Raw genomic sequence first — 114,633 nt, 5'->3', positions numbered from 1 at the left:
GGCGGGGGCCACGAACAGCTCGAAGCCGTCCTCGCCGGTGTAGCCGGTGCGGGCGATCAGGGCCGGAACGCCGGCCACCGTGCCCGGCAGGCCCGCGTAGTACTTCAGACCGTCGAGGTCCGCGTCGGTGACCGCCTTGAGGATGCCGGGGGACTCGGGCCCCTGTACGGCGATCAGCGCGTAGGCGTCACGGTCGTCGCGCACGACCGCGTCGAAACCGGCGGCGCGCTCGGTCAGGGCGTCCAGCACCACCTGGGCGTTGGAGGCGTTGGCGACGACCATGTAGTGAGAGGAACCGGCCTCGTGCTCGGCCAGCCGGTAGACGATCAGATCGTCCAGGATGCCGCCGTCCTCCTGGCAGATCATGGTGTAGCGGGCGCGGCCGACGCCGACGGTGGCGATGTTGCCGACCAGCGCGTGGTTCAGGAGAGCCGCCGCCTCCGGCCCGGTCACCGTGATCTCGCCCATGTGGGACAGATCGAAGAGGCCGGCCTTCGTACGGACGGCGTTGTGCTCGTCGCGTTCGGAGCCGTAGCGCAGGGGCATGTCCCAGCCTGCGAAGTCGGTCATCGTCGCGCCGAGCGAACGATGCAGGGCATCGAGCGCGGTGTGACGGGGTACGGAGCTGCTCATCGGACGGTTGTCTCCCAAGGCATGACGGCGAGGTCGTTCCTCCCCATCTGTCATCGGAACCTGAGAGGTTCGTCACGACCCCGCGAAACGGTGGTCCTGACTTGCACCTTGGGTGGGGCCACCGGAAACGGCGGCCCGCTTTTCAGATGTGCCTCGCCCGCGCGGTAACGGGGCCTGAGAGATTCAAGGGAGGGACTTGCTCCTTCGGCGCCCCAGCGAAACGACAGGCGGACCTGCTGCTGGGGACTCTCCCGCGCGGATTCAAACGGCCGGTATGCAGTTGGCGCGGCCATCATCGCACGGCCCGCCCCGGTCGCGGCAGGCCGCATCTGTAACCGGCTTGTGTCGGTACGCGCACGAAAACGCGAGACACCACGCATTACCTTCTCTTTACGCTCGATGGGGATGAGGACTTACCTGACCCCAGGGGAGGACGATCACGGTGAACAGGACGACAACGGCGAGGACCACCGCATTCGCGACCGCTTCGGGGCTCGCGCTGCCCGCGCAGCCCGGCTCCCGGGCCCGGGAGGCGTGCGGCCCGCAGCCCGCGCCCGTCGTCCGCGACCTGCGCGAGCGGGCCGGCCGCAGCCCGCACGGTCTGCTCTTCGGCCCCCGTGACCTGGTCGTGGTCACCGGGCTGCCCGGCAGCGGCAAGTCCACGCTCATGAAACGGGCGGTCACCGGCGTCCGCATCGACTCCCAGGACACCCGCGACCGGTGGGACGCCCGCGCGCCCCGCTTCCTGCCCTACGCGCTCTACCGCCCGCTCGTGCGCCTCGCCCACTACGCCGGGTTGCGCCGAGCCCTGCGCGGCGGCAAGGGCGTCGTCGTGCACGACTGCGGTACGCAGGCCTGGGTCCGCGACTGGCTGGCCCGTGAGGCCCGCCGCCGTGGCGGCACCCTCCACCTGATCCTCCTCGACGTCGGCGCGGACCAGGCCCTGGAGGGGCAGCGCGAGCGTGGCCGAGGCGTCTCGCGGTACGCGTTCCTACGACACCGCCGGGCCGCCGCCCGCCTTCTGCGTTCGGTGGAGAAGGGCGGCCTCCCCGAAGGCTGCGGCTCGGCGGTCCTGCTGGACCGTCCCGCAGCAGACGTACTCCGGCGCATCGCCTTCACGGGCTGAGGCGTCCGGCGGCCGTCTGTGGCGTGATGCGCCGCACAGGCCCTAGCCTTTCAGCCACAGCAGAGTGAGCGGTTCTTAGCAGGCGGTAGGCAGATGGATTTCCCCCCGGCGGACTTCCCGACGGACTTTCCGGCGCAGGCACACCCCCATCCGCACGGCGGATGGCCCGGCAACGAGCTGGAGGAGGTGCTCTCCGCCTCCCTCGGCGTGCCGGGAGGCGGGTCCCGGATCGTGGAGGTGCTCGGGCGCAGCTTCGTCTGGGTGCCGCTCCCCGGCGGCGGCGGCCCGCACAGCGGCCCCCTCGACCTGCCCACCCTGGAGCTGGACGGCCAGGTGTACGTGCCGGTCTTCAGCTCCGAGGAGCAGTTCCGCCAGGTCGTCGGCTCGCACATGTCGTTCACGATCGCGCCGGCCGTGGAGTTCGCCCGTGGGCTGCCCCCGCAGGTGGGCATCATGGTCAACCCCGAGGGCCTGGTCGGCATCCCGCTGCCGCCGCCGGCCGTGGCCGAGCTGTGCCGGGCGGGCCGCACCCCGCTGGACGGTTCCGCGAGCGGCGGCCGGGTCCGCCTCTACGAGCCCGACTGGCAGGACGACCCGATCGACTTCCTGGCCGCGGCCTCCGCGGAGTTCGAGGCCACGGGCGCGATCCGCACGGCCCGCCGCTGCCTGGCCGCCGTCGAGACGGCGGACCCGGTGATGTTCGTCGGCGTCGAACTCTTTCAGCTTCCCCAGGCGTCCCCTTGGGAGGGCGACCTGCGCGCCCTGCCGCTGGAGGCGCTGAGCAGGGCGCTCACCAAGACCGCGGCCCCCTGGCCGGTCAACCTGGTCCTGCTGGACGTGGCCCAGGATCCGGTGGCCGACTGGATGAGGGAACGGGTCCGCCCCTTCTACTCACGCTAGGGCGGCCCACCCGGGGGCGCGGGGCCGTGCCGATGCGCGGCTCCGCCGCGGGACGCGATCGAGCACCCGCGACCCACACCCGACAACGCACCACAAGCCCTGAGCTCTTGGGCGCTTAAGCTTGACCCCAACGCGGGGCAACTTCTCGAAGGGGCGATAAAAAGTGAGCGCTGGCACTGCCGCGACCGGCTCGGTCGAGCACATGCTGCGCCAGGTCACGCCCGGGCGCTACGACGCCTACGAGGCCCTCCTGCGCGCGCTCGCGACCCCCTCCTCCGGCCAGGTCTGGATGCTGTTGTGGCACGGCCAGGCCGGCTCCCCGGACGCCCAGTACGGGAACATGGAGGTGGACGGCCACGGTTACGCCCCCTGCGTGACCTCCGCCCAGGAGCTCAGCGCCAGCGGCTGGAACCGCTCGTACGAGGTGGTCGACGGAGTCGACGTGGCCCGCACGCTCTACCCCGACCACTACGGCCTCTGGCTGAACCCGCACGGCCCCGGCGGCGGCGTCGGCATCCCCTGGCTGGATCTGCGCCGTATCGCCACCGGGTTGGAGCGTCAGCCCGCCGGCCCTTTGCGGCTGTCCGAGCCCGCCATCGAGATCCCGCAGTTCTACGCCCTGCTCGCGCAGAACGCCCACCGCACCCCCGCGGTCCGCGCGCTGCGCCGGGCCTGGGTGCAGCCGGCGCTGGGCGCGCCCTACCTGGCCATCGGGCTGGACGTGTACGACTCCTCCCCGTCCGCCGTGGACGCCGTCCGGGCCATGATGCAGCAGTCCATCGGCGCGGTGCCGGACGGGCTGCCGGTGTCGACGGTCGCCATGACCGACGAGTACGACCCCGTCGTGATGTGGATGCGCGCCGGCGCCCGGCCGTTCTACGACCGTGAGGCGCACGCTCCCGCCCCCGCGTCGGCCCCCGCGCCCGCGGGCGGTTACGGCTATCCGCCCACCGGACGCTACTGATTTTCCGCCATCGCTCCTGTCGTGCGTTCTGTCGTGCTTCCCGCCGTGGTCCTGTTGTGAGTCTGTTGTGAGGCTACCGCGAGGGAGGACTCGGACGTCTTCGCGCGTAGATGGCGGCGATTGATCCCGGTCCTGTCCGTTCTGCCCCAATAAGTCCCCGTCCGGGGGGCGTTACCCGCCGTCCGGATAACGGAACCCATCTACCCGCATCACGTTTACGCATCCTTTCACTGCCAAGTCTGGCAACAGATCGCCAAAGCGTTGAAGACTCCCGCTCCAGGGGACTTATCCCCTGCGTATTACGGACTGATCACGCCGCTACAGCGGCAAGTGCGGGCCGGCTACCGCCGGTTGAGAGGGGTCCCTGCCAGATGACGGCACCATTGCACGAGCCGACCGCGGAAGCGGCCCCGAGCGCGGCCGAGGAAGCGGCGGTCGCCACCAGCGGCGCCAAGGCCGTTCAGGGCCGTTCCCTGGGCCGGATCGCCTGGGAGCGCCTCAAGCGGGACAAACTCGCCCTCACGGGCGGCATCGTGGTGCTCTTCCTCGTCGTGATCGCGCTGCTCGCGCCGGTCATCACGGGGATCCTCGGGCAGGACCCGAACGAGTACCACGAGAACCTCATCGACCCGCTCTTCGGCACCCCCACGGGCTCGCTGGGCGGTCTGAGCGGCGAGCACCTGCTCGGCGTCGAGCCGGTCAACGGCCGGGACATCTTCGCCCGCATCCTCTACGGCGCCCGGATCTCCCTGCTGGTCGGCTTCCTGTCGGCCGTGGTCGCCGTGATCCTCGGAACGGTGCTGGGCATTCTCGCCGGATTCTTCGGCGGCTGGGTGGACTCCCTGATCAGCCGGGTGATGGACGGTCTGCTCGCCTTCCCGCAGCTGCTGTTCATCATCGCGCTGGTCTCCGTCATGCCGAGCGACATGCTGGGCCTCACCGGTTCGAGCGTGCGCGTCTTCGTGATGATCCTGGTCATCGGATTCTTCGGCTGGCCCTACATCGGACGCGTGGTGCGCGGCCAGACGCTCTCGCTGCGTGAGCGCGAGTACGTCGAGGCCGCCCGATCGCTGGGCGCCGGTCGGCTGTACATCCTGTTCAAGGAACTGCTGCCCAACCTGGTCGCCCCGATCGTCGTGTACACGACGATGATGATCCCCACCAACATCCTCACCGAGGCGGCGCTCAGCTTCCTGGGCGTCGGCGTCAAGCCGCCCACCGCCTCGTGGGGACAGATGCTCTCGAGCGCGATCGACTACTACGAGTCGGACCCCATGTACATGGTGGTCCCGGGTGTGGCGATCTTCATCACCGTGCTGGCCTTCAATCTCTTCGGCGACGGCGTCCGGGACGCGCTGGACCCGAAGGCCTCCCGCTGAACCGCGAACTGCTGAACCGCGAACTGCTCTGAACCGCGCACCGCTGAACCGCAGAACCGCAGAACAGCGAAACCGCCGAACACGGCACCCCAACCGTCCCGTGGCCTTCACACGGGGTCTCTCATCTAATCCGGAGGATCCGAGATCGTGACTACCCAACGCACCTCAGGGCGGCGGAAGCAGGCATTTGCCGCTGCCGCCGCGGTCGCCGCGCTGCTGACCACGGCGGCGTGCGGCGGTGGCGGAAGCGACGACGACAAGGGCTCGACCACCGGCGCTGCCGGCTTCGACGCCGCTAACAACAAGGTCGCCCAGGCTTCCGCCGCCAAGAAGGGCGGCACGCTGAAGTTCGGTGCCGCACAGGACGCCGACTCGTGGGACACCACGCGCGGCTACTACGGCATGATGTGGAACTTCGCCCGCTACTACAGCCGTCAGCTCGTCACGAACAAGACCGAGCCGGGCGCGGCGGGCGCCGAGCTCACCCCGGACCTCGCCACCGGTCTCGCCAAGGTCACCGACGACGGCAAGACCTACACGTACACCCTGCGTGACGGCGTCACGTGGGAGGACGGCAAGCCGATCACGTCCAAGGACGTGAAGTACGGCATCGAGCGCGTGTGGGCGCAGGACGTGCTGTCCGGTGGTCCGACGTACCTGAAGGACGTCCTCGACCCCACCGGTGCGTACAAGGGCCCCTACAAGGACACCTCCGCCGACAAGCTCGGTCTGAAGGCCATCGAGACGCCGGACGACAAGACCGTCGTCTTCAAGCTCCCGCAGGCCAACTCGGACTTCGAGGAGATGCTGGGCCTGATCTCGGCCTCCCCGGTCCGCCAGGACATGGACACCAAGTCCAAGTACGGCCTGAAGCCGTTCTCCTCGGGCCCGTACAAGTTCGCGTCCTACAGCCCGGGCAAGGACCTCAAGCTGGTCCGCAACACCAACTGGAAGCAGGCCTCGGACCCGGTCCGCAAGGCCTACCCGGACGAGATCACCATCCAGTTCTTCTCGGACGCCAACCAGCTGGACCAGCGTCTGCTCAGCGGTGACCTGGACCTCGACCTCAACCAGACCGGCATGTCGCCGCAGGGCCGCACCACCGCCCTGAAGGAGCACAAGGCCAACCTGGACAACCCGGTCTCCGGCTACGTCCGTTACGCGGTCTTCCCGCAGAGCGTCGCGCCGTTCAACAACATCGAGTGCCGCAAGGCCGTGATCTACGGCGCCGACCACGTGTCGCTGCAGACCGCCCGTGGCGGCCCGGTCGCCGGTGGCGACATCGGCACCAACATGCTGCCGCCGTCCGTCCCGGGCGCCGAGGGTCAGAAGTACGACCCGTACGAGATCTCCGGCGCGAACAAGAGCGGCAACGAGGCCAAGGCCAAGGAGGCCCTGAAGGCCTGCGGTCAGCCGAACGGCTTCAAGACCACCATCGCGGTCCGCAACAACAAGCCGGTCGAGGTGGCCACCGCCCAGTCCCTCCAGGCGTCGCTGAAGAAGATCGGCATCACCGCCGAGATCGACCAGTACGACGGCTCGCAGACCTCCGGCATCATCGGCAGCCCTTCGAACGTCAAGAAGAAGGGCTACGGCATCATCATCATGGGCTGGGGTCCGGACTTCCCGACCATCCAGGGCTTCGGTCTCCCGCTGTGGGACAGCAAGTACATCTCGGAGAGCGGTAACAACAACTACGCGCTCATCAAGGACAAGGCGATCGACGGTCTGTTCGACTCGTACGTCACCACGCTGGACGCCGCCGGCAAGACCAAGATCTCCACGGAGATCAACCACAAGGTGATGGAGGGCGCGTACTACCTGCCCTTCGTCTTCGAGCGGTTCATCAACTGGCGCTCGGACAACCTGGCGAACGTCTACACGACCGACGGCTACAGCGGTCAGTACGACTTCGTCAACCTCGGTCTGAAGAACCCGAAGAAGTAAACCCGGCACACCCGCCGAACGGCACGAAAGGCAGGTGAAGGCCGGCGCGGCGTGACTGCGGGCCATCGGACGATCTCCGGTGGCCCGTGGTCCGCAGCGGGCCGAGAGCTGTGCTCGCTTACCTCATCAGGCGGTTGCTGGCCGCCGCAGTGATGCTTGTGGTCATCGTCATGGTGGTCTTCGGCATCTTCTTCCTCATCCCCAAATGGGCCGGCGTCGACATCGCCTTGAGCTTCGTGGGCAAGCAGGCCGACCCTGCCGCCGTCGAGGGGGTGCGCGAGAAGCTGAGCCTGGACGACCCGATCTACGCCCAGGTCTGGGAGTTCTTCAAGGGCATCTTCGCCGGTCGCACCTACTCGGGCGGTGGCGATTCCATCCACTGCGCCGCCCCGTGCTTCGGCTACTCCTTCCGCAGTGAGCAGGCCGTCTGGCCGGTGCTGACCGACCGCTTCCCGGTGACCCTGGCCCTCGCGCTCGGCGCCGCCGTGCTGTGGCTGATCTTCGGCGTCTCGGCGGGCGTGCTCTCCGCGCTCAAGCGCGGCAGCATCTGGGACCGCGGCGCGATGGTCGTCGCGCTCTCGGGCGTCTCCCTGCCGATCTACTTCACCGGCATGGTCGCCCTGTCGATCTTCGTCTACGGACTGGATCTGTTCGACGGGCAGTTCGTGCCACTCGACGAGAGCTTCACCGGCTGGTTCGGCGGGATGATCCTGCCGTGGATCACCCTCGCGTTCCTGTACGCGGCGATGTACGCGCGCATCACCCGGGCCACCATGCTGGAGATCCTCGGCGAGGACTACATCCGTACCGCCCGCGCCAAGGGCCTCAAGGAGCAGACCGTCATCGGCAAGCACGCCATGCGCTCCACGATGACGCCGCTGCTGACCATGCTCGGCATGGACCTGGGCGCCCTCATCGGCGGTGCGATCCTGACCGAGACGGCGTTCAACCTGCCCGGCCTCGGCCAGGCCGTGCTCAACGCCATCAAGAACCAGGACCTGCCCATCATCCTGGGCGTCACCCTGATCACTTCTCTCGCGGTGCTCGTCGCCAACCTCGTGGTGGACATCCTGTATGCCGTGATCGACCCCCGAGTGAGGCTCGCATGACCGAACTCAGCAAGAGCGGAGCGGCCGTGGGCGAGCCCACCCCCGCCTCGCCCGCGCCGTCCGCCTTCCTCGAAGTGCGCGACCTCAAGGTGCACTTCCCGACCGACGACGGCCTGGTCAAGTCCGTCGACGGGCTCAGCTTCCAGCTGGAGAAGGGCAAGACGCTCGGCATCGTCGGCGAGTCCGGCTCCGGCAAGTCGGTGACCTCGCTCGGCATCATGGGCCTGCACACCGCCGGCCAGTACGGCAAGCGCAAGGCCCAGATCTCCGGCGAGATCTGGCTGGACGGCACCGAGCTGCTGTCCGCCGACCCGGACTACGTGCGCAAGCTGCGCGGCCGCGAGATGGCGATGATCTTCCAGGATCCGCTGTCGGCGCTGCACCCGTACTACACGATCGGCCAGCAGATCGTGGAGGCGTACCGGATCCACCACAACGTCGACAAGAAGACCGCCAAGCGCCGTGCGGTCGAGATGCTCGACCGGGTGGGCATCCCGCAGCCGGACAAGCGGGTGGACAGCTACCCGCACGAGTTCTCCGGCGGTATGCGCCAGCGCGCGATGATCGCGATGTCGCTGGTCAACAACCCCGAGCTGCTGATCGCCGACGAGCCGACGACCGCCCTGGACGTGACCGTCCAGGCGCAGATCCTCGACCTCATCCGCGATCTGCAGAAGGAGTTCGGCTCCGCGGTCATCGTCATCACCCACGACCTGGGCGTCGTCGCCGAACTCGCCGACGACATCCTGGTGATGTACGGCGGCCGCTGCGTCGAGCGCGGCCCGGCCGAGAAGGTCTTCTACGAGCCCCGGCACCCCTACACCTGGGGGCTGCTCGGCTCCATGCCGCGCCTCGACCGCGACCAGCAGGAGCGGCTGATCCCGGTCAAGGGCTCCCCGCCCTCGCTGATCAACATCCCGTCCGGCTGCGCCTTCAACCCGCGCTGCCCGTACGCGGACCTCCCGAAGGACAACGTCACCCGCACCGTCCGGCCCGAGCTGGCCGAGGTCGGCAGCCGGCACTGGGCCGCCTGCCACCTGGGCAAGGAGCAGCGGGAGCGTATCTGGACCGAAGAGATTGCGCCGAAGCTGTGAGTGACGACGAGAAAGCGGTGAAGATTCCCGCGCAGGCCGACGCGCCCGAGCAGGGCGCGACCCTCACCAAGGACCCCGCCCCCGGCGAGGTCCTGCTGAAGGTCACCGGACTGCAGAAGCACTTCCCGATCAAGAAGGGCCTGCTCCAGCGGCAGGTCGGGGCGGTGCACGCGGTCGACGGCATCGACTTCGAGGTGCGCTCCGGTGAGACGCTCGGCGTCGTCGGCGAGTCCGGCTGCGGCAAGTCCACGATGGGCCGGCTGATCACCCGGCTGCTGGAGCCGACCGGCGGCAAGGTCGAGTTCCAGGGCAAGGACATCACGCACCTCGGTGTGAACGGCATGCGCCCGCTGCGCCGTGATGTGCAGATGATCTTCCAGGACCCGTACTCCTCGCTGAACCCGCGCCACACCATCGGCACGATCGTCGGCGCTCCCTTCAAGCTCCAGGGCGTCGAGCCCGAGGGCGGCATCAAGAAGGAAGTGCAGCGGCTGCTGTCGGTCGTGGGTCTCAACCCCGAGCACTACAACCGCTACCCGCACGAGTTCTCCGGCGGTCAGCGCCAGCGCATCGGCATCGCCCGCGCGCTCGCCCTGAACCCGAAGCTGGTCGTGGCGGACGAGCCGGTCTCGGCCCTGGACGTGTCGATCCAGGCCCAGGTCGTGAACCTGCTCGACGACCTCCAGCAGGAGCTCGGCCTCACGTACGTGATCATCGCGCACGACCTCTCGGTGGTCCGGCACGTCTCGGACCGCATCGCGGTGATGTACCTCGGCAAGATCGTCGAGCTGGCCGACCGCGACCTGCTCTACAAGTCGCCGATGCACCCGTACACCAAGGCCCTGATGTCGGCGGTGCCGATCCCGGACCCGCGGCGCAAGCACGCCAAGAGCGAGCGGATCCTGCTCAAGGGCGACGTGCCCTCGCCGATCTCCCCGCCGAGCGGCTGCCGCTTCCACACCCGGTGCTGGAAGGCGACGCAGATCTGCACGACGAAGGAGCCGGCGCTCGTCGAGCTGCGGCCCGGTCAGCAGGTCGCCTGCCACCACCCGGAGAACTTCGCGGACCAGGCCCCGCAGGACACCGTCCTGCTGACCGCCGCGAAGGAGGCGGCGGAGCTGGTGGCCGACGAGGTGCTCGCGGAGTCGGCGGAGACGTCGGCGGCCCTGGCGGCGGAGGTCGCGGCGGAAGCGGCAGAGCCGGAAGCGGTGGAGCCGGACGCGGCAGAGCCGGAAGCGGTGGAGCCGGAAGCGGTGGAGGTCGCGGCGGAGGCCGCCGAAACCCCCGAGGCTCCCGCCGAAGCCGAAGCCGAAGCCGAAGCCGAAGCCGAAGCCGAAGCCGAAGCCGAAGCCGAAGCCGAAGCCGAAGCCGAAGCCGAAGCCGAAGCCGAAGCTGCTCCCGAGGCAGCGGAAGCCTCAGGCGAAGCCGAAGCCGCTCCCGAGGCCCCCGAAGCCTCCGGCGATGACGCTCCTGCCAAGGAGAAGTAAGTAACACTGAGCCCCCGCCTTGCAATGTAAGGCGGGGGCTCAGTGTTGGGTGACAATGTAAAGGTGTTTCAGCAGATCTTCAGCCCTTCCGTCCAGCACACGCTCGACCTGGCCGGCATCTTCGTGTTCGCCATCTCCGGCGCACTGCTGGCCGTCCGCAAGAACTTCGACGTGTTCGGCATAGCCATGCTCGCCGAGGTCACGGCGCTGGGCGGCGGGGTGTTCCGGGACCTCGTCATCGGGGCCGTGCCCCCGGCCGCCTTCACCGACCTGGGGTACTTCCTCACGCCCCTGGTCGCCGCCCTGCTGGTCGTCTTCCTGCACCCGCAGGTGGAGCGGATCCAGCTGGGCGTCAACGTCTTCGACGCGGCCGGCCTCGGCCTGTTCTGCGTCACCGGGACCATGAAGGCGTACGACTACGGACTGGGCCTGACCGCGTCGGCCGCACTGGGCGTCGCGACCGGCGTCGGCGGCGGTGTGCTGCGCGATGTGCTGGCCAACGAGGTGCCCTCGTTGCTGCGCTGGGACCGCGATCTCTACGCGGTCCCGGCGATGGTCGGCGCCACCATCGTGGCGCTCAGCATCCGCTACGACCTGCTCACCGAGCTGGCCGGCGGCCTGGCCGCGCTCACGGCCTTCGTGCTGCGGCTGCTCGCGATGCGGTTCCACTGGCGAGCGCCGCGCGCTTGGAATCGTCGCTCGACTGTTCGCGAGGAGTAGTCCCCTTCACTTTCCCCTTCCCCTTTCCCGTCTTCCCCTCGCCGCCGACCCGGTGCTGGTCCATCTGCGTCGTCAGCCAGCGGAACGCCGGCACCACCTGCGGCCGCCACAGCGCCATGGTGTGACCGCCCGCGTTGCTCGGGATGTAGACGACGTGCACGGCCGTCGGCGCCTTCGCCTCCTGTCGCATGGCCAGGGCGGCCTCGTAGCCGTCGTGCGGCTGGCCGGAGAGGTAGAGGGCCACGGGAGGCGGGACGGCGGCCTTGCGCAGCAGCAGATACGGGTTGTTGGCCCGGCGCAGCTGCTGGTTCTGCGCGGCGAGCGAGTCGGGCTCGACGATCGGGTCGCTGTACCCGGACAGGCTCACGGCCGCCCGGTAGCGGTCGGGGTGGGCGACGGCGAGCTTGGCCGCGCAGTGCCCGCCCGCCGAGTACCCGGCGACCGCCCAGCCCTTGGGCGCGGGCTGGGCCCGGAAGTTGTCCGTGACCATCTTCGGCACGTCGAGGCTGAGCCAGCTGTCGGCGTTCACGGTGCCCGGCACATTGGCGCAGCCGGTGTCCACGCCGGGCAGCAGGGTGGTGCGCGGCGCGACCAGGATGAACGGCGCGACCTTGCCCTCGCGCATCAGCGGCGCCAGCTGCTCGTGCACATGCAGCGTCCCGTACCAGGACTTCGCGGAGCCCGGGTAGCCCGGGAGCAGCTCCACGACGGGGAAGGTGCGATGCGCGTAGGCGGGCTCGTCGTACTGCGGGGGCAGCCAGACGTAGACCTCGGCGTTCACGCCGGAGATCCGGCCCTGGAGCTGGGTGACGCGCACCCCGCCGGCCGCGTGCATCCCCGGCCCCTGGGCCTGGGTGAACTTCTGGGCGACCCTGGGCAGCCGGTCCAGCGCGATCCCGCCGGTGCCGTCGGCGCCCAGGTCGGCGGCCTGCTGCACATGGGTGCCGGTGCCCAGCAGGTCGTCCCAGGTGTCGTACAGGCCGTTGGCGTTGTTGACCGCCACGAAGACCAGGGCGACGGCCGTGCCCTGCGCGAACATCAGCATCAGTACCCGGGCCGCGGCGCGCAGGATCCGCGGCCCGCGCAGCCGCGACCACACCAGCAGCGGCAGCGCGACGGCGACTACGGACAGCGCGATCAGGGTGTAGAGGAACGGAGTCCCGGTGAGGCTCATGTCTTTGCAGAGGGGAAACCGGGCGTCGAGGTTACGGACGAGTTCGGACACTTACCAAGAAATTGCGAGCGCTTCACACGGAGGAGGCCAAGGCAGAGCTACAGGCAAAGCTACCGCTTAGTATTATTTTGTTGTAGCGTTCAGGCATGCCTGAAGCAGCTATCGAGTGCGCGCGCATCGGCGACAGCGAGTTCGACCGTGACACCGCGCTCACCCTGCGCGAGCCCGGTGTCTACGACCTCGACCTCTCGGCCGGCTGGACGATCATCAGCGCCGTCAACGGCGGCTACCTCCTCGCCGTCCTCGGTCGCGCGCTCGCGGACGCCCTTCCGCACCGCGACCCGTTCACCATCTCGGCGCACTACCTCACGGCCTCGCACCCCGGCCCCGCGGTCGTCCGCACGGACGTCGTCCGCACCGGCCGCACCCTGTCGACCGGCCAGGCCTCGCTCTTCCAGTACGACGAGAACGGCGCCGAGATCGAGCGGATCCGCGTCCTCGCCTCCTACGGCGACCTGGACTCCCTGCCGGACGACGTCCGCACGACGGCCGCGCCGCCCGCCCTCCCGCCCATGGACCAGTGCTTCGGCCCCGAGGACGGACCGGCGCCCGTCGACGGCAGCTCCGCCATCGCCGACCGCCTGATGCTCAAGCTCGACCCGTCGACCCTCGGCTGGGCGCTCGGACAGCCCTCCGGCAAGGGCGAGATGCGGGCCTGGTTCGGTCTGAAGGACGGCCGCGACCCCGACCCGCTCTCCCTCCTCCTCGCCGTGGACGCCCTGCCGCCCACGGCCTTCGAGATCGGCCTGCGCGGCTGGGTCCCCACGGTCGAGCTGACGGTCCACGTCCGCTGCCGTCCGGCCCCGGGCCCGCTGCGCGTCTCCATCACCACCCGCAACCTCGCCGGCGGCTTCCTGGAGGAGGACGCCGAGGTCTGGGACAGCGCGGACCGCCTCGTCGCGCAGTCGCGGCAGCTGGCGCGGGTCAGGCTCGGCTGAGCGGCTCCCGGCCGAGCCAGGCCGCCAACTCCGCGTAGACGTCGGCCCCTTCGGGGACCGGGCGGGCCGGCTCGAAGGGCCGTCCGTCGCGCGGGCCGTCGGGCAGTGCCGCCCGCGCGGCGACCAGCGAGAACTCGGCCAGCTCCGGGTCGAGCCGCAGCGGTCGGCCGAGTCCCTCGGAGAGATCCCAGGTGTGCGCCACGATCTCCATGACGTACGCGGACAGCGCCTCCCGGCCCGGGATGTCGCCCCACGGCACCCGCACCGGCCCGGCCATCCGCTCGTCGCTCGCCCAGGCCCTCAGCACCCGGGTCCTGATCTCGTCGTACGCCCGCGGCCAGCCGTCGTCCTCGACGCCGTCCACGAACATCCGTACGGCGAGCCCGTCGCCGCCCTCCCCGACGACCGCGATCCGCACGCTGCCGCCGACGATATGGCTGAGCAGCGTGCGGACGTCGTACTCGGCGCAGGGCGTGGGGCCGGTCAACTGCTCGGGCCGTACGGTCCCGATGAGCTCGGCCGCCTGCGCGGTGGCCCGGGCGTACAGGGGGCGTGGGTCGGTCATGGCGGAGCCTCTCTGGTCGGAGCCGGTGCTGCTCCTCGCAGACTTCCCGGAAAACCCGACGACCGCCGTCGCCAACGGCGAGGCCGACCCGTATGGCGGGCCCTGTCGGCCGTCCGTCCGCCCGCCGTCCGCCGCGCGTCGGCCGCGCGTCGGCCGTGTTCTGTCACGGAGCTGTACCAGCGCACTGACCGGGTATCAAGGGTGAACTCGCAGGTCAGCGAGGTTTGTTGAGCCGTGCTTTACCTGATTGACAGGCAGCGGACAGAGGAGGCTCAAGGAAGCCCTAAGCGCTGTTGGTTGAGTTCCCGGCCTCAGGTCCCCTTCATCTTCCATGGAGCTGTCTCTCATGAAGCGTGCGCTGATGCCCGTCCGTCTCGTCCCCGCGGTGGCGCTGCTGGCGCTCTCGCCCCTCGCCCTGGTGGCCTGCGGTTCGGGCGACTCCTCGTCCTCGAACAGCGGTACCACCAGCCAGCAGTCCTGCTCGCCGCCGACCGGCAACGCCTCGGGGATGCCCAGCGGCGCGCCGAGCGGTGCCCCGAGCGGCGCCCCCTCGGGCGCGCCCACCGGCGCCGCGGCCTCGGGGCAGCCGACGGGCGCCCCGACAGGCATGCCGACCGGTGTCCCGTCGGGCGCGCCGAGCGGCGGCCCCGGCGGCGGTCAGGGCGGCGGCTGTGGCGGTCCCGGCGGCGGCCAGGGAGCCGGCCAGGGGCAGCAGGCCCAGCAGCAGGGCTGACCGCCGGTTCACCCGCAGCGGTTCACCCACAGGGGCGGCGCACTCCGTGACGAGTGCGCCGCCCCTGTGCTGTACGCCTCTGTGCTGTACGCCCCGGTGCTGTACGGGCCTGTGCTGTACGGGCCGTCAGTCCCGCCAGTGGTGGCGGCCGATGCTGATGAGCCGCATCTGACGGGTCGCGCGCCGGCGGATCCGCTCCCGCTCCTCCGGCGAGGCCTCCAGGGCCTCCAGGAACAGCGAGGCCGTGCTGAGCATCTGATCGACGTAGAGGTGCGAGAGCATCGCCATGTCGTCCTCGCTCCAGCCCTCGGCCTCGGCGTCCTTGGCCAGTTCGGCCTGCACCTCCTCGGCGAACCGGCCCAGTTGGTCCCGGATCGCCTCCCGCACCGGCTGGACCCCGCCGTGTCGCTCGCGGGCGATGAAGCGGACATGCGCGGGGGACGCGCTCACATGACCGTCTATCAGTTCGACGGCCCGGCTGATGCGTTCCTCGCTGGAGTCGGCCGTGGTCACGGCGGTCCGGATCATCGGGTGCAGGCTGCCCAGCGCCTCCTCGACGAGGGCCACGCCCAGATCCGCCGTCGAGCGGAAGTGCCGGTAGAAGGCGGTGGGGGCGACCCCGACGGCACGGGTGACCTCGCGCAGGCCGAGGCTGCTCAGGCTCTGCTCCTCCAGCAGCCCGAGCGCCGCGTCCAGGAGCGCCTGCCGGGTCTTCTGCTTCTGGACCTGCCGGATGCCGAGGGTGTGACTCATGTCATCCAGTTAACAACTGTTCTCCGGAATTGCAAAGCCGTGCGGCGCGCTAGACTCAAGAGTCAGTGAACAACTGTAACCACAACTGTTCACCGAAACGTAACGAGAGGCGGCCGAAGAGTCGCCCGGAGGGGGTTTCATCCCATGCTGTTCCTTGTCGCCGCACTGCTGCTGTTCGGCGTCGTGATGGGCGCCGTGGCCCACGCGTCGTTCACCTTCACCCTCGTCGCCGCCACCGTGATCGCCGCCTGGCTCGGCATCTTCGCGCTGCGCGAGCGCCACAGCCGCCGCCGCACCTCGGCCCACTGACCGCCCACTCGCCGCCCGCCGGCCGCCTATCCACCGCCCGCCCAACGCTCGCCCGCTGATCACCCACTAGCCGATCCCCCGATCGCCGATCCCCCGATCGACAGGAGCTGAACGACCATGCAACTCACCGCCCCGGCCACCCCCACCCCCACCCCCGCCCGCCCCGCCGGCGTCCGGGACGCGGACGGCATGGCCGTCGCGTCCTTCATCCTGGGCCTGCTGGGCCTGCTCGTGCTCAACCTCTTCCTCGGCCCCATCGCCATCGTCCTCGCGGCGGTCGCCCTGTGGCGCGGCACGGCCCGTCGTGGCCGCGCCTTCCTCGGCCTCGCCCTCGGCGTCGCCGACCTGCTGGTCCTGGTGGCGTTCATGCAGGCGGACTCCACGATCTCCTGGAACTTCTGAGACGCGCGGCGCACCGCCCGGCCACGGCCCAGACCGACCTGGCAGCGAGGGCTTCTGTACGGCCCCCGTAGAATCGTGGCCACCATGGCATACCTCGACCACGCCGCGACCACGCCGATGCTCCCCGAGGCGGTCGAGGCACTCACCGCGCAGTTGAGCATCACCGGCAACGCCTCCTCGCTCCACGCCGCCGGCCGACGGGCCCGCCGTACGGTCGAGGAAGCACGTGAGACCCTCGCGGAAGCGCTCGGCGCCCGCCCCAGCGAGGTCGTCATCACCTCCGGCGGCACCGAGGCCGACAACCTCGCGGTCAAGGGCCTGTACTGGTCCCGCCGCGACGCCGACCCGGCCCGCACCCGCATCCTGGCCAGCCCCGTCGAGCACCATGCGGTCCTCGACGCCGTGCACTGGCTGGGCGAGCACGAGGGCGCCACGGTCGAGTACCTGCCGGTCGACTCCTACGGGCGGGTCCACCCGGACGCCCTGCGCGAAGCCGTCGTCCGCAACCCCCACGACGTGGCCCTGGCCACCGTCATGTGGGCGAACAACGAGATCGGCACAGTCCTGCCGGTCCGTGAACTGGCCGACGTGGCCGCGGAGTTCGACATCCCGCTGCACGCCGACGCGGTCCAGGCCTTCGGTCAGGTCCCCGTCGACTTCGCCGCCTCCGGCCTCGCCGCGATGACCGTCTCCGGCCACAAGATCGGCGGCCCGTACGGCATCGGCGCCCTGCTGCTGGGCCGCGAGTACACCCCCGTGCCCGTTCTGCACGGCGGCGGCCAGGAGCGCCATGTCCGCTCCGGCACCCTCGACGTCCCCGCGATCGCCTCCTTCGCCGTCGCCGGACGCCTCGCCGCCGAGCAGCGCGAGTGGTTCGCCCGCGAGATCGGCAGTCTGCGCGACACCCTGATCGACGCGGTCCGCACGGCCGTCCCGGACGCGATCCTCGGCGGCGACCCCGTGGACCGGCTGCCGGCCAACGCCCACTTCACCTTCCCCGGCTGCGAGGGCGACTCGCTGCTGCTGCTGCTGGACGCGCAGGGCATCGAGTGCTCCACCGGCTCCGCGTGCACCGCCGGGGTCGCCCAGCCCAGCCATGTCCTGCTCGCCACCGGCACCGACCCCGACCTGGCGCGCGGCACCCTCCGCTTCTCCCTCGGCCACACCTCCACCGAGGCCGACGTCGAGGCGGTCGCGGCGGCCATCGGCCCGGTGGTGGAGCGGGCGCGGGCGGCGGGGCTGACGTAGTCCGGCGGTATGACAGCGATGTCTAGTGTCGACACTCGGGCCGAATCTAAGGGTCACCTGTCAATATAGTGGCTAGGTGTCGACAGTAGGTGACGCTTGGTCTACCTTCTGGCACAGGTTCCCGCCACCGCTGTCGACAGAAGGTCCTCTCATGACCCTCGTGCCATCGCGTGAACGCCGCCGCGTCGCCTTCGCCGCCACGGCCGCCCTGCTCCTTCTGGGCGCCCTGGCCGCGGCGCCGGCCGCCGCCGTGGGCCCGCAGGCCGTGAGCGCCTCCTGCACGGGCCCCCTCTCCTACGTCCGGCTGGCCGCCTCCGGGACGGCCGCCGCGCAGACCCGGCATGTGGTCGCCGCCGACCTGGACGGCGACGGGGTGCTCGACGTGGTCGCCGCCAACCTCGACGCGGACTCGGCGACCGTGCTGCTCGGCAACGGCGACGGGACCTTCGCCACGGGCACGACGTACCCGGTCGGCACCCGCCCCTACCAGACCGTGGTCGCCGACTTCGACGGCGAGAACGGTCCCGACCTCGCACTCGCCGACTTCGGCGGCGCCCAGGTCAGCGTGCTGCTGAACGAGGGGGACGGCACGTTCGGCGCCGCCTCCGCCTCCGCCATCGACGTCGGCGCATCGCCGCGGGCCCTGGCCACCGGTGACCTCGGCGACGGAACGCCCGATCTCGTGGTCGTCGAGCAGGGCCCGAGCACGGTGCGCGTTCTGCTCGGCCGGGGCGACGGCTCCTTCGACGACCGGGGCCAGACCGCCACGGGCAGCCAGCCGCACGGTGTCGTCGTCGGCGACTTCGACGGTGACGGCTCGCCGGACGTGGCCACGGCCAGCGTCGGCAGCGCGGGGGTGAGCGTCCTGCTCGGCGACGGCACGGGCGCCCTCGGCGCCTCGACCGGGTACGCGGCGACCTCCCGCCTCTACTCCCTCGCCGAGGGCGACTTCGACGGGGACGGCGCTCTCGACCTGGCCACGGTGAGCAACGGGACCAACGCTCTGGACGTGCTCCTCGGCGACGGCGACGGAACCTTCGGCGCGGCGACCACCTACGCCGTCTCCGCGCTGCCGGTCGCGGTGGGCGCCGCCGATCTGGACGGGGACGGCCTCGACGACCTGATGGTCTCCTCTCTGCGGGGCGGCTCGGTCACCCTCTTCCGGGGCGCGACCGGTGGCGAGCTGACCGAACTCGCCGAGCTGTCCGCCGCCGGCGCCTACGACGCGACGGCGGCCGACCTGGACGGCGACGGGATACGCGACCTCGCGGTGGCGAACAGCACCGGAGGGCAGGTGGACGTGTTCACAGGCGCCTGCTAGCCGCCGCCACCACCATGAACCTGGCCCGGGTGCGCTGGGCCAGGGGCTGCCGCCGGCACTTCCACTGCCGGCGGCAGCCTGCTGATGAGGCCTGGCTGAGCTGAAGCGAAACGCCTAGCTGTCCGTGACCATGAGGGACGCCATCATTCCCTCGTCCTCGTGCTGGAGCAGATGGCAATGCAGCATGTACATGTACGTGTCGTCGGTGAAGTCGGTGAACTTCATCGCGATCTTGATCGAGCCGCCGCCGACCACCTCGAAGGTGTCGAACCAGCCGAGGTTGACGCCAGTGGGTTCCTCACCGTTGATCGCGATCAACTGGAACGGCACGTCGTGCAGATGGAACGAGTGCTCCAACTGCGTGCTGTTGCTGATCGTCCACACCTCTTCGGCGTCCAGCGTGGTGCTGATCATCGTCATCCCGGCCATGGTGGTGCCGACCTTGCCGTTGATCGTCATGGTCCCGCCGGTGCCCTGGCCGAGGGTGATCGTCCGCGCGGCGAAGTCGCTCGTGTCGTACCGGGTGATGGTGTTGAGCGCGCTCGGCAGATCGGCGGGCGTGTCGGTGGCCTCCGGCGTCACCGTCAGGAAGTCGTAGGTGCCGCTGCCGCCGCGGATCCAGCCCGTGGTGACGACGGCCTGAAGGGTGACCGCGTCCTCCAGGTCGAGGACGAACTCGGCACGGGCGCCGGCCACCAGCCGGATCGTGGTCACCTCGGTGGGCTCGGTGAGATAGCCCTGGTCGGTGGCGATCTGGGTGAGCGTGCCGCCGTCGCCGCGCTGGACGGTCATGATGTCGGCGGGGGAGGCGTTCAGGACCCGGAAGCGGGTGCGCTTCTTGGTCGCGGTGAAGCCGAGGGTCGTGGAGTCGACGTTGGTGCCGTTGACCAGCACCGGGAAGCTGACGGTGGAGCTGCGATAGCCGGCGGCCTCGTACTTGATGTCGCCGGCGCTGTCGACCGCCAGACACTGCAGGATGATCGGGATGTCGTCGACGCCGTACTCGCTCGGCAGCGCGGCCGAGACCTCCGAGTCGTCCTCGACGATGATCATGCCCGCCAGTCCGTGCACGACCTGCTCGGCCGTGGTGCCCAGGGCGTGCGGGTGGTACCAGAGGGTCTTGGCCTCGTCCTTGACCTCGAAGGTGGGCGACCAGGTCTCGCCGTCGGCGAAGGCGTTCTGCGGGCCGCCGTCCATCTTGGGCGGGATGTGGGCGCCGTGGAAGTGCACGGTGGTCTCCGCGCCCAGGGTGTTGGTGATGTTCAGCAGGGCGGTGGTGCCGGTGGTCCACTTCATGGTCGGGCCGAGGTACGACCCGTTGTAGCCGGCGGTGGTGCTGGTGACGCCGCTGATCACCTCGTTCGTGCCGGTCTTGGCGGTCAGGGTGTAGGTGGTGGTGCCGTCGGACGTGGTGCCCTCCAGCAGCTCCGGGATGTTGAGGGTGCCGGTGGCGGTCGTCGCCGCGGACGCCTTGTCGTTGTTGGCGCCGGTCAGCAGGGCGAAGGTCGCGCCGGCCGCGCCGACCGCCCCCAGTCCGACCCCGGCCATCCCGCCGAGGAACTTCCGCCGGTGCAGGCCTTTGCCGCCCCGGCCCTTCGTCACCTTGGAGTGCTCGTCCTTGCCGCCCCGGCCGCTCCTCGCGTGGGCGCCCTTGCTCTGCTCTCCCGCGCCAGGGGCGGGATCTGTGGTGTGGGTCATGAGCGTGGAGCTTTGGGCTAAAGCCTATGTAAAGACTGAGCTGAACCTTGGAGCGAGCCGAGGACTCTGTGCGATCGCCGTGCGCCGCAACTTCCTTGAAAAAAGCCCAAGTTGGCAGGCCGCAGGTCATCTTCGGGGCGTGGGACACAACGGACGGCCGGCTCTCATCAATTGTTCACGATATTGAGTACATGTGACCTGTATCACAGTGGCTCATCAGCTGGAGACGGTCTGCGCCTTTTTCTGCGCCTCTTGGACGAGCCGCAGATACCGGTCCCAGTCCCAGTGCTCACCGGGGTCGGTGTGGTCCGTCCCCGGCACCTCCACGTGCCCGATGATGTGCTCGCGGTCGACGGGTATGTCGTACCGTCGGCAGATCGCCGCGGTCAGCACGGCGGACGCGGCGTACATCGCGTCCGTGAAGTCCTGCGGCCGGTCCACGAAGCCCTCGTGCTCGATGCCCACACTGCGCTCGTTGTACGCGCGATTGCCCGCGTGGTACGCCACGTCCAGCTCGCGGATCATCTGCGTGACGTGCCCGTCCTTGCCGACGATGTAGTGCGCGGCGGCCTTGTGCCCCGGGTCCTCGAACGCCTTCACGGCGCTGGCCAGATCGCCCTGTGTGACATGGACGACGACCATGTCGATCCCGAAGTCGTCCGGCCGGTCCGCCCAGCGGAAGTTCGCCTCCGACGCCGCCACCCACCGCGCGCCCGTGTAGTCGACCGCGCCCTCGACCCGCTTGCGGCGCACACCGGGCAGCCGCCAGTACAGCCGCGCCAGTTCGTCACGCGCCAGCACGCCCGTGCCGACGGCGGCCGCCGCTCCGCCGATCAGCAGGGCACGCCGCCCGATCCGCCGGTCGGAGTCGCCCTTCCTCGCCCCCATGCGCAGTCCTTTCTCGCCCCTCGAGATCGTCAACGGATACTCGCGGGCTCCGGTTCCCGACGCCCCGTACCCTGGAAGGGCTATGACTGAGACTGAGACCTCGCAGCACCCCCGCCCCCTTCGCGTACTCGCCGCCATGTCCGGCGGGGTCGACTCCGCCGTCGCCGCCGCCCGCGCCGCCGAAGCCGGCCACGACGTGACCGGCGTGCACCTCGCGCTCTCCGCGAACCCGCAGTCCTTCCGCACGGGCGCGCGGGGCTGTTGCACCATCGAGGACTCCCGCGACGCCCGCCGCGCCGCCGACGTGATCGGCATCCCGTTCTACGTGTGGGACCTCGCCGACCGCTTCCGCGAGGACGTGGTCGACGACTTCGTCGCCGAGTACGAGGCCGGCCGCACCCCCAACCCGTGCCTGCGCTGCAACGAGAAGATCAAGTTCGCCGCGCTGCTCGACAAGGCGCTCGCGCTGGGCTTCGACGCGGTGTGCACGGGCCACTACGCCAAGGTCGTCCTTACGGAGGACGGCACCCGGGAACTCCACCGCGCCTCGGACATGGCCAAGGACCAGTCCTACGTCCTCGGCGTCCTGGACGACCGACAGCTCGCCCATGCGCTCTTCCCCCTCGGCGACACCGTGACCACGAAGGACGAGATCCGCGCGGAGGCCGAGCGGCGGGGCCTGGCCGTCGCCAAGAAGCCCGACTCCCACGACATCTGCTTCATCGCCGACGGCGACACCCAGGGCTTCCTCGCGAAGAAGCTGGGCAGGGCCGAGGGCGACATCGTCGACGAGTCCGGCACGAAGATCGGCACCCACGAGGGCGCGTACGGCTTCACCATCGGCCAGCGCAAGGGCCTGCGCATCGGCACCCCGGCCGCCGACGGCAAGCCGCGCTACGTCCTCGACATCTCCCCGGTGAACAACACCGTGACGGTCGGCCCGGCCGCCTCCCTCGACGTCGGCGCGCTGACCGCGATCAAGCCCCGCTGGTGCGGCGCCGCTCCGACCGGCCCCGGCGTGTACACGGCCCAACTGCGCGCCCACGGCGGCGAGACCGAGGTCACCGCGGAACTGCTCGACGGCCGCCTGGAGGTCACGTTCACCGAGCCCGTCCGGGGTGTGGCCCCCGGTCAGGCGATCGTGCTCTACGACGACACCCGCGTGGTGGGCTCGGCCACGATCGCGACCACGGTGCGGGCGCCGGCCGGGGTCTCCTGACCCTCGGCCCCGCGGCAGCCGGCCTTCCGGCGGTCAGTCCGGCTGCCCGAAGAACTCCGCCAGCACCGGCGCGAGAACGGTCGGATCCACCATGTGGGTCTGGCCCTCGAGCGTGAGGTACGTGCCGTCGCCGACCGCGTCCGCGACGGCACGTACGGCCTCGCGCAGCCACGGCGCACTGGCCTCGCCCGCCACCGCCAGCACCGGCACGCCGACCGCGGCCAGCCGCTCCCGGGGGACCGCCCCGCCGGCCATGACGGCGTCGTCGTAGGCGAGGGTCGGCGCGATGGCCTCCATGCCCTCCCACATGGGCGATCGACGCGCGCCCTGGATCATCTCCTCGGCCAGCCCCGTCAGCCGCAGGAACAGCTCGACGGCGTCCCCGCGCCGCCCGCGCGCGAGCGCCTCGGTGAGGTTCGCCGTGTACGCGGCGCGCTCCCGCACGCCCTCCTCGTCGACGGCGAACGGAGTCTCGTACACGGCAGCCCGGCGCACCGGCAGCCCGCTCGCCGCCGCCTCCAGGACCAGCGCACCGCCCGACGAGATGCCGTAGAGCGCCGCCTCGCCGCCCGCCGCGTCGACGAGGGCCGCCAGGTCCTCGACTTCGCGCCGCACGTCGTACGGCGCCGTGTCACCGCTCCCGCCGCGGCCCCGGCGGTCGTACCAGAGGACGGTGAAGCGGTCCGCGAGCAGCCGGGCCAGGGGCGCCACGGTCCCGCCCGCGGACATCGCCCCGCTCACCAGAATGACCGCGGGGCCCTGTCCGGCGCTGGTGTACGCGAGCTCGGTGCCGTCGCGGGAAATCGTCTTCTTGTCCATGTCTGTGCAGACTGCCGCACGGCGGTGCGGTCATCGGGCTACGACACTTCCACCTCGTAGAAGCAGAGGTGGTTCCTGATCGCGGCGACGTCCGGCTTGGGGTCGGGGTACGACCACACCAGATCGGTCGCCTCCGGCAGCGACCAGTAGGAGGCCGTGCCCTTGAAGGGGCAGTAGGTGTGGGTGTCGGAGGCGGTCAGCAGGTCCATGCGGACGTCCGCCTCGGGGATGTAGTACCGCGCGGGACAGCCGGTCTCGTGCAGCACGAGGGCCCGGTCGGTCTCGGCCAGCACACGGCCTGCGTGGACGACCCTGATGTGCCGGTCGGACTGCTCGACGGTGATCGTGTGTCCTCGGGTGTCTCCATGAGTCATGCCGGAAAAGCACTGGCGTGCGCCTCGTTCTTCCCGGATACGGTGGCGGGATGCGTATCTGTGTCTTCCTCTCCGCCGCCGACCTCGACGACCGCTACACGCGCCCCGCGCGCGAGTTCGCCGAACTGCTGGGCAAGGGCGGTCACACGCTGGTGTGGGGCGGTTCGGACGTCGGCCTGATGAAGGTGGTCGCGGACGGCGTGCAGCAGGCGGGCGGCCGGCTGTGCGGGGTGTCGGTGGTCTTCCTCGCGGCCAAGACGCGGCCCGGCGCCGACGAGATGGTCATCGCGCGCGACCTCGCCGAACGCAAGCGGCTGCTCCTGGAGAAGGCCGACGCGGTGGTCGTCATGGTCGGCGGTACGGGCACGCTGGACGAGGCCACCGAGATCCTGGAGCTGAAGAAGCACGGTCACACCGACAAGCCGGTCGTGCTCCTGAACACGGCAGGCTTCTACGACGGCCTCAAGGAGCAGTTCCGGCGCATGGAGGACGAGGGCTTCCTGCCCCGCCCCCTCGCCGACCTGGTCTTCTTCGCCGAGGAGCCGGTGGGCGCGCTGGCCTACCTGGAAGCTGGGACAGCAGCGGCTCCCGCCGCGGGCCAGGGCGTCGCGTAGGTACGCCGTGATGCGAGCATGGCAGGCATGGCTACTCATGTGATCACCGGAGCGGGCTCCGGCATCGGCGCCGCCGTCGCCCGTCGGCTGCACGCGCGCGGGGACGAACTCGTGCTGCACGCGCGCGACGCGGGTCGCGCGAAGGAGCTCGCGGCGGAGTTCCCCGGGGCCCGGACCCTGGTCGGCGACCTGGCCGATCCCGACAAGCTGAGCTGGGCCTTCTCCTACCAGTCGCTGCCGGACCGGGTGGACTCCCTGCTGCACATCGCCGGCGTGGTCGACCTCGGCCCGGTGGGCGACCTGACCCCGAAGTCCTGGCGCCACCAGCTCAACGTCAACCTGATCGCGCCCGCCGAGCTGACCCGGCACTTCCTGCCCCAACTCCGCACCGCCCGCGGCCATGTGGTCTTCGTGAACTCCGGGGCGGGCCTGCGGGCGAGCGCCGAATGGTCCGCGTACGCCGCCTCCAAGCACGGCCTGAAGGCCCTCGCGGACTCGTTGCGGGCCGAGGAGCACGGCAACGGCGTACGCGTCACCTCCGTCTACCCCGGCCGCACCGCCAGCCCCATGCAGGCCAAGGTCCACCAGCAGGAGGGCAAGGAGTACGACCCCGCGGAGTGGATCGACCCGGAGTCGGTCGCGACGACGATCCTGATGGCGATCGACCTGCCCCGGGACGCGGAGGTCAACGATCTGACGGTACGACCGGGCCGCTGAGGGCTCGAGGCTACGTAGGCTGCACCTGTGAACCCACACTTCAGTTTCGGCCCCGCCACCGGCATCGGCTCACTGCCGGGCGGTGACGCCCGCGAGGCCGCCAAGACCGTCACCGGGTCCTTCGAGGACTTCCCGTTCCTGGCCGAGCTGCCGGCCCGCGGCCCCGGCGCCGACATGATCGGCCGGACGGCGGGGATGCTGGTCGAGATGTACGCGCGCGTGGAGCCCAGCGGCTGGCGGCTCGGCGACCGGCCCGGGCGGGACACCAAGCGGGCCCGGTCCTGGCTGGGGGAGGACCTCGACGCGCTGGAGGAGTTCACGCAAGGCTACGAAGGCCAGGTGAAGGTGCAGGCGGTCGGGCCCTGGACGCTCGCCTCCGCACTGGAACTGAAGAACGGCGAGGCGGCCCTCTCCGACCCCGGCGCCTGCCGCGACCTCGCCGGCTCCCTCACCGAGGGCCTGCGCCAGCACCTCGGCGAGGTACGCCGTCGGCTGCCCGGCGCGCAACTCGTGCTCCAACTCGACGAACCCTCCCTCACCTCCGTGCTCCGCGGCCATGTGAAGACCGCCAGCGGCTACCGCACCCACCGCGCGGTCGACCGGCAGGTCGTGGAGGCCACGCTCCGCGACGTCGTCGGGGTGCAGGGCGATGACCCCGTCGTCGTCCACTCGTGCGCACCGGACGTCCCGTTCGCCCTGCTGCGCCGGGCGGGTGCGGCGGCGGTCTCCTTCGACTTCTCGCTCCTCACCGAGCGTGACGACGACGTCATCGGCGAGGCGGTGGAAGCCGGCACCCGGCTCTTCGTCGGTGTCGTGCCCGGCACGGATGCCGCATTGTCAGACCCTGCCGGTAGCGTCATGGGTGTCAGGACGCTGTGGCGCAGGCTGGGGCTGCGACCGGGGCTGCTCGCGGAGGCCGTCACCCTCACTCCGTCGTGCGGCCTCGCGGGGGCTTCCCCCGCGTACGCCCGCCACGCCCTCGCCCACTGCGTCCGGGCGGCGAGATCCCTCGCGGACAACCCAGAGTAACGGGAGGACAACACGGTGGCCGGCGACAGGCAAGCGGAGACGACGGTGCCCAGCGAGGCACGGGAGCAGCACGCGCAGCTCGCTGAGCAGATCGAGGAGCACCGCTTCCGGTACTACGTGAAGGACGCTCCCGTCATCAGCGACGCGGAGTTCGACAGGCTCCTGCGCGCCCTGGAGGCGCTGGAGGAGGAGTACCCCGAGCTGCGCACGCCCGACTCGCCGACCCAGAAGGTCGCGGGCGCGTACGAGACGGAGTTCACGGCCGTCCAGCACCGCGAGCGCATGCTGTCGCTCGACAACGCCTTCGACGACCTGGAGCTCGCCGCGTGGGCCGAGCGCGTCCACAAGGACATCGGCGCCTCCGCCTACCACTTCCTGTGCGAGCTCAAGGTCGACGGCCTCGCCGTCAACCTCACGTATGAGAACGGCCGGCTCACGCGCGCGGCGACCCGCGGTGACGGCCGCACCGGCGAGGACATCACGCCCAACGTGCGCACCATCGCCGAGATCCCGGACCGTCTCGCGGGCGACGGGGTGCCGTCGCTGGTGGAGATCCGCGGCGAGGTCTACTTCCCGATGGAGAAGTTCGAGGAGCTCAACGCCCGGCTGGTCGAGGCCGGCGACAAGCCCTTCGCCAACCCGCGCAACGCGGCGGCCGGTTCGCTGCGCCAGAAGGACCCGCGCGTCACCGCCTCCCGCCCGCTGCACATGGTCGTGCACGGCATCGGCGCCCTGGAGGGCTACGAGGGCATGGACCGCCTCTCCGAGGCCTACGACCTGCTCAAGGGCTGGGGCCTGCCCACCTCCCCGCACAACAAGGTGGTCGGCGACCTCGACGGCGTACGGCAGTTCATCGCGTACTACGGCGAGAACCGGCACTCGGTGGCGCACGAGATCGACGGGGTCGTCGTCAAGCTCGACGAGATCCGGCTCCAGGGGCGGCTCGGCTCCACGGCCCGCGCGCCGCGCTGGGCGATCGCGTACAAGTACGCGCCGGAAGAGGTCAACACCAAGCTGGTCAACATCCGTGTGGGCGTCGGCCGCACGGGCCGGGTGACGCCGTACGCGCAGGTCGAGCCGGTGACGGTGGCCGGTTCCGAGGTCGAGTTCGCCACCCTGCACAACCAGGACGTGGTCAAGGCCAAGGGCGTCCTCATCGGCGACACCGTGGTGCTGCGCAAGGCCGGTGACGTGATCCCGGAGATCCTCGGCCCGGTGGTCGACCTGCGCGACGGCAGCGAGCGCGAGTTCGTGATGCCGGCCGAGTGCCCCGAGTGCGGCACCCCGCTGCGCCCGATGAAGGAGGGCGACGTCGATCTGCGCTGCCCCAACGCCCGCACCTGCCCCGCCCAGTTGCGCGAGCGGCTGTTCTACCTGGCCGGGCGCAAGGCCCTGGACATCGAGCACTTCGGGTACGTGGCCGCGGCCGCCCTCACCAAGCCGCTGGAGCCGCAGGAGCCGCCGCTGCTCGACGAGGGCGACCTGTTCGCCCTGACGATCGAGCAGCTGCTGCCCATCAGGGCGTACGTCCGCGACCAGGACAGCGGACTGCCCAAACGGGATCCGAAGACGGGCGAGGAGAAGATCGCCACGGTCTTCGCCAACCAGCAGGGCGAGCCGAAGAAGAACGCGCTGTCCATGCTGGAGACCATCGCGGCCGCCAAGGAACGCCCGCTGGCCCGCATCCTCACGGGTCTGTCGATCCGTCATGTCGGTCCCGTCGCGGCCGAGGCGCTGGCCCGCGAGTTCCGCTCGATCGAGCGCATCGAGCAGGCCACCGAGGAGGAGCTGGCGGGCACCGACGGCGTCGGCGCCATCATCGCGGCCTCGCTCAAGGAGTGGTTCGCCGAGGAGTGGCACCAGGAGATCCTCCGCAAGTGGAAGGCCGCCGGCGTCCGCATGGAGGAGGAGAGCTCCGCGGAGGACGAAGGCCCGCGGCCCCTCGAAGGTCTGACGGTCGTCGTCACCGGCACCCTCGAACACTTCACCCGCGACCGCGCCAAGGACGCCCTGCAGAGCCGTGGAGCGAAAGTGACCGGTTCTATTTCGAAGAAGACCTCGTTCGTCGTTGTGGGTGACAATCCTGGATCGAAGTACGACAAGGCGATGCAGCTGAAGGTGCCGGTGCTGGACGAGGACGGTTTCACCGTCCTGCTGGAGCAGGGACCCGAGGCGGCGGCCGAAGTCGCCCTCCCGACCGGCGAATCGACCGAGGAGCCGACCGAGGAGTCGACGGAGGAGCCGACGGAGGCGTCCACCGACGAACCGGCCGGGAACTCGATCGAGGAATAACGAAGCGCAGCGGTTGAAGGCCACCCGATCGGCGCATACCAGATGCATACGGGTGGCCGGGGCGCATTCGGGCAACCGTCGACGACCGCTGCCCGTGGAAGCCTTCTGCGGCCTACTGTTGAGATGTGCGCCTGCCGTGCCCAGCTGCGGTCGGGGCATCCCCCTGCTCCCGAGGAGCAAAGGGAAAGGGTTTTCCAGCGCGGCGCCGCCCGGGGTTGTCGGGCAACTGGCCGCGTGGCGTGGGCACCGCCGGCTGTGAGAGGGACGGGAATGGAACCGACCGAGAGCGCCGCCGCGGACTCGACGGTGCGCCGACGCCGGGTCGCCGGTGTGTGGTGGGCGAGTTGGCGGACGGCGCGCTCCGAGCGACAGCCGGGCGCGCAGGCGTACCCGCCGCGCTCCGTACCGCACACGGCGCCGCAGCCCACACCGCACCCCTCCCTGGAGAACCGCGCCTCCGCCGCGCTGCCCCCCGGCGTGCCCGGCGCCGAACCCGACCGGCATCTGTCCTGGCCCGCGCTGCCCGCGGCGGTCGTCGCGGCGGCCGCCTTCGCCCTCGGCGCCGGCTTCTACCGCGCCTTCACCGGCGACCACGCGCTCTTCCCGTCCGGCACGGTCGGCTGGGCCCTGGCCCTGCTGGCCGGCGTCATCGTCGGACACCTGGTCCTGCTGGGCCGCGCCCGCTGGTGGGGCGGCACCGGCTCCGGCGCCGCCCTCACCCTCGCCGTCCTGCTGCTCTACGGCTGGGTGCCGGCCGGCATGGTCAGCCTCACCGTCGTCGTCCTGGTCGGCATAGCCAGGCGCCACCGCTGGCGGCAGGGCGTCCTGCACGGCGCGGTGGACATCCTCGGCATCGGCGCGGGCGCGCTGCTGCTGGCCGCCTGCGGCCGGATACCGTCCGTCGAGCGCCCCTGGACCCCCGACACATGGTCGGTCTACACCGGCCCCCAGGTGGTCCTGGTGGCCGTCGCCTACCTCGCCGTCACCCGCGTCCTGCTCTGGTATCTGCACGCCCCCCGCACCGGCGGACTGCCCACCGTCGCCCGGACGGCCCTGGTCAGACAGGGTCTCGTCGCCGTCGCCCTGCTGGGCATCGCCCCGCTGATCTGCGTGGTGGCCGTGGCCAAGCCGATCCTGCTGCCGCTGTTCGCCATCCCGCTCATCGCCCTCGACTCCACCCTGTGGATAGCCCGCGCCCGCGCCGAGGAGCAACTGCGCGACCCGCTGACCGGGCTGCCCAACCGGCAGTGGCTCCTGGAGCGCATCTGGACCGCGCTGGACGACGCCGAGCGCATCGGCGTCCGGGCCGCCCTGATGCTGATCGACCTCGACCGGTTCCGCTCGGTCAACGACACCCTCGGCCATCTCGCGGGCGACCGCCTCCTGCTCCAGATAGCCGACCGGCTGCGGCTGGCCCTGCCGCGCGGGGCGGAGGTCGCCCGGCTCGGCGGGGACGAGTTCGCCGTCTTACTGCCCGTCGCCGACTCCACGACCTCGGCGAGCCGGATCGCCCGCGCCCTGGTCTCCGACCTCAGCTCGCCGCTCGACCTCGACGGGCTCACCCTCGTCCTGGAGGCGAGCGCCGGCGTCGCCGTCTTCCCCGACCACGCCCTCGACGCGGAGGGCCTGCTGCGCCGGGCGGACGTGGCGATGTACCAGGCCAAACGGGACCGCACGGGCGTGGAGGTGTACGAGTCCAAGCGGGACTCCAACACCCCCGACCGGCTCGGCCTGCTGGGCGATCTGCGGCGCGCGCTCGACGCGCACGAGGTCCAGCTGCACTACCAGCCGAAGGTCCGCTTCGACGGGCAGGTGGCAGGCCTGGAGGCCCTGGTCCGCTGGGTGCACCCCGAGCGCGGGAAGGTGCCGCCGGACGAGTTCATAGCGATCGCCGAGTCGTCGGGGCTGATGCCCCATCTGACGGAGTACGTGCTGGACACCGCGCTCGGACAGGTCGCGAAGTGGCGGGCGCAGGGGCTGTACGTGCCGGTCGCGGTGAACGTCTCCCCGCGCGACGTCCACACACCGGGCTTCGCGGGGTCAGTCGCGGCGCGGCTGGCCCGGCACGGAGTGCCCGCGGGATCGCTCCAGCTGGAGATAACGGAACACGTCCTCCTGGAGGACCCGCAGCGCGCCGCCGACACCCTCAACGGTCTCACCGGCCACGGCGTGAAGATGTCCCTGGACGACTTCGGCACCGGCTACTCCTCCCTGGTGCATCTGCGCCGGCTGCCCGTGAGCGAGCTGAAGATCGACCGCTCCTTCGTGGCCCGCCTCGCCGTCGACAACGAGGACGCGGAGATCGTGCGCTGCACGGTCGACCTCGCGCATTCCCTGGGCCTGCTGGTGGTCGCCGAGGGCGTCGAGGACGACGAGACCTGGGAGCGGCTGCGCGACCTCGGCTGTGACGCCGTCCAGGGATGGCTGGTGGCCGCGGCGATGCCCCCGGAGGAGACGACCGCCTGGCTGCGGGCGCGTGGCTCAAGAGGCTGGCAACGCCCCAAGGCGGCCCTGCCGGCCGCGGCCTCCGACGAGTAGCGCTCTCCCGGCCCCGGCCGAGCCGCGGCAGCCTGCACCGCCCCTGGGTAATCCGTGTCACTGGTTCAGGGCCCCGCCCCCTAGGATTGGCCCCAAACCACATCTCACTTCACTCACCCCAGAGGAACGCTGCATGCCTGGCATCACGCGCGAGGAGGTCGCCCACCTCGCCCGGCTGGCGCGTCTGGAGCTGAAGCCCGAAGAGCTCGAACACTTCGCGGGACAGCTGGACGACATCATCGGCGCGGTCGCCCGCGTCAGCGAGGTCGCCGACCAAGACGTACCGCCGACCTCGCACCCGCTCCCGCTGACGAACGTCATGCGGGCGGACGAGGTCCGTCCGTCGCTCACCCCCGAGCAGGCGCTCTCCGGCGCCCCGGCCCAGGAGCAGCAGCGTTTCAAGGTGCCGCAGATCCTGGGGGAGGACTAACCGCCATGACGGACAACGTCAACATCATCAAGCTCACCGCCGCCGAGACCGCCGCGAAGATCGCCTCCGGCGAGCTCACGGCCGTCCAGGTCGCCGAGGCCCATCTGGCGCGCATCGAGGCCGTCGACGAGAAGGTCCACGCCTTCCTGCACGTCGACCGCGAGGGCGCGCTCGCGCAGGCCCGCGCCGTCGACGAGAAGCGGGCCCGGGGCGAGAAGCTCGGTCCGCTGGCCGGCGTCCCGCTCGCGCTCAAGGACATCTTCACCACCGAGGGCATCCCGACGACCGTCGGCTCGAAGATCCTCGAGGGCTGGATCCCGCCGTACGACGCGACGCTCACCAAGCGGCTGAAGGCCGCCGACGTCGTCATCCTCGGCAAGACCAACATGGACGAGTTCGCCATGGGGTCCTCCACCGAGAACAGCGCCTACGGCCCGACCGGCAACCCCTGGGACCTCACCAAGATCCCCGGCGGCTCCGGCGGCGGCTCCTCCGCCGCGCTCGCCTCCTTCCAGGCGCCCCTCGCCATCGGCACCGACACCGGCGGCTCCATCCGCCAGCCGGCCGCCGTCACCGGCACGGTCGGCGTGAAGCCGACGTACGGGGCGGTCTCCCGCTATGGCATGGTCGCCTTCTCCTCCTCCCTCGACCAGGGCGGACCCTGCGCCCGCACGGTCCTGGACGCGGCGCTGCTGCACGAGGTCATCGCCGGGCACGACCCGCTGGACTCGACGTCGATCGACGCGCCCGTCCCGCCGGTGGTCGAGGCCGCCCGCAACGGCAGCGTCGAGGGCATGCGCGTCGGCGTCGTCAAGCAGTTCCGCGGCGAGGGCTACCAGGCCGGCGTGATCCAGCGGTTCGACGAGTCCGTCGCGCTGCTGAAGGACCTGGGCGCCGAGATCGTCGAGCTGGACTGTCCGTCCTTCGACCTCGCCCTGTCGGCGTACTACCTCATCGCGCCGTCCGAGTGCTCGTCCAACCTCGCCCGCTTCGACGGCCTGCGCTACGGCCGCCGTACGGGCGACGACGGCACCCATTCGGCCGAGGAGGTCACCTCCCTCACCCGTGAGGCGGGCTTCGGCCCCGAGGTGAAGCGCCGCATCATGCTCGGCACGTACGCGCTGTCGAGCGGCTACTACGACGCCTACTACGGCTCCGCCCAGAAGGTGCGCACGCTCATCACGCGCGACTTCGAGAAGGCTTTCGAGCAGGTCGACGTGATCGTCTCCCCGACGACCCCGACCACCGCCTTCGCGATCGGTGAGCGCGCCGACGACCCGATGGCGATGTACCTGGCCGACCTGTGCACCATCCCGACCAACCTGGCGGGCAACGCGGCCATGTCGCTGCCCTGCGGTCTCGCCCCCGAGGACAACCTCCCGGTCGGGCTGCAGATCATCGCCCCGGCGCTGAAGGACGACCGGCTTTACAAGGTCGGCGCCGCCGTCGAGGCCGCCTTCGTGGAAAGGTGGGGTCACCCGCTCCTCGAGGAGGCTCCGTCGCTGTGAGTGCACTGAACAAAGCCAAGGGCTTCAAGAAGTCCAAGTCCGGCACGTACCTGTCCATGGCCGGCACCGCGTTCGGCGCGATCGGTGTCGCCAAGCAGATCAAGAGGGCCCGCGCCGAGAACGACACGCTGCGGCTGATCGACGCCACCGTGTCCGCGGTCGCCGTCGTCACCGGTCTCGCGATCCTGTACCGCGAGCTGAAGCGGCTGGGCGACGACGACGTCCTGCTGGGCTGAGAGGGAAGTAGCACCGTGACCACCACGACCGACCTGGAGTCGTACGAGGACGCTCTCGCGTCGTACGACCCCGTCATGGGCCTCGAGGTCCATGTCGAACTCGGCACCAAGACGAAGATGTTCTGCGGCTGTTCGACCGAACTCGGTCAGGACGCCAACACGCAGACCTGCCCCACCTGCCTCGGCCTGCCCGGCGCGCTCCCGGTCGTCAACGCGATCGGCATCGAGTCGGCGATCAAGATCGGTCTCGCGCTGAACTGCGAGATCGCCGAGTGGTGCCGGTTCGCCCGGAAGAACTACTTCTATCCGGACATGCCGAAGAACTTCCAGACCTCCCAGTACGACGAGCCGATCGCCTTCAACGGCTACCTCGACGTGCAGTTGGAGGACGGCGAGACCTTCCGTGTGGAGATCGAGCGCGCCCACATGGAGGAGGACACCGGCAAGTCGACGCACGTCGGCGGCGCCACCGGCCGTATCCACGGCGCGTCCCACTCCCTGCTGGACTACAACCGCGCCGGCATCCCGCTCATCGAGATCGTCACCAAGCCGATCGAGGGTGCGGGCGAGCGTGCCCCCGAGGTCGCCCGGGCGTACGTCCGTGAGCTGCGCGAGGTCATCAGGGCGCTCGGCGTGTCGGAGGCCCGTATGGAGATGGGCCAGATGCGCTGCGACGTCAACCTGTCGCTGCGCCCGCACGGCCGGGAGAAGTTCGGCACCCGCAGCGAGACCAAGAACGTGAACTCGCTGCGGTCCGTGGAGCGTGCGGCCCGTTTCGAGATCCAGCGGCACGCGGCCGTCCTGAACGGCGGCGGGACGATCATCCAGGAGACCCGCCACTTCCACGAGGACACCGGGTCCACGACCTCGGGCCGCGTGAAGGAGGAGGCCGAGGACTACCGGTACTTCCCGGAGCCCGACCTGGTGCCGGTCGCCCCGTCCCGCGAGTGGGTCGAGGAGATCCGCGCCGGGCTGCCCGAGATGCCGTTGGCCCGTCGGGGCCGGCTGATCGCCGAGTGGGGCGTCTCCGCCACCGACATGCAGTCGATCCTCAACGCCGGTGCGCTGGACCTGATCGTCGCCACGATCGACGCCGGCGCCGACGCGGCCTCCGCCCGCAAGTGGTGGATGGGCGAACTGGCCCGCAGCGCCAACGAGTCCGGAACGTCCCTGGACGAGCTGGCGATCACGCCCGAGCAGGTCGCCCGGGTCGCCGAGCTGGTCACCTCCGGGGATCTGAACGACAAGCTGGCCCGCCAGGTCATCGAGGGCGTCCTCGCGGGCGAGGGCACCCCGGACGAGGTCGTCGTCAAGCGCGGGCTGAAGGTCGTCTCCGACGACTCGGCGCTCGGCACGGCCGTCGACGAGGCCATCGCCGGCAACCCGGGCGTCGCCGACAAGATCCGCGGCGGCAAGGTGGCCGCGGCCGGGGCCCTGGTCGGCGCCGTGATGAAGGCCACGCGCGGACAGGCCGACGCGGCCCGCGTCAAGGAGCTGATCCTGGAGAAGCTGGGCGTCAGCGAGGGCTGAGACCCGGGAGCTTCACGAAGGGATGCATCGAGTCATCGGTGCATCCCTTCTCCCGTTCTCAGCCCGACGCGCTACGCTCGCCCGCCATGAGTGCACGAACCGACTCCGACCCCGACAGCGACATAGAGGACGGCGACACGAAGGACGGCGACATCGAGGACACGGATGACGAACTCGACTTCGAGGACGCCCGGCGGGCCCGCTGGACCGCGACCGGCACCGGAGCGCTGCTCACCCTCGCCGGCCTCGCCGCGTCCCTCCTGCGCCTGACCGGCTCCTCCCCGGCCCTCGTCCCGGCGGCCTACGCCCTCGGCGCCGCCGTCTGCGCCCTCGCCGCGCTGCTGGGCTCCCGCGGCCGGACCCGGCGCGCCCTGTGGCTGCTGATCGCCGGCGTGATGGTGATGGCGTTCGGCGACCAGGCCGACTGACACCGTCGCCGTTATTGTCCTGTGACAAGGCTCGCACTCTTGTGAAAAGACGCACTACCGCATCAAACGATCTTCAACGCCTGCGAGAGTGACCACACATCGCTCATAAGTTCTTTGCGGGCTGTTCAGTTCAGGTACGACGGTTCCCGGTCAAAGATCCACAATTCGGCCTCCGGGAGCACCAGTGGCAGCACTCGCACGATGGTGTGTTCGCAACCGCCTCCTCGCGGTTCTGCTCTGGCTCCTCGCCCTCGGCGCCACGGCCGGCGCCGCCGTCGTCACCGGCTCCGCGTACTCCAACGACTACGAGGTCCCCGGCACCGAGTCCGGCCGCGCCACCCGACTGCTCGAGGCGGGCTTCCCGGATCTCGGCGGGGACAGCGACACCGTTGTCTGGCACACCGCCTCGGGCACCGTCCGCGCCGCCGACGTCGAACAGACCATGACCGGCACGCTGGAGCGGATCGCCGACCTGCCCGGCGTGGCCTCCGTCGCCGGCCCCTACGACGACCAGGGCAGCGCGCAGATCAGCAAGGACGGGCGCACGGCCTACGCCGTCGTCGTCTTCGAGGACCGCGCCGAGGACCTCGACGAGAGCGAGGCGCAGGCCGTCGTCGACACCGCCCGGGCCGCCGGGACCGACGGGCTCCAGGTCGAGCTGGGCGGCACCGCGATCGGGCTCACCGAGTCCTCCGGCGGGCATCTCGCCGAGGTCGTCGGCGTGGTCGTCGCCGCGGTCGTGCTGTTCCTCGCCTTCGGGTCGCTCGCCGCGTCGCTGCTGCCCATCGCCACCGCCCTGGTCGGCGTCGGCACCGCGTACGCCGGCATCGTGCTGCTCGGACACGCCATGACCGTCGCCGACTTCGCGCCCATGCTCGGCATGCTCGTCGGCCTCGGCGTCGGCATCGACTACGCGCTGTTCATCGTGACCCGGCACCGGCGCGGGCTGAAACGGGGGCTCACGGTCACCGAGGCCGCCACGCACGCCGTCGCCACCACCGGACGCGCGGTCGTCTTCGCGGGCGCCACCGTCTGCATAGCGCTGCTCGGCATGTTCATCCTGCGCCTGAGCTTCCTCAACGGCGTGGCGATAGCGGCCTCCCTGACCGTCGTCCTCACGGTCGCCGCCTCCGTGACCCTGCTGCCCGCGCTGCTGTCCTTCATCGGCATGCGCGCCCTCAGCCGCCGCGAGCGCCGCCGGCTCGCCGAGCACGGGCCCCAGCCGGAGGTGCCGGCCGGGTTCGCCGCCCGCTGGTCGGCGTTCGTGGAGCGCCACCCCAAACTGCTCGGCGCCATCGCCCTGGGCGTCATCTCCGTCCTCGCGCTGCCCACCTTCGCCCTCCACCTCGGCACCTCCGACCAGGGCAACGCCCCGAAGTCGGCCACCACCCGCCAGGCCTACGACCTCCTCGCCGACGGCTTCGGCGCCGGCGTCAACGGTCCGCTGACGCTGGTGACCTCCGTCCACGGCGCCGAGGACCGGCTCGCCCTCGACAGCCTGGACCTCGCCCTGCGCACCACCGAGGGCGTGGCATCGGTGACCCCGGTGACCTTCGACTCCGGTGGCCGCACCGCGTACCTCACCGTCGTGCCGGAGTCCGCCCCGCAGTCGCAGCGCACCAGCGAACTCGTCGACCGGCTGCGCACCGAGGTGCTGCCCCGCGCCGAGGCCGGCACCTCCCTCGACGTGCACGTCGGCGGGGTGACGGCCGGTTACGACGACTTCGCGGACGTCATCGTCGGCAAACTGCCGCTGTTCGTGGGCGTCGTCATCGGCCTGGGCTGTCTGCTGCTCCTGCTCGCGTTCCGGTCCGTCGGCATACCGCTCAAGGCCGCCGCGATGAACGTGGCCGCCGTGGCCGCCGCCTTCGGGGTCGTCGTCGCGATCTTCCAGTGGGGCTGGGGAAGCGAACTGCTCGGCCTCGGCCGGGCGGGGCCGATCGAGCCCTTCCTCCCCGTGATCATGGTGTCCGTGCTGTTCGGCCTCTCCATGGACTACCAGGTCTTCCTGGTCAGCCGGATGTACGAGGAGTGGCTGGAGACCGGCGACAACCGGCGCGCCGTCCGGATCGGCCTGGCCGAGACCGGCAGCGTGATCAACTCCGCCGCGGTCATCATGATCTCCGTCTTCCTCGCCTTCGTCCTCAGCGGCGACCGGGTGATCGCCATGTTCGGCATCGCGCTGGCCTCGGCCGTCGCCCTCGACGCGTTCGTCCTGCGCACGCTCCTCGTGCCCGCCCTGATGCACCTGCTCGGCGGCGCCAACTGGTGGCTGCCGCGCTGGCTGGACCGGCGGCTGCCGCGGATCAGCATCGAGCCGCCCGAGTCCCGCGCCGCCCATGAGAGGCTCACCGAGGTAATGGAGGCACTGGAGAAGGAGCCGCGGCCGGATGTACGCGATATCGCTGGGTGACGACGGAGCCGAACTGCGCCCCCTGGACCCCTGGCACGCCGAGGAGTTCCTGGCGCACCTGGAACGCGGCCGGGAGTTCATCAACCAGTACGTCCCGTTCGGCTCCAAGGCCACCGACGTGGCCGGCGCGCGGGAGACGCTGCAGCGGTACGCCGACATGCGCGCCGCCGACACCGGCTCGCTGCACGGCATCTGGCGGGACGGCACGCTCGTCGGCGGAGTGCTCTTCCTGAACTTCGACGCCGAGGCGGCGAACTGCGAGGTCGGCTGCTGGCTGGAACCCGACGGCACCGGCCGCGGGCTGATCACCCGGGCCATCCGGGTGCTGATCGACTTCGCCGTGGAGCAGCGCGGGATCCAGCGCGTCGAGTGGGTCGCCTCCGCGGGGAACACACCCAGTCTGAACGTCGCCCGGCGGCTGGGGATGACCCGCGACGGCGTCCGCCGGCAGGCCTACCCCTATCGTGGGGTGCGGCACGACCTCGAAGTGTGGTCCGTGCTGGCCCAGGAGTGGCGCGAGGCACGCGCGCGCGGCGCTCACAACGATCATTAAGGGACCTCTCAGAGAGCGTCCGTACGGTGCGAGGTATGGGAACCAAGACTGTTGACGAGGCCGGCGCAGAGACCGGCCCCGAGGCGAAGACCGACGACAAGAAGGTGGACGTCACCAAGACCGACGCCGCGGACGAGGTGACGCAGCCCCGGGAGAGCGACGAGGCCGCCGAGACCGAGGAGACCGACGGGACCGACGAGGCCGCGGACTTCGAGGAGGGCGCCGACGAGCTCGTCGCCGAGGAGGGACCCACCGGCGTCGGCCAGGGCGCGGGCGCCGTCGTCGCCGCCGTGCTCGGCTTCGTGTCGCTCACCGGCAGCTGGATCGGCACGGTCGCCGGGGCCCGGCAGACCCTCGTCGGCCAGCTGGAGACCTCGTCCTCCGCCAGCGTCGCCACGCAGATCCAGGCCGTCTACGGCGACGCCTGGCAGACCACCGCGCTGTGGGCCGGCCTGTTCGCGCTGGCCGCGCTGGTCGTCGGCGTCGTCGTGCTGGCCCGCCCGGCCTTCGGCAACCCCGCCCGTCCGCAGGCGACCTGGATCAAGTCGGTCTCCTGGGCCGGCGTCGCGCTCGGCGTCATCGGCCTGCTCCTGGCCGTCCTGAAGTACACCGACGCGCTGCTCGGCCTGCCCTCCGCGAGCTGAGTTCCCGCACGTCATGAGGGGTCTTAGGCCCGCCGTAAGCACCTTACGGCGGACCTAGGGCCCCTCAGGCGCGTCTAAGGCCCCGCCCGCCGCCGAAGATGCGGAACTCTCCCGATGTGGCGGACCCCCCTGGGAGACGAAGGTTGAGGCATCGCAACAAGCGAAGCCGGAAAAACCGACCTCAGGGGACACACACCATGTACGAGTACGAGCTTCAGCAGGCCCGTTCCGCCGAACTCCTCCGCCAGGCCGCACACGAGCGGCAGGTCCGCGAGGCCGTCCGCGGCGCCCGCGCCGCCCGCCGCGAGGCCGCCGAACGCGCCGCCGCCGAACGGTCGGACGGCAGCGCCGAGAGCGAATCGCATACCGGTCGCCTCCGCCGGCTCCGGTTCGCCCGGCCGGCGTGAACCTCCGGGCCGGGGCGGGCGCAGTGGCGGAGGGCGGCCGCACGGGGGTCGGCCGCCCTCCCGTCGAGAGACCGGGCGGCCCGGCGATAACCGCTGGGCCGCCCGCGCACCCGCGTGCCATGCTCGCCCCCGTGGAGACCAGGTCCGTCAGCCCCGTCTTCGTCGGTCGCGCCGACGAGTTGGACACCCTGAACGACGCGCTCGCCCGCGCCGCCGCGGGAGAGCCACAGGCACTGCTCATCGGCGGTGAGGCCGGGGTCGGCAAGACCCGGCTCGTCGAGGAGTTCGCCACGGCCGCCCACCGCCGGGACGCGGTCGTCGCGCTCGGCGGCTGCGTCGAGATCGGCGCCGACGGACTGCCCTTCGCCCCGTTCTCCACCGCCCTGCGCGCCCTGCACCGGGCCCTGCCGGACGAACTGGCCGCCGCCGCGGCCGGTCAGGAGGAGGAACTCGCCCGGCTGCTGCCGGAGCTGGGCCGCAGCGGGACCGGCCGGCACGACGAGGAGGGCATGGCGCGGCTCTTCGAACTCACCGCCCGCCTCCTGGAACGCGTCGCCGCCGACCGCACGGTCGTCCTCGCCCTGGAGGACCTGCACTGGGCCGACGCCTCCACCCGCCACCTCCTGTCCTACCTGCTGCGCACCCTGCGCACCGGCCGGCTGGTCGTCCTCGCCACCTACCGCGCCGACGACATCCACCGCCGCCACCCGCTGCGCCCCCTGCTCGCCGAACTCGACCGGCTGCGCACCGTCCGGCGCCTCGAACTCGCCCGCCTCACCCGCGACGAGGTCTGCCGCCAGATCGCCGGGATCCTGGCCCAGGAACCCGACCCCGACCAGGTCGACGACATCTTCCAACGCTCCGACGGCAACGCCTTCTTCGTCGAGGAACTCGCCGTCGCCGCCCACGAGGGCTGCCGCACCGGCCTCACCGACACCCTGCGCGACCTGCTGCTGGTCCGCGTCGAGGCGCTGCCCGAGGGCGCCCAGAAAATCGCCAGGATCGTCGCCGAGGGCGGCTCCACCGTCGAGTCCCGGCTGCTCGATGCCGTCGCCCGGCTCGCCGAGGACGAGCTCATCGAGGCCCTGCGCGCCGCCGTGAACGCCAACCTCCTGCTCGCCACCCCCACCGGCGACGGCTACCGCTTCCGCCACTCCCTGGTCCGCGAGGCCGTGAGCGACGACCTCCTGCCCGGCGAACGCTCCCGCCTCAACCGCCGCTACGCCGAAGCCCTCCAGGCGGACCCGACCCTCGTCCCCGGCGAAGAGCGCGTCATGCGGCTGGCCAGCTACTGGTACCACGCGCACGACCCGGCGAAGGCCCTGCCCGCCGTCCTGGACGCGTCCGTCGAGGCCCGCTCCCGGCGCGCCTACAGCGAACAACTGCGGCTCCTGGAACGGGCGATGGAACTGTGGGAGACCGCGCCCGAGGACATCCGGGCCGCCCTGCGCCCGGTCGACTACACCGAATCCTTCCCTCCCTGCGGCTGCGACCCGGCCACCACCCCGCTGCGCTACCTCGACCTCATGGCCGAGGCCGCCGTCGCCGGCCGCTACTGCGGGGAACGCGAACGCGCCCTGAAGATCACCAAGCGCGCGCTGCACCTGCTGGACGACGACAACGATCCCCTGCGCTCCGCCTGGTTCTGGGTACAGCGCTCCCGGCTGGTGCGCTCCCTGGGCCGGGGCAGCGGCCGCGAGGAGCTGGCCGCCGCCCAGGACCTGGTGCGCGGTCAGCCGCCCAGCGAGGTGCACGCCGAGGTGCTCATGCACATCGCCAACTGGTCCATGCTCCACGCCCCCGGCCCCGACGCCTACGCCGACGCCGAGCGGGCCGTGGAGTACGCCCGCCTGGTCGCAGCCCGCGAGACCGAGCTCAACGCCCGCCAGATCCTCGGCGTCCTCATGGTCCACGCCGGCCATATCGAGGCCGGGCTCGCGGAGCTGTACGAGGTCAGGGAGCGGGCCCTCGCCGAGGGCATGACGTCCGTCGCCCTCAACGCCTACGTCAACCTGCCCTCCGAACTGGAGGCGGTCGGCCGTTCCAGGGAGGCCGTCCCGATCCTGGAGAAGGGCCTCGCCTTCGCCGAACGGCACGGACTGCCCGACACCGAGGCCTGGATGGCGAGCAACCTCGCCGAGTCCCTGTTCTCCCTGGGCCGCTGGGAGGAGGCCGACCGCGCCTGTGCCCTCGCCGGACGGCTCGGCCAGGGCGTGGCGATCCGCGGCACGCACGCCGCCCTGTGCGCCGAACTCGCCCTCGCCCGCGGCGACCTCGCCGAGGCCGGCCGCCAACTCGCCGCCGGACAGGACTTCTTCGCCGCCCACGAACACGCGCCCCAGCATCACTTCCCCCTCGCCCGCCTCGCCATCGGACTAGCCGCGGCCGAGGGGCGCCCCCTGGACGCCCGCGCCTGCCTCGCATCCGTCCTCGACCGCGACTTCCCGCCCGGCGCCCAGAACTACGCCTGGCCCCTGCTGCTCGCCGCGGCCTCCGCGGAGGGCGACGCCCGCGCGCTGCCCGCCGCCGAACCGGGCCGTGCCGAACTCCTCGACCGGATCCGTGCCGTCGCCAAGCAGCTCGCCACGCTCGCCCCCGTCTGGCAGGCCCACGAACGCTGGGTCCGCGCGGAACTCCTGCGCGCCGAGGGCCGCACCGACCCGGACGACTGGTCCGAGGTGGTCGCCGCCTTCGAGCGCCTGGACCGCCCCTACGACCTCGCCTGCACCCGGCACCGCCTCGCCGAGGCCCTCCTCTCCGTCGGCGGCGACGACGAACGCGATCGCGCCGCCGAACTTCTCCGCCTCGCCCACGCGGTCGCCAGCCACCTCGGCGCCCGCCCCGTCACCGAAGCCGTCACCCTGCTCGCCCGGCGCGCCCGGCTCCCCCTGCCCATCACCCCGGGCCGCCCGGACCCCGATGCCGACCCCCTCACGGCCCTCGGCCTCACCAGCCGCGAACGCGACGTCCTGCGGCTGGTCTCCGCGGGCCGCAGCAACCGCCAGATCGCCGAGGAGCTCTTCATCTCCCCGAAGACCGCGAGCGTCCACGTGTCGAACATCCTCTCCAAGCTCGATGTCACGGGCCGCGGAGAGGCGGCAGCCCTGGCCCACCGACTGGACCTGTTCCCGCCGGGGGCGGGGGAGGGGGTGGTGGCGCGATAATGGCGGCGGCAGGCCACCAGGAGGGAACAGCGATGTTCAACGCCTTCGAGGAACTGTTCTCACCGGGTCGCAAGCACACCCGGGACGAGCAGAACAGGCTGGAGCTGACCCGGGAGGACGTCGGGGACGCCGATCCCGGGCGCGGGCCGATAGACCTCGCGTCGGGCAAGGTCGTGGTGCGGGCGCCCGAGCCTGAGGAGGACGGGGCCTGAGCGGGTTCGGCAGCGCCCCGAAGGGGCGCGGGGCTGTGACATCTGCGGCTCCGCCGCGGGGCGCGACCAGCCACGACGGACCCGCTGATGCTGATGAGGCACCGGATCTCCTGATCTCCGGCGGAGCGTCAGCTCACCTGGAGCTCCAGTATTCGGTCGTCGCCCGCCTTCGGGTCGCCACGGCCGTCCGTGTTGCTGGTCGTGACCCACAGTTTGTCGCCGCCCGCCGACACCACCGTGCGCAGCCGGCCGTACTCGCCCTCGAGGAAGGCCTGCGGGTCCGCCGAGGCCGCCGTGCCCTTCAGCGGGATGCGCCACAGGCGCTGTCCCTTCAGCCCCGCCATCCAGATCGAGCCCTCGGCGTAGGCGATGCCGCTGGGAGAGGCCTCGTCGGTGCCCCACTGGGCTATCGGGTTCTTGTAGGCGTCGTCCTCGGACCTGCCCTCCGCCTCCGGCCAGCCGTAGTTCGCGCCCGGTTCGATCGCGTTCAGTTCGTCCCATGTGTTCTGGCCGAACTCCGACGCGAACAGACGCTGCTTGGAGTCCCAGGCCAGACCCTGCACATTGCGGTGGCCGTACGAGTACACCGCGGAGTCCGGGAACGGGTTGCCGGGGGCCGGTTCGCCCTCCGGGGTCAGCCGAAGGATCTTGCCGCCCAGGGACTTCTTGTCCTGCGACAGACCCCGGTCGCCGCTCTCGCCCGTGCCGACGTACAGCATTCCGTCCGGGCCGAACGCGATCCGGCCGCCGTTGTGGATCGTGCCCTTCGGGATGGCCTTGAAGACCGTGTCGGGCGCCCCCAGCCGGTCCCCGGCGGGCCGCTTCGCGTCGTAGATCATACGGACGATGCGGTTGTCCGAGGCCGAGGTGAAGTACGCGTAGACCATGTGGTCCGAGGCGTAGTCGGGGGAGAGGGCGAGGCCCAGCAGGCCGCCCTCGCCCGCGGCGGAGACGCCCGGGACCTCGCCGACCCCGGTCTTCCTGCCCGTCTCCTCGTCCACCAGCGTGATCGTCCCCTCGTCGCGTGAGGCGACCAGCAGGCCGCCCTCGGGGAGGGGAGCGAGGCCCCAGGGGCTGTTCAGGCCCTCGGCGACCGTGCGCACCACCTTGACCGTGCCCTTCGCGGGCGGGGTCTCCTCGGCGGACGGGGAGGGCGAGGACGCGGACGCCGTCGTACCTCTCGGCGAGGCGCTTCCGGCTGCCCCGGCCGTTCCCCCGCCGTCGGAGGAGCAGCCGGCCGTCAGCAGGAGTGCGCTCGTGGCCAACACGGCCGACACAGCTCGACGTTGCACGATCATGTCCCTTCGGCACGGAGGCGCCTTCGGCGGGCCCCACCTGTCCTACGCCGCAGACGCCTCAGGGGTTCCCGATCCGCGTCGACCGACCCGAAAGCGGGACCTGGAGCGGGATCCGAAGCGGGATCCGAAGCGGCACCCGAAAGCGGCGCTCACTCCCACGATCCCCGTGCCCCCGGCAGTTCCGCCACCTCCGCCAGGTCCTGCGGCGTCAGCCGCAGCGCGGGCGCCGCCGCGTTCTCCGCCACCCAGCGCTCGTGCTTGGCGCCGGGCACCGGGACCACGTGCCGGCCCTGCGCCAGCACCCAGGCCAGGGCCACCTGCGCCGCCGTCACAGCGTCCCCGTGCCGGGCGGCGATCCGGCGCAGACCGGCGACGATCGGCTGGTTCGCGGCCATCATCTCGGCGGTGAAACGGGGGTGCCGGGCCCGCATGTCGTCGGGTTCGAAGCCCTCGCCGGGGGTCAGTGTGCCGGTGAGGAAGCCGTTGCCGAGCGGCATCGCCGCCACGAAGCCGACACCCCGCGCCGCGCACCACGGCAGCAGGGCGTCCAGCGCCTCCGGCGACCACACCGACAGCTCCGCCTCCACTGCGCTCACCGGGAAGACCTGCTGCACGCGCCGCAACTGCCGAATCGTTCCGTCGTGCAGCCGCCCACCGGATCGCCGACCGCCCCGCGCCCCCACCGCGCACAGCCCCAACGCCCGCACCTTGCCCGCCGCCACCAGCTCGGCCATCGCGCCCCAGGTCTCCTCGACCGGGACCTCGGGGTCGGCGCGGTGCAGCTGGTAGAGGTCGATGACGTCCGTCTGCAGCCGTCGCAGGGAGGCGTCGCAGGCCCGCTTCACATACCCGGGACGGCCGTTGGCCACGACATGCTGCTCACCGACGAGCAGACCGACCTTCGTCGACACGAACGCGTCCTCGCGCCGCTCCTTCAACACCCGCCCCACCAGGAGCTCGTTGGTGAACGGGCCGTACATGTCGGCGGTGTCCAGCAGGGACGACCCCGCATCCAGCGCCCGGTGCACCGCCCTGAGCGACTCGTCGCCCCGCTGCCGCGACCCGCTGTACGCCCAGCTCATCGGCATGCACCCGAGTCCGACGGACCCCACCTCGAGCGCCCCCGCGCCGATCCTCCTGCGCTCCACCTGCCCGAAACCCTCCCTCTCCAGACCCCCCAACCTAACCTCTGTGTCGACGTGTGCCTGACATAGCCTCCTGACCATGAGCTCTGACATGGCACGCGACGTGTGGCTGCCCCTTCCGCCCGAAGACATCGACGGTCTTCCCGAGGGGCTCGACTACCGCTTCTGGGACGGGGGAGAGGCCGGGGACCAGGAGTTCCCGGGCGATCCCGCGGACTGTGCCTTCTACGTGGTGCCCTACCTGAAACAGCAGTCCGTGAAGGTACGGCCGCTGCGGCAGATGCGCCGCCTGCAGGTCGTGCAGACGCTCAGCGCCGGCGTCGACGACGTCAGCGTGCAACTGGCGGACCTCGTGCCCGGTGTGCGGCTGTGCAACGCGCGCGGGGTGCACGAGGCGAGCACCGCCGAGCTCGCGCTCACCCTGACCCTCGCCGCCCTGCGCGGCATCCCCGACTTCGTGCGCGCCCAGGACAAGGGGCTGTGGCAGAGCGGCTTCCACCCCGCGCTCGCCGACAAGAACGTGCTCATCGTCGGGTACGGCTCCATCGGCGCCGCCATCGAGGACCGGCTCGTGCCCTTCGAGGTGGCGCGGGTGGCGCGCGTCGCGCGCTCCTGGCGCACGACGGCGCGCGGGCCTGTGCATCCGATCGCCGAACTGCCCGCCCTGCTGCCCGAGGCGGACGTCGTGATCCTGTCCACGCCGCTGAACGAGAGCACGCTCGGCCTGGTCGACGCCGACTTCCTGGGCCGGATGAAGGACGGCGCACTGCTGGTCAACGTGGCCCGCGGCGCGGTCGTCGACACCGAGGCGCTGCTCGCCGAACTGGAGACCGGCCGCATCACCGCCGCGCTGGACGTCACCGACCCCGAACCGCTGCCCCCGGGCCACCGGCTGTGGACCGCGCCGGGCGTCGTCGTCAGCCCGCACGTCGGAGGCCCCACCTCCGCTTTCCTGCCCCGGGCCAAGCGCCTGCTGGTAGACCAGTTGGGCCGCTTCGTGAACCGGGAGCCGTTGCGCAACGTGATCCTTACGACGGGCACGGCGAACGGATCGTGACGGCCTTGGCACTCCCGTAGTCCGGTTCGGGCACCCTCCGCAGTCCCCCGGACGCGGTCCGTACCTCTTCCGGGCGCATATGCCGATGATCGTCACGCAGCGTAGAGGAACTATGTCCCTGAGTGACGAGACTGGTGTATCGTCCCGACAGGGGCTGCGCCGCGCACTTTCGGCGTGAGGGATGGACATTTCAGACTTGTGAGGGGGGCGACGGGCGATGCACGGCCTATGGACGAACGATCCGACGCGGCGGAGCCGCCGGCGGCGACCCTGGCGTTCGGCCGCGCGCAGGCACGGTCACGACACTCACCGCCACAGGAGCCACGCACAGCCGGCGTTCTCGGACCCGAGGGATTCGGGAGCGACGCGGACCGGGAGGACCCGGTGAGCTCGCCCACCACCTCCACGACTCTCCTCGACGGAAAGCTGCGGACGCAGCCCTCGACGGGGACGCCACGCACCGTGCCGCCGGCCAAGGGCGGCCCCGCATCCAACCTCGTCCACCAACTGCTGCTGGCCCTGCTGTGCGCGGGATACGCCGTCGGTTCCGCGCTCGGCTGGGGGTCGGACGAACTCGCTCTGATCATGGGCGACTTCGGGCTCAGCGCCGCGGCGGGCACCGCCGCCGTCTCGTGCTTCCTGTACGGGCGCACCCGCCGCATCCGCTTTCGACCCGCCTGGCTGCTGTTCGCGCTCTCCTCGGCGATGGCGGCCCTCGGCAACGCGGTCTGGGGGTGGTACGAGGTGGTCCTGGGGCGGCCCGTGCCCAGCCCCAGCTTCGCCGACCTGTTCTTCCTCTGCTTCGCGCCCCCCGCCATCGTGGGACTGCTCGTGCTCGCCGCCCGACCGATGACGAAGGCGGGCTGGGTCTGCCTGGCGCTGGACGCCTGGCTGATCGCCGGCTCGCTGCTCACCCTCTCCTGGAGTCTCGCGCTCGCCCAGGCGGCGAAGTTCGACGGGCCGAGCGTGGCGCACGCGGCGCTGTCACTGGCGTATCCGCTCCTCGACATCGCCCTGGTGAGCATGGTGCTGGTGCTGCACTTCCGGCGCACCGCGGTGAACCGCTCGGCGGTCAACACCGCCGTCGGCGCACTCGCGCTGACCGTGATGTGCGACGCCCTGTTCACCTCACCGCTGCTGCACAACAACTACCGCTCGGGCCAACTGCTCGACGCGGGCTGGTTCGCCGGCTCGCTGCTCCTGGCGTACGCGCCCTGGGCCGCGTCCCGCCGGCAGGGACCGGCGTCGGACGAGGGGCACACGCGTGTGGTGCACGAGCACCTGCCGCCCGGACACCGCCCGGTCGGCCCCGCGCAGGCCGCCGCGCACACGTCCGCGCACCCGTCCGCGCAGACACCCTCGCAGAGCCCGCCGCAGGGCGGCGATCACAGCCGGTATCAGGCCACCCGGCCCATCACCGGCTCCCTGGCCGCCCTCACCCCGTACCTCGCCGCCGCCGTCTGCACCCTGGGGATCCTGTACAACGTCCTCAACGGCCACAGCGTCGACCGCGTGGTGCTGCTGACCGGCGGCGCCGTGGTGCTCGCCCTCGTGGTGCGCCAGGCGATCATGCTGCTCGACAACATCACCCTCACCCAGGAACTGGCACAGGCGGAGAACCACTTCCGCTCCCTGGTGCAGGGCTCCAGCGACGTCATCATGATCGCCGCCCCCAGCGGCATCCTGCGGTACGTCTCCCCGGCCGCCGTCGGGGTCTACGGACGGCCCGCCGACGCCCTGGTGGGCACCGAACTGGCCGATCTCATCCACCCGGAGGACCTGGGCTGCGTGGTGCACGAGGTACGCCGCTTCCTCGCCGCGAGTCCCCAGGACGAAGCCACGACCCGTATCGAGTGCCGCTTCCGCTCCGGCGACGGGGGATGGCTCAACGTCGAGTCGACCGTCAACCGGCACCACGGCGGCCTGATCTTCAACAGCCGGGACGTCACCGAGCGCGTCCGTCTGCAGGCGCAGCTCCAGCACAACGCCGAGCACGACCCGCTCACCGACCTGCCCAACCGCGCGCTGTTCACCCGGCGCGTCCAGCAGGCCCTGTCCGGCCGCCGCAGCTCCGACCGCGGCCCCGCGCTGCGCAACACGGCGGTCCTCTTCATCGACCTCGACGGCTTCAAGGCCGTCAACGACACCATCGGCCACGCGGCCGGGGACGAACTGCTGGTCCAGGCCGCCCGCAGGCTCCAGGACGCGGTCCGCAAGGGCGACACCGCCTCCCGGCTGGGCGGCGACGAGTTCGCGGCGCTGATCGTCGGCGACGGCACCCGCGACCGGGCCGCCCGGGAACGCCACATACTGGAACTCGCCGACCGGCTCAGGCTCACGCTCTCGCAGCCCTATCTGATCGACGGCAACGAGGTCCGGGTCGCCGCGTCCATCGGCGTCGCCTTCGCCGAACCCGGGCTCGGCGCCGGTGAGCTGCTGCGCAACGCCGACCTCGCCATGTACCGCGCCAAGGCGGGCGGCAAGGGCCGGGTCGAGCTGTACAAGCCGCAGATGCAGCAGGACGTCGTACGCAAGGCGGAGCTGGCCACGCGGCTGCGTGCCGCGCTGCACGACGGCGAGTTCGCCCTGCTGCACCAGCCCGTGGTGCGCCTGGAGGACGGCCGGATCTCGTCGGTCGCCGCCCAAGCCCGCTGGCGCTCCTCCCAAGGGGTGCTCTTCACGCCCGCCGAGTTCCTGCGGGTCGCGGAGGACAGCGACAAGACCGCCGAGCTGGACCGCTGGCTGCTGGAGGAGGCCGTCGAACAGGCCGCCGACCGGGCCGCGAGCGGGCTGACCGTGCCGGTGGTCGTCCGGGTGGGCGCCCGGCGGCTGCTGGACCGGTCGATGCCGCTGGGCTCGGTGGAGGCCCTGCTGACGCGGCACGGGCTGCCGTCCGGGTCGCTGGTGGTCGAGCTGTCGGACACCGACCCCAGGGTGCCGCTGGACGAGCTGGAGCGCCGGCTGGGGGCCCTGAGGCGCCTCGGCGTCCGTATCGCCCTGGACGGCTTCGGTAGCGGCTACGCGACCTTCACGGCGCTGCGGCGGCTCCCCGTCGACGTGCTCAAACTCGACCGCTCGCTGGTCGAGGGGGTCGTCGAGTCCGCGCGGCTGCACAAGATCACCGGAGGGCTGCTGCGGATCGCCGGCGATCTCGGGCTGCAGTCCGTGGCCGACGGCGTGGATCTGCCCGAGCAGGTCGTCGCGCTGCGCGCGCTGGGCTGTACGCACGGCCAGGGCATGGCGTTCTCCGGACCGCTCGACGAGTACCGGCTGCGCCGGGGGCTCGCGACCGGCCGTTATCCGGTGCCGCACGGGCCCGCCGAGCCCGCGTTCGCGGGCGGCGGTGCGGGGGTGTACACCAGTGGGGTGACAGCCGGTGTCACAGCCGTCCTGGGGAGCGGAAGTGCCCTTCGCTCACATAATGAGACTCCCGTCCCACCCACTTGACAGTCGGTGCGCGCCAGGGGGAGGGTCAATGCCATGCGCACCCGAATTCTCGTACTTGGAAAGCGCGTCGGCTGACGCTGGTGACGTCCGGGAGGACCCGGAACTCACAGCGACCCACACCCGGCGCGCTCCCCTCGCTTGCCTTCTGGCACGAGGGGTTTTTTGTTGCACAAAACCCGCAGCACCCCAGTAAGACCCGCAGCAGAACCCCAGCAGAACCCCAGCAGAACCCTCAGTAAAACCCTCAGCATCGAGAAGAGAATGCCGATGACCGAGCAGGCCACCGGGGCCCATCCGCAGCCACGGCCCCGATCCGGAGGACAGCACTCCGCGTCCGTCGAGCAAGTGACGGGTGCGCAGTCCCTCATCCGTTCGCTCGAGGAGGTCGGCGCCGAGACGGTATTCGGCATTCCCGGCGGTACGATCCTGCCCGCCTACGACCCGATGATGGACTCGACGAGGGTCCGCCACGTCCTGGTCCGGCACGAGCAGGGCGCGGGTCACGCGGCCACCGGATACGCGCAGGCCACCGGCCGGGTCGGCGTCTGCATGGCCACCTCAGGGCCGGGCGCCACCAACCTGGTGACCCCGATCGCCGACGCCCACATGGACTCGGTGCCGCTCGTGGCGATCACCGGCCAGGTGGCGTCGAAGGCGATCGGCACGGACGCCTTCCAGGAGGCGGACATCGTCGGCATCACCATGCCGATCACCAAGCACAGCTTCCTGGTCACCAAGGCCGAGGACATCCCCCGGGTGATCGCGCAGGCCTTCCACATCGCCTCCACCGGCCGCCCCGGCCCGGTCCTGGTCGACATCCCCAAGGACATCCTCCAGGCGAAGACGACGTTCTCCTGGCCGCCGGTCATGGACCTGCCGGGCTACCGCCCGGTGACCAAGCCGCACGCCAAGCAGATCCGCGAGGCCGCCAAGCTGATCACCGCCGCCAAGCGGCCGATCCTGTACGTCGGCGGCGGCGTCCTCAAGGCCGGCGCCACCGCCGAGCTGAAGGTCCTCGCCGAGCTGACCGGCGCGCCCGTCACCACCACGCTGATGGCGCTGGGTGCGTTCCCCGACAGCCACCCGCAGCACCTGGGCATGCCGGGCATGCACGGCTCGGTGGCCGCCGTCACCGGTCTGCAGAAGGCCGACCTGATCGTCGCCCTCGGCGCCCGCTTCGACGACCGTGTCACCGGCAAGCTCGACAGCTTCGCGCCGTACGCCAAGATCGTCCACGCGGACATCGACCCGGCCGAGATCGGCAAGAACCGCGCCGCCGACGTGCCGATCGTCGGGGACGCCCGCGAGGTCATCGCCGACCTGATCCAGGCCGTGCAGAAGGAGCACAGCGAGGGCCAGTCCGGCGACTACACCGCCTGGTGGAAGGACCTCGACCGCTGGCGCGAGACCTATCCGCTGGGCTACGACCAGCCCGCCGACGGCTCGCTCTCCCCGCAGCAGGTCATCGAGCGCATCGGCCGGCTCGCCCCGGCGGACACGATCTTCACCGCGGGCGTCGGCCAGCACCAGATGTGGGCCGCCCACTTCATCCGGTACGAGAAGCCCGCCACCTGGCTGAACTCCGGCGGCGCGGGCACCATGGGCTACGCGGTCCCGGCCGCGATGGGCGCCAAGGCCGGCGCCCCGGACCGGACGGTCTGGGCGATCGACGGCGACGGCTGCTTCCAGATGACCAACCAGGAACTCACCACCTGCGCCCTGAACAACATCCCGATCAAGGTCGCCATCATCAACAACGGCGCCCTCGGGATGGTCCGCCAGTGGCAGACCCTGTTCTACAACCAGCGGTACTCCAACACCGTGCTGCACAGCGGTCCGAACGACGTCAATCCCGACGCCCGCGGCACCCGCGTCCCCGACTTCGTGAAGCTGTCGGAGGCCATGGGCTGCTACGCGATCCGCTGCGAGTCCCCGGACGACCTCGACAAGGTCATCGAAGAGGCGAACTCGATCAACGACCGACCGGTCGTCGTCGACTTCATCGTCCACGAGGACGCCATGGTGTGGCCGATGGTCGCCGCCGGCACCTCCAACGACGAGATCATGGCCGCCCGGGACGTCCGCCCCGACTTCGGCGACAACGAAGACGACTGAGCGAGAGAGACGTAAAGAAGACATGTCCAAGCACACGCTCTCCGTCCTGGTGGAGAACAAGCCGGGCATCCTGGCCAGGATCGCCGCCCTGTTCTCCCGCCGGGGCTTCAACATCGACTCGCTCGCCGTCGGCGTCACCGAGCACGCAGACATCTCCCGCATCACGATCGTGGTGAGCGTCGACGCCCTGCCGCTGGAGCAGGTCACCAAGCAGCTCAACAAGCTCGTCGAGGTGCTGAAGATCGTCGAACTGGAGCCCGGAACGGCCGTTCACCGCGAACTCGTTCTGGTGAAGGTGCGCTCCGACAACGAGACGCGCTCCCAGATCGTCGAGATCGTCCAGCTGTTCCGCGCCAAGACGGTCGACGTCTCCCCGGAGGCCGTGACCATCGAGGCCACCGGCAGCCACGACAAGCTGTCCGCCATGCTCAAGATGCTGGAACCGTACGGCATCAAGGAGCTGGTCCAGTCCGGCACGATCGCGATCGGCCGCGGCGCCCGTTCGATCACGGACCGTTCGCTGCGCGCGCTCGACCGGTCGGCGTAAGTATGGGAACGGACGGGTCGGCGTCACCGCCCCGTCCGATTCCCGCCCGTATACCGAGACCCCGAGACTTCCCTTCCGCCCGCCGTCATACGGTGGGACGCAACACCTGCACACAAGGAGAGAACCCAAAGTGGCCGAGCTGTTCTACGACGCCGACGCCGACCTGTCCATCATCCAGGGCCGCAAGGTCGCGGTCATCGGTTACGGCAGCCAGGGCCATGCGCACGCGCTGTCGCTCCGTGACTCGGGCGTCGACGTCCGCGTCGGTCTGCACGAGGGCTCCAAGTCCAAGGCGAAGGCCGAGGAGCAGGGCCTGCGCGTGGTGACGCCCGCCGAGGCCGCCGCCGAGGCCGACGTCATCATGATCCTGATCCCGGACCCGATCCAGGCCCAGGTCTACGAGGAGTCCATCGCGCCGAACCTGAAGGACGGCGACGCGCTGTTCTTCGCGCACGGCTTCAACATCCGCTTCGGCTTCATCAAGGCCCCGGCCGGCGTCGACGTGGCCCTGGTCGCCCCCAAGGGCCCCGGTCACCTGGTGCGCCGTCAGTACGAGGAGGGTCGTGGCGTCCCCGCGATCGCCGCGGTCGAGCAGGACGCGACGGGCAACGCGTTCGCGCTGGCGCTGTCGTACGCCAAGGGCATCGGCGGCACGCGCGCGGGCGTCATCAAGACGACCTTCACCGAGGAGACCGAGACCGACCTGTTCGGTGAGCAGGCCGTGCTGTGCGGTGGCACCTCGGCGCTGGTGAAGGCGGGCTTCGAGACGCTGGTCGAGGCGGGCTACCAGCCGGAGATCGCGTACTTCGAGTGCCTGCACGAGCTGAAGCTGATCGTGGACCTCATGTACGAGGGCGGCCTGGAGAAGATGCGCTGGAGCGTCTCCGAGACCGCCGAGTGGGGCGACTACATCACCGGCCCGCGCATCATCACCGACGCCACCAAGGCCGAGATGAAGCAGGTCCTCGCGGAGATCCAGGACGGCACCTTCGCGCAGAACTGGATGGACGAGTACCACGGCGGCCTGAAGAAGTACAACGAGTACAAGACGGCCGACTCCGAGCACCTGCTCGAGACCACCGGCAAGCAGCTGCGCAAGCTGATGAGCTGGGTGAACGAAGAGGCGTGAGCGATGCGCTCCGCGACGGCGCCGCCGGTTCCGGGGCGCCGTCGCGGGGCTCTGCCCCGGACCCCGCTCCTCAGACTCCCCCGGAGGGGGGACCCCCAGGGGCTGATTTCCGTGAGGGGCAAGGCGACCTCCGGGGCAGCACTACACTGCTGCACTACATACGCGTTACAGGCCCACAGCGTCGTGCGTCTCCACGCGGCTAGCCCCTCCTCCGCCTGCGGCCGTCGGGACGGCCGTCCGCACGCATTGGACTTGTGAGGACTCACGTGAGCTCGAAACCTGTCGTACTCATCGCTGAAGAGCTGTCGCCCGCGACTGTGGACGCGCTTGGCCCGGACTTCGAGATCCGGCACTGCAACGGAGCGGACCGAGCCGAACTGCTCCCCGCCATCGCCGACGTCGACGCGATCCTGATCCGCTCGGCCACCAAGGTCGACGCGGAGGCGATCGCCGCCGCCGGCAAGCTGAAGGTCGTCGCACGGGCCGGCGTCGGCCTGGACAACGTCGACGTGCCTTCCGCCACCAAGGCCGGCGTGATGGTCGTCAACGCCCCGACCTCCAACATCGTGACCGCCGCCGAACTGGCCTGCGGACTCCTGCTCGCCACCGCCCGCCACATCCCGCAGGCCAACGCCGCGCTGAAGAACGGCGAGTGGAAGCGCAGCAAGTACACGGGCGTGGAGCTCGCCGAGAAGACCCTCGGCGTCGTCGGCCTCGGCCGCATCGGCGCGCTCGTCGCGCAGCGCATGTCCGGCTTCGGCATGAAGGTCGTCGCGTACGACCCCTACATCCAGCCCGCGCGCGCCGCCCAGATGGGCGTCAAGGTGCTCTCGCTGGACGAGCTGCTGGAGGTCTCCGACTTCATCACCGTCCACCTGCCGAAGACCCCCGAGACGGTCGGTCTGATCGGCGACGAGGCGCTGCGCAAGGTCAAGCCGAGCGTGCGCATCGTCAACGCCGCGCGCGGCGGGATCGTCGACGAGGAGGCGCTGTACGCGGCGCTGAAGGAGGGCCGGGTCGCCGGCGCCGGCCTCGACGTGTACGCGAAGGAGCCCTGCACGGACTCCCCGCTGTTCGAGTTCGACCAGGTCGTCGCCACCCCGCACCTCGGGGCCTCCACCGACGAGGCGCAGGAGAAGGCCGGCATCGCGGTCGCGCGCTCGGTGCGTCTCGCCCTCGCGGGTGAGCTCGTGCCGGACGCGGTGAACGTCCAGGGCGGAGTCATCGCCGAGGACGTCAAGCCCGGTCTGCCGCTCGCCGAGCGTCTGGGCCGGATCTTCACCGCGCTCGCCGGCGAGGTCGCGGTCCGCCTCGACGTCGAGGTCTACGGCGAGATCACCCAGCACGATGTGAAGGTGCTGGAGCTCAGCGCCCTCAAGGGCGTCTTCGAGGACGTCGTCGACGAGACCGTCTCGTACGTCAACGCGCCGCTGTTCGCGCAGGAGCGCGGCGTCGAGGTGCGGCTGACGACCAGCTCCGAGTCGGCCGACCACCGCAACGTCGTCACCGTGCGCGGCACGCTCTCGGACGGCGAGGAGGTGTCGGTCTCCGGCACGCTGGCCGGTCCGAAGCACCTTCAGAAGATCGTCGCGGTCGGCGAGTACGACGTCGACCTCGCGCTCGCCGACCACATGGTCGTCCTCAAGTACGAGGACCGTCCGGGCGTCGTCGGCACCGTGGGCCGGGTCTTCGGCGAGGCGGGCATCAACATCGCCGGTATGCAGGTCGCCCGCGCGGCCGCGGGCGGCGAGGCGCTGGCGGTCCTGACCGTCGACGACACGGTTCCCGCCGGTGTGCTGGCGGAGGTCGCGACGGAGATCGGCGCGACGTCTGCTCGTGCCGTGAACCTCGTCTGAGGTTCACCGCCCGTGCCGGGGGCTCCGTCCCCGGACCCCTGGTTCGGCCCTTAAGGGGCCTTGTCCTCAAACGCCGGACGGGCTGAAATGGCCCGGCCGGCGTTTGGCTGTCTGCGCTACTTCACGCTGATCCTGCGCAGGCTCGCCGCCGCCGCCACCGCAGCCCCCGCGAGCAGCACCGCCCCCGCGATCGCCGCTCCCTGCATCCCACGGGTGAACGCCTCCCTCGCCGCCTCGGCCAGTCCGGGGATCCCGTCGGCCACGGCCAGCGCGCCGCCCAGGGTCTCCCGGGCCGGAGCGGGTGCCGAGGACGGGATCTCGTGGCGGTAGATCGCCGTGCCGATGGAGCCGAGGACGGCCATGCCGAGCGCGCCGCCGAACTCGGCGCCGGTCTCCAGCAGGGAGGAGGCGGAGCCGGCGCGTTCGACCGGGGCCGCGCTCAGGGCGAGGTCCGTCATCTGGGAGATGACCATGACGATCCCGCAGGCCAGGACCGCGCACGCGGTCAGCACCAGCCACATCGAGTCCGGGCCGGCGAGGGCGAGCAGCGCGTAGCCGCTCGCCGCGACGGCGAAGCCGGCGGTCACGACGTAGGCCCGGTTGACGCCCTTCTGGACCAGTGAGGTGGCCAGCGGGCCCGCCGCGCCGATCGGCACCGAGGGGAGCAGCGCCCACAGGGCCGCCTCCAGGGCGCTCTTGCCGAGGACCGACTGCAGGTACTGCGTGGTGAAGAAGGACGAGCCCAGCATCCCGAACGTGGAGACGAGGTTGAGGACGACGGCCGGGGCGAAGCCGGGGCTGCGGAAGAGGGCCGGGGAGATCATCGGGTTCGCCGCCGTGCGCTGGCGGTGGACGAACAGGGCTGCGAAGAGCAGGCCCACCGTGATCGAGACGACGTATGCGGTGTGCCATCCCTCGGCGGCGATCTCCTTCAGGCCGTAGACCACGGGGAGCACCGCGGCCATCGACAGCGGGATGCTCGGCCAGTCGAAGCGGCCGGGGGCGGGATCGCGCGACTCGGGCAGCAGGATCGGGCCGAGGACCAGCAGCAGGGCCATCGCGGGCAGGTTGACCAGGAAGACCGAGCCCCACCAGAAGTACTCGACCAGCAGGCCGCTCATCACCGAGCCGAGCGCGATGCCGGCCGTCATCACACCGGACCACAGGCCGATCGCCTTCGCGCGCTGCCCCGGGTCGGTGAACATCGTGCGGACCAGGGCCAGCGTCGACGGCATCAGGGTGGCGCCGCCGATGCCGAGGACCGCGCGGGCCGCGATCAGGGTCTCGGCGCTGTTCGCGTACGCGGCGATCAGGGACGCGGCGCCGAAGGCGGCGGCGCCGATCAGCAGCAGCCTGCGGCGGCCGATGCGGTCGCCCAGCGAGCCCATCGTCATCAGCAGGCCGGCCAGGACGAAGGCGTAGATGTCGAAGATCCACAGCTGCTGGGCGCCGCTCGGCTCCAGGTCCGCGCTGATCGCCGGGATCGCGAAGTAGAGGACGGAGACGTCCATCGAGACCAGCAGCAGCGGAAGCATCAGCACGCCGAGCGCGGTCCACTCCCGGCGGCCGGCGCGGCGACCGGGCGCGGTCGGGTTCTCGGAGGTGCAGGTCGAGTTCGTCATGAGGCAGGACTGTACGGGCGTATTAAACGGTTGTCTAGAACGCTTGTATAAGTCGTTCGTCTAGGACGGTTGTATGGATCCTGGAGTACGCTGGCCCGCATGGGACATCGCGAGGATCTGCTCGAAGGCGCCAAGCGCTGCCTGCTCGAAAAGGGGTTCGTGCGCACCACCGCGCGCGACATCGTCAAGGAGTCGGGGGCCAACCTGGCGTCCATCGGCTACCACTACGGGTCGAAGGACGCGTTGCTGGCGCAGGCGTATGTCGCCCTGGTCGAAGGGGAGTCCGTCGCCTTCGAGGGGGAGGGGCCGGGCGAACTCCCGGGCGGGCCCGGATCCCTGGAGCGCTTCCGGGCCGTGTGGGCGAACATCGTCGCCACCATGCGGGAGCCCGGCTCGCTCTGGCGGCTCAGCATGGAGATCGTCGTCATGGGCGACCAACTGCCCGGCGTACGCGACGAGTTGGCGCGGGCGCAGCGACAGGGCTCACGCGGTTTCGTCTCGCTGCTGATGGGCGTGCCCGAGGAGGACGTCACGGACGCCGCCGCGGACACCCTCGGCAGCTTCTACTCGACCCTGATGCTGGGCGTCATCGCGCAGTGGACCTTCGATCCCAAGACGGCGCCCGACGCCGACGCCCTCACCGAGGGGCTGCGGCAGATCGTCGAGGGCGCCACGAACCGCTGACCCTGCCCTCGCGCAGCTCCACCACCCGGTCCGCGAAGTGCCGTACGACGTCCCGGTCGTGGCAGATGAACAGGTAGCCGAGCCCCAGGTCGTCCTGGAGACCGGCCAGCAGGTTCAGCACTCCGGCCCGGACGGACGGGTCCAGGGCCGACACCGGCTCGTCGAGCACCAGCAGGCGCGGGTCCGAGGCGAGCGCCCGGGCGATGCCGACGCGCTGGCACTGGCCGCCGGAGAGCTCGTCCGGACGGCGCTCGCCGTACGACGGGTCGAGGCCCACCCGGTCGAGGAGTTCGGCCACCTTGGCCGGGCCGTCGGCCGCGCTCCAGCGGCCCTGCACCTTCAGCGGTTCCGCCACCGCGTCGCGGATCCGGTGACGGGGGCTGAGGGAGCCGTACGGGTCCTGGAAGACCGGCTGCATTCGGGGGCGCAGCGGGCGTAGTTCGCGGTCGGTGAGGGTGGTCAACTCCCGTCCCTCGAAGTGGACTTCGCCCGCGTCCGGGCGGCGCAGCTGCAGCACCGCCAGGGCGGTGGAGGACTTGCCGCAGCCGGACGGGCCGTCGAGGGCGAGGGTCTCGCCCGGTTCGAGGGCGAAGGAGACGTGGTCGACGGCCGTCAGCGCGCCGTAGCGGACCACCAGGTCACGGACGTCCAGCAAGGGGCGGGTCAACGTCCCGGTCATACGAACTCCCCCAGGGGATCGGTGACTTCGCCGGCGCGATGACAGGCGACCAGGCGTCCGGCGACCTCGTGCTCGGCCGGCTCCTCGCGGTGGCAGACCTCGGCGGCCAGGGGGCAGCGCGGGGCGAACGCACAGCCCGGCGGCAGTGTCCCCGGCGGGGGAGGGGTGCCGGGGAGGGCGGGCAGCCGACGGCGCCGGGGGCCTTCGGCCCGGGGGAGGGCGGCCAGCAGGCCCGCGGTGTACGGCGCCCGCGGGTGCGCCAGGATCTCGCGCGCCGGGCCCGTCTCCACCGCGCGGCCGGCGTACATCACCAGCATCCGGTGCGCGTGCCGCCGTACCGCGTCCATGTCATGGGTGACCAGCACGAGCGCCGCGCCGACCGCTTCCCGCTGTTCCGCGAGCAGCTTCAGCACCGACTCCCGGCGGTCGGCGTCCAGCGCGGTGGTCGGCTCGTCGGCGACCAGGATCTCCGGTTCGTTGACGACCGCCATCGCGATGACGGCCCGCTGGCGCATGCCGCCGGAGTACTCGTGCGGGTACGCGCGTGCCGTGCGGGCCGCGTCGGGGATGCCCACCCGGTCCAGCGCGGCCACCGCGCGCGCCCGCGCCGCCCGCCGGGAGAGACCGCTCACCGACCGTACGGCCGCCGCGAGTTGGTCGCCCACCGGGTGGACGGGGGAGAGCGCGGAGAGCGCGTCCTGCGGGACCAGGGCGATCCGGCGGCCACGCGCTCCGGAAAGGTCCGGGTGGACGGTGCCGGTGGTCGTGGCCTGTCGCGGCAGCATGCCCAGCAGCGCCCGGGCGGTCAGGCTCTTGCCCGCGCCCGACTCGCCCACCAGGGCGAACACCTCGCGCGCCCGGACGTCGAACGACACCCCGCGCACGGCCTCCCGGCCGCCGACGGAGATCCGCAGGTCACGGACGCGGAGCAGGGGCTCGGACGCCGTCGGGGGCGACGGGAGCAGCGGGGTCGACGGGGGCAGCGGAGTGAACTGGGGCAACGGGGTTCTCCTTCTTCGTCGTTCGCGCACGGCCACGGCCCTGGGTGTACGCCGCTCCCGACACGGCCAGGCCCGCCAGCAGGGCCAGGGCGACCGCCGGCGCGAGGGCCGCCCACGGGGCCCGTTCCACGTAGGCGCGGGACTCGTCGAGGAGCAGGCCCCACTCGGGGGCGGGCGGCTGGGCGCCCAGGCCGAGGAAGCCCAGGGAGGCCAGCGCGAGGGCGATGCCGGGCAGGCGGAGCAGGGCGTGCCGGGCGACCGGGGCCGCCACCGACGGCAGGACGTGCCGGCTGAGGATCCACCACGGGGTCGCTCCGATCGCCCGTTGGGCGGTGAGGAACGACGACGCCCGCACCTCCTGGACCAGCGCCGCCGCGTGCGAGGCCAGCGGCGGCCAGGAGATCAGCGCGACCGCCAGGGCCGCGCCGCCGGTACCGGGTCCGGCCGCCGCGGCGACCAAGATGCCGACGATCACCGGGGGCAGCGCGTTGGCGATGTCCGCCGCGCCCGCCGCGACGCCCGGCAGAAAGCCCAGCGCCAACGACAGGACCAGGCTCAGCAGACAGACGGCCGCCGCCGTGCCGACGGTCGTGGCGGCGCCGTGGCCGAGCCGGGCCAGCACGTCACGGCCGAGTCCGTCGGCGCCGAGCGGGTGCGCCCAGGACGGCGGGGTCAGCCGGGCGGCCGTGTCCACCGCGTACGGGTCGCGCAGCAGGCCCCAGCCGATCGTCGTCCCGAGGACGGCGGCGAGGGCGAGCGGGATCGCCGGGTGAGTGCGGGCCGGGCGGGCCGGGGGCAGGCTCAGCGAGGCCTCCCGCAGCGCCGGGCCCAGCAGCCGGCGCCGGGCCAGCGCCGCCAGCGCGCCGGTGAGCAGGCCGAGCAGCAGCAGCGCCAGTACCGAGCCCTGGAGCAGCGGCAGATCCTGCGACTTGGCCGCCCCGAGGGCCGTACGGCCGATGCCGGGCACCGCGAACACCGTCTCCACCGCGACCGCGCCGCCCGTCAGACCCACCGCGGCCATCCCGAACTGCGGGAGCAGCGGCGGGAGCACACGGCGCAGCGCGGCCGCCGAGACGCGGGCCCCGCTCACCCCGGCGCCCCGCCACAGCTGAGCCCAGCGCTCGTCCAGGACGGCGGGCAGCGCGTCCGCGACCAGCCGGCCGAGCAGCCCGCCGGCCGGGACGCCGAGGGCGACGGCCGGCAGGACCAGGTGCCGCGGCCCCTGCCAGCCCGAGGTCGGCAGCCAGCCCAGCCACACCCCGCACACCAGCAGTCCCACCGTGGCCAGCAGGAACTCCGGCACGGCGGCCAGCATCGCAGCGCCCGCACCGGCCGAGGCCCGCCCGCGCAGCAGCACCGGTACGACCAGTGCGACGGCGAGCAGCAGCGCCACGCCGAGGGCCGCGCCCATCAGCGCCAGCGACACCTGGAGCCCGGTCGCGACCGACGGCAGGACATCGGTGCCGGAGACCCAGGACGTGCCGAGGTCGCCGTGCGCCAGGTCGGCGGCCCAACTCCCCAGCAGGGCGAGGGGGCCCGCGTCCAGGCCGAGGTCGCGCCGGATCGCGGCCAGGGCCTCCCGCGTGGGTTCCTGTTCGGCGGAACGGGCGCGCAGGACGGTCAGGGCGGGGTCGCGGCCCGAGAGCCAGGGCAGCAGACCCACGGCGGCGACCACCGCGAGGAGCGCGAGGGTACGGGTGGCCGCGGCCGGGGACGGCCTCAACACCCTTGCCGACCAGCTCACTTGACGTAGGTGGCGGCCGTGACCAGCTCCCGCTCCCGCGGGTCGTGCGCGGCGCCGACGACCCCGGCGGCGTCGCCCTGGACGACCCGCTCGTGCAGCATCGGCACGGCCGCGTCGGCGGCCAGGACGGCGGCCTCGGCGGCGATGACGGCCTTGCGGCGGGCCTCACCGGTGGGCGTCTCGGCGGCCTTGTGCACCGCGGCGTCCACGGAAGGGTCGTCGAGCTGGGCGATGTTGAAGGAGCCGTCGGAGGCGAAGTCGCTGTACAGGTAGGCGGCCGGGTCGCCGGAGTCCAGGACGGTGGCCCGGGACAGGATGAACGCGTCGAAGGCGCCGGCCAGCGCGTCCGCCTCGATGTTGGCGTACTCGCGCACCTCCAGCTTCACCTCGAACCCCGCCTTCTGCAGCTGCTGTTGCAGGGCGGCGGCGACCTCGGGCAGCTCGGCGCGGTCGGTGAACGTGCCGATGGTGATCGCCTTGCCGGCCGGGTCGCCCGCCTTCGCGCGGGTCACCGGCGTGCGCAGCCCGGCCGCCCACGGCAGCGCCGGTCCGAGCAGGCCCTCGGCGACGTCCGCGCGCCCCTCGTAGACGCCCCGCACGATCGACTCGGCGTCGATCGCCTCCCGGGCGGCGGCCCGCATCGAGGCGTCCTCGAACACGCCGTTCCCGGTGTTCAGGTACAGGGTGTTGGTGCGGGGCATGGGCACCTCGGTGACGAGGTCCTCGTCCAGCAGCGCGGCCTGCGAGACGGGCACCGCCTCGACGATGTCGGCCTCGCCGCTGCGCAGGGCGGCCGCGCGGGCGGTGCCGTCGGGCACGAACCGTACGTCGATGCCGGGCGCCTCGGCCTTGCCGCCCCAGTAGGCGTCGTAGCGGTCGAGGGTCGCGGAGGACGTCCCGTTCACCTTCGTCAGCTCGAAGGGGCCGGTGCCCGCCCCGACCGGGTTCACGGTCTTCCCGGTGTACGCCTTCGCCGCGAGGATCGACAACTGCGGCGAGCTGAGCCGCTGGGGGAGCAGGGGGTCCTCGTCGGCGGTGGTGACGGTGACCGTGCCGGCGTCGGCGGCCCGCACGGTGAGCTGCACGCCGTCCAGGATGCGGGGCTTGGGGGCGGCGGTGGCGGCCCTGGTCAGCGATCTCACGACCGCTTCGGCGTCGAGCTTCGTGCCGTCGTGGAAGGTGACGCCGTCGCGTATCTCGAAGCTCCAACTCCGGCCGCTCTGCCGCCAGGAGGTGGCGAGCGAGGCCTTCGGGTCGCCGTCCGCGTCCAGCTCGACGAGGGTCTCGGCGGTCGACCAGCGGGAGAGCTTGAAGGCGTCGTCGGAGAGCGGGGACAGCCCCGAGCGCGGCGGCTGCATCATCGCGACCCGCACCCGTTTCCCCTCGGTGTCCGCGGCGGCGGACCCGTCACCGGTGAAACAGCCGGTGAGCAGCGTGGAAGCGGCCGTGAGGGCGGTGACGGGAAGCAGACGGCGAGCGGGCAGGCGCACGGAACCCTCCGGGGCAAGGGGTGAGTAAAGGGGTGGTCAAGGCGAGTGCGCCGAGATTAGCATGATGATAATCATTTTCAATATCTTGCCGAGGGGCGGCCGCCTGCGGGGGAACTGCCTCGGAGGGCCGAGCGTCGAGAAGATCGTGACGAACATCGACGCCCTCTCCCGCACCTGGGACGCCCTCCGCCAGCTGAAGACCTCGCCCCGCGACGCCGACGCCGACCGCGCGGTCCTCGACTGCGCCGCCCGGCTCGCCGCCGCCCCCGCCGGGGAGAACGCCCTCGTCTGGACCCTGGGGCTCACGCTGACCGCCCCGTACGTCGCCTGGCTGCCGGGCGAGGGAGTCGACCGGGCGGCCTGGGAGGCGCTGACGGCCACGGACCGCGAACTGCGCGAGCGCCCCTGCGGCCACGCCTCGCACCCGTACCGGATCCATGACGCGGAAGAGGACGACTGGCACCTCGCCGAGTGGGCGCGGCGGTTCGCGACCGCCCAGGCGGACGAGACGGCCGAGTGGCGCGAGGAACAGCCGCGCGAGGAGTGGTTCTGCCCGCGCAACGTCGCCGGCTACGCCCGCATCGCCCTCGACATCCTCGACCCGGGCTCGGCGGCGGACGTCCCGCCCCGGCTGCCGTCGGACATCCAGAGCGACATCAAGTCCCTGTCGTCGGTGCTGCACCTCTATCCCTACGGCGATCCCGACGACGACCTCGCCTCCCAGGGCTGGAACCTCTCCCTCGCCGCCGACGCGGACCGCCCCGGACGCCTGCTCGTCGCCCGGGCGGTGAGCTGGCACGTCGTATCCGGCCTGGTGCGCAGGAAGTCGGTCCTCGACGACCTCGTCGAGGCCGTCCAAGGCGCGCTGCCGCACTACGCCGAAGCGACCTGCGAGCACGAGGGACACCCGGAGCTGGAGAACAGCGGCCCGGAGGCCGCCGAGACCGGCCTGCGGCTGAGCTGCCCCGCCGGACGGGCGATCTACGAGCGCGACCGCGAGGACGAGCCTCCGCTGGACGAGCTGCTCTGTCCGGCCCGCTTGAAAGAGGTCGCCGAGGAGACGCTGTCGACCCTCGTGGAGGGCCGCGACCAGCTCTTCGGCGAGCGCCCCACCGCCCACCTCGACGCCGAGTACCTGCGCGCGGACGGCCGTCTGGAGATCGAGAGGATCGCCGACCGCCTGGAGTCCACGGGCCGCAACGAGCAGTACGCCGACGACCTGGCCCTGTGGGCAGCCCGCCGCCACGAGAGCGCCGACGCCCGCGAACGCGCCGTCCTGCTGCTCACCGCCCACCAGGCGACGCGGATCGCCTACCCGAACCCCCTGTACGCCGTGACGCGCGGCGTCCTGGACCTGATGCGCGCCGTCGCCGCCGCGCCCGTGCCCGCCGACTGCGCCCACGCCGACGAGCACCCGGCCCTGGGGCGCGCGGAGTTCCGGCACGGTCTCGCCCACTTCCACGCGCCCGACGAGTTCCCGGCCGCCGAGCACGTCCGCAGCCCGGAGTCCTGGACCTGCCCGCGGTTCGCCGCGACGGTCGCCCAGAGCTGCGTCGACGAACTGGAGGACCTGTACGAGCTGGACGAGTAGGGAGCACGGGGGAGGGCCCCGCCTTGCTACAGCCGGGCCTCGCTACAGCCGGGCCCGCTTCAGCGCCATGTGCAGCAGCAGCCGGTCCTCCCCGTCGTCCAGGTCCAGGCCGGTCAGCTGCTCCACCCGGGACAGCCGGTAGTAGAGCGTCTGGCGGTGGATTCCCAGCTCGGCAGCCGTGCGACCCGCCTGGCCCGCGCAGTCGAGGTACACCTCCGCCGTGCGGGCGAGTTCACGGTGGGCGGGGGCGAGCAGTTCCCGTACGGCCGGGTCCTGGGGGGACTGCGGCGGCAGGGCGGTCAGCAGACGGTACGGGCCGATGGACGCCCATCGCGCGACCGGGCCGAGGCGGGGCTCCGCCAGGGCGGCCCGCGCCGACGCCGACGCCTCCTCCCAGGCGGCGCCGAGTTCCGCCAGACCGACGCGCCCGGCGGCCACTCCCGCGGCCGCCTCTCCCGCCCGCTCGAGGAGCCGGGCCGCCGCCGACGTCGCCGGGGTGAGGGTGTCCGTCGAGCGCAGCCGGACCAGCAGGGCCAGGGACTGGGACGCGACGCCCCACGGCACCGTGCACAGCGCCGTCGCCCCCGGCAGCGTACGGACGGAAGGGGCGTCGTCCGGGTCGGCGGACGGCCACGGGGTCACGCACACCACCGTGTGCGGACCGTCCGCGCGGGCGCCGAGCGCGGTGCGCAGCTCCGCGACCGCCATGTCCCGCTGCCAGCCGGGCTGCGCGGTCAGCACCGCCCGCAGCTCCCGGGTGAGGTCGGCCCCGTGCTGGGCCTCGTCGGCGAGCAGCGCGCCGATCCGGGCGGTCACCTCCATCGCGGCCGCCAACTGGGCCTGTGACGGCCCGGGATCGTCGTCCAGCAGCCAGACGTAGCCGAGGACGACCCCCCGATGCCGTACCGGGAGGCAGACCCGCCCCCGGTACACCCCCGCCTCCGGGGTCGGCGGGATCCGGACCGGGCCGCTCGCGCGTGTGATGCCGAAGCCCTCGAACCAGGTGCGGACGGCCGCCGTGGAGCGGCGGGTCAGGATCGAGCGGGTGCGCACCGGGTCCAGCGCGGACGCGTCCAGCTCACCCTCGCTGTCGTACGCGCCGAAGGCGATCAGCTCGAAGTCCCGGTTCTCCAGGGTCGCGGGAGCGTCGAGGAGCTCCGAGATCTCATCGACCAGTTCCTGGTAGTCGCCTTTGTAGTCGGCTGTCACCCGGGCATTCTCCCGCATTTTCGAAAGCCTTCATACATCTGTCTGAGATCTGTGGCACGGATGCGTGACAGGTGTCGATGGCCGACGATCGGAGGGATCCTTAGGTTTCACGGTGGTTCTATCTGCTGGTTTGTGGAGGTGCCCCGTGCTGGGTCCCGTGATTCTTGCCGCGTCGCGCAGCGACCGGATGCGACGCCTGATCTCGGCGGCCCCGGTGACGAAACAGGTCGTGGACCGCTTCATCCCCGGTGAGACGGTCGACGACGTCGTCCCGATCATCGAGGAGCTCACGGCCGAGGGGCTGGAGCTGACGATGGACGTCGTCGGCGAGGACATCACCACCCCCGGGCAGGCGGCCGCCGCCCGCGACGCCTACCTGGCGCTGATCGACCGGCTCGGCGCGCTCGACCTCGGCGAACGGGTCGAGATGTCCGTGAAGCTGTCCATGTTCGGCCAAGCGCTCGACGGCGGCCACGAGCTGGCCCTGGCCAACGTCCGCCCGGTCGTGGAGGCCGCCGCCGCCATCGGCACCACCGTCACCCTCGACGCCGAGGACCACACCACCCTCGACTCGATGTTCGCCATCCACGACGCACTGCGGGAGGACTTCCCGCAGACCGGCTGCGTCATCCAGGCGTACCTCTTCCGCACCGAGGCCGACGCCCGCCGTCTCGCCGCGAACGGCAGCCGGGTACGGCTGGTCAAGGGCGCCTACAAGGAGCCCGCCGAAGTCGCCCACCAGCAGAAACGCGAGACCGACAAGGCGTACGTCCGGATCCTGAGGATCCTCATGGACGGCGCCGGGTACCCGATGGTCGGATCCCACGACCCGCGCCTGATCACCATCGCGCAGGAGCTCGCCCACCGCGCCGGCCGCAAGCTCGACGAGTACGAGTTCCAGATGCTCTACGGCATCCGGAGCGACGAGCACCTGCGGCTGGCCGCCGAAGGCCACCGCATGCGCGTCTACACCGCCTACGGCACCGACTGGTACGGCTACTTCATGCGCCGGCTCGCGGAGAAGCCGGCCAACCTGCGGTTCTTCGTCCGCAGCATGATCACCAAAGGCTGAGCCCGAACACCCGCTCAAGTTCAAGGAGTTACGGATCCCATGGACGCTGTGACCCAGGTCCCCACCCCCGTCAACGAGCCGGTGCACGGCTACGCCCCCGGCTCGCCCGAGCGCTCCCGGCTGGAGGCCAAGCTCAAGGAGCTGGCCGACAACCCGATCGAGCTGCCCTGCACCATCGGCGGCGAGCGGCGGATGGGCGGCGGCAAGCGGTTCGACGTCGTGCAGCCGCACCACCACAAGGCCCGCCTCGGCACCTACGCCAACGCCACCCGGCAGGACGCCCGGGACGCCGTCGACGCGGCCCTCGCCGCCGCGCCCGCCTGGCGCGCGATGTCCTTCGACGACCGCGCCGCGATCATTCTGCGCGCCGCCGAACTGCTCGCCGGTCCCTGGCGCGAGACGCTGGCCGCCTCCACCATGCTCGGCCAGTCGAAGACCGCCCAGCAGGCGGAGATCGACTGTCCCTGCGAACTGGTCGACTTCTGGCGCTTCAACGTCGCCTACGCCCGCCAGATCCTGGCCGAGCAGCCCCCGGCGAACTCGCCGGGCGTCTGGAACCGCCTCGACCACCGTCCGCTCGAGGGCTTCGTCTACGCCATCACGCCGTTCAACTTCACGGCCATCGCCGGCAACCTGCCGACCGCGCCCGCGCTGATGGGCAACGTGGTCGTGTGGAAGCCGTCGCCGACCCAGACCCACGCGGCCGTCCTGCTGCTGCAGTTGCTGGAGGAGGCCGGGCTGCCCAAGGGCGTCATCAACCTCGTCACCGGCGACGGCATCGAGGTCTCCGACGTGGCCCTGAACCACCGCGACCTGGCCGGCATCCACTTCACCGGCTCGACCAAGACGTTCCAGTACCTGTGGAAGACGGTCGGCGCCAACATCGAGAAGTACCGCTCCTACCCGCGGCTGGTCGGTGAGACCGGCGGCAAGGACTTCGTCGTCGCCCACCCGAGCGCCGACCGCGCGGTTCTCAAGACCGCCCTCACGCGCGGCGCGTTCGAGTACCAGGGCCAGAAGTGCAGCGCGACCTCGCGCGCCTACATTCCGGCGTCGATGTGGAACTCCGGCTTCAAGGAGGAGTTCGCCGCCGAGGTCGACCACCTCACCATGGGTGACGTCACCGACCTCGCCAACTTCATCGGCGCCGTCATCGACGAGCGTTCCTTCGCCAAGAACAAGGCCGCCATCGACCGTGCGAAGGCGGACCCGACCTGCACGATCGTCGCGGGCGGCTCCTACGACGACTCGGTCGGCTGGTTCGTCCGCCCGACCGTCGTCGAGTGCACCGACCCGGCGAACGAGGTCTTCACGACCGAGTACTTCGGCCCGTTCCTCGCCGTGCACGTCTACGAGGACGACGCCTACGACGAGATGCTGACGCAGATGGAGTCGGTGTCCGACTACGCGCTCACCGGCTCGGTCATCGCGAACGACCGCGCGGCCGCCGCGTACACGATGGAGAAGCTGCGCTACGCGGCCGGCAACTTCTACATCAACGACAAGTCGACCGGCGCCGTCGTCGGCCAGCAGCCCTTCGGCGGCGGCCGTGCCTCCGGCACCGACGACAAGGCCGGCGCCCCGCAGAACCTGATGCGCTGGACGCTGACCCGCGCCATCAAGGAGACCCTGGTCCCGCCGACCGACTACACGTACCCGCACATGGGCTGACACCCACTCAGCCCTACCCGGTCGCCGGTCACACTCTTCGCCATGACAGACATGACAGACATGACGGAGAGCGTGACCGTGAAGGCCGACGACGGAGTGCGGCTGTGGGCCGCGCGGTCGGGCCGCGGCGAGGCGGGCGAAGCCCTGGTGCTGTGCCACGGCGGGCCCGGGCTGTGGGACATGTTCGAGGACGTGGCCGCCCTGCTCGACGACCTGGCGCCGGTGATCCGCTGGGACCAGCGCGGCTGCGGGCGGTCGGAGCGCTGCGCCGGACCGTGGACCACCGAGCGCTTCGTGGCCGATCTGGACGCCGTACGACGGCACTTCGGCCTCGAACGGATGGCGCTGCTCGGTCACTCCTGGGGCGCGCAGCTCGCGCTGAGCTATGCGCTGGCCCACCCGGAACGCGTCGGCGCGCTGCTGTACGTCAGCGGTACGGGCATCGACCCGGTGTCCTCCTGGCACGGGCCGTTCGGCGAGAACTTCCTCGCCCGGCTCGGGGAGGCGCCCGAACGGCTCGCCCGCTGGCGGGAGCTGCCGAAGGAGGACCCCGAGCGGGCCGTGCTCCAGTGGTCGATCGAGTTCGAGGACCGGGACCGGGCGCTGGAGCACGCCGGACGCATGGCCGACCCCTGGTTCGGGATCAACGTGGAGTGCAACGACGCCCTGAACGCCGAGACCGGACGCGCCTGGGGCGCCCCCGAGCTGTACACCGCCTGCCAGGCGCTCGACGTGCCCGTGACGATCGTCGACGGCGCCCGCGACATCCGGCCGCGTTCGGCGGTCGACTCGCTGAAGCGGGCTCTGCCGCGGGGACGGCGGGTGATCTTTCCGGAGGCCGGGCACCTGCCGTGGGTGGAGCAGCCGAGGGGCTTCCGGGAGGCCGTGGCGGCGGCCCTCGACGGGGGCGCCGTCTCAGATAGTAGGAAGTCCGAGTATTTGTAGAGACAGGCGCGCGCTCCTCGCTTAGCTTTGTAGGAGCCGAACGTCTCGCTCGATCAAGCGAATGGCGGTCGTGAGCCGGGCCCCGTGCAGGCAACCCCTGCGGCCCGCTCCCCGCCCACCGGCGTCTCGCACCCCCCTTCAGCACTCCCTGGAATTCGAAGGAGTCGATTTCCCATGGCCGAGACGACCGTCCGCCGCCGAGTCCGTCACGTCTCCGGTACGAGCGAGTCCGACCGCAAGAACGCCGCCGCCGCCCTCCAGCGCGCCCTCGACCGCCGTGACAACGGCGGCGAGACCGGCCACTGAGCCGAACTGGGCAGAGCTGAGCCGATACGCGCCGATCGGCGCTGAGCCGAGTCGAGTCGAGTCGGCCGCAAGTCCGGGAGCCGCACCCGCACGGGGTGTGGCGCGGGCCCCGAACGGGACTTCGGGACCCGCGCCGCACCTCGACTCCGCCGTCCGTATGGCGGACAGTTCATGTCATCCCATGGGACGGAGGAGTAGGGTTCCCGCATGTCTCGCAGCCTCAATCTCGCAGTGATTCCCGGTGACGGCATCGGCCAGGAGGTCGTGGCCGAAGGTCTCAAGGTCCTCTCCGCCGTCCTCCCGCAGGATGTGAAGCTGGAGACCAAGGAGTACGACTTCGGCGCCCGGCGCTACCACGCCACCGGTGAGACCCTCACCGACGCCGACGCCGAGGCGCTCAAGCAGCACGACGCCATCCTGCTCGGCGCGATCGGCGACCCGAGCGTCCCGTCCGGCGTCCTGGAGCGGGGCTTCCTGCTCAAGCTGCGCTTCCTCTTCGACCACCATGTGAACCTGCGTCCCTCGAAGCTCCTCCCGGGTGTCGCCACCCCGCTGGCCGGCCAGCCCGAGATCGACTTCATCGTGGTCCGCGAGGGCACCGAGGGCCCGTACACCGGCAACGGCGGCACGATCCGCAAGGGCACCCCGCACGAGGTCGCCACCGAGGTCTCCGTGAACACGGCCTTCGGCGTCGAGCGCGTCGTCCGGGACGCGTTCGCCCGCGCCCAGGCCCGCCCCCGCAAGAAGCTGACGCTGGTCCACAAGAACAACGTGCTGGCCTTCGCCGGTCACCTGTGGACGAACGTCTTCAACCAGGTGGCCGAGGAGTTCCCCGAGGTCACCACCGACTACATCCACGTCGACGCGGCCACGATCTACCTGGTCACCGACCCGGGCCGGTTCGACGTCATCGTCACCGACAACCTCTTCGGCGACATCATCACCGACCTCGCCGCGGCCGTCTCCGGCGGCATCGGCGTCGCCGCGAGCGGGAACATCAACCCGTCCGGCGAGTTCCCGTCCATGTTCGAGCCGGTGCACGGCTCGGCCCCGGACATCGCCGGCCAGGGCAAGGCCGACCCCACCGCCACGGTCCTGTCCGTCGCCCTGCTGCTGCGTCACCTCGGCCACGAGGCGGAAGCGGTCCGTATCGAGGAAGCCGTCTCCGCCGACCTGGCGGAGCGCGGTTCGCTGCCCGCGCGCAGCACCTCCGAGATCGGTGACGCGCTCTCCGTACGAGTAGCCGGCTGACCCCGCGCTGCACGAAACCTTTCGAAGCCGCCGGGTCGCATCCGCACCCGGCGGCTTCTCGTATGTCCGGCCGGGTGCCACCATCAACCCTGGGTCGCATTCACGCCGTTTTCTTCCTCGGACCCCGCTTGCGATAATCGAACGCGGAGCCGCGGTATGAGGGAATGCTCGGACGTCCTAGCACCGGCCACCGGCCGTTCGGACGTGAGCGCGGCCCGTCACTACACAACCGGTGAAGGACAACCACTCATGACGACGCCCACGATCGAGCTCAAGCCCTCCGCCAGCCCGACCTCCACCGCCGAGCGGCAGGCGATACTGGCGAACCCCGGTTTCGGCCGCCACTTCACCGACCACATGGTGACGATCAAGTGGACCGAGGGCCGCGGCTGGCACGACGGCCAGCTCGTTCCGTACGCGCCGATCCCCCTGGACCCGGCCACCATGGTCCTGCACTACGCGCAGGAGATCTTCGAGGGCCTGAAGGCCTACCGCCGCCCCGACGGCTCCGTCGCCACCTTCCGCCCGGACCAGAACGCCAAGCGCTTCCAGCGCTCCGCCCGCCGCCTGGCCATGCCCGAGCTACCGGTCGAGACGTTCATCGAGGCGTGCGACGCCCTCGTCGGCCAGGACAAGGACTGGGTGCCCGCGCACGGCGGCGAGGAGTCCCTCTACCTGCGCCCCTTCATGATCGCGACCGAGGTCGGGCTGGGCGTGAAGCCGGCCAACGAGTACCTCTTCCTGGTCATCGCCTCGCCCGCCGGCGCCTACTTCCCGGGCGGTGTGAAGCCCGTCTCCATCTGGGTCTCCGAGGAGCACGTCCGGGCCGTCCCCGGCGGCATGGGCGACGCCAAGACGGGCGGCAACTACGCCGCCTCCCTGCTCGCCCAGGCCGAGGCCGCCGAACAGGGCTGCGCCCAGGTCTGCTACCTCGACGCGGTCGAGCGCAAGTGGGTCGAGGAACTCGGCGGCATGAACCTGTACTTCGTGTACGAGGACAAGATCGTCACCCCGTCCCTCACCGGCTCCATCCTGGAGGGCGTCACCCGCGACAGCCTCCTCACCGTCGCCCGCGACCTCGGCTACCCGGCCGAGGAGGGCCGCGTCTCCGTCGACCAGTGGCAGCGCGACTCCGAGAACGGCACGCTGAAGGAGGTCTTCGCCTGCGGCACCGCCGCCGTGATCACCCCGGTCGGCACGGTCAAGCGCACCGGCGGCGAGTGGCGGCAGTCGGACGGCGAGCCCGGCGAGGTCACCCTCAAGCTCCGCCAGGCCCTGCTGGACATCCAGCGCGGCACGGCCGAGGACCGGCACGGCTGGATGCACGAGCTGGGCTGACACCCTTACGGGTGATCGCCGGTGGGCGCATTGCTCGCATTCTGAGACACCCGTGAGCGCGGGGGCGGTCTGTGCCAGACTGCCCCCGTGCTCTCGTTCGCCATGATTATTGGCAGCAGGCGCGCCGGTCCGCAGTGACCGCTCCGTACGACACGGTACGAGCGGACATCGTGTCCTCGACCCGCGCGCAGACCTCTCGCACCCGCGAGAGGTTTTTCGCTTTTCTGGCCCACCCGCAGCCGGGAGCGAGAGCGCGAGGGACCATGGGGGGATGGTGGAGCCGGTCATTCCGGTAACGACCGAGATCCAACACAGGAGCCTTCAGACCATGACCGAAACCAGCGAACTCGACGACTCCTTCCACGTCTTCGACACCACCCTGCGCGACGGCGCGCAGCGTGAGGGCATCAACCTCACCGTCGCCGACAAGCTGGCCATCGCCCGGCACCTGGACGACTTCGGAGTGGGCTTCATCGAAGGCGGCTGGCCCGGCGCCAACCCCCGGGACACCGAGTTCTTCGCCCGCGCGCAGGCCGAGATCGACTTCAAGAACGCGGCGCTGGTCGCCTTCGGCGCGACCCGCCGGGCCGGCGCCAAGGCGGCGGAGGACCCGCAGGTCAGGGCGCTGCTGGAGTCGGGCGCCGGGGTGATCACCCTGGTCGCGAAGTCCCACGACCGGCATGTCGAGCTGGCCCTGCGCACGACGCTGGACGAGAACCTGGCGATGGTCGGCGACACGGTGTCCTTCCTGAAGAGCCAGGGCCGCCGGGTCTTCGTCGACTGCGAGCACTTCTTCGACGGCTACCGCGCGAACCCGGAGTACGCCAAGGCGGTCGTCCGGGCGGCCGCCGAGGCCGGCGCGGACGTGGTCATCCTCTGCGACACCAACGGCGGCATGCTCCCCGCGCAGATCCAGGCGGTCGTCTCCACCGTCCTCGCCGACACCGGCGCCCGCCTCGGCATCCATGCCCAGGACGACACCGGCTGCGCGGTCGCCAACACCCTCGCCGCGGTGGACGCGGGCGCGACGCACGTCCAGTGCACGGCGAACGGCTACGGCGAGCGGGTCGGCAACGCCAACCTGTTCCCGGTGGTCGCCGCCCTGGAGCTGAAGTACGGCAAGAAGGTGCTGCCCGAGGGCCGGCTGCGCGAGATGACCCGGATCTCGCACGCGATCGCCGAGGTCGTCAACCTCACGCCGTCCACGCATCAGCCCTACGTGGGAGTCTCGGCCTTCGCCCACAAGGCGGGCCTGCACGCCTCGGCCATCAAGGTCGACCCCGACCTCTACCAGCACATCGACCCCGAGCAGGTCGGCAACACCATGCGGATGCTGGTCTCCGACATGGCCGGCCGCGCCTCCGTCGAGCTCAAGGGCAAGGAACTCGGCGTCGACCTGGGCGACGACCGCGAAGTGGTCGGCCGGGTCGTGGAGCGGGTCAAGGAGCGCGAGCTCAAGGGCTACACCTACGAGGCCGCGGACGCCTCCTTCGAACTCCTGCTGCGCGCCGAGGTCGAGGGCAAGCCGCTGAAGTACTTCGAGGTCGAGTCCTGGCGCGCCATCGTCGAGGACCGCCCCGACGGCACCCACGCCAACGAGGCCACGGTCAAGCTGTGGGCCAAGGGCGAGCGGATCGTCGCGACGGCGGAGGGCAACGGCCCGGTCAACGCCCTGGACCGCGCGCTGCGCGTGGCCCTGGAGAAGATCTACCCCCAGCTGGCCAAGCTCGAGCTGGTCGACTACAAGGTCCGCATCCTGGAGGGCGTGCACGGCACCGAGTCCACCACCCGCGTCCTGATCTCCACGACCGACGGCGCCGGCGAGTGGTCCACGGTCGGCGTCGCCGAGAACGTCATCGCGGCCTCGTGGCAGGCCCTGGAGGACGCGTGCACCTACGGGCTGCTGAAGGCGGGCGTGGACCCGGCGGAGTAGTTCCCCGTCCACGGCATGTCTGGTATCGGTGGGTTTCGGGTAGCTTCGAGGTATGAAGGTCGCGACCTCGACCCGGCCTCCCCGAGGCCTCACCGGACTGCTGTTCGCACTGGCGCTCGCCGTCCTGACGGTCCTGACCGTGCTGTCGGCGGGCGCCCCGCGAGCCACCGCGGCCTCGACCGACCTCTCGACCATCGCCGACTCGCTCCGTAAGAGCCCGGTCTACGTCGACCCCGACGCGAGCGCCCAGCTGTCCCAGGCGGACGCGCACGCGCTCCAGAAGCAGATCGAGGACGCGGACAAGCCCCTGTTCATCGCCGTCCTGCCCGCCGGTCACCCCACGGCGGACCTCTTCACCGACCTGCGCACCGCCACCGGCGTCACCGGCCTCTACGCGATCCGCCTCGGCGACCGCTTCGACGCCCGCGCCGACTCCTCCGTCATGTCGCGCACGGCCGTGCAGAACCTGGTCACCAGCGTCCGGGGCGAGAGCGACGCCAAGACCCAGCTGGACGACTTCACCGACCGTGCGCTGGCCAACATGGGCGGCTCGGCCCCCGCGAGCTGGAGCTCCTCGGGCGGCGACGGCGTCTCGACCACCGCGCTGATCGCCGCGGGCGCGGTCCTGGTGGCCGGCGGCGCGGGCGCGTACACCCTCGTGCGGCGCAACCGCCGGCGTCACGAGCAGGAGCAGCGGGCCTCCCTCGAACGGCTGCGGGTCGTCGTCGACGAGGACATCACGGCCTTCGGCGAGGAACTCGACCGGCTGGACTTCCACCCCTCCGAGCCGGGCGCCGACGACCTGATGCGCGCCGACTACGAACGCGCCCTGGACTCCTACGAGCAGGCGAAGTCGCTCATGGGAGCGGCGACGAGACCGGAGGACGTCCGCGCCGTCACCGAGGCCGTGGAGGGCGGCCGCTTCTCCCTCGCCCAGCTCGCCGCCCGCCGTGCGGGCCGGCCGCTGCCGGAGCGCCGTCCGCCCTGCTTCTTCGACCCCCGCCACGGGCCCTCGGTCACCGACGCCACCTGGACGCCGTCCGGCGGCGCGACCCGCGAGGTCCCGGTCTGCGCGGCGGACGCGACCCGGCTGGCCGACGGCCGAGACCCCGTGATCCGCGAGGTCGACAGCGACTACGGCCGCCGCCCGTACTGGGAGGCCGGCCCCGCCTACGGACCCTGGGCGGGCGGCTACTTCGGCGGCGGCATCCTGCCCGGCCTGCTCGTCGGCACGATGCTCGGCTCCCTCATGGCCACCCCGTCGTACGCCTCCGACTACGGCGCCGGCTACGGCGACTTCGGCGGCGGATACGAGGGCGGCGACGTCTCCGGCGCCGACTTCGACGCGGGCGACTTCGGCGGCTTCGGCGGTGGGGGAGGGGACTTCGGCGGGGGCGGCGGGGGCGACTTCGGCGGAGGGTTCTGAAGACCCGGGCAGGACCCGGGGAACGGGCACGGGCCCGGCGCAGGTCGGCGCCGGGCCCGTGGCCTTCGTACGAGGTTCTCGCTGGTGAGCGCGGCTCACGGCAGCGACGGTGCCTGCGTCAGAGCGTGGCGGCCGCGGCGGTGATCGCCGAGGCGAAGGTGGACACCTCGGAGTAGACGCCGGGGGCGTTGGCCCGGGCGCAGCCGATGCCCCAGCTCACGATGCCGACCTGGACCCATGCGTTGGCGGCGTCCCGGCGGAACATCGGGCCGCCCGAGTCGCCCTGGCAGGTGTCGGTGCCGCCGGCCGCGTAACCGGCGCAGATCTCGTCGCTGGCGACGAGCCCGCTGTAGCCGCTGTACGCACGACAGGTCGCGTCACTCACGAACGGCACGGTGGCCTTGAGCAGGTAGCGCTGCTGGGCGCCGCCCTCGGTGGCCGAACCCCAGCCGGCGATGGTGAAGGTGCCGGTGTTGTACTGCGTGGTGGTGGCGATGTTCAGGGTGGACTGGGTGGTGATGGGCGAGGCGAGCTTGATCAGCGCCCAGTCCTTGCCGTTGCCGTTGTAGCCGGGGGCCCGGTACACGTACGTGGACTTGACCTGGACCCGGCCGGTGGTGGACTGCAGGTCCACGACGCCGGCGGTGGCGGTGATGCTGGTGTTGGCGCCGGTCCCGCTGACGCAGTGCGCGGCGGTGAGCACGATCTGCTGGGTGAGGAGGGACCCGCCACAGCCCATGGAGAGCCGGACCATGAACGGGAACTCGCCCTGCGCGGCACGGGTTCCGCCGACGACGGGCGAGGGGGCGGCCTGTGCGGCCGAGACGGGCTGGAGGCTGGCGATCGCGAGGGCGGCCGCGCCGACGGCGGCGAATCTCTTGAACGCCGTGAGGAGCTTCTTCAAGGTGCTGCCTTCCGTGGGGGGTTGAGTTTGGCGTGATCATGTCAAATCGATGGACAAAGAAATGCCCATGCGCTGGCATGGTCAGGTCAAATCTGTTGTTGGATTATGAGAAGGCTGTGAGCCCTTGCACAAGGGGGCTGATTCAGCCACGCCCGGCAGCGGGGGCGGCAGGGCCGTGGGCGGGGGCAGGAGCGAGACCGGCGAGCGCGCCGAGGGGCTCACCGCTCAGCCGGCAGACCTTCCACTCCTCCAGGAACTCCACCCCGAGCGACTTGTAGAAGTCGATCGCAGGCTGGTTCCAGTCCAGCACCCACCACTCGAAGCGCTCGTAACCCTTCTCCCGGCAGAGCGCGGCGAGAGCGGCGAGCAGAGCCTTGCCGTGGCCGCCGCCGCGGGCCTGCGGCCGGACGTAGAGGTCCTCCAGATGCATGCCCCGGGTCCCGGTCCAGGTGGAGAAGCGGGGGAACCACAGGGCGAACCCCAGCACCTCGCCCGTGCCGCCGTCGTCCTCGGCGATCAGGGCGAAGGCCGCGGGATGCTCCCCGAACAGCGCATCGCGCAACTGTTCCTCGCCGGCCCTGGCCTGCTCGACCGCCCTCTCGTACGCGGCGAGCTCCCGGATCATCGCGCGGATCTCCGGTACGTCGTTCGGGGTGGCGGCTCGGATCATGCGCAGGATCATGGGCGACCGCCGCGAGCCGTGTCCACGCAATTCCGCCCCTCGGACGGAGGAGCCGCGGCGGCTGGTCCAGAAGGACGGTTCCAGGCCTCTGGAGGACAGGTCGCAAGTCCGCGAGGCCCGACCGGCGGCCGCGCTCGCGAAGTCGGCGGAGGCGGCCGCCGGTTCCGGGTGAGCGGGGTCGCGGTTCTCGGCGGACCGCCGTCAGTCCTGGGCCGCCGCCTTGGCGAAACCGAGCAGGGCCTCGAAGTCGATCGCCCCCGGATCCCCGTGCGCGTTCTCGGGGACGTGCATATGCCCGCACACCCCCTTGAACCCGTTCCACCGCTCCCCGGTCATCCGCTGCCCGCCGCCGTTCCCCGCCGACTTCGGGTACGCCGGCCACAGCGTCGGCCCGCGCAGCGGCACGTCGTGGTGGATGTGCATCCACGCCAGGTACTGGGCGACGGCGCGCAGCGCCCACTCCGGGGCCTTCGGCCAGTACATGTGGGCCTGCCCGCGGGCCTTCCACTTGGCGTGCAGATCGGGGTCGCAGGTGCCGACGAGTTCCGCCTGGCAGACGTTCAGCGTGTTCGTCTCGACGCCGCCCTTGCGGTTGGCCAGCGCACGCGAGGAGACGTCGATGTCGAAGTGCTGGTACCACTTCAGCCGTCTGGCGGCGAAGTCCGGCACCGCCGTCAGGTTGGGTGCGACGGCGCCGCCCTGGTAGTCGGGCAGCGAGCCGCCTTCCGTGGTGTGCAGGACGATGGCGTTGACCTCCATGCGGTCGCCGCCGAAGTCGTCCTGGTACCAGTGGTCGCGGTTGGCGCCGGGGTAGTGCTGGGGTCCGGTCCTGGTGCTCATGCCTCGTGACTGTGACACGGAACACAGCGAGGGGCCGGAAGCTCTTCGCTTCCGGCCCCTATCCGCCGATTTCTTCTGAAATGGGCCGCATGCTTAGGCGTTCTTGATCGCCGAGATGTCGAAGTTCAGCTTGATCTTGTCGGAGACCAGCACGCCACCCGTCTCCAGCGCGGCGTTCCAGGTCAGGCCCCACTCGGAGCGCAGGATCTCGGCCTTGCCCTCGAAACCGACGCGCTCGTTGCCGAACGGGTCCGTGGCGGCGCCGTTGAACTCCAGGTCGATGCTGAGCTGCTTGGTGACCCCGAGGATGCTCAGGTCGCCGGTGATGCGGTAGTCGTCGCCGCCCAGGGCCTCGGCGGAGGTGGAGCGGAAGGTCATCGTCGGGAACTCGTCGGTCTTGAAGAAGTCAGCGCTCTTGAGGTGGCCGTCGCGGTCGGCGGACCCGGTGTCGACGCTCTCCATCGTGACGTCGATGGTGGCGGTCGAGCGGGAGGGGTCGGCGCCGTCCAGGTGCAGCGTGCCGGTGAAGTCGCCGAACTTGCCCTTGACGTTGGTGACCATCGCGTGGCGGGCGACGAAGCCGATCGCCGAGTGCGCCGGGTCGATCGAGTACTCGCCGGTCAGGGCGGCGAGCTCGGGGTTCACCGTGCCGGTCGCGGGGGTGGCGGCGGCGGTGGTGGTCTCGTCGGTGCTCTTGCGGCCGAAGATGCCCATGACGTGCTCCTTGGGGACGGGGAAGATCGTTTCGGGGACGGGGAAGATCGTTGATGTTTAATCTTCAACGAGGTCAACATGGGAGACCGTAGACCTATTCCGTTCAACATTCAACTTAATCCGCGGAGTGTCTCCTGTTGCTTCCGAGGATGCCTCTCCTGCACTAAGGTCGGTGCCCGTGAATCGTCGTCCGGGGCTCGGTTCACCCCGGGGATGGCATCCGCGGGCAGGAATTGTGAGCTGGGTCTCAGCGTCCGGGTTTGTTCGACCCCTACAAGCTCTTGGCCCTCTGAGCAGTCGGAACGGCTGCATGCCGGTCGGGTTCTGTTCAGGGGTACCAGGAAATGGCTCCGGAGACTGTACGGAGTCGACGTCTCTCTTTCCTTGGCGAGCTTCGTAAGGTCGCTACATGACCGTTTTGGAAGAGACGACGGGTGAGCCGACCGGGGAACCCACGGACGCGCGCGGCCGGGTGGCCGAGCTGCTGGAGATCCGTGCCCAGGCGCTGGCCGGCCCGAGCGAGCGGGCGACCCAGGCGCAGCACGCCAAGGGCAAGCTGACCGCCCGGGAGCGGATCGAGCTCCTCGTGGACCCGGGGTCCTTCCAGGAGGTCGAGCAGCTGCGCCGGCACCGGGCGACCGGCTTCGGCCTGGAGTCCAAGAAGCCGTTCACCGACGGCGTCATCACCGGCTGGGGCACGGTCGAGGGCCGCACGGTCTTCGTCTACGCCCATGACTTCCGCATCTTCGGCGGCGCGCTGGGCGAGGCCCACGCCACGAAGATCCACAAGATCATGGACATGGCCATCGCGGCCGGCGCCCCGCTGGTCTCCCTCAACGACGGCGCCGGCGCCCGTATCCAGGAGGGCGTCTCCGCCCTCGCCGGCTACGGCGGCATCTTCCAGCGCAACACCCGCGCCTCCGGTGTGATCCCGCAGATCAGCGTGATGCTCGGCCCCTGCGCCGGCGGCGCGGCCTACAGCCCCGCCCTCACCGACTTCGTCTTCATGGTCCGCGAGACCTCGCAGATGTTCATCACCGGCCCGGACGTCGTCAAGGCGGTCACCGGCGAGGAGATCACCCAGAACGGCCTCGGCGGCGCCGATGTGCACGCTGAGACCTCCGGCGTCTGCCACTTCGCGTACGACGACGAGGAGACCTGCATCGCGGAGGTCCGCTACCTCCTCTCGCTGCTCCCGCAGAACAACCGCGAGAACCCCCCGCGCGTCGAGTCGAGCGACCCCGCCGACCGCCGCAGCGACGTCCTGCTCGACCTGGTCCCGGCGGACGGCAACCGTCCGTACGACATGACCAAGGTCATCGAGGAGATCGTCGACGACGGCGAGTACGTGGAGATCCACGAGCGCTGGGCCCGCAACATCATCTGCGCGATGGCCCGGCTCGACGGCCGGGTCGTCGGCATCGTGGCCAATCAGCCGCAGTCCCTCGCGGGCGTCCTGGACATCGAGGCGTCGGAAAAAGCTGCACGCTTTGTCCAGATGTGTGACGCTTTCAATATCCCGATCGTCACCTTCCTGGACGTCCCCGGATTCCTCCCGGGCGTCGACCAGGAGCACGGCGGAATCATCCGGCACGGCGCGAAGCTGCTCTACGCCTACTGCAATGCGACCGTGCCGCGGATCTCGCTGATCCTGCGCAAGGCGTATGGAGGCGCCTACATCGTCATGGACAGTCAGTCCATCGGCGCCGACCTCACCTACGCGTGGCCGACGAACGAGATCGCCGTGATGGGTGCCGAAGGCGCCGCCAACGTCATCTTCCGACGTCAGATCGCCGAGGCCGAGGACCCCGACGCCATGCGGGCCCGCATGGTCAAGGAGTACAAGTCCGAGCTGATGCACCCGTACTACGCGGCGGAGCGCGGTCTGGTCGACGACGTCATCGACCCCGCCGAGACCCGCGAGGTCCTCATCAAGTCCCTGGCCATGCTCCAGTCGAAGCACGCGGATCTGCCCTCGCGCAAGCACGGCAACCCCCCGCAGTAACCCGACGGATCCCCTGCGGAAACCTCATCCACGGAGACTTACACACATGAACGCTCCCGACATTCGCGTCGAGAAGGGCCACGCCGAGCCCGAGGAAGTCGCCGCCATCACGGCGATCCTCCTGGCCCGCGCCGCCGCCCAGCCCTCCACCGCCGACACCCACCGAAGCCGCCCCAAGGCCGGCTGGCGCCGCCTGGAGCGCGAGGGCGGCTTCCGCGCCCCGCACAGCTGGCACTGAGTGTGAAACGACGGAAGGGCCCCTCTCGCAAGAGAGGGGCCCTTCCGTCGTGCTTGTGCTTTTAAGGGGCGCGGGGCTGTATCGATATGCGGCTCCGCCGCGCGGGCGCGACCAGCCACAGGGCTGCCCGCAGACGGCACACAACCGTCAGAGGCAGCCCAGTGGCCGCAGGAACACCTACCGCAAGCGAGCCATCAACGCATGCTCCACGAGAGTGATGAGCGCCGACTTCGCGTCCGCACGATGCCGCGCGTCCGTCGTGATGATCGGTGTGTCGGGGCCGATCTGCAGCGCCTCGCGCACCTCGTCCGGGTTGTACGGCTGGTTCCCGTCGAAGCCGTTCAGGGCGATCACGAACGGCAGACCCGAGTTCTCGAAGTAGTCGACCGCGGGGAAGCAGTCGGCGAGACGGCGCGTGTCCACCAGGACGATCGCGCCGATCGCACCGCGCACCAGGTCGTCCCACATGAACCAGAAGCGGTCCTGGCCGGGCGTACCGAAGAGGTACAGGATCAGGTCCTGATCCAGGGTGATGCGGCCGAAGTCCATGGCGACCGTCGTGGTCGTCTTGTCCCCGGTGTGGGTGAGGTCGTCGATGCCCGCCGACGCGGACGTCATGACGGCCTCGGTACGCAGCGGATTGATCTCCGAAACAGCCCCGACGAACGTGGTCTTGCCCACGCCGAAGCCGCCCGCCACCACGATCTTCGCGGAAGTGGTGGAGCGGGACGGACCCCCGCTAGAGCTTGCGAAGTCCACTGAGCACCCTTTCGAGCAGTGTCACGTCTGGCTGGCCGCCGGCGTTCTCGTCGCCGCCGGGCTGATGGATGGCGACCAGGCCCGCCTCCGCCAAGTCGGCGACGAGGATCCTGGCCACGCCGAGGGGGATGGTCAGCAGCGCCGAGATCTCGGCGACCGACTTGATCTCTCGGCAGAGGTTGCAGATCCGCTGATGCTCGGGCAGTTGGCCCTGCATCTGGTGCGGCTGCGCAGTGGTGTGCACCAGCGCCTCGATGGCGAGCTGGTAACGCGGGCGGGTCCGGCCACCGGTCATGGCGTACGGACGCACCAGCGGGTTGTGCGCCGCTCCGGCGGGCGCCGGCTCGGGGGAGCGGCGCTGCGGCTGCACCGGCTGGATACGCGGTGCCTGCGGCTGGTCGTACGGCGACGGCCCGGGGCCCTGCGGGCTCTGGGGTGCGTACGGCCGCTGCTGGCTGGGCGCGGAGGGGAAGTTGTAACGGTTCGGGTTCTGGGAACCGTCGCCCTGGCCCTGGGCAGGGCCGTACGACCAGTTACCCGAATTCGAACCGCCTGGGGGTGTTGCCACTTTCTCTCCTCCTCCGACTGTGCCTGGCACCCATCACGTGGACGCCGCGTCCCGAAACCCTACGGCCTCGGGACGCCAAAACGCACCGTCCGTCTGTTAGTTGAGAAGGCTCCCTTGGAGCTCCGCACGAAGGTCGGGCGTCAGGACCGAACCTGCTCGGTCCACCAGAAGTGCCATCTCGTACCCAATGAGGCCGATGTCCGCCTCCGGGTGGGCGAGAACGGCGAGCGAGGAACCGTCGGAGATGGACATGAGGAAGAGGAATCCCCGCTCCATCTCCACAACCGTCTGGTTCACGCTGCCTCCCTCGAAGATCCGGGAGGCGCCTGCCGTCAGGGACGTCAGACCGGAGGCCACGGCCGCGAGCTGGTCGGCTCGGTCGCGGGGGAAGCCTTCGGACATCGCCAGAAGGAGTCCGTCGGCGGAGACCACCACCGTGTGGGACACCCCCGGGGTGTTGTCCACGAAGTTGGTGATCACCCAGTTCAGGTTCTGTGCCGCCTGGCTCATCGGGCTCACACTAACGCTCCTGGTTGTAGGTGCTGTCAGGACCGAGGCCCTGGCCGTTCGTTTCACTGCTGCCTGCGCTGCGGCCGCGCTGCACGCCGCGACGCAGGTTGCTCAACCTGCCCCGGACGTCCTCCGGAGCGCGGGAGACCTGTGGGCCTCCCTGGGGGGTGTTCTCGGCCGCGCCCTCGACCAGGTTGGCCTTGGGCACCCGCCGCGGCAGACCGGAGGAGGTGACCCCGCCCGCCTTGGGCTTCTTCAGAGCGGAGGCCTGCTGCCAGCGCTCGTCGTTCGCCGAACGCCAGACGTCGCCGCCGCCGTTGCTCTCCGGGGTGGAGGCCGGCGCTTCCTGCTTCGCGGGCCGGGCGCCGTTAGAACCGCTTGCGGTGGATCCGCGGCGGGGCAGACCGGCGTCGGTCAGCGCATGGGGGGCGGAGGGGGCCGGTCCCGGACGGTCGAAGCCTACGCGGTTGTGCTCAGCCGCGTCAGCGACCGCCGTGGACTCCGCTTCCGGAGCGTACTGGTCCGGGTAGCCGTTCTGGTAACCGTTGGAGTGGCCGTTGGTGTGGCCGTTCTGCTGGGGCCAGTCGTCCTGGTAGGGCTGCTGCTCCTGGTACGGCTGGAAGCTCTCCTGGGCGCCCGCGGGAGCCGCCGTCCGGTCCTCCTGGACGGGTTCCGCATACGCCGGGTCGGGGTAGCCGCCGTTCGCGGTGAACGAGTCGCCGCCCTGCGGCGCACCGCCGTTCGGCGCGAAGTACTGGTCGTCGTACGCCGGGCGCTGCTGCTCCTCGTACGCCGTCTGCTGGTCGAACGAGCCGGGCGCCTCGGCATAGCCGGTCGCACCGCTGTCGTAGCCGGCCCGCGCGCCGTTCTGAGCGGGGTCGTAGCCGTTCGCGCCGACGTCGTAGGCCGACGGCTGACGGTTGGCGTCGAAGCCCTCGCCGTACGCCGGCGCCTCGCCGGACTGCGGCTGCGCGCTCTGCTGGTCCGGCTGGCCCGTGGGGGTCTCCAGGGCCGCACGGCGTTCCTCGCGCTGCAGGGAGCGCCCCACCGGGTCCAGCTCGCGGATGTCGTCGGGGACCTCGTAGCGGCTGTCGTCGAAGCCCAGCTCGGCGGCGGTGCGCATCGGCAGACCGTTGCTGAAGTCCTCGCCGCCGAAGCCCTGCGCCTGCTGCTGCTCCGGGATGATCTGCGAGACCGTGAACTCGTCGCGCGGCTGCTGCTGGTCGCCGCCGCCACCGTGGGTGATGGCGTCCGGCAGCATGACCAGCGACGTGGTGCCGGCCTGCTCGCCCGAGGGGCGCAGCTGGACCCGGATGCCGTGCCGGTCGGACAGCCGGCCGACCACGAACAGGCCCATGCGCTGCGAGATCGCGGCGTCCACCGTCGGCGGGTTGGCCAGCTTGTGGTTGATGTCGGCGAAGTCCTCGGCGGTGAGGCCGATTCCCTTGTCGTGGATCTCGATCATGACCCGACCGTCGGGGAGACGGGTGGCCGTGACCCGAACCTTGGTCTGCGGGGAGGAGAACGTCGTCGCGTTCTCCAGCAGCTCGGCGAGCAGGTGCACGAGGTCGGTCACGGCACGGCCGTGGATCTCGGCCTCCGGGACGCCCGACAGCTCGATGCGCTCGTACTGCTCCACCTCGGAGGAGGCGGCGCGCAGCACGTCGACCAGCGGCACCGGCTGGTCCCAGCGGCGGCCGGGCTCCTCGCCGGCGAGGACCAGGAGGTTCTCGCCGTTGCGGCGCATACGGGTGGCCAGGTGGTCCAGCCGGAAGAGGTTCTCCAGCTGGTCGGGGTCGGCCTCGTTGTTCTCCAGGTCGGTGATCAGGGTCAGCTGGCCCTCGATCAGGGACTGGTTGCGGCGCGACAGGTTGGTGAAGATCGCGTTGATGTTGCCCCGCAGCAGGGCCTGCTCGGCGGCCAGCCGGACCGCCTCACGGTGGACCTGGTCGAAGGCGCGGGCGACCTCGCCGATCTCGTCCGTGGTGGTGATCGGGATCGGGGCCACCCGGGTGTCGACCCGGCCGGGGTCGGTGCGGGAGAGCTGGTCGACCAGCATCGGCAGCCGCTGCTCGGCGATGCCGAAGGCCGCGTTGCGCAGCTGGCGCATCGCCCGGCTCATCTGGCGGGCCACGGCGCCGGCGAGGATGAACGCCAGGAGCAGGGCGACGACGACGGCGGCACCGGTGATGATCGCGGAGGTCTTGGCGTCAGCGGCGATGTCCGAGGCCTCGGTCACGGCCTTGTCGGCCATGTCCGACTCGATCTGCCGGTAGGCGTCGTACTTGAGAGTGGTGACCGCCCACCAGTTCTCCTTGCTGATGCCCTTCTCGGCGAGCCCGGCGCGCTCGGCGCCCGAGGTCGTCTCCATCGTGGAGATGGCGCCGACCATCGTGGTCGGGTCGGACGGCGGCGGAACGTAGTCCGGGTCCTTCTGCTTCGCCTCGGCGGCCTGTGCGGCGCCGTCGGACTTGATCTTCGCCGAGGCCTCGCTCAGCTTCTGCGCGTCGGCCTCGGTGCCACCGCCGATGTACTCCTCGACGGCGATGCCCTCGAGGTAGGCGTAGGAGGAGAGGGAGACCTTCTGCTTGGCGAAGTCGGTGTCCTCGGGACCCGGCTTGATCAGCAGGTGCATGCCGATCGAGCGTTCCAGCGACAGCGAGGCCTTCGTCAGCGCGATCGCGTAGACGGTACGACCGTAGGAAGTGATGTTTCCGGTGCCCAGACCGAGTTCGTTGGAGAACTCCATCAGAGGGTGGGCGACCTGGGTGTAGCCCTCTTCGGTCTGCACGCCGGTGAGCTTGGCGGTGTAGGCGGCCGCGCGCAGCGTCGTCAGCTTGGTCTCCGCGGTGCGGAACAGCTGCAGTCGGCGCTCCAGTCCGGCCGTGGCCGGCATGCTCTGCGCGGCTTCGTCGAAGGCGTCGGCGGCGGTGTCGGTGGCCTTGCGGGCCGCGGTGACCGTCGCGTCGGTCCGCTTGCCCGCGAGGAGGGGCGCGGCCGAGATGTCGCGCTCCTTGTAGAGGGCGTCGCCGTAGCTCAGCGCGGCCCGGACCAGGCGCGCGGTGTTCTCCGCGTCCTCGGCCTCCTGCCAGGTGTCGATCGAGCTCTTCACCTGGAAGCCGCCCATGACCAGGCCGACCACCACGGGTATGAGCAGGATCGCGTTCAGCCGGGTCGGCACCCGCCAGTTGCGCGGGGAGAGACGGCCGCCGCTCTTGGGAGGTGCGGCCGTCGGCTCGGATCCGGGCACAGGGGCGGACGCCGCTCCGCGCGGCGGCGGCGTGAAGTTGCCCCGGGCCGCCGGCTCGGGACTTTTCTTGCTTCGCCTCACTCGACCAACAACCTCTCGGCGGTCGGCACCTTCGTCGTGCCGCAGTGTCTCAGAGCCCGGCCAGCCATCGACCATGAGTACGTCATTGACTATTGGGCAGTTCAGGCATTCCAGCACGACGACCAGCCCTCTTCCAAACATGGGAAAGAGTTGGTTGGACGTGATGTAAACCCCAGATAAAACGGTCAAAAAGAACGAGCCCCGCCAAAAGGCGGGGCCTTCGTGAGCACAGCGAGACCAAGTGACCGCGACGCGTGGCGGTACCACCCGATTCCTCTGCCGAAACGTTATGAACACCGGAGCCGGCCGTGTCAAAGGCCACAGCCGGCTCCGAAGCGTCTACGACAACTGCCGTATGGCGCCGAGTATTTGCAAATTACCGCAGTCGTGCCATCAGCGCGTGCTCGACCAGGGTGATCAGCGCGCTCTTGGCATCCGACCGGTGCCGGGCGTCCGTCGTGATGATCGGGGTGTCCGGGCCGATCTGCAGCGCCTCGCGCACCTCTTCGGGCTGGTAGGGCTGCGAACCGTCGAAGCCGTTGAGGGCGACGACGAACGGCAGTCCGCTGTTCTCGAAGTAGTCGACCGCGGGGAAGCAGTCGGCGAGGCGGCGCGTGTCCACCAGCACGATCGCACCGATCGCACCGCGCACCAGGTCGTCCCACATGAACCAGAACCGGTCCTGGCCGGGCGTGCCGAACAGGTAGAGGATCAGGTCCTGGTCGAGCGTGATACGGCCGAAGTCCATGGCCACCGTGGTGGTGGTCTTGTCCCCGGTGTGGGTGAGGTCGTCGATGCCCGCGCTCGCGGACGTCATCACGGCCTCCGTGCGCAGCGGGTTGATCTCGGAGACGGCGCCCACGAACGTGGTCTTGCCCACGCCGAAGCCGCCCGCCACCACGATCTTCGCGGAGGTGGTGGCCCGCCCCCCGTCAGAGCTTGCGAAGTCCACTGAGCACCCTTTCGAGCAGCGTCACGTCCGGAGCGCCGCCGTTGTTCTCGTCGCCGCCCGGCTGGTGGATGGCCACCAGGCCTGCCTCGGCGAGGTCTGCGACGAGGATCCGCGCCACACCCAGCGGCATGGCCAGAAGCGCCGAGACCTCGGCGACCGACTTCACCTCGCGGCACAGATGACAAATGCGCTGATGCTCCGGAAGCAGCCCCATGAGCGCTGCCGGGTCGGCCGTCGTGCTGATCAGCGCCTCGATGGCGAGCTGATAGCGCGGCCGGGTCCGGCCACCGGTCATCGCGTACGGACGCACCAGCGGCTGGTCGCCCTCATCCCCGTACGGCTCCGCGTACGGATCATGATGGGCGGTGGGCGGGGTCATGGATCCTCCGGGCGGGACAGCATTCTCGGTCAGTCGTGCCGTCCGTCGAGGCCGGGTGGGGGGATTGTGTCGGCCAGACGGTGATTTCGTGAGGTGGGTGGTACTGGGGCGGGTCAGTGGAGCAGACTGCCCTGGAGCTCGGCGCGCAGGTCGGGCGTGAGCACCGCGCCCGCGCGATCGACGAGGAGTGCCATCTCGTAGCCCACGAGGCCGATGTCGCACTCGGGGTGCGCCAGTACGGCGAGGGAAGAGCCGTCCGAGACGGACATGAGGAAGAGGAAGCCTCGTTCCATCTCGACGACGGTCTGCGCCACGCTGCCGCCCTCGAAGATCCGGGAGGCTCCGGCCGTCAGCGAGGTCAGTCCCGAAGCGACGGCCGCCAACTGGTCGGCACGGTCGCGCGGGAAGCCCTCTGACATCGCGAGCAGGAGCCCGTCGGCGGACACCACGACGGTGTGGGACACCCCAGGGGTGTTGTCCACGAAGTTGGTGATCAACCAGTTCAGGTTCTGTGCTGCCTGGCTCATCTGGCTCAACTAACGCTCCTGCTGGTGAGTGGGGCTCGGGAAACTGCCGGTCTGACCGTTGCCGGCCTGACGACCCTGCGCGATGCCCCGACGGAGATTGGTCAGCCGTCCGCGTACGTCGTCAGGCGCACGCGAGACCTGCGGACCGGCTTGGTGCTGTTGCTGCTGAGCCGTGCCCGGGACGAGGTTCGCCCTGGGCACCCGGCGCGGCAGCCCGGAAGTGGTGACGCCGCCCGCGGCCGGCTGCCTGACGCGCTCGGCCTGCCGGACGAGTTCGTCGTTCGGCGAGGTGCGCCAGGAGGAAGTGGCGGCCACGGGACGTTGAGGAGCAGCCGGAGCCTGCGGCTGCTGGTGCTGCTGCTGGTGCTGCTGGGGATCCGGAGCCGAACCGCCCGCCGCCTGCTGACCGTGGAACCAGTTGGTCTCCAGCGTGTCGTACAGCGGGGTACGCCCGTCACCGGGACCGGGGGCCGGCGGAAGCGCCTCCGGCTCGGGACGGCGGTTGGGCCGCGGCGGGACCGCCGGCTGCGGCGGAGTGCCGTAGCCGCCCTGCTGCGGAGCGGCGAACTGGCCGGTGGACGAGGGGTCCTGGCGGCCGGGCAGCGAGTGCTGTCCGGTCGAGGAGCCGTCGTAGCCGGGGGCGGCGAACTGGCCGGTGGAGCTGTTGTCGTACGCCTGCGGAGCGAACTGGTTCGGGTTCGCCGGAGCGTTCTGCCCGCCCGGGGCGCCGAAGACGTCGGAGCGGGTGAAGCCGTTCTCGTCCGGCCGGCCACTGGTGCCGGGCCGCTCGAACTGGCCGGTGTCCGGCCGTCCGTTCGTGCCCGGACGCTGGAACTGGCCCGACTGGAAGTTGTCGGTCACGGCCGGGAACTGGCCCGTGCTGTGCAGCCCGTTCGCGGTGGCCCGGCCGAAGTCGGCGGGACCGGCCGGCCCCTGCCGCTCGTCCATCCGGGGGATCGCCGGTATCTCGGCGGTGGCCGCGGGACCGGAACGGTCGTCGATGCGCGGCATCCGCGACGTCTGGGCGACGTCCGGCTCCTCGTGGCCGCGCGGGGCGTCCAGCGGGGTGCGCGGCACCGGCGGCTGGGCGTTCTCGTCGCCCCAGCTGGGCACGCGCGGCTGCGGGTTGCCGCCGGGCAGCTCGGCGCGCGGACCACCGCGCGGCGGCAGCTGCGGCTGACGGCCGCGGCCGCCCTGCTCGGACTTGTTGCCCCGCTGCGGCGGACGTCCGCCGCCGAACATGTCGGTGCCCTGCGGGGTGGTGCCGGCCGCCTGCAGACCCTGCGGCGCGCCCGGCGCCTGCCCGCCGAAGCCGGCGCCCGCACCGGCCGGAGCCGGTCGGCCCTGCTGGGGGGAGGCCGGAGGCTGCTGCGGTCCACGCGGCGGCTGGCCGCCGGGACGGCCACCGCCGTCACGGCCGGGCAGCGCGGCCCGGGGACCCTGGCCCGCGGCGAGCCTGCCGCCCGCGCCGGCCGGTGCGCCGGCGCCGAGGGGGCCGCCCTGCGGACCGTTGCGTCGCGCGGCGGCGACGCCCGCGGCGGCCTGCGCGGCGGCGGGACCGCTCGCGCCGCCGCCCTGACCGGGCTTGGGCTGGGGCTTCTTGCCGCCCTGGGCGACGTCCACCGGCAGCATGACCAGCGCGGTCGTGCCACCGGAGTCGGACGGGCGCAGCTGGATGCGGATGCCGTGTCGCTGGGACAGTCGACCGACCACGAAGAGGCCCATGCGGCGGGAGACGGAGACGTCCACGGTCGGCGGCGAGGCGAGCCGCTCGTTGATCGCGGCGAGGTCCTCGGGGGAGAGGCCGATGCCGGTGTCGTGGATCTCGATCAGGACGCGGCCGTCGGGCAGCGCGTGACCGGTGACCTTGACCTTGGTCTGCGGCGAGGAGAACGAGGTCGCGTTCTCGAGCAGCTCGGCGAGGAGGTGCACGAGGTCGTTGACGACCCGGCCGGCGACTTCGGTGGTCGGCACCGAGGAGAGCTCGATGCGCTCGTACTGCTCCACCTCGGACGCGGCGGCACGCAGCACGTCGACCAGCGGGACCGGACGGGTCCACCGGCGGCCGGGCTCCTCACCCGCGAGGACGAGGAGGTTCTCACCGTTACGGCGCATGCGGGTCGCGAGGTGGTCGAGCTTGAAGAGGGAGGACAGCTGGTCCGGGTCGGCCTCGCGGGACTCCAGTTCGGAGATCAGCGACAGCTGGCGCTGGATCAGACCCTGGGAGCGGCGCGAGAGGTTGGTGAACATCGCGTTGACGTTGCCCCGCAGCAGGGCCTGCTCGGCGGCGAGGCGGACGGCCTCGCGGTGCACGTCGTCGAAGGCCGCGGCCACCTGGCCGATCTCGTCCCGGGAGTGCACACCGACCGACTCCACGGACGTGTCGACGTCCTGCGGGTCGGACTCGGACAGCTGCTTGACCAGCTCGGGCAGTCGGTCCTGGGCGACCTTGGTGGCGGTCTCCTGGAGGCGGCGCAGCGAGCGGATCATGGATCGGGCGACGACGAACGCGCCCACCAGCGAGACACCGAGGACGAGCAGGATGAGCGCACCGGAGATGATCGCTTCGCGCTCCGACTCGGCGCGCAGCTCACGCGCCTTCTGCTCCATCTGCTCGAGCAGCGTGTGCTCGATGTTGTTCATCTGCTGGATCTTGGTCGAGCTGTCGTCGATCCAGTCCTGGTACGACCGCTTGTCCAGCGACTGCAGACCGCTGGAGGAGCTGAGCGCCCGGGTGGCGTAGGTGTCCGCCTCCTCGATGACCGGGTTGCCCTGCTCGATGGGCTTCAGCAGCTCCTCGGAGCCGTCGTCGCCGTAGATGCTGCGGAAACTCGCGAGCTCGGTGTCCTGGTTCTCGAGAGCGGCCTCGGCGTACTGCCGGTCGTTCTCGTTGAGGCTGCCCTCCGCGGTGTTGCCCACGGGCAGCGCGGCCGCCAGGGTGGCGCGCTGGATGGAGGCGTACTCCTTGGCGGAGGAGAAGGCGGCCAGGGCACGCGTGCGCTGGATCATCTCCGGGTTGTTCGTGGCCTGCGCCATGTCCTGGGAGAGGTCCAGCAGGCTGGTGATGAGGCGGTGGTACGCCTCGACCGTCTGCGTGGAGTTGCCCTTGTCCGCGTAGGCGGTGGTGCGGATCTTGGCGAGGTTGCCGAGGTCGCTGAGGAGGCCCACGAGGCTGTCGCGGACACCCTGGAGGTTGCCGTCCGTACTGGCGGCGTCGATCTCCTCCGAGGCGTCCTGGAACGCGGTCAGGGCCTTGTCGGTCTTGTCGCGGTAGCCCTTGACGCCGAAGTCGGTCGCCGAGCTGCCGTGCGCCAGCGGGCCGGCGGAGCGGTCGCGCTCGTTCTGCAGCTGGACGGCCAGCTCGGTGGCCTGCTTGGTCATGTCCGTCAGCAGCTTCATGTTGTCGAGCTGCTGGATGTCGTCCATGGACTGGTTGATACGGATCGCGCCCAGCGTGGTGGCCGCGACCACGGGCAGGGTCAGCAGCGCCACCAGACGCGTGGAGATGCGCCAGTTGCGCAGCGCGACCCGCGCGCCGGGACCGGGGGGACCGGTCTGCGGTTTGGCCGTCGGAGTCGGGGGGAGAGAACTCGGCGACGCGGACGCGCCGGGGCGCCCGGAGCGCTCACCGCCGTCGCCGGACGCTGCCGGGCCCGGGTTCTGGGCGTGCTGGGGCGAGGAGCCGACTGCCATCGGGCCAGTCCCGCCGTGCGGCTCCGGCTCGGCCGAAGCGCTGCCATCCCTCTTGAAACGTCCCTGCACTAGCGTCGCAACCTCTGGACCAGGCGCCTCTCCGCGTGAACGGAAAGACGGTGTCGGCGTGTTGGGGAGCGTCCTGAATACGCCCCCCGGATGGTCGTGAGTGACCGGCGCTCGCTCCCCCTGTCTCGCCGCCACCGGGCGCGTAGTGCGCCCCTGTGCGCCGGCTCGATCCCGCGGCGGTCCGAGGAATTCCAGCACAGTGCAGGATCTCCAACAAGGCCCGTTGGCCAGGCTGTGACATCCGTGACACCACGTAAGGGTCAAGTTACGGGATGTAGAAACTGTTCCCACATAAGGCGGACATAAAGGGGCGAAGGAGGGGGGTGTGGTGGGTGTCCCAGTCGCCATGATCAGGAGCGGAATGAGCGCTTCAGGTGGCCAATGTCCGTTTCGTAGCGATCGACTGGATGCCTGGATTGACCGCTTTGCCCATGGATTCGTGAGCAAACTCACACGGTGATCATGGGACCTTCACGCGTTCACCGGGAATCGCGTGTTTAGCCTGACGCTTTACAGGGATGGCAAACCCGACAAGCCGCGCCTGTGCGATGCCCATTGACGGCCCGCCCGGCGCCCGGAAACGACAGGGTCAAGTACAACAGTGAAGACGACGACGATGTTCCACAAGATCGCCAACCCGCGACGCACGACGCTGGCTCACCTCAAGGACGCCGACGAACTGCAGCTCCCGGAGCAGGCGGAGCACTCCGTCGACCTCCCTGCCCAGACTGCCAACCCCAAGCGCACCATCCTCATGGAGATCCCGGTCGCGGCCGCCGCGCCGCAGTAGTTCCTGACCGGTAAGTACGCGCACCGGCCGCCGAATGCTCAGGGCGGCCGCACACGGATGTCAAGGGCGTCCCCGGCCGGGGACGCCCTTCCGCGTTAGCCTGGAGCGTCACACTCCAGCCAGCTCAGTCAAGGGGCCAACCAACCCGTGCGCATCGCCAGGTTCTCCATCGACGGGAACGTCGCCTTCGGCGCGGTCGAGGGCGACAAGCCGGACGAGCTCGTCCTCGACATCATCAAGGGCATCCCGTTCGCGGACTTCGAGCTCTCCGGCACGAAGGTGCCGCTGAGCAAGGTTCGACTGCTCCCGCCCGTGCTGCCCAACAAGGTCGTGGCCTTCGGCCGCAACTACGCCGCCCACGCGCGCGAGCTGGGCAACGAGGTGCCGGACGCCCCGTTCGCCTTCTTCAAGCCGTCCACCTCGGTGATCGGCTCCGGCGACGACATCCAGTACCCGTCCTTCTCCGCGGACGTCCACCACGAGGCCGAGCTCGCCGTGGTCATCGGCCGGCTCTGCCGCGAGGTCCCGCGCGAACGCGTCAAGGACGTGATCCTCGGCTACACCTGCGCGAACGACATCACCGCCCGCGACGTCCAGAAGCGCGAGAAGCAGTGGGCCCGGGCCAAGGGCTTCGACACCTCCTGCCCGCTCGGCCCCTGGGTGGAGACCGGCCTGGACCTGAAGACCGCGAGCGACCTCACCATCCAGCTCACGGTCAACGGCGGACAGCGGCAGCTCGGCCGCACCAGCGAGATGATCCACTCGATCGAGGATCTGATCGTCAACATCACCGAGGCCATGACGCTGCTCCCCGGCGACGTGATCCTCACGGGCACCCCGGCAGGGGTCGGCCCCCTGGCTGTCGGCGACGAGGTCGCCGTCACCATCGAAGGCATCGGCACTCTCACCAACAAGGTTGTCAAGCGTGGCTAGCGCACCCGGCTCCCCCGTACGCGTCCGTTTCTGTCCCTCGCCCACCGGCAACCCCCACGTGGGCCTGGTGCGGACGGCCCTGTTCAACTGGGCGTTCGCCAAGCACCACCAGGGCACCCTGGTCTTCCGCATCGAGGACACCGACGCGGCCCGCGACTCCGAGGAGTCCTACAACCAGCTCCTGGACTCGCTGCGCTGGCTGGGCTTCGACTGGGACGAGGGCCCGGAGATCGGCGGCCCGCACGCGCCCTACCGCCAGTCGCAGCGCATGGACATCTACAAGGACGTCGCCGAGAAGCTGCTCGCCGCCGGCCACGCCTACCGCTGCTACTGCTCCCAGGAGGAGCTGGACACCCGCCGCGAGGCCGCCCGCGCCGCCGGCAAGCCGTCCGGCTACGACGGCCACTGCCGCGACCTCACCGAGGCGCAGGAAGCCGAGTACCGGGCCCAGGGCCGCACCCCGATCGTCCGCTTCCGGATGCCCGACGAGACGATCACCTTCACGGACCTGGTCCGCGGCGAGCTCACGTTCACCCCGGAGAACGTGCCCGACTACGGCATCGTCCGCGCGAACGGCGCTCCGCTGTACACGCTGGTCAACCCGGTGGACGACGCGCTGATGGAGATCACGCACGTCCTGCGCGGCGAGGACCTGCTCTCCTCCACCCCCCGGCAGATCGCCCTCTACAAGGCGCTCATCGAACTGGGCGTCGCGCAGTCCGTCCCCGCGTTCGGCCACCTGCCGTACGTGATGGGCGAGGGCAACAAGAAGCTCTCCAAGCGCGACCCGGAGTCGTCCCTCAACCTCTACCGCGAGCGCGGCTTCCTCCCCGAGGGGCTGCTCAACTACCTCTCGCTGCTGGGCTGGTCGCTCTCGGCCGACCAGGACATCTTCACGATGGACGAGATGACCGCGGCCTTCGACATCGCGGACGTCAACCCCAACCCGGCGCGCTTCGACCTGAAGAAGTGCGAGGCGATCAACGCCGACCACATCCGTCTGCTGGACGTGAAGGACTTCACGGAGCGCTGTGCGCCCTGGCTGAAGGCTCCCTTCGCCCCCTGGTCCCCGGAGGACTTCGACGAGGCCGAGTGGGCGGCGATCGCCCCGCACGCCCAGACCCGTCTGAAGGTGCTGTCGGAGATCACCGACAACGTCGACTTCCTCTTCCTCCCGGAGCCGGTCTCCGACGAGGCGAGCTGGACGAAGGCGATGAAGGAGGGCAGCGACGCCCTGCTGACCACGGCCCGCGAGAAGCTGGAGTCGGCCGACTGGTCCTCCGCCGAATCCCTGAAGGAGGCCGTCCTGGCCGCCGGCGAGGCCCACGGCCTCAAGCTCGGCAAGGCCCAGGCCCCCGTCCGCGTGGCCGTCACCGGCCGCACGGTCGGCCTCCCCCTCTTCGAGTCCCTGGAGATCCTGGGCAAGGAGAAGACCCTGGCACGAATCGACGCGGCCCTGGCGAAGCTGGCGGCGTAACCGGCGGACACAGGAGAGGGGCGGCACCCGAAGAACTCCGGGTGCCGCCCCTTCGGCATTCGCCTCAGCCTGCGTCGCTCTCGTCGATCGGGTACGCGAACTCGTCGAAGATCTCCAGCACGACGACGACCATGAAGGTTCCGGCGACCACGTACTCCAGCACCATGCCGGGGCCACGTACGCCTTCCGCAGATGCTCGTCGGGACCGATGGGCGCGGTCGCGACCTTGCGGAAGGGATCACGCGCCAGTATCCGCACGGCCCTGTCCAACTGGGCTCGACGCTCGCCAGGCAGGGTGTCGTAGGCCGCCCGGGCCTCGACGGTGAACTGCACGCGGTGCTCGGTCATGCCCCCTCGCTATGCCAGCCCGAGATACCGTCGGAGCCATGAGCATTCGCGCCGTGGTCTGGGACGTGGACGACACGCTGTTCGACTACACCTCCGCGGACCGTGAGGGCATGCGGTCCTATCTGACGGCCGAGGGGCTGCTGGACGGGTTCGGGACCGTGGAGCAGGCGCTGACGCGGTGGCGTGAGGTCACCGACCAGCAGTGGCAGCGGTTCTCGGCGGGCGGGATCACCTTCGAGGACCAGCGCCGGGACCGGGTACGGGTGTTCCTGGGCCGCGAGATGACCGACGCGGAGGCCGACGACTGGTTCCTGCGCTACCGCGCCCACTACGAGGCCGCCTGGTCGCTCTTCCCGGACGTGCTGCCCGTCCTCGACGTCCTCGCCGCCAGCCACCGCCACGCGGTGCTCTCCAACTCCAGCCTGGAGGTCCAGAACCACAAGCTGCGCGTTCTCGGCGTCCACGACCGCTTCGAGACCATCCTGTGCGCCGTCGAGCTCGGCGTCTCCAAGCCGGAGGCCGGCGCCTTCCTCGCCGCCTGCGAGGCGCTGTCCCTGCCCCCGCACGAGGTGGCCTACGTGGGCGACCACCCGGAGATCGACGGACGGGGCAGCGCCGACGCCGGACTGCTCTCGGTGTGGATCGACCGCTACGGCGGTACGGCGACCGTGGAGGTCCCCGCCGGACGGCACCGGATCGCCAGCCTCGCCGAACTCCCCGCGCTCCTCGGCGCGGATACCCGTTTTGGAGCGCAGTCCACCTTCGGGTAATGTTCTTCCTGCGCCGCCGGAGAGCGGGCCGAAAGGCCGGAACCGGAGGAGCGAAACTAGAACAAGAACCCCTACGGGGCTTGCGTTCCAGTGGCCTATGGTGTAATTGGCAGCACGACTGATTCTGGTTCAGTTAGTCTTGGTTCGAGTCCAGGTAGGCCAGCTCGCAGAGCTCATCTGCGCACGTGGAGATCGACTCCACAAAGCCCCCGTTGTGTAGCGGCCTAGCACGCTGCCCTCTCAAGGCAGTAGCGCCGGTTCGAATCCGGTCGGGGGTACTGGTTCCGATCTTGCAGGATCACATCGGAACTGCTAGGGCCCCCGTTGTGTAGCGGCCTAGCACGCCGCCCTCTCAAGGCGGTAGCGCCGGTTCGAATCCGGTCGGGGGTACTGAACTGGTTTAAACCACATTGGTCTATGGTGTAATTGGCAACACTACGGTTTCTGGTACCGTCATTCTTGGTTCGAGTCCAGGTAGACCAGCTCAGACCTGCGGAAACGCAGTGTCCACGCCCCCGTTGTGTAGCGGCCTAGCACGCCGCCCTCTCAAGGCGGTAGCGCCGGTTCGAATCCGGTCGGGGGTACGCGACAGAGAAGGCCCTCCACTTCGGTGGGGGGCCTTCTCGCTGTTCACAGCCCTCTGTTCGCGGCCCTGTTCGCGGCCCCGGTCGTGGGCCCAAGAGCCCCCTCACTCGAAGCCGTACCGCCGGGCCGACTCCTCCTCCTGGGCCAGCCGGTGCAACGCCTGCAGCATCGGCTCGATGAGGATCGCGCCCAGCACCGCCGCCTCGATCCGCTCCGCCTCCGACTCCCGCGTTTCCACGAAGTCCAGGTCGAGCACCGCCGCCCGGTGCATCAACTCGGCGTAGGACACGAGGAGTTCGGCGTCCCACTCGTAGCCGAGCCGGCGCAGCGCGGCCACCGACACCACGAGTGAACGGTAGGCGGGGGAGATGGTCGTCAGCAGCCGGGCGTTCGACCAGCCCAGGGTGCGCAGCAGTTCGTCGGCCTCCAGATGGGCGGCGCGCACATGGTCGTCCTCCGTGTCCGGCTCGCGGACCTGGGGCAGCGCCCACAGGGCCGCGCCGAGACGGATCGTGCGGCCCAGGGAGTCGTCGTCGACGTGTCCGAGCACCTCACGGACCGTGGCCACCGGCAGGCCGCCCACCTGGATCATCGCGCGCACCAGCCGCAGCCTGCGCAGATGCTCCTCGTCGTACTCGGCGGTCGTCAGGTTGATCTGGCGGCCGGGCGGCAACAGGCCCTCGCGCAGGTAGTACTTGATCGTCGCGGTGGACACCCCGCTGTGTGCGCTCAGTTCGGCCAGTCGCATGTCTTGCGCCCTTCGTTGGCTAGCGGCACTATCCAAGCATGTCTGTCAATCTCACCACCGCGAACGCCCGTGGGGACGCGGTCGTCCTGTTGATCGGGATGCGCGTCAACCACTTCTGGGCCGTGCACCAGTGGGTGCCGGTCATGCTGGCGATGTTCCGCATGCTCGCGGAGCTGAAGAAGGATCCGGGGCGCGGGCTGCTCTCCCGGGTGCTGCTGACGGCCTCGCCGCGGACGTACTACGTCGTCCAGTACTGGGAGTCCAAGGAGAAGCTCTACGCCTACGCGAGCGCGCCCGACGCGTTCCACCACAAGGCGTGGGCGAAGGTCAACCGCCTGGACCGGGACGGGAAGGTCCGGGGTCACGTGGGCATCTGGCACGAGGCGTACATCGCGCCGGAGGGGTCCTACGAGTCGATCTACGGGGACATGCCGGCGTTCGGTCTCGCGGCCGCGCACGGGCAGGTGCCGTTGGGGGAGCGGGGGCGATACGCGAAGGACCGGTACGCGTACCGGTCCTCGAAGACTGTCTGAGCGGGCGAAGCGCGTCCGAGCCCGGTTTCGGGAAGAGCCTGCCGCGGCGTTGAGGCCGGCTCTCGCCCGGAACGGGGGTGTGCGCTCAGCCCGTGCGGCGCAGGGCCTCCGACAGCCGCGCCGCCGCGTCGATGATCGCCTGGGCGTGCATCCGGCCCGGGTGGCGGGTCAGACGCTCGATCGGGCCCGAGACGGAGACGGCGGCCACCACGCGGTTGGAGGGGCCGCGGACGGGGGCCGAGACGGACGCGACGCCCGGCTCGCGCTCGCCGATGGACTGCGCCCAGCCGCGGCGGCGCACGCCCGACAGGGCCGTCGCCGTGAAGCGGGCGCCCTGGAGGCCGCGGTGCAGGCGCTCGGGCTCCTCCCAGGCCATCAGGATCTGCGCCGAGGAGCCGGCCTTCATCGTGAGCGTGGAGCCGACCGGGACCGTGTCCCGAAGGCCGGACAGGCGTTCCGCCGCGGCCACGCAGATGCGCATGTCGCCCTGGCGGCGGTAGAGCTGCGCGCTCTCGCCCGTGATGTCACGAAGATGTGTGAGCACCGGGCCCGCGGTGGCCAGCAGACGGTCCTCGCCCGCGGCCGCGGCCAGCTCGGCGAGGCGGGGGCCCAGAATGAAACGGCCCTGCATGTCGCGCGCCACCATACGGTGGTGTTCCAAAGCCACGGCCAGCCGGTGGGCCGTGGGTCGTGCGAGTCCGGTGGCAGCGACCAAGCCTGCGAGGGTGGCCGGACCGGACTCCAGGGCGCTCAGGACAAGGGCTGCCTTGTCCAGGACGCCGACGCCGCTACTGTTGTCCATGCAACGATACTCCCGTCTCACTCTGTGAAACGCAAGTTCATTTTTCCGTGAGACGCGCAACCCTTGGACACATGGCGGCCCGCGGACCAACGGGCCCGGCGGCGGGTGCCCGGGTACAGGGGCGAGGGCGTCGCCTCCACAAGATCTCTAGTTGGGCCGGCGCAGTTCTGCCGGCCGGAGGGAAAGCGATGGGTAGGACACTCGCGGAGAAGGTCTGGGACGACCACGTCGTCCGGCGCGCCGAGGGCGAGCCCGACCTCCTCTTCATCGATCTGCACCTTCTGCACGAGGTGACCAGCCCGCAGGCCTTCGACGGGCTGCGGCAGGCCGGCCGCCCGGTGCGCCGGCTCGACCTCACCATCGCCACCGAGGACCACAACACCCCGACCCTCGACATCGACAAGCCGATCGCCGACCCGGTCTCCCGCGCACAGCTGGAGACGCTGCGCAAGAACTGCGCCGAGTTCGGCGTGCGGCTGCACCCGCTCGGTGACGTCGAGCAGGGCGTCGTCCACGTCGTGGGCCCGCAGCTGGGTCTGACCCAGCCCGGCACCACCGTGGTCTGCGGTGACTCGCACACCTCCACGCACGGCGCCTTCGGCGCGCTGGCGTTCGGCATCGGCACCTCGCAGGTCGAGCATGTGCTGGCCACCCAGACGCTGCCGCTGGCCCGCCCCAGGACCATGGCCATCACGGTCGAGGGCGAGCTGCCCGACGGCGTCACCGCCAAGGACCTGATCCTGGCGATCATCGCCAAGATCGGCACCGGCGGCGGCCAGGGCTACATCCTGGAGTACCGCGGCTCCGCCATCGAGAAGCTCTCGATGGAGGCCCGGATGACCATCTGCAACATGTCGATCGAGGCCGGCGCCCGCGCGGGCATGATCGCCCCCGACGAGACCACCTTCGCGTACATCAAGGGCCGCGCCCACGCCCCCGAGGGCGAGGACTGGGACGCGGCGGTCGAGTACTGGAAGACGCTCAGGACGGACGACGACGCCGAGTTCGACGCCGAGGTCGTCATCGACGGCGCTGCGCTGGCGCCGTTCGTCACCTGGGGCACCAACCCGGGCCAGGGCGCGCCGCTTTCGGCCGACGTCCCCGACCCTGCTTCGTACGAAGACGCTTCGGAGCGCCTCGCCGCCGAAAAGGCCCTGGAATACATGGGGTTGGAGGCCGGTCAGCCGCTGCGCTCCATCAACGTGGACACCGTCTTCGTAGGTTCCTGCACCAACGGTCGGATCGAGGACCTGCGGGCCGCCGCCGCCATCGTCGAGGGCCGCAAAGTCGCCGACGGCGTACGGATGCTGGTCGTCCCCGGCTCGGTGCGGGTCGGTCTGCAGGCCGTCTCCGAGGGTCTGGACGTCGTGTTCAAGGAGGCCGGCGCCGAATGGCGGCACGCGGGCTGCTCGATGTGCCTGGGCATGAACCCCGACCAGCTGGCCCCGGGTGAGCGCTCCGCGTCGACCTCCAACCGCAACTTCGAGGGCCGGCAGGGCAAGGGCGGTCGGACGCACCTGGTGTCGCCGCAGGTCGCGGCCGCGACGGCCGTCCTGGGCCACCTGGCCTCCCCGGCCGATCTGTCCGACGCCGAGACCCGTACGCCCGCTGGAGTCTGATCAGTCATGGAAGCATTCACCACGCACACCGGCCGGGCCGTCCCGCTGCGCCGCTCCAACGTCGACACCGACCAGATCATCCCTGCTCACTGGCTCAAGAAGGTCACGCGGGACGGGTTCGAGGACGGGCTGTTCGAGGCCTGGCGCAAGGACGAGAACTTCATCCTCAACCGCCCCGAGCGGCAGGGCGCCACGGTCCTGGTCGCGGGCCCCGACTTCGGCACCGGCTCCTCCCGTGAGCACGCCGTGTGGGCGCTGCAGAACTACGGCTTCAAGACCGTGATCTCGTCGCGGTTCGCCGACATCTTCCGCGGCAACTCGCTGAAGAACGGCCTGCTCACCGTGGTTCTGGAGCAGAAGATCGTGGACGCGCTGCAGGAACTCACCGAGCAGGACCCGCAGGCCGAGATCACGGTCGACCTCGAGGCCCGCGAGGTGCGCGCCGAGGGCATCACCGCCTCCTTCGAGCTGGACGAGAACTCCCGCTGGCGGCTGCTGAACGGGCTGGACGACATCTCCATCACCCTCCAGAACGAGGGCGACATCTCCGCGTACGAGGCCAAGCGCCCGTCGTACAAGCCGAGCACGCTCCAGGTCTGACCCGGAGGCCCCGGAAGACCTGGGCAGGTCGAGTTTCGGCCACCGCGACACCCCCGCCGTACCCCCGATCGGACCGATCGGGGGTACGGCTGTGTCTGCACCCGTTCGGCCCCGAAAACCTTCGCTGTTTCTCCCAACTTCCCACGTTAGAGCCGGTGTTGCCGGGGTACGCGCCCTGTGCGGACGCAACCGCCGGAAGGGCTCGGACGGCCGTTTGAGGCGGCAGTTGCCCCCTGAGCGGGCGACAACTCGCCCCAGATGGCACAATCTGTGCATGGAACACGACGGCCAACTCGAGCTCTATACGGCGGTCGCGAACCGACTCAAGGAAGCGCACACAACCGTGCGCGCACTGCAAGTCCCGGAGGGCGTACGGATGGCGCTGACCCGGAAGCTGCTGGTCATTACGGCCGCGGCCAAGCACGATCTCGCCGATGCGACAAGGCGTCTGGAGCGGTTCATGGCGGACCTCGACGAGGGGCGAATGCCCGAAGAGGACCGCTGATCGCCTCCGGAGCAGCCGATTTCGTTGCGGCACAAGGGTGATTAGCCCGTTTCGTGTTTGATTTGCGGTATATATCTGCCTAACGTGCGAAAAAGCTTGAACACTTTCGTTCTGGCTAATGTCTCCGAAGGGGAAGACGTGAACAAGGCGCAGCTCGTAGAAGCGATTGCCGACAAGCTGGGCGGCCGCCAGCAGGCCGCCGAGGCGGTCGACGCGGTCCTGGACGCCATCGTCCGCGCGACCGTCGCCGGAGACCGGGTGTCGGTCACCGGCTTCGGTTCGTTCGAGAAGGTCGACCGGCCGGCCCGCTACGCCCGCAACCCCCAGACGGGCGAGCGGGTTCGGGTCAAGAAGACGTCCGTGCCGCGCTTCCGCGCGGGCCAGGGCTTCAAGGACCTGGTGAGCGGCTCGAAGAAGCTCCCGCGCGGTGGCGAGGTCGCCGTCAAGAAGGCCCCCAAGGGCAGCCTGACCGGCGGTGCTTCCGCGACGGTCAAGAAGGCCGCGGCGAAGAAGGCCGCCCCGGCCAAGCGGGCGTCGGCCGCCGCGAAGAAGGCCGCCCCGGCGAAGAAGACGACGGCGGCCGCCAAGAAGACCACGGCCACCGCCAAGAAGACGACCACGAAGAAGGCCGCGGCCAAGAAGACGACGACGGCGGCGGCCAAGAAGACCACCACCGCCAAGTCCGCCGCGGCCAAGAAGACGACGGCCAAGAAGGCCCCGGCGAAGAAGGCGACGGCCAAGAAGGCCCCCGCCAGGAAGTCGACCGCCCGCAAGACCACCGCCAAGAAGGCCACCGCCCGCCAGGCGTAGGGCAGCAGGGGCACTCACGCGCCGGGCCGGACTCCCTCTCGGAGTCCGGCCCGCGGCGTGTCCGGGAAGCCCCCGCCGGGAGCCGCCTCAGAACGTCTGGAGCGTCACGAGGGTGATCCGGGGACTCGCCTGCGGCCCCTCGACCTCGATCCGCACCCGCTGCCCGGGCCGCAGCAGCCGCAGGCCGCCCGCGTCGAACGCCGGCGCGTCGAAGGGCACCGGTGTCCCGTCGTCCAGCAGCACCTGTCCGCTGCGCGTGTCGGGGTCGTACGTGTATGCGGTCGCCTGCATGGCGGCAGCCTACTGCCCGGGGATCAGCAGGCGCGCGGCCGCCGCGGCCGTCCGGGGCCCCACGCCCAGCGCCAGCGCCGCTCGCAGATCCTCGCCGGTGTCCACGTCCTGGCGTACGGAATCCACCGCGTCGAGCCGGAGTTCCACGGCTCCGGAGGCCTGGTGACGGGCGCGGGAATGCGTGCCGAATGCGGGGAGCAATTCACGGCCCGGGGCGACGGCGAGCAGCGTGGTGCCGATTGCGGCCGCGTCCGGGAGAAAAGCGCGCGGGAATTCCGCGGCCGCTTCCAGAACCCGGGCCAATTCCGATGGGCGCAGGGAAGGGAGATCGGCGTTGAGGGCGGCGAGCGCAGAATCGGGGCGCACGGCGCGCACCGCGGCCGCCCCGTGGGCCAGGGCGGCGTTGAGGCCCGTGCGCGGCTCGTCGGCGACGATCCGCGCGCCCAGGGCCGCCAGGGCGCGCCCGGCCAGCGTGTCGTCCGTGACCACGGCCACATCCCGCACCGCGGACGAGGCCAGCGCAGCCGCCACGGTGTCCTCGGCGAAGGCGAGGGCGAGCCCCGGGCGCAGCCCGTCGGCAGCGGTGTCCGCGAGCCTGCTCTTGGCCAGCGCCAAGGGCTTGAGGGGTATGACCAAGGTCCACTGCACCGGCGTACCGTTCCTCTCTTGTCGCGGCCATTGTCACCCGGTCCATCCGCCGGTCGGGCGGGCGGGCGTACCGTGTTCTCGACAGACCGGCGGCCCGGGGCGACACTTGTGCGGCCCCAGGCCCCGGAGCAGGCTTGGGAAGTCCTAGAGGAAGGTGTCCGCGTGCCCAGCCGCAGAATCGGCTTCTGGTACCGCTTCGCAGCGGTCCTCTGCAAACCCTGGCTGGTGGTTCTGATCAAGCGGGACTGGCGCGGAATGGAGCACATTCCGGCCGAGGGTGGATTTATCACCGCGGTGAACCACAATTCGCATGTCGATCCCTTCGCATACGCGCACTTTCAGTACAACAGTGGGCGGGTGCCGCGATTCCTCGCGAAGAGCGGGCTTTTCAAGGAGGGATTTGTCGGCGCCGCGATGCGCGGCACCGGACAGATCCCCGTCTACCGCGAGACCACGGACGCGCTCAGCGCATTCCGGGCCGCGATCGAGGCCGTGGAACGCGGAGAGTGCGTCGCGTTCTACCCGGAGGGCACCATCACCCGGGATCCCGACCAGTGGCCCATGGTCGCCAAGACGGGCGCCGCGCGCGTCGCCCTGACGACCAAGTGCCCGGTGATCCCCGTCGCCCAGTGGGGCGCCAACGAACTTCTGCCGCCGTACGCCAAGAAACTCAACGTCCTTCCGCGCAAGACCCACCATGTGCTCGCGGGCCCGCCCGTGGACCTGGCGCGGTTCTACGGCCAGGAGATGACCCCCGAGCTCCTCAAGGAGGCGACGGAGGTCATCATGGCGGCCGTCACCGGCCAGCTGGAGGAGATCCGCGGCGAGAAGGCGCCCGAGACGCCCTACGACCCGCGCCTGGAGCGGATCGAGCAGCGCCGCCGCACCCAGGAGGAGACCGGCGCCGAGGCCGGTGCCGAGACCGACGCGGAGGCCGGTGCGGAGCCCGGGCACGCGGAGATCAGCCACGAGCACGAGGGGGAGAACAGCAAGTGAGCAAGTCCGTGAAGGCGGCGGTGTTCAGCGCCGGTTCGTGGGGGACGGCCTTCGGCATGGTGCTCGCCGACGCGGGGTGCGAGGTCACCCTGTGGGCGAGGCGCCCGGAGGTGGCCGAGGCGATCAACACCAGCCGCGCCAACCCCGACTACTTCCCCGGCATCGAGCTTCCGGAGAACCTGCGGGCCACGACGGACCCCGCCGAGGCCGCCGCCGACGCCGACTACACGGTCCTCTCGGTGCCCTCGCAGACCCTGCGCGCCAACCTCGCCGACTGGACGCCGCTGCTCGCCCCGAACACCGTCCTGGTGTCGCTGATGAAGGGCGTCGAGCTCGGCACGACCATGCGGATGAGCGAGGTGATCGAGGACGTCGCCAAGGTGGGCCAGGACCGGATCGCCGTGGTCACCGGACCCAACCTGGCCAAGGAGATCGCCTCGCGCATGCCGGCCGCGGCCGTCGTCGCCTGCACCGACGAGGCCGTCGCCCAGCGGCTCCAGGCCGCCTGCCACACGCCGTACTTCCGCCCGTACACCAACACCGACGTGGTGGGCTGCGAGCTGGGCGGCGCGGTCAAGAACGTCATCGGCCTCGCGGTGGGCATCGCGGACGGCATGGGGCTCGGCGACAACGCCAAGGGCTCGCTGATCACGCGCGGCCTGGCCGAGACCACCCGGCTGGGCCTGGCGATGGGCGCGGACCCGCTCACCTTCGCCGGACTCGCGGGCCTCGGCGACCTGGTGGCGACCTGTTCCTCGCCGCTGTCGCGCAACCACACCTTCGGCACCAACCTCGGCAAGGGCATGACCCTGCAGGAGACCATCGCGGTCACCCGGCAGACCGCCGAGGGCGTCAAGTCCTGCGAGTCCGTGGCGGATCTGGCCCGCCGGCACGGCGTCGACATGCCCATCACCGAGACGGTCGTCGACATCGTCCACGAGGGCAAGCCTCCGGTGGTCGCCCTCAAGGAGCTGATGTCGCGCAGCGCGAAGCCCGAACGACGCTGAGCGAACCCGGTGGGCGGACGCTGACTTGCGGCCCTACCACCGGGTACTCTCATGCCGATATGAGCACCGAGAACCTCCCCCAGAGCCCTCAAGCGCCCTCTCGCAAGCCGCGGGTAGCCGTCGTCTTCGGCGGACGCAGCTCCGAGCACGGGATCTCCGTGGTCACGGCCGGCGCGGTCCTGCGGGCCATCGACCGGACCAAGTACGAGGTCCTGCCGATCGGCATCACGCGCGAGGGCCGCTGGTTCCTCACCGCCGACGAGCCCGAGCGCATGGCGATCACCGACCGCCGCACGCCCGACGTCGACGAACTCGCCGAGTCGCGGGACGGCGGCGTGGTGCTCCCCGTCGACCCCGCCAACCGCGAAGTCGTCTACTACGAGCCCGGATCCGTGCCCAAGGCGCTCGGCGAGGTCGACGTCGTCTTCCCGGTGCTGCACGGCCCCTACGGCGAGGACGGCACCCTGCAGGGCCTGCTGGAGCTCTCCGGCGTCCCGTACGTGGGCTCGGGCGTGCTCGCCTCGGCCGTCGGCCAGGACAAGGAGTACATGAAGCGGGTGTTCACCTCCTTCGGGCTCAAGGTCGGCCCGTACGTGGTGATCCGGCCGCGCGAGTGGGCGCAGGACGAGTCCGCCGCCCGCAAGAAGATCATCGACTTCGCCGGCGAGCACGGCTGGCCGCTCTTCGTGAAGCCCGCGCGCGCGGGCTCGTCCATCGGCATCACCAAGGTCGACGACCTGTCCGGCCTCGACGAGGCGATCGCCGAGGCCCAGCGCCACGACCCGAAGATCCTCGTCGAGGCCGCGCTGCGGGGCCGCGAGATCGAGTGCGGCGTCCTGGAGTTCGAGGACGGCCCCCGCGCCTCCGCCCCGGCGGAGATCCCGCCGCCGGACACGCACGCGTACTACGACTTCGACGCCAAGTACATCGACTCGACCCCGGGGATCGTCCCGGCGCCGCTGACGCCCGAGGAGACCGCCGAGGTGCAGCGCCTCGCGGTGGACGCGTTCGAGGCGGCGTCCTGCGAGGGCCTGGTCCGTGCGGACTTCTTCCTCACGGAGGAGGGCGAGTTCGTCATCAACGAGATCAACACGATGCCCGGCTTCACCCCGATCTCGATGTACCCGGCGATGTGGCAGGCGAGCGGCATCGAGTACCCGGAGCTGGTGGACCGCCTGGTCCAGGCGGCCCTGCGCCGTTCGACGGGGTTGCGCTGACCGACCCGGCGTCTAGTCGGCGATCCCCTCGGGGATCGCCTTCTTGACGGAGGCGGCGACGTCGACGAGCGGTGCCATACCGTCTCCCGTGCGGTCCTTGGGGATCGTCACCTCGACGTAGGCCCTGCGCAGCGTCGTGGTGAACCGGAACGAGCCGCCGTCCTGCTCCTCCAGCAGCCAGCCGACGCCGTCGACCTCGACGGCGTCCGCGTTCTCGTCGCTCATCTTCTCGGGTCGTTCGACACCGCAGCGCAGTATGATCGCCGGGTTCCCCCAGCCCGCGGTCAGCGCGGACGCGGGTGAGGGATCCCGGCGGCCCTGGTCGTCCACGGTGGACGGCAGCTCCTTGTCCAGGTTTCGGCACAGCTCGACGACCGTTGCCGAGGGGCTGGGAACCGCCGCCGACGTGTCACCGTCTGCTGAGGAGCAGCCCACCGCAGCGAGCAGGAGGGCGAGCGAGGGCAGGCCGATGGGCCGGTGACGGAAAAGGTTCACCGGCCAAGGTTAGACGGGGGCTACAGATGCACGACCGGGCAGGTCAGGGTACGGGTGATCCCGTCCACCTGCTGGACCTTGGCGACCACCATGCGGCCGAGGTCGTCCACCGTGTCGGCCTGGGCCCGCACGATCACGTCATAGGGTCCCGTCACGTCCTCGGCCTGGACCACGCCAGGAATCTTGCTGATCTCCTCGGCGACGGTCGACGCTTTGCCGACCTCCGTCTGGATGAGGATGTACGCCTGTACCACGGAACCTCCAGTGCGGCCACGAGGATCATGTGGGGAAAGGAAACGCCACGGTATCGCGTCGCCGCTCACCGCGGGGAGACCTGCGGGGACGGCGGCTCGCGCGCCGGGGTGCGGGCACGGCAGAACTTGACGGCTCTCTCGACCGTATCGAGGACACTGGTTATGCGCGACCGGGCACGGACAGGTAAAGAAGGGGCGAAAGGGCAATGAAGGGCACTGTTGGTGAGCTCGGGGAGTTCGGGCTCATCAGGGAGCTCACCTCCCGTCTCACCACCACCCCCGCGGTCCGGGTCGGCCCCGGCGACGACGCCGCGGTGGTCGCCGCGCCCGACCGGCGGGTGGTGGCCAGCACCGACATCCTGCTGGAGGGCCGGCACTTCCGCCGCGACTGGTCCACCGCCTACGACGTCGGCCGCAAGGCCGCCGCGCAGAACCTCGCCGACATCGCCGCCATGGGCGCGGTGCCGACGGCCGTGCTGCTCGGCCTCGTGGTGCCCGCCGAACTGCCGGTCACCTGGCCGTCCGAGCTGATGGACGGCCTGCGCGACGAATGCCAGGTCGCCGGCGCCTCCGTGGTCGGCGGCGACGTCGTACGCGGCGACACGATCATGGTGTCGATCACCGCCCTCGGCGATCTGCGCAACCAGGAACCGGTCACCCGGGGCGGCGCCCAGCCCGGCGACCTCGTCGCGGTGACCGGCTGGCTGGGCTGGTCCGCCGCCGGGTACGCGGTCCTCTCCCGCGGCTTCCGCTCGCCCCGCGCCTTCGTGGAGGCCCACCGCCGCCCCGAGCCGCCGTACCACGCCGGTCCGGCCGCCGCCGGGCTCGGCGCGACGGCGATGTGCGACGTCAGCGACGGGCTGATCGCCGACCTCGGGCACATCGCCGAGGCCAGCAAGGTCCGCATCGACATCCGCTCCGGCGCCATCGACATCCCGACGCAGATGAACGACATCGGGCAGGCCGTCGGCGTCGACCCCATCCAGTGGGTGCTCACCGGCGGCGAGGACCACGCGATCGTGGCGACCTTCCCGCCGGACGTGAAACTCCCCGCCCGCTGGAAGGTGATCGGCGAGGTCCTCAACCCCTCCGCCCTGCCCCAGGTGACGGTCGACGGGGCGCCCTGGACCAGCAAGGGCGGCTGGGACCACTTCGGGGACCTGGAACAGTGAGGCCTCGCGTCCTGACGGTGGCCGGCTCCGACTCCGGCGGCGGGGCCGGGATCCAGGCCGACCTGAAGACGATGCTCGCGCTGGGCGTGCACGGCATGAGCGTGATCACGGCGGTCACCGCGCAGAACTCCCTCGGCGTACAAGGCGCTTGGGAGCTGCCGGTGGAGGCCGTGCGGGCGCAGTACTGCAGCGTCGTCGACGACATCGGCGTGCAGGCGGTGAAGACGGGCATGCTCGCCTCCGCCGAACTCGTCGAGGCCGTCGCCGAGTTGATCGCGGGCACGGGCGCTCCCGTGGTCGTCGACCCGGTCGGCGTCTCCAAGCACGGGGACAGTCTGCTGGCCGCCTCCGCGCTGGACTCCGTACGCAAGAAGCTGCTGCCGGTCGCCACCGTCGCCACCCCGAACCTCGACGAGGTGGCCCAACTGACCGGCGTGCACGTCGAGTCGGAGGAGCAGTTGCGGGCCGCGGCGGACGCCGTGCTGGCGTACGGGCCGCGCTGGGTGCTGGTCAAGGGCGGTCATCTCCCCGGTGACGCGGTCGACCTGCTGACGGACGGCGCCGAGGAGCACTGGCTGCGCGCGCCGAGGTACGACAACCGGCACACGCACGGCACGGGCTGCACGCTCGCGTCCGCGATCGCGTCGCAGCTGGCGAGGGGACAGTCCGTGCCGGAGGCGGTGTCGGCGGCCAAGAGGTACGTCACCGGGGCGATCGCCGCCGGGTTCGCCCTCGGCGCGGGGATCGGTCCCGTGGACCACGGGTGGGATCTCACACGGGGTACGGCCGGAGCTTGATGTCCGTCGCCGCCTTCTCGGTGAGCCGCTTGAAGAAGCCTCCCATCAGGCGCGAGCTGAGCAGCCGGTACATCCGGTCCCGGCTGCGGATGCGCCGCTCGGTCGCCGGGGCGAAGAACGGGCCCACGTTGCCGGAGATCTTCTGGCAGCCCTTGGCGAAGGACCGGATCCTGCTCTCGTACTCGGCGAACGCCGTGACATGGTCGCCGCCCGCGAGAGCCAGCTCACCCGCCAGCACATACGCGCCGACGATCGCGACGCCCGTCCCCATGCCGCCCATGGTCGCGCCGTACCCGGCGTCCCCGAGCAGCGCCACCCGGCCCTGGGCGAGGCGGTCGACATGGATCTGGGCGATCTCGTCGAAGTACACCCGGTCGGCGTCCTCCAGCGCCTTGAGCACGTTCGGGGCCTCCCAGCCCATCCCCGCGAACCGTTCGGCGAGGATCCGTTTCTGCGCGGCCATGTCCCGCCGGTCGTAGGACAGTTGCTCCGACCGGAAGACCAGCAGCGCGCCCGCGCGGTCCGGGTCCCCGTCGTAGTTGCCGAGGGCGATCGCGCGGCCCGGCTCGCTGTACAGCCGGCCGGTGCGGTCCAGCCCCAGGTCGTTGGGGACCTCGAAGCCGGCCACGTAGTGGTCGAGGAAGCGCAGGTGGCGGGACTCGTCGCCGAAGACCAGCCGCCGGGTGTTCGAGTGCAGGCCGTCGGCGCCGATCACCAGGTCGAAGCGGCGCGGGGCGCCCGCCTCGAAGGTCACGTCGACACCGGCGGCGGTGTCCGTGAGGGTGGCGATCGAGTCGCCGAAGACGTACTCGACGTCGTCCCGGGTGCGCTCGTACATGATCTGCGCGAGCTCGCCGCGAGGGACCTCGACGTCGCCGCTCATCATCTCCGACGGCAGGTCCACGCGCGGCGAGCCGTCCGCGGCGACGACGATCTGGCGGCCCATGTGCGTCTGCCGGGCGTGGATCTCGTCCCAGATGCCCATGGCGGTGAGGATCTCGCGGTGGACGTGCCCGCGGAAGTCGACCGCGAAGCCGCCCGCGCGCAGGTCCGTGGACTTCTCGACGACGGTGACGCGGGCGCCGTACCGCTGGAGGTTCAGCGCGAGCGCCGGGCCGGCGACGCTCGCGCCGGAGATCAGGACGTCGAGATGGCTGAGGCTGCGCTGTGCGTTCGTCATGTGCGCAAGCCTCGCGGCGGCCGCTGACCGTCCGCCTACCGTTCGCTGACCGCCGCTGACCGCAGCGCGCGCCCTCGCTCGAACGCCTCGTCGTACGCCTGGCTGTACGTCTGGCCGTGCGTCTGGCCGTGCGCCTTCGAGGACAGCTTCGTACGGACGTCCCGTTCGAGGCGTACGACATCGGGGTCGCCATGGGTCTCCGCGCCCCGCAGGCCCGCCGCCGCGCCCAGCAGCTCGGCCGACCGCTCCGGTCCCGCGGCGACCTCCGCCAGCGCCTCGGCGACGACGGCGACGGCCTCGGCGCCGGGCTGTTCCTCGGCGATGGCGAGAGCCTGCGCGCACCACTCACGGGCCTGCTCGACGTCTCCCTCCGCGGCGGCCGTACGGCTCAGCCCGACGAGGATGAGGACGGTCTCGCCGCGGCTGAACCAGTTCGCCGAGCACGCCTCCAGGGCGCTTTCGTAGCGCACGCGCGCGTGAGCGGTGTCCCCGGACAGCCGGGCCGTGTCGCCGAGCCCGCGCCGGGCGGCCGCCAGCTTGTCGGAGGCGCCCGCGGTGCGCGCGAGGGCCGCGGACTGTGTGAAGTGCGCGGCGGCGTGCTCGGCGTCGCCCCGGTGCAGCAGCACGAACCCGCGCGAGCGCAGCAGGTCCGCCGTCTCCTCCGGAGCCTGGAGCTCGCGCACGTACGTCAGGCCCTCGTCGAGCAGCTCCAGGGCGCGTGCGTACTCCCCGCGCCGGTTCGCGTACCCGCCCAGCGGATCGAGGCAGTTGGCCATGCCCCAGCGGTCGCCCGTCTCCCGGAAGCCGGCCAGCGCGCGCGTGAAGGCGTCCTCGGAGGCGGGCGCCTCGCCCGAGAACTGGTGCTGGTAGGCGGTCCCCAGGTCGAGCAGCGCGCGCCGCCAGGCGCCCTCGCCCAGCTGCACGCGCACATGGTCGTTGAGGGCCGTCGACATGGGGCCGCCGGTCAGCGACCGCAGCACCATCGTGAACGGCAGCCGCAGCGGCCCCTTCAGCGACTCCATGAGCGCTTGCACGCGCGCGATGCGGTCGGCCTCGGCGGGGTCGTCGCCGCGCCCGGTGACGGTGTTCATCAGGCACAGCGCGTACTCCTCGGCCAGTCCCTCGGGCGGCTCGTCGCCGACGGCCGCGAGGAGCGCGCGGGCCTGCGGCACCTGCGCGCCGTGCAGCCCACGCAGCCGTCGGAACCAGGTCAGCGCCGCCGTCAGCCGCAGCGCCGCGCCGGGGTCGACGACGGTCAGATGGCCCACGGCCGCGTCCAGGTCGCCGAGCTCGGCGTCCAGCCGGGCCAGCCAGGGGAGCTGCTCCCGGCCGCGCAGATACGGTTCCGCATCCTCGGCCAGGCGCAGGAAGTACCTGGCGTGCGCCGCTTGCGTGGCCGACTCGGCGGTGCGCCCATCGGCGCGCTCGCGGGTGTGCTCGCGGGTGTGCTTCTCGGCGGCGAACGCGCGGATCGTCTCCAGCATGCGGTAGCGGCCCTCGGTCACCTCCAGGAAGGACTTCTCCACGAGCGAGGCCAGCAGATCCTCCGGGTACGGCACCGCGCACACCGCCTCCACCGCGTCCAGGGTGGCGCCCCCGCAGAACACCGTGAACCGCCGGGCCAGCTCCCGTTCCTCCTCGTCCAGCAGGTCCCAGCTCCACTCCACGACCGCGCGCAGCGTGCGGTGCCGGGGCGCCTTGGAACGGTCGCCGCGGGACAGCAGCCGGAACCGGTCGTCGAGCCGGTCGGCCAGCTCCTGCGGGGTCAGGGTGCGCAGCCGGGCCGCCGCCAGCTCGATCGCCAGCGGCAGTCCGTCGAGGGCCGCGCAGATGTCGGCCACACACGCGTGGCCCTCGAAACCGGGCCGCACGGCACGCGCCCGGTCCAGGAACAGCCGCACCGCGGGATCCGGCGGCAACGGCGGCACGGGCACCAGGGCCTCGCCCGTGATCCCGAGGGACTCCCGGCTGGTCGCCAGCACCCGCACCCCCGGGCAGGCCGCGAGCAGCAGGGCGGACAGCCGGGCCGCGTCCTCGATCAGGTGCTCGCAGTTGTCGAGGACCAGCAGCAGCTCCCGGTCCTCCAGCGCGACCAGCAGCCGGTCCGTGCCGTCCCCGGCGGGTGTGCGGAACCCCTCCCGCACCCCGAGCGCCGCGAGGACGGCGTACGGGATCCGCGCCCCGTCGGTGAGCGGCGCAAGCTCGACGAAGCACACGTCCGCACGCGTGCGTGCCGCCTCGATCGCCAGCCGGGTCTTCCCGGCGCCGCCCGGTCCGGTGAGGGTGACGAGCCGGGCGTGGGCGTCGGACAGGGCCTCGGCGATCCGGGCGAGTTCGCTCTCCCGGCCGATGAACCGGGTGAGCTGCACGGGGACGGAGGGCCGCGCGGGTCCGTCGCCCCGGAGCAGCTCCAGGTGGAGCGCGGCCAGCTCGGGCGACGGGTCGGCGCCCAGCTCGTCGGCGAGGGTGCGCCGGGCCTGTTCGAACACCGTGAGCGCCTCGGCGGGCCGCCCGCCCGCGTGCAGGGCCCGCATCAGCTGTCCGTACAGCCGCTCGCTCAGCGGGTGCGCCGCCAGCAGCCCCCGCAGCTCGGGCACCAGCTCGGGCCCGCCGCCGAGCCCGAGCTCGGCTTCGACGCGGTCCTGGACGGCCGCCAGCCGCAACTCGTCGAGCCGGGCCCGCTCGGCGTGCGCGTCGGGGAGGTCGGGCAGGGCCGGGCCGCGCCACAGGGCGAGAGCCTCGCGCAGCAGGCCGGCCGCCGCGAGACGGTCCCCGGCGGTGAGCGCGGTGCGCCCCGCCTCGGCCAGGCGCTCGAAGCGGTGGCGGTCGACGGCGTCGGGCGGGACGGCCAGGCGGTAGCCGGTGGGCGTGGCCTCGATCTCGGCGTGCGGGGCCAGTCGGCGGCGCAGCCGGGAGATCTGGGACTGGAGCGCGTTCGCGGCTCCGGCGGGCGGCTCGGCGCCGTACAGACCGTCGGTCAGGCGCTCCAGCGAGACGCCGTGCCCCACGTCGAGCAGCAGCAGGGTGAGCAGGGCCCGGGGGCGGGGACCGCCGGGGTCGACGGGGGCGCCGTCGTCGGTGCGGAGATCGAGGGAGCCCAGGATGCCGAAGCGCATTCACCCGAGTCTGGCAGGCGCCGGGATCCCGGGGCCTGCCCATGGACCGGCCGGATGCTCCTGAACAGGCAGAGCACAGCAGAAAGCCGGCCCACACGAGGTGGACCGGCTCAATGCAGCGAACCAGCAGTGGCCGCGCACTTAGCTGTGCGTCAGCGCGAGACCTTGCCGGCCTTGATGCACGAGGTGCAAGCGTTCACGCGCTTCGGCGTCCCGCCGACCACGGTACGCACGCGCTGGATGTTCGGGTTCCAGCGACGGGACGTACGGCGGTGCGAGTGCGAGATGTTGTTGCCGAAGCTCGGCCCCTTGCCACAGACGTCGCAGTTGGCAGCCACGGGTCACTCCAAAGACTTCAGATGCACTTACGGTTGATCCCGGCATGCCGGGATCAGGATCTAGGATCTGAGTGGCGGTGCCAGGGGGAAAGCCCGACGGGATCGGGCAACCGGAGCAGCATACAACGACTGCGCCAGTACAACGAAACTACCATGGCTGTTCAGGGCCCCTGCCCCCGGCCCCGGTGGTGCCGGCCGGTCTTCCGGGTCCGGTCCCGGCCCGTTTTCCGGCGGACGCCGGCGCTGGGTTTACGCTGCGTCCAGTCCAGCAGCTCAAGGAGGCGCAGGTGGCGCAGGTGCCGCAGACATTCTTCGATGCTCTCGCGGTGCGCACCTGGTGCGGCCTCGCGCTCACGGCGCTGGGCCGGGCCCGCGAGGAGATCGACGCGATCAACGTCTACCCGGTCGCGGACGGGGACACCGGCACCAACCTGTATCTGACCGTCGAGTCGGCGGCGACCGCGGTCGAGGCGGTGTTCGCCGGGTACGAGTTCGGTTCCTGTTCGGGCGGTGCGTCCGTCGAGAAGCCTTCGCTCGCCGACGCCTCGCGCGCGATGGCGCACGGTGCGCTCATCGGGGCGCGCGGGAACTCGGGGACGATCCTCGCGCAGCTGCTGCGCGGCATGGCCCAGGTGCTCGCCGCCGAGGGCGAGGCCCCGCACACCGACGGGGACGGGCTGCGCCTGGCCCTTCGGCAGGCGGCCGACTCCGCCCGTCTGGCCGTCGCCCACCCCGTCGAGGGCACCGTCCTGTCGGTCGCCTCGGCCGCCGCCGACGCGGCCGGGGGAGCGGAGGGGGACTGCGGGACGGTCGCCCGGGCGGCCTACCAGGGCGCGTGCGCGGCGCTCGCCGCGACCCCGGGTCAGCTGGCCGTACTGGAGCGCGCCGGGGTGGTCGACGCGGGCGGCCGGGGGCTGGTCGCGGTCCTCGCGGCCCTGGTGGAGACGTTCACGGGAGAGACGCCGGGGCTCTCCGCCGCGGTGTCCGCGTCCGCCGGGTCGCACACGCGTGTGCAGTCGGCCGGGGCGGCGGGCGCGGCGGATGCGGAGGACTGCGCCGACGGGGCGGGGGCTGACGGGGCTGACGGCGAGGGCGGTCCCGCCTTCGAGGTGATCTACCTCCTGGAGGCCGAGGATGCGGCGGTGGCACGGCTGCGGCAGCGCCTGGACGCCCTGGGGGACTCGCTCGTCGTGGTCGGCGGCGACGGCCTGTGGAACGTCCACGTGCACGTGGACGACGCGGGCGCCGCCGTGGAGGCCGGCGTCGAGGCGGGTCGGCCCTACCGGATCCGCATCACGCA

At 71.1% G+C, this 114,633-nt stretch carries 102 protein-coding genes, 5 tRNA genes and 1 riboswitch (2 of these 108 running past the window's edge); of the genes, 70 read left to right on the top strand and 37 right to left on the bottom strand.

Annotated elements, in window-relative coordinates:
* A protein-coding gene (gene gcvT, locus ABZ725_RS35880; protein WP_358806596.1) for a glycine cleavage system aminomethyltransferase GcvT crosses the window boundary here: on the bottom strand, positions 1-633 show its 5' portion. 501 nt of this gene lie to the left of the window's left edge; the window shows 633 of its 1,134 coding nt (coding positions 1-633); its start codon is at positions 631-633; its stop codon lies off the left edge, out of view.
* 152 nt (positions 634-785) lie between these two features.
* Positions 786-897, bottom strand: a riboswitch (glycine riboswitch).
* 178 nt (positions 898-1,075) lie between these two features.
* On the opposite strand from gcvT, the gene ABZ725_RS35875 reads away from it, so the two are divergent.
* The 9 genes from ABZ725_RS35875 (at position 1,076) to ABZ725_RS35835 (ending at position 11,359) form a co-directional block, all read left to right on the top strand.
* On the top strand, positions 1,076-1,759 hold the full coding sequence (locus ABZ725_RS35875; RefSeq protein ID WP_358806595.1) for an AAA family ATPase: 684 nt from the start codon (positions 1,076-1,078) through the stop codon (positions 1,757-1,759).
* Positions 1,760-1,852: 93 nt separating this feature from the next.
* Positions 1,853-2,659 carry an enhanced serine sensitivity protein SseB gene (locus tag ABZ725_RS35870; RefSeq protein WP_358806594.1) on the top strand — a complete coding sequence of 269 codons (807 nt, stop codon included), beginning with the start codon at positions 1,853-1,855 and terminating at the stop codon, positions 2,657-2,659.
* Between the two features lie 202 nt (positions 2,660-2,861).
* The gene (locus ABZ725_RS35865) at positions 2,862-3,623 is read left to right on the top strand and encodes an enhanced serine sensitivity protein SseB C-terminal domain-containing protein (protein ID WP_351916528.1); all 762 of its coding nucleotides are present in this window, start codon (positions 2,862-2,864) and stop codon (positions 3,621-3,623) included.
* A gap of 371 nt (positions 3,624-3,994) precedes the next feature.
* Positions 3,995-5,002, top strand: a complete 1,008-nt coding sequence (locus tag ABZ725_RS35860) for an ABC transporter permease (RefSeq protein ID WP_351916455.1) — start codon at positions 3,995-3,997, stop codon at positions 5,000-5,002.
* A gap of 147 nt (positions 5,003-5,149) precedes the next feature.
* Complete coding sequence (locus ABZ725_RS35855) at positions 5,150-6,949, top strand: ABC transporter substrate-binding protein (RefSeq protein ID WP_358806593.1); 1,800 nt, start codon at positions 5,150-5,152, stop codon at positions 6,947-6,949.
* A 110-nt stretch (positions 6,950-7,059) separates the two neighbouring features.
* Positions 7,060-8,058, top strand: coding sequence for an ABC transporter permease (locus ABZ725_RS35850; RefSeq protein ID WP_351916458.1), 999 nt, complete (start codon positions 7,060-7,062; stop codon positions 8,056-8,058).
* On the top strand, positions 8,055-9,152 hold the full coding sequence (locus ABZ725_RS35845; RefSeq protein ID WP_351916459.1) for an ABC transporter ATP-binding protein: 1,098 nt from the start codon (positions 8,055-8,057) through the stop codon (positions 9,150-9,152). Before ABZ725_RS35850 ends, ABZ725_RS35845 begins: the two co-directional genes overlap by 4 nt.
* Positions 9,149-10,639: a dipeptide ABC transporter ATP-binding protein gene (locus ABZ725_RS35840; RefSeq protein ID WP_358806592.1), complete on the top strand. Its 1,491-nt coding sequence runs from the start codon at positions 9,149-9,151 to the stop codon at positions 10,637-10,639. The genes ABZ725_RS35845 and ABZ725_RS35840 overlap by 4 nt, the downstream gene beginning before the upstream one ends.
* Before the next feature lie 63 nt (positions 10,640-10,702).
* On the top strand, positions 10,703-11,359 hold the full coding sequence (locus ABZ725_RS35835; RefSeq protein WP_358806591.1) for a trimeric intracellular cation channel family protein: 657 nt from the start codon (positions 10,703-10,705) through the stop codon (positions 11,357-11,359).
* Here the strand turns inward: ABZ725_RS35835 and ABZ725_RS35830 are convergent.
* Entirely contained in the window at positions 11,268-12,533 is a 1,266-nt protein-coding gene (locus tag ABZ725_RS35830; protein WP_358806590.1) for an alpha/beta hydrolase-fold protein, read from the bottom strand. The two genes, ABZ725_RS35835 and ABZ725_RS35830, sit on opposite strands and share 92 nt — an antisense overlap.
* Before the next feature lie 146 nt (positions 12,534-12,679).
* On the opposite strand from ABZ725_RS35830, the gene ABZ725_RS35825 reads away from it, so the two are divergent.
* Complete coding sequence (locus tag ABZ725_RS35825; RefSeq protein WP_358806589.1) at positions 12,680-13,531, top strand: thioesterase family protein; 852 nt, start codon at positions 12,680-12,682, stop codon at positions 13,529-13,531.
* Here ABZ725_RS35825 and ABZ725_RS35820 read toward each other — a convergent pair.
* Positions 13,518-14,096, bottom strand: coding sequence for a TIGR03086 family metal-binding protein (locus ABZ725_RS35820; protein ID WP_358806588.1), 579 nt, complete (start codon positions 14,094-14,096; stop codon positions 13,518-13,520). The two genes, ABZ725_RS35825 and ABZ725_RS35820, sit on opposite strands and share 14 nt — an antisense overlap.
* 346 nt (positions 14,097-14,442) lie before the next feature.
* Between ABZ725_RS35820 and ABZ725_RS35815 the strand changes: the two genes are divergently transcribed.
* Entirely contained in the window at positions 14,443-14,829 is a 387-nt protein-coding gene (locus ABZ725_RS35815) for a hypothetical protein (RefSeq protein WP_358806587.1), read from the top strand.
* Between the two features lie 126 nt (positions 14,830-14,955).
* On the opposite strand, the gene ABZ725_RS35810 is transcribed toward ABZ725_RS35815, so the two are convergent.
* Positions 14,956-15,582 carry a TetR family transcriptional regulator gene (locus ABZ725_RS35810; protein ID WP_358806586.1) on the bottom strand — a complete coding sequence of 209 codons (627 nt, stop codon included), beginning with the start codon at positions 15,580-15,582 and terminating at the stop codon, positions 14,956-14,958.
* A 144-nt stretch (positions 15,583-15,726) separates the two neighbouring features.
* On the opposite strand from ABZ725_RS35810, the gene ABZ725_RS35805 reads away from it, so the two are divergent.
* The 4 genes from ABZ725_RS35805 to ABZ725_RS35790 all read left to right on the top strand — a co-directional run bounded on the left by ABZ725_RS35805 (position 15,727) and on the right by ABZ725_RS35790 (position 18,862).
* Positions 15,727-15,891, top strand: coding sequence for a hypothetical protein (locus tag ABZ725_RS35805; protein ID WP_351916474.1), 165 nt, complete (start codon positions 15,727-15,729; stop codon positions 15,889-15,891).
* A gap of 117 nt (positions 15,892-16,008) precedes the next feature.
* On the top strand, positions 16,009-16,293 hold the full coding sequence (locus ABZ725_RS35800; protein WP_358806585.1) for a DUF4190 domain-containing protein: 285 nt from the start codon (positions 16,009-16,011) through the stop codon (positions 16,291-16,293).
* Between the two features lie 84 nt (positions 16,294-16,377).
* Positions 16,378-17,541, top strand: coding sequence for a cysteine desulfurase family protein (locus tag ABZ725_RS35795; protein WP_358806584.1), 1,164 nt, complete (start codon positions 16,378-16,380; stop codon positions 17,539-17,541).
* A gap of 151 nt (positions 17,542-17,692) precedes the next feature.
* On the top strand, positions 17,693-18,862 hold the full coding sequence (locus tag ABZ725_RS35790; protein ID WP_358806583.1) for a VCBS repeat-containing protein: 1,170 nt from the start codon (positions 17,693-17,695) through the stop codon (positions 18,860-18,862).
* Positions 18,863-18,976: 114 nt separating this feature from the next.
* Here ABZ725_RS35790 and ABZ725_RS35785 read toward each other — a convergent pair whose 3' ends face one another.
* Positions 18,977-20,560 carry a multicopper oxidase domain-containing protein gene (locus tag ABZ725_RS35785; protein WP_358806582.1) on the bottom strand — a complete coding sequence of 528 codons (1,584 nt, stop codon included), beginning with the start codon at positions 20,558-20,560 and terminating at the stop codon, positions 18,977-18,979.
* Between the two features lie 216 nt (positions 20,561-20,776).
* A complete protein-coding gene (locus ABZ725_RS35780; RefSeq protein ID WP_358806581.1) occupies positions 20,777-21,448 on the bottom strand; it encodes an N-acetylmuramoyl-L-alanine amidase in 672 nt (223 codons plus the stop codon).
* A gap of 82 nt (positions 21,449-21,530) precedes the next feature.
* Here ABZ725_RS35780 and mnmA point away from each other — a divergent pair, with 82 nt between their 5' ends.
* Positions 21,531-22,667, top strand: coding sequence for a tRNA 2-thiouridine(34) synthase MnmA (gene mnmA / locus ABZ725_RS35775; RefSeq protein ID WP_358806580.1), 1,137 nt, complete (start codon positions 21,531-21,533; stop codon positions 22,665-22,667).
* Between the two features lie 33 nt (positions 22,668-22,700).
* Here mnmA and ABZ725_RS35770 read toward each other — a convergent pair whose 3' ends face one another.
* Positions 22,701-23,486: an alpha/beta hydrolase gene (locus ABZ725_RS35770; RefSeq protein WP_358806579.1), complete on the bottom strand. Its 786-nt coding sequence runs from the start codon at positions 23,484-23,486 to the stop codon at positions 22,701-22,703.
* A 38-nt stretch (positions 23,487-23,524) separates the two neighbouring features.
* On the bottom strand, positions 23,525-23,860 hold the full coding sequence (locus tag ABZ725_RS35765; protein ID WP_358806578.1) for a DUF427 domain-containing protein: 336 nt from the start codon (positions 23,858-23,860) through the stop codon (positions 23,525-23,527).
* A 50-nt stretch (positions 23,861-23,910) separates the two neighbouring features.
* Here ABZ725_RS35765 and ABZ725_RS35760 point away from each other — a divergent pair, with 50 nt between their 5' ends.
* From ABZ725_RS35760 to ABZ725_RS35685, 16 genes are all read left to right on the top strand, one after another.
* Positions 23,911-24,474, top strand: coding sequence for a TIGR00730 family Rossman fold protein (locus ABZ725_RS35760; RefSeq protein WP_358806577.1), 564 nt, complete (start codon positions 23,911-23,913; stop codon positions 24,472-24,474).
* 18 nt (positions 24,475-24,492) lie between these two features.
* Positions 24,493-25,191, top strand: a complete 699-nt coding sequence (locus tag ABZ725_RS35755; protein WP_358806576.1) for an SDR family oxidoreductase — start codon at positions 24,493-24,495, stop codon at positions 25,189-25,191.
* 27 nt (positions 25,192-25,218) lie between these two features.
* Positions 25,219-26,220: a methionine synthase gene (locus ABZ725_RS35750; protein ID WP_358806575.1), complete on the top strand. Its 1,002-nt coding sequence runs from the start codon at positions 25,219-25,221 to the stop codon at positions 26,218-26,220.
* A gap of 15 nt (positions 26,221-26,235) precedes the next feature.
* Complete coding sequence (gene ligA, locus ABZ725_RS35745) at positions 26,236-28,512, top strand: NAD-dependent DNA ligase LigA (RefSeq protein ID WP_358806574.1); 2,277 nt, start codon at positions 26,236-26,238, stop codon at positions 28,510-28,512.
* A 270-nt stretch (positions 28,513-28,782) separates the two neighbouring features.
* On the top strand, positions 28,783-31,050 hold the full coding sequence (locus ABZ725_RS35740; protein ID WP_358806573.1) for a bifunctional diguanylate cyclase/phosphodiesterase: 2,268 nt from the start codon (positions 28,783-28,785) through the stop codon (positions 31,048-31,050).
* A gap of 133 nt (positions 31,051-31,183) precedes the next feature.
* Positions 31,184-31,480: an Asp-tRNA(Asn)/Glu-tRNA(Gln) amidotransferase subunit GatC gene (gatC, locus tag ABZ725_RS35735; RefSeq protein WP_007384860.1), complete on the top strand. Its 297-nt coding sequence runs from the start codon at positions 31,184-31,186 to the stop codon at positions 31,478-31,480.
* A 5-nt stretch (positions 31,481-31,485) separates the two neighbouring features.
* Complete coding sequence (gene gatA / locus ABZ725_RS35730; protein ID WP_358806572.1) at positions 31,486-32,988, top strand: Asp-tRNA(Asn)/Glu-tRNA(Gln) amidotransferase subunit GatA; 1,503 nt, start codon at positions 31,486-31,488, stop codon at positions 32,986-32,988.
* Positions 32,985-33,224, top strand: coding sequence for a hypothetical protein (locus tag ABZ725_RS35725; protein ID WP_358806571.1), 240 nt, complete (start codon positions 32,985-32,987; stop codon positions 33,222-33,224). The genes gatA and ABZ725_RS35725 overlap by 4 nt, the downstream gene beginning before the upstream one ends.
* A gap of 15 nt (positions 33,225-33,239) precedes the next feature.
* A complete protein-coding gene (gatB, locus tag ABZ725_RS35720; protein WP_358806570.1) occupies positions 33,240-34,754 on the top strand; it encodes an Asp-tRNA(Asn)/Glu-tRNA(Gln) amidotransferase subunit GatB in 1,515 nt (504 codons plus the stop codon).
* A gap of 86 nt (positions 34,755-34,840) precedes the next feature.
* Positions 34,841-35,182, top strand: coding sequence for a hypothetical protein (locus ABZ725_RS35715; protein WP_358806569.1), 342 nt, complete (start codon positions 34,841-34,843; stop codon positions 35,180-35,182).
* Between the two features lie 184 nt (positions 35,183-35,366).
* Positions 35,367-37,595 (top strand): MMPL family transporter, encoded by a 2,229-nt coding sequence (locus ABZ725_RS35710; RefSeq protein ID WP_358806568.1) that lies wholly within the window; start codon positions 35,367-35,369, stop codon positions 37,593-37,595.
* Positions 37,573-38,148: a GNAT family protein gene (locus tag ABZ725_RS35705; protein ID WP_358806567.1), complete on the top strand. Its 576-nt coding sequence runs from the start codon at positions 37,573-37,575 to the stop codon at positions 38,146-38,148. The genes ABZ725_RS35710 and ABZ725_RS35705 overlap by 23 nt, the downstream gene beginning before the upstream one ends.
* 35 nt (positions 38,149-38,183) lie before the next feature.
* A complete protein-coding gene (locus ABZ725_RS35700; protein ID WP_358806566.1) occupies positions 38,184-38,792 on the top strand; it encodes a hypothetical protein in 609 nt (202 codons plus the stop codon).
* Between the two features lie 197 nt (positions 38,793-38,989).
* Positions 38,990-39,199, top strand: coding sequence for a hypothetical protein (locus ABZ725_RS35695; protein ID WP_358806565.1), 210 nt, complete (start codon positions 38,990-38,992; stop codon positions 39,197-39,199).
* Positions 39,200-39,318: 119 nt separating this feature from the next.
* The gene (locus ABZ725_RS35690; protein WP_358806564.1) at positions 39,319-42,363 is read left to right on the top strand and encodes an AAA family ATPase; all 3,045 of its coding nucleotides are present in this window, start codon (positions 39,319-39,321) and stop codon (positions 42,361-42,363) included.
* A 32-nt stretch (positions 42,364-42,395) separates the two neighbouring features.
* The gene (locus tag ABZ725_RS35685; RefSeq protein ID WP_358806563.1) at positions 42,396-42,575 is read left to right on the top strand and encodes a DUF6191 domain-containing protein; all 180 of its coding nucleotides are present in this window, start codon (positions 42,396-42,398) and stop codon (positions 42,573-42,575) included.
* A gap of 128 nt (positions 42,576-42,703) precedes the next feature.
* Here ABZ725_RS35685 and ABZ725_RS35680 read toward each other — a convergent pair whose 3' ends face one another.
* Both ABZ725_RS35680 and ABZ725_RS35675 read right to left on the bottom strand, forming a co-directional pair.
* Positions 42,704-43,873 carry a PQQ-dependent sugar dehydrogenase gene (locus ABZ725_RS35680; RefSeq protein ID WP_358806562.1) on the bottom strand — a complete coding sequence of 390 codons (1,170 nt, stop codon included), beginning with the start codon at positions 43,871-43,873 and terminating at the stop codon, positions 42,704-42,706.
* A gap of 149 nt (positions 43,874-44,022) precedes the next feature.
* On the bottom strand, positions 44,023-45,021 hold the full coding sequence (locus ABZ725_RS35675; protein WP_358806561.1) for an aldo/keto reductase: 999 nt from the start codon (positions 45,019-45,021) through the stop codon (positions 44,023-44,025).
* An 88-nt stretch (positions 45,022-45,109) separates the two neighbouring features.
* Between ABZ725_RS35675 and ABZ725_RS35670 the strand changes: the two genes are divergently transcribed.
* From ABZ725_RS35670 to serA, 6 genes are all read left to right on the top strand, one after another.
* The gene (locus ABZ725_RS35670) at positions 45,110-46,075 is read left to right on the top strand and encodes a 2-hydroxyacid dehydrogenase (RefSeq protein WP_358806602.1); all 966 of its coding nucleotides are present in this window, start codon (positions 45,110-45,112) and stop codon (positions 46,073-46,075) included.
* 384 nt (positions 46,076-46,459) lie between these two features.
* The gene (locus tag ABZ725_RS35665) at positions 46,460-49,522 is read left to right on the top strand and encodes an EAL domain-containing protein (protein ID WP_358806560.1); all 3,063 of its coding nucleotides are present in this window, start codon (positions 46,460-46,462) and stop codon (positions 49,520-49,522) included.
* A gap of 267 nt (positions 49,523-49,789) precedes the next feature.
* Positions 49,790-51,637 carry an acetolactate synthase large subunit gene (locus tag ABZ725_RS35660; RefSeq protein ID WP_358806559.1) on the top strand — a complete coding sequence of 616 codons (1,848 nt, stop codon included), beginning with the start codon at positions 49,790-49,792 and terminating at the stop codon, positions 51,635-51,637.
* 22 nt (positions 51,638-51,659) lie between these two features.
* On the top strand, positions 51,660-52,184 hold the full coding sequence (gene ilvN, locus ABZ725_RS35655) for an acetolactate synthase small subunit (protein WP_351916523.1): 525 nt from the start codon (positions 51,660-51,662) through the stop codon (positions 52,182-52,184).
* Positions 52,185-52,314: 130 nt separating this feature from the next.
* A complete protein-coding gene (gene ilvC, locus ABZ725_RS35650) occupies positions 52,315-53,313 on the top strand; it encodes a ketol-acid reductoisomerase (RefSeq protein ID WP_358806558.1) in 999 nt (332 codons plus the stop codon).
* 266 nt (positions 53,314-53,579) lie between these two features.
* A complete protein-coding gene (serA, locus tag ABZ725_RS35645) occupies positions 53,580-55,169 on the top strand; it encodes a phosphoglycerate dehydrogenase (RefSeq protein ID WP_351916527.1) in 1,590 nt (529 codons plus the stop codon).
* Positions 55,170-55,285: 116 nt separating this feature from the next.
* Here serA and ABZ725_RS35640 read toward each other — a convergent pair whose 3' ends face one another.
* Entirely contained in the window at positions 55,286-56,791 is a 1,506-nt protein-coding gene (locus ABZ725_RS35640; RefSeq protein ID WP_358806557.1) for an MFS transporter, read from the bottom strand.
* A 99-nt stretch (positions 56,792-56,890) separates the two neighbouring features.
* On the opposite strand from ABZ725_RS35640, the gene ABZ725_RS35635 reads away from it, so the two are divergent.
* Positions 56,891-57,475 carry a TetR/AcrR family transcriptional regulator gene (locus ABZ725_RS35635; RefSeq protein WP_358806556.1) on the top strand — a complete coding sequence of 195 codons (585 nt, stop codon included), beginning with the start codon at positions 56,891-56,893 and terminating at the stop codon, positions 57,473-57,475.
* Here ABZ725_RS35635 and ABZ725_RS35630 read toward each other — a convergent pair.
* Genes ABZ725_RS35630 through ABZ725_RS35615 form a run of 4 tightly spaced genes read right to left on the bottom strand, consistent with a single transcriptional unit; the run spans position 57,429 to position 62,389 of the window.
* Complete coding sequence (locus ABZ725_RS35630) at positions 57,429-58,142, bottom strand: dipeptide/oligopeptide/nickel ABC transporter ATP-binding protein (protein WP_358806601.1); 714 nt, start codon at positions 58,140-58,142, stop codon at positions 57,429-57,431. The two genes, ABZ725_RS35635 and ABZ725_RS35630, sit on opposite strands and share 47 nt — an antisense overlap.
* Positions 58,143-58,150: 8 nt before the next feature.
* Positions 58,151-59,155 (bottom strand): ABC transporter ATP-binding protein, encoded by a 1,005-nt coding sequence (locus ABZ725_RS35625; RefSeq protein WP_358806555.1) that lies wholly within the window; start codon positions 59,153-59,155, stop codon positions 58,151-58,153.
* Positions 59,070-60,899: an ABC transporter permease subunit gene (locus ABZ725_RS35620; RefSeq protein ID WP_358806554.1), complete on the bottom strand. Its 1,830-nt coding sequence runs from the start codon at positions 60,897-60,899 to the stop codon at positions 59,070-59,072. The genes ABZ725_RS35625 and ABZ725_RS35620 overlap by 86 nt, the downstream gene beginning before the upstream one ends.
* Positions 60,896-62,389, bottom strand: a complete 1,494-nt coding sequence (locus ABZ725_RS35615) for an ABC transporter substrate-binding protein (protein ID WP_358806553.1) — start codon at positions 62,387-62,389, stop codon at positions 60,896-60,898. The genes ABZ725_RS35620 and ABZ725_RS35615 overlap by 4 nt, the downstream gene beginning before the upstream one ends.
* 145 nt (positions 62,390-62,534) lie before the next feature.
* On the opposite strand from ABZ725_RS35615, the gene ABZ725_RS35610 reads away from it, so the two are divergent.
* On the top strand, positions 62,535-63,980 hold the full coding sequence (locus tag ABZ725_RS35610; RefSeq protein WP_358806552.1) for a hypothetical protein: 1,446 nt from the start codon (positions 62,535-62,537) through the stop codon (positions 63,978-63,980).
* A 42-nt stretch (positions 63,981-64,022) separates the two neighbouring features.
* Here the strand turns inward: ABZ725_RS35610 and ABZ725_RS35605 are convergent, their stop codons facing one another.
* Complete coding sequence (locus tag ABZ725_RS35605; RefSeq protein WP_358806551.1) at positions 64,023-65,207, bottom strand: helix-turn-helix domain-containing protein; 1,185 nt, start codon at positions 65,205-65,207, stop codon at positions 64,023-64,025.
* 127 nt (positions 65,208-65,334) lie between these two features.
* Between ABZ725_RS35605 and ABZ725_RS35600 the strand changes: the two genes are divergently transcribed.
* From ABZ725_RS35600 to ABZ725_RS35565, 8 genes are all read left to right on the top strand, one after another.
* Positions 65,335-66,261, top strand: coding sequence for a proline dehydrogenase family protein (locus ABZ725_RS35600; RefSeq protein WP_358806550.1), 927 nt, complete (start codon positions 65,335-65,337; stop codon positions 66,259-66,261).
* Between the two features lie 39 nt (positions 66,262-66,300).
* Positions 66,301-67,932 (top strand): L-glutamate gamma-semialdehyde dehydrogenase, encoded by a 1,632-nt coding sequence (gene pruA, locus ABZ725_RS35595; protein ID WP_358806549.1) that lies wholly within the window; start codon positions 66,301-66,303, stop codon positions 67,930-67,932.
* Between the two features lie 42 nt (positions 67,933-67,974).
* On the top strand, positions 67,975-68,877 hold the full coding sequence (locus ABZ725_RS35590; RefSeq protein WP_358806548.1) for an alpha/beta hydrolase: 903 nt from the start codon (positions 67,975-67,977) through the stop codon (positions 68,875-68,877).
* Positions 68,878-69,051: 174 nt separating this feature from the next.
* Positions 69,052-69,183, top strand: a complete 132-nt coding sequence (locus ABZ725_RS35585) for a hypothetical protein (protein ID WP_351911685.1) — start codon at positions 69,052-69,054, stop codon at positions 69,181-69,183.
* A 207-nt stretch (positions 69,184-69,390) separates the two neighbouring features.
* Positions 69,391-70,434, top strand: coding sequence for a 3-isopropylmalate dehydrogenase (locus tag ABZ725_RS35580; RefSeq protein WP_358806547.1), 1,044 nt, complete (start codon positions 69,391-69,393; stop codon positions 70,432-70,434).
* Positions 70,435-70,683: 249 nt separating this feature from the next.
* Positions 70,684-71,772, top strand: a complete 1,089-nt coding sequence (locus ABZ725_RS35575) for a branched-chain amino acid aminotransferase (protein ID WP_358806546.1) — start codon at positions 70,684-70,686, stop codon at positions 71,770-71,772.
* Between the two features lie 328 nt (positions 71,773-72,100).
* Positions 72,101-73,705, top strand: a complete 1,605-nt coding sequence (gene cimA / locus ABZ725_RS35570) for a citramalate synthase (protein ID WP_358806545.1) — start codon at positions 72,101-72,103, stop codon at positions 73,703-73,705.
* Between the two features lie 52 nt (positions 73,706-73,757).
* A complete protein-coding gene (locus ABZ725_RS35565; RefSeq protein WP_358806544.1) occupies positions 73,758-75,131 on the top strand; it encodes a hypothetical protein in 1,374 nt (457 codons plus the stop codon).
* Positions 75,132-75,249: 118 nt separating this feature from the next.
* On the opposite strand, the gene ABZ725_RS35560 is transcribed toward ABZ725_RS35565, so the two are convergent.
* From ABZ725_RS35560 to ABZ725_RS35545, 4 genes are all read right to left on the bottom strand, one after another.
* Positions 75,250-76,035 carry a serine protease gene (locus tag ABZ725_RS35560; protein ID WP_358806543.1) on the bottom strand — a complete coding sequence of 262 codons (786 nt, stop codon included), beginning with the start codon at positions 76,033-76,035 and terminating at the stop codon, positions 75,250-75,252.
* Positions 76,036-76,177: 142 nt separating this feature from the next.
* Positions 76,178-76,705, bottom strand: a complete 528-nt coding sequence (locus ABZ725_RS35555; RefSeq protein WP_358806542.1) for a GNAT family N-acetyltransferase — start codon at positions 76,703-76,705, stop codon at positions 76,178-76,180.
* Positions 76,706-76,918: 213 nt separating this feature from the next.
* Positions 76,919-77,557 (bottom strand): hypothetical protein, encoded by a 639-nt coding sequence (locus ABZ725_RS35550; protein WP_358806541.1) that lies wholly within the window; start codon positions 77,555-77,557, stop codon positions 76,919-76,921.
* A 93-nt stretch (positions 77,558-77,650) separates the two neighbouring features.
* Positions 77,651-78,271: a YceI family protein gene (locus ABZ725_RS35545; RefSeq protein WP_358806540.1), complete on the bottom strand. Its 621-nt coding sequence runs from the start codon at positions 78,269-78,271 to the stop codon at positions 77,651-77,653.
* A 409-nt stretch (positions 78,272-78,680) separates the two neighbouring features.
* Between ABZ725_RS35545 and ABZ725_RS35540 the strand changes: the two genes are divergently transcribed.
* Both ABZ725_RS35540 and ABZ725_RS35535 read left to right on the top strand, forming a co-directional pair.
* Positions 78,681-80,276 carry an acyl-CoA carboxylase subunit beta gene (locus ABZ725_RS35540; RefSeq protein ID WP_351911676.1) on the top strand — a complete coding sequence of 532 codons (1,596 nt, stop codon included), beginning with the start codon at positions 78,681-78,683 and terminating at the stop codon, positions 80,274-80,276.
* A 46-nt stretch (positions 80,277-80,322) separates the two neighbouring features.
* Positions 80,323-80,514: an acyl-CoA carboxylase subunit epsilon gene (locus ABZ725_RS35535; RefSeq protein ID WP_351911675.1), complete on the top strand. Its 192-nt coding sequence runs from the start codon at positions 80,323-80,325 to the stop codon at positions 80,512-80,514.
* 177 nt (positions 80,515-80,691) lie between these two features.
* Here the strand turns inward: ABZ725_RS35535 and ABZ725_RS35530 are convergent, their stop codons facing one another.
* The 8 genes from ABZ725_RS35530 to ABZ725_RS35495 form a co-directional block, all read right to left on the bottom strand.
* Positions 80,692-81,273 (bottom strand): ATP/GTP-binding protein, encoded by a 582-nt coding sequence (locus tag ABZ725_RS35530; protein ID WP_026248371.1) that lies wholly within the window; start codon positions 81,271-81,273, stop codon positions 80,692-80,694.
* Positions 81,254-81,841 (bottom strand): DUF742 domain-containing protein, encoded by a 588-nt coding sequence (locus tag ABZ725_RS35525; RefSeq protein WP_351911674.1) that lies wholly within the window; start codon positions 81,839-81,841, stop codon positions 81,254-81,256. The genes ABZ725_RS35530 and ABZ725_RS35525 overlap by 20 nt, the downstream gene beginning before the upstream one ends.
* A gap of 96 nt (positions 81,842-81,937) precedes the next feature.
* Positions 81,938-82,351, bottom strand: a complete 414-nt coding sequence (locus tag ABZ725_RS35520; protein WP_037737006.1) for a roadblock/LC7 domain-containing protein — start codon at positions 82,349-82,351, stop codon at positions 81,938-81,940.
* 10 nt (positions 82,352-82,361) lie between these two features.
* On the bottom strand, positions 82,362-85,682 hold the full coding sequence (locus ABZ725_RS35515) for a nitrate- and nitrite sensing domain-containing protein (protein WP_358806539.1): 3,321 nt from the start codon (positions 85,680-85,682) through the stop codon (positions 82,362-82,364).
* Between the two features lie 376 nt (positions 85,683-86,058).
* A complete protein-coding gene (locus ABZ725_RS35510) occupies positions 86,059-86,634 on the bottom strand; it encodes an ATP/GTP-binding protein (protein WP_054239771.1) in 576 nt (191 codons plus the stop codon).
* On the bottom strand, positions 86,615-87,013 hold the full coding sequence (locus ABZ725_RS35505) for a DUF742 domain-containing protein (RefSeq protein ID WP_009190816.1): 399 nt from the start codon (positions 87,011-87,013) through the stop codon (positions 86,615-86,617). Before ABZ725_RS35505 ends, ABZ725_RS35510 begins: the two co-directional genes overlap by 20 nt.
* A 113-nt stretch (positions 87,014-87,126) precedes the next feature.
* Complete coding sequence (locus ABZ725_RS35500) at positions 87,127-87,540, bottom strand: roadblock/LC7 domain-containing protein (protein WP_003993189.1); 414 nt, start codon at positions 87,538-87,540, stop codon at positions 87,127-87,129.
* Between the two features lie 9 nt (positions 87,541-87,549).
* Positions 87,550-91,302: a nitrate- and nitrite sensing domain-containing protein gene (locus ABZ725_RS35495; protein WP_358806538.1), complete on the bottom strand. Its 3,753-nt coding sequence runs from the start codon at positions 91,300-91,302 to the stop codon at positions 87,550-87,552.
* A gap of 601 nt (positions 91,303-91,903) precedes the next feature.
* Here ABZ725_RS35495 and ABZ725_RS35490 point away from each other — a divergent pair.
* The 9 genes from ABZ725_RS35490 to ABZ725_RS35450 all read left to right on the top strand — a co-directional run bounded on the left by ABZ725_RS35490 (position 91,904) and on the right by ABZ725_RS35450 (position 96,204).
* On the top strand, positions 91,904-92,092 hold the full coding sequence (locus ABZ725_RS35490) for a hypothetical protein (protein WP_351911671.1): 189 nt from the start codon (positions 91,904-91,906) through the stop codon (positions 92,090-92,092).
* 147 nt (positions 92,093-92,239) lie between these two features.
* Entirely contained in the window at positions 92,240-93,025 is a 786-nt protein-coding gene (locus tag ABZ725_RS35485) for a fumarylacetoacetate hydrolase family protein (protein ID WP_358806537.1), read from the top strand.
* Positions 93,018-94,502 (top strand): glutamate--tRNA ligase, encoded by a 1,485-nt coding sequence (gltX, locus tag ABZ725_RS35480; RefSeq protein WP_358806536.1) that lies wholly within the window; start codon positions 93,018-93,020, stop codon positions 94,500-94,502. Before ABZ725_RS35485 ends, gltX begins: the two co-directional genes overlap by 8 nt.
* 386 nt (positions 94,503-94,888) lie before the next feature.
* A complete protein-coding gene (locus ABZ725_RS35475; RefSeq protein WP_358806535.1) occupies positions 94,889-95,620 on the top strand; it encodes an HAD family hydrolase in 732 nt (243 codons plus the stop codon).
* A 91-nt stretch (positions 95,621-95,711) separates the two neighbouring features.
* Positions 95,712-95,783, top strand: a tRNA-Gln gene (locus tag ABZ725_RS35470).
* 42 nt (positions 95,784-95,825) lie between these two features.
* Positions 95,826-95,898 (top strand) — tRNA-Glu (locus ABZ725_RS35465).
* 39 nt (positions 95,899-95,937) lie between these two features.
* Positions 95,938-96,010, top strand: a tRNA-Glu gene (locus ABZ725_RS35460).
* Positions 96,011-96,031: 21 nt separating this feature from the next.
* Positions 96,032-96,103, top strand: a tRNA-Gln gene (locus ABZ725_RS35455).
* Between the two features lie 28 nt (positions 96,104-96,131).
* Positions 96,132-96,204 (top strand) — tRNA-Glu (locus tag ABZ725_RS35450).
* Positions 96,205-96,308: 104 nt separating this feature from the next.
* Here ABZ725_RS35450 and ABZ725_RS35445 read toward each other — a convergent pair.
* Entirely contained in the window at positions 96,309-96,953 is a 645-nt protein-coding gene (locus tag ABZ725_RS35445; RefSeq protein ID WP_358806534.1) for a MerR family transcriptional regulator, read from the bottom strand.
* Positions 96,954-96,991: 38 nt separating this feature from the next.
* Here ABZ725_RS35445 and ABZ725_RS35440 point away from each other — a divergent pair, with 38 nt between their 5' ends.
* Positions 96,992-97,486, top strand: a complete 495-nt coding sequence (locus ABZ725_RS35440; protein ID WP_351911666.1) for a DUF4188 domain-containing protein — start codon at positions 96,992-96,994, stop codon at positions 97,484-97,486.
* Between the two features lie 85 nt (positions 97,487-97,571).
* Here ABZ725_RS35440 and ndgR read toward each other — a convergent pair whose 3' ends face one another.
* Positions 97,572-98,288 (bottom strand): IclR family transcriptional regulator NdgR, encoded by a 717-nt coding sequence (gene ndgR, locus ABZ725_RS35435; protein ID WP_267027425.1) that lies wholly within the window; start codon positions 98,286-98,288, stop codon positions 97,572-97,574.
* A 188-nt stretch (positions 98,289-98,476) separates the two neighbouring features.
* Between ndgR and leuC the strand changes: the two genes are divergently transcribed.
* The 4 genes from leuC to ABZ725_RS35415 all read left to right on the top strand — a co-directional run bounded on the left by leuC (position 98,477) and on the right by ABZ725_RS35415 (position 101,822).
* Positions 98,477-99,907: a 3-isopropylmalate dehydratase large subunit gene (gene leuC, locus ABZ725_RS35430; protein ID WP_351911665.1), complete on the top strand. Its 1,431-nt coding sequence runs from the start codon at positions 98,477-98,479 to the stop codon at positions 99,905-99,907.
* 6 nt (positions 99,908-99,913) lie between these two features.
* The gene (gene leuD / locus ABZ725_RS35425) at positions 99,914-100,507 is read left to right on the top strand and encodes a 3-isopropylmalate dehydratase small subunit (protein ID WP_351911664.1); all 594 of its coding nucleotides are present in this window, start codon (positions 99,914-99,916) and stop codon (positions 100,505-100,507) included.
* Positions 100,508-100,781: 274 nt separating this feature from the next.
* A complete protein-coding gene (locus tag ABZ725_RS35420; RefSeq protein WP_351911663.1) occupies positions 100,782-101,012 on the top strand; it encodes a hypothetical protein in 231 nt (76 codons plus the stop codon).
* Positions 101,013-101,150: 138 nt separating this feature from the next.
* Positions 101,151-101,822, top strand: coding sequence for an HU family DNA-binding protein (locus ABZ725_RS35415; protein ID WP_358806533.1), 672 nt, complete (start codon positions 101,151-101,153; stop codon positions 101,820-101,822).
* An 87-nt stretch (positions 101,823-101,909) separates the two neighbouring features.
* On the opposite strand, the gene ABZ725_RS35410 is transcribed toward ABZ725_RS35415, so the two are convergent.
* Both ABZ725_RS35410 and cofC read right to left on the bottom strand, forming a co-directional pair.
* Positions 101,910-102,113, bottom strand: a complete 204-nt coding sequence (locus ABZ725_RS35410; protein WP_358806532.1) for a hypothetical protein — start codon at positions 102,111-102,113, stop codon at positions 101,910-101,912.
* 9 nt (positions 102,114-102,122) lie between these two features.
* The gene (gene cofC, locus ABZ725_RS35405; RefSeq protein WP_358806531.1) at positions 102,123-102,761 is read right to left on the bottom strand and encodes a 2-phospho-L-lactate guanylyltransferase; all 639 of its coding nucleotides are present in this window, start codon (positions 102,759-102,761) and stop codon (positions 102,123-102,125) included.
* Positions 102,762-102,923: 162 nt separating this feature from the next.
* On the opposite strand from cofC, the gene ABZ725_RS35400 reads away from it, so the two are divergent.
* Genes ABZ725_RS35400 through ABZ725_RS35390 form a run of 3 tightly spaced genes read left to right on the top strand, consistent with a single transcriptional unit; the run spans position 102,924 to position 105,981 of the window.
* Positions 102,924-103,757: a lysophospholipid acyltransferase family protein gene (locus ABZ725_RS35400; RefSeq protein ID WP_358806530.1), complete on the top strand. Its 834-nt coding sequence runs from the start codon at positions 102,924-102,926 to the stop codon at positions 103,755-103,757.
* Complete coding sequence (locus ABZ725_RS35395) at positions 103,754-104,764, top strand: NAD(P)H-dependent glycerol-3-phosphate dehydrogenase (protein WP_351911658.1); 1,011 nt, start codon at positions 103,754-103,756, stop codon at positions 104,762-104,764. The genes ABZ725_RS35400 and ABZ725_RS35395 overlap by 4 nt, the downstream gene beginning before the upstream one ends.
* Positions 104,765-104,823: 59 nt before the next feature.
* On the top strand, positions 104,824-105,981 hold the full coding sequence (locus ABZ725_RS35390; RefSeq protein WP_351911657.1) for a D-alanine--D-alanine ligase family protein: 1,158 nt from the start codon (positions 104,824-104,826) through the stop codon (positions 105,979-105,981).
* A 12-nt stretch (positions 105,982-105,993) separates the two neighbouring features.
* Here the strand turns inward: ABZ725_RS35390 and ABZ725_RS35385 are convergent, their stop codons facing one another.
* Positions 105,994-106,476: a DUF3515 domain-containing protein gene (locus ABZ725_RS35385; RefSeq protein WP_358806529.1), complete on the bottom strand. Its 483-nt coding sequence runs from the start codon at positions 106,474-106,476 to the stop codon at positions 105,994-105,996.
* Positions 106,477-106,496: 20 nt separating this feature from the next.
* A complete protein-coding gene (locus ABZ725_RS35380) occupies positions 106,497-106,730 on the bottom strand; it encodes an Lrp/AsnC ligand binding domain-containing protein (RefSeq protein WP_079659261.1) in 234 nt (77 codons plus the stop codon).
* A gap of 206 nt (positions 106,731-106,936) precedes the next feature.
* On the opposite strand from ABZ725_RS35380, the gene ABZ725_RS35375 reads away from it, so the two are divergent.
* Entirely contained in the window at positions 106,937-107,902 is a 966-nt protein-coding gene (locus ABZ725_RS35375; protein WP_351911655.1) for a thiamine-phosphate kinase, read from the top strand.
* A complete protein-coding gene (thiD, locus tag ABZ725_RS35370) occupies positions 107,899-108,699 on the top strand; it encodes a bifunctional hydroxymethylpyrimidine kinase/phosphomethylpyrimidine kinase (protein WP_358806528.1) in 801 nt (266 codons plus the stop codon). Before ABZ725_RS35375 ends, thiD begins: the two co-directional genes overlap by 4 nt.
* Here the strand turns inward: thiD and ABZ725_RS35365 are convergent.
* The 3 genes from ABZ725_RS35365 to rpmB all read right to left on the bottom strand — a co-directional run bounded on the left by ABZ725_RS35365 (position 108,674) and on the right by rpmB (position 113,333).
* On the bottom strand, positions 108,674-109,879 hold the full coding sequence (locus ABZ725_RS35365; RefSeq protein WP_358806527.1) for an FAD-dependent monooxygenase: 1,206 nt from the start codon (positions 109,877-109,879) through the stop codon (positions 108,674-108,676). The two genes, thiD and ABZ725_RS35365, sit on opposite strands and share 26 nt — an antisense overlap.
* A gap of 35 nt (positions 109,880-109,914) precedes the next feature.
* Positions 109,915-112,995 carry a BTAD domain-containing putative transcriptional regulator gene (locus ABZ725_RS35360; protein ID WP_358806526.1) on the bottom strand — a complete coding sequence of 1,027 codons (3,081 nt, stop codon included), beginning with the start codon at positions 112,993-112,995 and terminating at the stop codon, positions 109,915-109,917.
* 152 nt (positions 112,996-113,147) lie between these two features.
* Positions 113,148-113,333 (bottom strand): 50S ribosomal protein L28, encoded by a 186-nt coding sequence (rpmB, locus tag ABZ725_RS35355; protein WP_013000438.1) that lies wholly within the window; start codon positions 113,331-113,333, stop codon positions 113,148-113,150.
* A gap of 287 nt (positions 113,334-113,620) precedes the next feature.
* Here rpmB and ABZ725_RS35350 point away from each other — a divergent pair, with 287 nt between their 5' ends.
* Positions 113,621-114,633: the 5' portion of a DAK2 domain-containing protein gene (locus ABZ725_RS35350; protein ID WP_358806525.1), read on the top strand. 718 nt of this gene lie beyond the right edge of the window; 1,013 of the gene's 1,731 nt are visible here — the first part of the coding sequence; its start codon is at positions 113,621-113,623; the stop codon falls past the right edge of the window.

This window comes from Streptomyces sp. NPDC006872 (genome assembly GCF_040635845.1).
GTDB lineage: Bacteria > Actinomycetota > Actinomycetes > Streptomycetales > Streptomycetaceae > Streptomyces.
Note: the sequence above shows the minus strand (reverse complement) of the source record. Positions and strands in the feature narration are given on the sequence as shown.

Coding starts and splice junctions, on each gene's coding strand:
- ABZ725_RS35755 (WP_358806576.1), top strand. CDS start 24,493: ATGGCAGGCATGGCTACTCATGTGATCACCGGAGCGGGCTCCGGCATC.
- ndgR (WP_267027425.1), bottom strand. CDS start 98,288: ATGGACAACAGTAGCGGCGTCGGCGTCCTGGACAAGGCAGCCCTTGTC.
- ABZ725_RS35820 (WP_358806588.1), bottom strand. CDS start 14,096: ATGACCGACCCACGCCCCCTGTACGCCCGGGCCACCGCGCAGGCGGCC.
- ABZ725_RS35790 (WP_358806583.1), top strand. CDS start 17,693: ATGACCCTCGTGCCATCGCGTGAACGCCGCCGCGTCGCCTTCGCCGCC.
- ABZ725_RS35545 (WP_358806540.1), bottom strand. CDS start 78,271: ATGGGCATCTTCGGCCGCAAGAGCACCGACGAGACCACCACCGCCGCC.
- leuD (WP_351911664.1), top strand. CDS start 99,914: ATGGAAGCATTCACCACGCACACCGGCCGGGCCGTCCCGCTGCGCCGC.
- ABZ725_RS35585 (WP_351911685.1), top strand. CDS start 69,052: ATGGCCGAGACGACCGTCCGCCGCCGAGTCCGTCACGTCTCCGGTACG.
- ABZ725_RS35780 (WP_358806581.1), bottom strand. CDS start 21,448: ATGGGGGCGAGGAAGGGCGACTCCGACCGGCGGATCGGGCGGCGTGCC.
- leuC (WP_351911665.1), top strand. CDS start 98,477: ATGGGTAGGACACTCGCGGAGAAGGTCTGGGACGACCACGTCGTCCGG.
- ABZ725_RS35805 (WP_351916474.1), top strand. CDS start 15,727: ATGCTGTTCCTTGTCGCCGCACTGCTGCTGTTCGGCGTCGTGATGGGC.
- ABZ725_RS35390 (WP_351911657.1), top strand. CDS start 104,824: ATGAGCACCGAGAACCTCCCCCAGAGCCCTCAAGCGCCCTCTCGCAAG.
- ABZ725_RS35580 (WP_358806547.1), top strand. CDS start 69,391: ATGTCTCGCAGCCTCAATCTCGCAGTGATTCCCGGTGACGGCATCGGC.
- ABZ725_RS35520 (WP_037737006.1), bottom strand. CDS start 82,351: ATGAGCCAGGCGGCACAGAACCTGAACTGGGTGATCACCAACTTCGTG.
- ABZ725_RS35440 (WP_351911666.1), top strand. CDS start 96,992: ATGTCTGTCAATCTCACCACCGCGAACGCCCGTGGGGACGCGGTCGTC.
- ABZ725_RS35695 (WP_358806565.1), top strand. CDS start 38,990: ATGTACGAGTACGAGCTTCAGCAGGCCCGTTCCGCCGAACTCCTCCGC.
- ABZ725_RS35715 (WP_358806569.1), top strand. CDS start 34,841: ATGAGTGCACGAACCGACTCCGACCCCGACAGCGACATAGAGGACGGC.
- ABZ725_RS35420 (WP_351911663.1), top strand. CDS start 100,782: ATGGAACACGACGGCCAACTCGAGCTCTATACGGCGGTCGCGAACCGA.
- cimA (WP_358806545.1), top strand. CDS start 72,101: ATGACCGAAACCAGCGAACTCGACGACTCCTTCCACGTCTTCGACACC.
- ABZ725_RS35365 (WP_358806527.1), bottom strand. CDS start 109,879: ATGACGAACGCACAGCGCAGCCTCAGCCATCTCGACGTCCTGATCTCC.
- ABZ725_RS35565 (WP_358806544.1), top strand. CDS start 73,758: ATGAAGGTCGCGACCTCGACCCGGCCTCCCCGAGGCCTCACCGGACTG.
- ABZ725_RS35865 (WP_351916528.1), top strand. CDS start 2,862: ATGCTGCGCCAGGTCACGCCCGGGCGCTACGACGCCTACGAGGCCCTC.
- ABZ725_RS35360 (WP_358806526.1), bottom strand. CDS start 112,995: ATGCGCTTCGGCATCCTGGGCTCCCTCGATCTCCGCACCGACGACGGC.
- ABZ725_RS35690 (WP_358806564.1), top strand. CDS start 39,319: ATGCTCGCCCCCGTGGAGACCAGGTCCGTCAGCCCCGTCTTCGTCGGT.
- ABZ725_RS35815 (WP_358806587.1), top strand. CDS start 14,443: ATGAAGCGTGCGCTGATGCCCGTCCGTCTCGTCCCCGCGGTGGCGCTG.
- ABZ725_RS35740 (WP_358806573.1), top strand. CDS start 28,783: ATGGAACCGACCGAGAGCGCCGCCGCGGACTCGACGGTGCGCCGACGC.
- ABZ725_RS35505 (WP_009190816.1), bottom strand. CDS start 87,013: ATGACCCCGCCCACCGCCCATCATGATCCGTACGCGGAGCCGTACGGG.
- ABZ725_RS35810 (WP_358806586.1), bottom strand. CDS start 15,582: ATGAGTCACACCCTCGGCATCCGGCAGGTCCAGAAGCAGAAGACCCGG.
- ABZ725_RS35830 (WP_358806590.1), bottom strand. CDS start 12,533: ATGAGCCTCACCGGGACTCCGTTCCTCTACACCCTGATCGCGCTGTCC.
- ABZ725_RS35860 (WP_351916455.1), top strand. CDS start 3,995: ATGACGGCACCATTGCACGAGCCGACCGCGGAAGCGGCCCCGAGCGCG.
- ABZ725_RS35575 (WP_358806546.1), top strand. CDS start 70,684: ATGACGACGCCCACGATCGAGCTCAAGCCCTCCGCCAGCCCGACCTCC.
- ABZ725_RS35765 (WP_358806578.1), bottom strand. CDS start 23,860: ATGACTCATGGAGACACCCGAGGACACACGATCACCGTCGAGCAGTCC.
- ABZ725_RS35475 (WP_358806535.1), top strand. CDS start 94,889: ATGAGCATTCGCGCCGTGGTCTGGGACGTGGACGACACGCTGTTCGAC.
- ABZ725_RS35685 (WP_358806563.1), top strand. CDS start 42,396: ATGTTCAACGCCTTCGAGGAACTGTTCTCACCGGGTCGCAAGCACACC.
- ABZ725_RS35590 (WP_358806548.1), top strand. CDS start 67,975: ATGACAGACATGACAGACATGACGGAGAGCGTGACCGTGAAGGCCGAC.
- ABZ725_RS35445 (WP_358806534.1), bottom strand. CDS start 96,953: ATGCGACTGGCCGAACTGAGCGCACACAGCGGGGTGTCCACCGCGACG.
- ABZ725_RS35605 (WP_358806551.1), bottom strand. CDS start 65,207: ATGCGGGAGAATGCCCGGGTGACAGCCGACTACAAAGGCGACTACCAG.
- ABZ725_RS35705 (WP_358806567.1), top strand. CDS start 37,573: ATGTACGCGATATCGCTGGGTGACGACGGAGCCGAACTGCGCCCCCTG.
- ABZ725_RS35770 (WP_358806579.1), bottom strand. CDS start 23,486: ATGGACAAGAAGACGATTTCCCGCGACGGCACCGAGCTCGCGTACACC.
- ABZ725_RS35670 (WP_358806602.1), top strand. CDS start 45,110: ATGGCACGCGACGTGTGGCTGCCCCTTCCGCCCGAAGACATCGACGGT.
- ABZ725_RS35760 (WP_358806577.1), top strand. CDS start 23,911: ATGCGTATCTGTGTCTTCCTCTCCGCCGCCGACCTCGACGACCGCTAC.
- ABZ725_RS35410 (WP_358806532.1), bottom strand. CDS start 102,113: ATGCAGGCGACCGCATACACGTACGACCCCGACACGCGCAGCGGACAG.
- ABZ725_RS35680 (WP_358806562.1), bottom strand. CDS start 43,873: ATGATCGTGCAACGTCGAGCTGTGTCGGCCGTGTTGGCCACGAGCGCA.
- ABZ725_RS35500 (WP_003993189.1), bottom strand. CDS start 87,540: ATGAGCCAGGCAGCACAGAACCTGAACTGGTTGATCACCAACTTCGTG.
- ABZ725_RS35870 (WP_358806594.1), top strand. CDS start 1,853: ATGGATTTCCCCCCGGCGGACTTCCCGACGGACTTTCCGGCGCAGGCA.
- ABZ725_RS35700 (WP_358806566.1), top strand. CDS start 38,184: ATGGGAACCAAGACTGTTGACGAGGCCGGCGCAGAGACCGGCCCCGAG.
- ABZ725_RS35800 (WP_358806585.1), top strand. CDS start 16,009: ATGCAACTCACCGCCCCGGCCACCCCCACCCCCACCCCCGCCCGCCCC.
- ABZ725_RS35825 (WP_358806589.1), top strand. CDS start 12,680: ATGCCTGAAGCAGCTATCGAGTGCGCGCGCATCGGCGACAGCGAGTTC.
- ABZ725_RS35375 (WP_351911655.1), top strand. CDS start 106,937: ATGAAGGGCACTGTTGGTGAGCTCGGGGAGTTCGGGCTCATCAGGGAG.
- mnmA (WP_358806580.1), top strand. CDS start 21,531: ATGACTGAGACTGAGACCTCGCAGCACCCCCGCCCCCTTCGCGTACTC.
- pruA (WP_358806549.1), top strand. CDS start 66,301: ATGGACGCTGTGACCCAGGTCCCCACCCCCGTCAACGAGCCGGTGCAC.
- ABZ725_RS35660 (WP_358806559.1), top strand. CDS start 49,790: ATGACCGAGCAGGCCACCGGGGCCCATCCGCAGCCACGGCCCCGATCC.
- ABZ725_RS35845 (WP_351916459.1), top strand. CDS start 8,055: ATGACCGAACTCAGCAAGAGCGGAGCGGCCGTGGGCGAGCCCACCCCC.
- ABZ725_RS35640 (WP_358806557.1), bottom strand. CDS start 56,791: ATGACGAACTCGACCTGCACCTCCGAGAACCCGACCGCGCCCGGTCGC.
- gatA (WP_358806572.1), top strand. CDS start 31,486: ATGACGGACAACGTCAACATCATCAAGCTCACCGCCGCCGAGACCGCC.
- ilvN (WP_351916523.1), top strand. CDS start 51,660: ATGTCCAAGCACACGCTCTCCGTCCTGGTGGAGAACAAGCCGGGCATC.
- ABZ725_RS35540 (WP_351911676.1), top strand. CDS start 78,681: ATGACCGTTTTGGAAGAGACGACGGGTGAGCCGACCGGGGAACCCACG.
- gatC (WP_007384860.1), top strand. CDS start 31,184: ATGCCTGGCATCACGCGCGAGGAGGTCGCCCACCTCGCCCGGCTGGCG.
- ABZ725_RS35555 (WP_358806542.1), bottom strand. CDS start 76,705: ATGATCCGAGCCGCCACCCCGAACGACGTACCGGAGATCCGCGCGATG.
- ABZ725_RS35795 (WP_358806584.1), top strand. CDS start 16,378: ATGGCATACCTCGACCACGCCGCGACCACGCCGATGCTCCCCGAGGCG.
- ABZ725_RS35635 (WP_358806556.1), top strand. CDS start 56,891: ATGGGACATCGCGAGGATCTGCTCGAAGGCGCCAAGCGCTGCCTGCTC.
- ABZ725_RS35535 (WP_351911675.1), top strand. CDS start 80,323: ATGAACGCTCCCGACATTCGCGTCGAGAAGGGCCACGCCGAGCCCGAG.
- ABZ725_RS35785 (WP_358806582.1), bottom strand. CDS start 20,560: ATGACCCACACCACAGATCCCGCCCCTGGCGCGGGAGAGCAGAGCAAG.
- ABZ725_RS35550 (WP_358806541.1), bottom strand. CDS start 77,557: ATGAGCACCAGGACCGGACCCCAGCACTACCCCGGCGCCAACCGCGAC.